The 115,343-nt window shown below is 67.8% G+C and carries 96 protein-coding genes, 3 tRNA genes and 2 pseudogenes (2 of these 101 only partly in view); 41 read left to right on the top strand and 60 right to left on the bottom strand.

Annotation, left to right across the window (positions count from 1 at the left end):
• Both MNR01_RS04565 and hisS read right to left on the bottom strand, forming a co-directional pair.
• Positions 1-1,591, bottom strand: partial view of an aromatic amino acid lyase gene (locus MNR01_RS04565; protein ID WP_241919779.1) — the 5' portion only. The gene continues 296 nt to the left of window position 1, outside the view; the window shows 1,591 of its 1,887 coding nt (coding positions 1-1,591); the start codon lies at positions 1,589-1,591; the stop codon falls past the left edge of the window.
• Positions 1,592-1,714: 123 nt separating this feature from the next.
• On the bottom strand, positions 1,715-3,112 hold the full coding sequence (hisS, locus tag MNR01_RS04570) for a histidine--tRNA ligase (protein ID WP_241919780.1): 1,398 nt from the start codon (positions 3,110-3,112) through the stop codon (positions 1,715-1,717).
• Between the two features lie 225 nt (positions 3,113-3,337).
• On the opposite strand from hisS, the gene MNR01_RS04575 reads away from it, so the two are divergent.
• Together MNR01_RS04575 and MNR01_RS04580 are read left to right on the top strand one after the other, a co-directional pair.
• A tRNA-Pro gene (locus MNR01_RS04575) sits at positions 3,338-3,414 on the top strand.
• 155 nt (positions 3,415-3,569) lie between these two features.
• A complete protein-coding gene (locus MNR01_RS04580) occupies positions 3,570-4,424 on the top strand; it encodes a D-hexose-6-phosphate mutarotase (protein ID WP_241919781.1) in 855 nt (284 codons plus the stop codon).
• A gap of 25 nt (positions 4,425-4,449) precedes the next feature.
• On the opposite strand, the gene MNR01_RS04585 is transcribed toward MNR01_RS04580, so the two are convergent.
• The 10 genes from MNR01_RS04585 to MNR01_RS04630 all read right to left on the bottom strand — a co-directional run bounded on the left by MNR01_RS04585 (position 4,450) and on the right by MNR01_RS04630 (position 15,264).
• Positions 4,450-5,718: a glutamate-5-semialdehyde dehydrogenase gene (locus MNR01_RS04585; protein ID WP_241919782.1), complete on the bottom strand. Its 1,269-nt coding sequence runs from the start codon at positions 5,716-5,718 to the stop codon at positions 4,450-4,452.
• The gene (gene proB / locus MNR01_RS04590; RefSeq protein WP_241919783.1) at positions 5,715-6,905 is read right to left on the bottom strand and encodes a glutamate 5-kinase; all 1,191 of its coding nucleotides are present in this window, start codon (positions 6,903-6,905) and stop codon (positions 5,715-5,717) included. Before proB ends, MNR01_RS04585 begins: the two co-directional genes overlap by 4 nt.
• Positions 6,902-8,191, bottom strand: a complete 1,290-nt coding sequence (gene argH, locus MNR01_RS04595) for an argininosuccinate lyase (RefSeq protein ID WP_241919784.1) — start codon at positions 8,189-8,191, stop codon at positions 6,902-6,904. The genes proB and argH overlap by 4 nt, the downstream gene beginning before the upstream one ends.
• 24 nt (positions 8,192-8,215) lie before the next feature.
• Entirely contained in the window at positions 8,216-9,175 is a 960-nt protein-coding gene (argC, locus tag MNR01_RS04600) for an N-acetyl-gamma-glutamyl-phosphate reductase (protein ID WP_241919785.1), read from the bottom strand.
• On the bottom strand, positions 9,153-9,773 hold the full coding sequence (locus MNR01_RS04605) for a GNAT family protein (protein ID WP_241919786.1): 621 nt from the start codon (positions 9,771-9,773) through the stop codon (positions 9,153-9,155). Before MNR01_RS04605 ends, argC begins: the two co-directional genes overlap by 23 nt.
• Position 9,774: 1 nt before the next feature.
• Positions 9,775-11,097 (bottom strand): acetylglutamate kinase, encoded by a 1,323-nt coding sequence (locus tag MNR01_RS04610; RefSeq protein WP_241919787.1) that lies wholly within the window; start codon positions 11,095-11,097, stop codon positions 9,775-9,777.
• A gap of 11 nt (positions 11,098-11,108) precedes the next feature.
• Positions 11,109-12,191, bottom strand: coding sequence for an acetylornithine deacetylase (locus tag MNR01_RS04615; protein ID WP_241919788.1), 1,083 nt, complete (start codon positions 12,189-12,191; stop codon positions 11,109-11,111).
• Between the two features lie 6 nt (positions 12,192-12,197).
• Positions 12,198-13,391: an argininosuccinate synthase gene (locus MNR01_RS04620; RefSeq protein WP_241919789.1), complete on the bottom strand. Its 1,194-nt coding sequence runs from the start codon at positions 13,389-13,391 to the stop codon at positions 12,198-12,200.
• A 133-nt stretch (positions 13,392-13,524) separates the two neighbouring features.
• On the bottom strand, positions 13,525-14,544 hold the full coding sequence (locus MNR01_RS04625; RefSeq protein WP_241919790.1) for an N-acetylornithine carbamoyltransferase: 1,020 nt from the start codon (positions 14,542-14,544) through the stop codon (positions 13,525-13,527).
• A 297-nt stretch (positions 14,545-14,841) separates the two neighbouring features.
• Positions 14,842-15,264, bottom strand: coding sequence for a hypothetical protein (locus tag MNR01_RS04630; protein WP_241919791.1), 423 nt, complete (start codon positions 15,262-15,264; stop codon positions 14,842-14,844).
• A 219-nt stretch (positions 15,265-15,483) separates the two neighbouring features.
• Between MNR01_RS04630 and cysS the strand changes: the two genes are divergently transcribed.
• The 3 genes from cysS (at position 15,484) to MNR01_RS04645 (ending at position 18,765) form a co-directional block, all read left to right on the top strand.
• The gene (cysS, locus tag MNR01_RS04635; RefSeq protein WP_241919792.1) at positions 15,484-16,857 is read left to right on the top strand and encodes a cysteine--tRNA ligase; all 1,374 of its coding nucleotides are present in this window, start codon (positions 15,484-15,486) and stop codon (positions 16,855-16,857) included.
• A 119-nt stretch (positions 16,858-16,976) separates the two neighbouring features.
• Positions 16,977-17,429, top strand: coding sequence for a SufE family protein (locus MNR01_RS04640; protein ID WP_241919793.1), 453 nt, complete (start codon positions 16,977-16,979; stop codon positions 17,427-17,429).
• Positions 17,430-17,499: 70 nt separating this feature from the next.
• Positions 17,500-18,765, top strand: a complete 1,266-nt coding sequence (locus tag MNR01_RS04645) for an MFS transporter (RefSeq protein ID WP_241919794.1) — start codon at positions 17,500-17,502, stop codon at positions 18,763-18,765.
• Positions 18,766-18,906: 141 nt separating this feature from the next.
• Here the strand turns inward: MNR01_RS04645 and dksA are convergent, their stop codons facing one another.
• The gene (gene dksA / locus MNR01_RS04650) at positions 18,907-20,037 is read right to left on the bottom strand and encodes an RNA polymerase-binding protein DksA (protein WP_241919795.1); all 1,131 of its coding nucleotides are present in this window, start codon (positions 20,035-20,037) and stop codon (positions 18,907-18,909) included.
• A 306-nt stretch (positions 20,038-20,343) separates the two neighbouring features.
• Between dksA and yidD the strand changes: the two genes are divergently transcribed.
• Genes yidD through MNR01_RS04665 form a run of 3 tightly spaced genes read left to right on the top strand, consistent with a single transcriptional unit; the run spans position 20,344 to position 22,771 of the window.
• Positions 20,344-20,565: a membrane protein insertion efficiency factor YidD gene (gene yidD / locus MNR01_RS04655; RefSeq protein WP_207527161.1), complete on the top strand. Its 222-nt coding sequence runs from the start codon at positions 20,344-20,346 to the stop codon at positions 20,563-20,565.
• Complete coding sequence (locus tag MNR01_RS04660) at positions 20,553-21,896, top strand: dihydroorotase (RefSeq protein WP_241919796.1); 1,344 nt, start codon at positions 20,553-20,555, stop codon at positions 21,894-21,896. Before yidD ends, MNR01_RS04660 begins: the two co-directional genes overlap by 13 nt.
• Positions 21,893-22,771 (top strand): M23 family metallopeptidase, encoded by an 879-nt coding sequence (locus MNR01_RS04665; protein ID WP_241919797.1) that lies wholly within the window; start codon positions 21,893-21,895, stop codon positions 22,769-22,771. The genes MNR01_RS04660 and MNR01_RS04665 overlap by 4 nt, the downstream gene beginning before the upstream one ends.
• A gap of 12 nt (positions 22,772-22,783) precedes the next feature.
• On the opposite strand, the gene MNR01_RS04670 is transcribed toward MNR01_RS04665, so the two are convergent.
• The 7 genes from MNR01_RS04670 to efp form a co-directional block, all read right to left on the bottom strand.
• Positions 22,784-24,409 carry a diguanylate cyclase gene (locus MNR01_RS04670; RefSeq protein WP_241919798.1) on the bottom strand — a complete coding sequence of 542 codons (1,626 nt, stop codon included), beginning with the start codon at positions 24,407-24,409 and terminating at the stop codon, positions 22,784-22,786.
• A 192-nt stretch (positions 24,410-24,601) separates the two neighbouring features.
• Positions 24,602-25,534, bottom strand: coding sequence for a GTP cyclohydrolase FolE2 (gene folE2 / locus MNR01_RS04675; RefSeq protein WP_241919799.1), 933 nt, complete (start codon positions 25,532-25,534; stop codon positions 24,602-24,604).
• Positions 25,535-25,663: 129 nt separating this feature from the next.
• Positions 25,664-26,437 carry a phytoene/squalene synthase family protein gene (locus MNR01_RS04680; RefSeq protein ID WP_241919800.1) on the bottom strand — a complete coding sequence of 258 codons (774 nt, stop codon included), beginning with the start codon at positions 26,435-26,437 and terminating at the stop codon, positions 25,664-25,666.
• The gene (locus MNR01_RS04685) at positions 26,434-27,123 is read right to left on the bottom strand and encodes a phosphoglycolate phosphatase (protein WP_241919801.1); all 690 of its coding nucleotides are present in this window, start codon (positions 27,121-27,123) and stop codon (positions 26,434-26,436) included. Before MNR01_RS04685 ends, MNR01_RS04680 begins: the two co-directional genes overlap by 4 nt.
• 6 nt (positions 27,124-27,129) lie before the next feature.
• Positions 27,130-27,855 carry a bifunctional 2-polyprenyl-6-hydroxyphenol methylase/3-demethylubiquinol 3-O-methyltransferase UbiG gene (ubiG, locus tag MNR01_RS04690; protein WP_241919802.1) on the bottom strand — a complete coding sequence of 242 codons (726 nt, stop codon included), beginning with the start codon at positions 27,853-27,855 and terminating at the stop codon, positions 27,130-27,132.
• A gap of 171 nt (positions 27,856-28,026) precedes the next feature.
• Positions 28,027-29,370, bottom strand: coding sequence for a TRZ/ATZ family hydrolase (locus MNR01_RS04695; protein ID WP_241919803.1), 1,344 nt, complete (start codon positions 29,368-29,370; stop codon positions 28,027-28,029).
• Positions 29,371-29,524: 154 nt separating this feature from the next.
• Complete coding sequence (gene efp / locus MNR01_RS04700) at positions 29,525-30,091, bottom strand: elongation factor P (RefSeq protein ID WP_200604668.1); 567 nt, start codon at positions 30,089-30,091, stop codon at positions 29,525-29,527.
• A gap of 226 nt (positions 30,092-30,317) precedes the next feature.
• On the opposite strand from efp, the gene epmB reads away from it, so the two are divergent.
• The gene (epmB, locus tag MNR01_RS04705; RefSeq protein ID WP_241919804.1) at positions 30,318-31,325 is read left to right on the top strand and encodes an EF-P beta-lysylation protein EpmB; all 1,008 of its coding nucleotides are present in this window, start codon (positions 30,318-30,320) and stop codon (positions 31,323-31,325) included.
• 236 nt (positions 31,326-31,561) lie between these two features.
• Positions 31,562-33,637, top strand: coding sequence for an EAL domain-containing protein (locus MNR01_RS04710; protein WP_241919805.1), 2,076 nt, complete (start codon positions 31,562-31,564; stop codon positions 33,635-33,637).
• Between the two features lie 122 nt (positions 33,638-33,759).
• Here MNR01_RS04710 and htpX read toward each other — a convergent pair whose 3' ends face one another.
• Positions 33,760-34,671, bottom strand: a complete 912-nt coding sequence (gene htpX / locus MNR01_RS04715) for a protease HtpX (RefSeq protein ID WP_241919806.1) — start codon at positions 34,669-34,671, stop codon at positions 33,760-33,762.
• A 106-nt stretch (positions 34,672-34,777) separates the two neighbouring features.
• Here htpX and gluQRS point away from each other — a divergent pair, with 106 nt between their 5' ends.
• The 3 genes from gluQRS to phaR all read left to right on the top strand — a co-directional run bounded on the left by gluQRS (position 34,778) and on the right by phaR (position 37,254).
• Complete coding sequence (gene gluQRS / locus MNR01_RS04720) at positions 34,778-35,710, top strand: tRNA glutamyl-Q(34) synthetase GluQRS (RefSeq protein WP_241919807.1); 933 nt, start codon at positions 34,778-34,780, stop codon at positions 35,708-35,710.
• Positions 35,711-35,813: 103 nt separating this feature from the next.
• Positions 35,814-36,554, top strand: coding sequence for an acetoacetyl-CoA reductase (phbB, locus tag MNR01_RS04725; RefSeq protein ID WP_241919808.1), 741 nt, complete (start codon positions 35,814-35,816; stop codon positions 36,552-36,554).
• Positions 36,555-36,738: 184 nt separating this feature from the next.
• Complete coding sequence (phaR, locus tag MNR01_RS04730; protein WP_241919809.1) at positions 36,739-37,254, top strand: polyhydroxyalkanoate synthesis repressor PhaR; 516 nt, start codon at positions 36,739-36,741, stop codon at positions 37,252-37,254.
• Positions 37,255-37,350: 96 nt separating this feature from the next.
• On the opposite strand, the gene MNR01_RS04735 is transcribed toward phaR, so the two are convergent.
• Together MNR01_RS04735 and MNR01_RS04740 are read right to left on the bottom strand one after the other, a co-directional pair.
• Positions 37,351-38,199 (bottom strand): M48 family metallopeptidase, encoded by an 849-nt coding sequence (locus MNR01_RS04735; RefSeq protein WP_241919810.1) that lies wholly within the window; start codon positions 38,197-38,199, stop codon positions 37,351-37,353.
• A gap of 133 nt (positions 38,200-38,332) precedes the next feature.
• A complete protein-coding gene (locus MNR01_RS04740) occupies positions 38,333-40,168 on the bottom strand; it encodes a formylglycine-generating enzyme family protein (RefSeq protein ID WP_241919811.1) in 1,836 nt (611 codons plus the stop codon).
• A 104-nt stretch (positions 40,169-40,272) separates the two neighbouring features.
• Here MNR01_RS04740 and rnd point away from each other — a divergent pair, with 104 nt between their 5' ends.
• Positions 40,273-41,379: a ribonuclease D gene (rnd, locus tag MNR01_RS04745; RefSeq protein WP_241919812.1), complete on the top strand. Its 1,107-nt coding sequence runs from the start codon at positions 40,273-40,275 to the stop codon at positions 41,377-41,379.
• Positions 41,380-41,456: 77 nt separating this feature from the next.
• Positions 41,457-41,532, top strand: a tRNA-Ala gene (locus tag MNR01_RS04750).
• A 116-nt stretch (positions 41,533-41,648) separates the two neighbouring features.
• Here MNR01_RS04750 and MNR01_RS04755 read toward each other — a convergent pair.
• From MNR01_RS04755 to MNR01_RS04800, 10 genes and pseudogenes are all read right to left on the bottom strand, one after another.
• Positions 41,649-42,476, bottom strand: a complete 828-nt coding sequence (locus tag MNR01_RS04755; RefSeq protein ID WP_241919813.1) for a hypothetical protein — start codon at positions 42,474-42,476, stop codon at positions 41,649-41,651.
• Positions 42,473-43,501, bottom strand: a complete 1,029-nt coding sequence (locus MNR01_RS04760) for a hypothetical protein (RefSeq protein ID WP_241919814.1) — start codon at positions 43,499-43,501, stop codon at positions 42,473-42,475. The genes MNR01_RS04755 and MNR01_RS04760 overlap by 4 nt, the downstream gene beginning before the upstream one ends.
• 35 nt (positions 43,502-43,536) lie before the next feature.
• A complete protein-coding gene (locus MNR01_RS04765) occupies positions 43,537-46,152 on the bottom strand; it encodes an N-acetylmuramidase domain-containing protein (RefSeq protein ID WP_241919815.1) in 2,616 nt (871 codons plus the stop codon).
• A gap of 92 nt (positions 46,153-46,244) precedes the next feature.
• Positions 46,245-46,484, bottom strand: coding sequence for a hypothetical protein (locus MNR01_RS04770; protein WP_241919816.1), 240 nt, complete (start codon positions 46,482-46,484; stop codon positions 46,245-46,247).
• Positions 46,460-46,840 (bottom strand): hypothetical protein, encoded by a 381-nt coding sequence (locus MNR01_RS04775; RefSeq protein WP_241919817.1) that lies wholly within the window; start codon positions 46,838-46,840, stop codon positions 46,460-46,462. Before MNR01_RS04775 ends, MNR01_RS04770 begins: the two co-directional genes overlap by 25 nt.
• A 194-nt stretch (positions 46,841-47,034) precedes the next feature.
• Complete coding sequence (locus tag MNR01_RS04780; RefSeq protein ID WP_241919818.1) at positions 47,035-47,715, bottom strand: AAA family ATPase; 681 nt, start codon at positions 47,713-47,715, stop codon at positions 47,035-47,037.
• Entirely contained in the window at positions 47,712-48,068 is a 357-nt protein-coding gene (locus MNR01_RS04785) for a type II toxin-antitoxin system prevent-host-death family antitoxin (RefSeq protein ID WP_241919819.1), read from the bottom strand. The genes MNR01_RS04780 and MNR01_RS04785 overlap by 4 nt, the downstream gene beginning before the upstream one ends.
• Before the next feature lie 187 nt (positions 48,069-48,255).
• Entirely contained in the window at positions 48,256-48,663 is a 408-nt protein-coding gene (locus MNR01_RS04790; RefSeq protein WP_241919820.1) for an EF-hand domain-containing protein, read from the bottom strand.
• 19 nt (positions 48,664-48,682) lie between these two features.
• Positions 48,683-48,958 (bottom strand): RT0821/Lpp0805 family surface protein, encoded by a 276-nt coding sequence (locus MNR01_RS04795; protein WP_241920531.1) that lies wholly within the window; start codon positions 48,956-48,958, stop codon positions 48,683-48,685.
• Positions 48,932-49,057: pseudogene (locus tag MNR01_RS04800) on the bottom strand (glycine zipper 2TM domain-containing protein); the annotation flags it as partial. The gene MNR01_RS04795 and the pseudogene MNR01_RS04800, both read right to left, overlap by 27 nt.
• 371 nt (positions 49,058-49,428) lie before the next feature.
• Between MNR01_RS04800 and MNR01_RS04805 the strand changes: the two are divergent.
• From MNR01_RS04805 to MNR01_RS04820, 4 genes are all read left to right on the top strand, one after another.
• Entirely contained in the window at positions 49,429-50,715 is a 1,287-nt protein-coding gene (locus tag MNR01_RS04805; protein WP_241919821.1) for an efflux RND transporter periplasmic adaptor subunit, read from the top strand.
• Between the two features lie 11 nt (positions 50,716-50,726).
• On the top strand, positions 50,727-53,909 hold the full coding sequence (locus MNR01_RS04810) for a multidrug efflux RND transporter permease subunit (RefSeq protein WP_241919822.1): 3,183 nt from the start codon (positions 50,727-50,729) through the stop codon (positions 53,907-53,909).
• Entirely contained in the window at positions 53,909-55,315 is a 1,407-nt protein-coding gene (locus MNR01_RS04815) for an efflux transporter outer membrane subunit (RefSeq protein WP_241919823.1), read from the top strand. Before MNR01_RS04810 ends, MNR01_RS04815 begins: the two co-directional genes overlap by 1 nt.
• 309 nt (positions 55,316-55,624) lie before the next feature.
• Positions 55,625-56,623, top strand: a complete 999-nt coding sequence (locus MNR01_RS04820) for a serine hydrolase domain-containing protein (protein ID WP_241919824.1) — start codon at positions 55,625-55,627, stop codon at positions 56,621-56,623.
• Between the two features lie 24 nt (positions 56,624-56,647).
• Here MNR01_RS04820 and MNR01_RS04825 read toward each other — a convergent pair whose 3' ends face one another.
• The 5 genes from MNR01_RS04825 to MNR01_RS04845 all read right to left on the bottom strand — a co-directional run bounded on the left by MNR01_RS04825 (position 56,648) and on the right by MNR01_RS04845 (position 64,676).
• On the bottom strand, positions 56,648-57,319 hold the full coding sequence (locus MNR01_RS04825; protein WP_241920532.1) for a M15 family metallopeptidase: 672 nt from the start codon (positions 57,317-57,319) through the stop codon (positions 56,648-56,650).
• 56 nt (positions 57,320-57,375) lie between these two features.
• Positions 57,376-58,926, bottom strand: a complete 1,551-nt coding sequence (locus MNR01_RS04830; protein WP_345779029.1) for a serine hydrolase — start codon at positions 58,924-58,926, stop codon at positions 57,376-57,378.
• A 4-nt stretch (positions 58,927-58,930) separates the two neighbouring features.
• Entirely contained in the window at positions 58,931-60,184 is a 1,254-nt protein-coding gene (gene lysA, locus MNR01_RS04835; protein ID WP_241919825.1) for a diaminopimelate decarboxylase, read from the bottom strand.
• A gap of 107 nt (positions 60,185-60,291) precedes the next feature.
• Positions 60,292-63,189 carry a TonB-dependent receptor gene (locus MNR01_RS04840; protein WP_345779030.1) on the bottom strand — a complete coding sequence of 966 codons (2,898 nt, stop codon included), beginning with the start codon at positions 63,187-63,189 and terminating at the stop codon, positions 60,292-60,294.
• Positions 63,190-63,275: 86 nt separating this feature from the next.
• Positions 63,276-64,676 carry a transglutaminase-like domain-containing protein gene (locus tag MNR01_RS04845; RefSeq protein WP_241920534.1) on the bottom strand — a complete coding sequence of 467 codons (1,401 nt, stop codon included), beginning with the start codon at positions 64,674-64,676 and terminating at the stop codon, positions 63,276-63,278.
• Positions 64,677-64,853: 177 nt separating this feature from the next.
• Here MNR01_RS04845 and MNR01_RS04850 point away from each other — a divergent pair, with 177 nt between their 5' ends.
• The 11 genes from MNR01_RS04850 (at position 64,854) to MNR01_RS04900 (ending at position 76,645) form a co-directional block, all read left to right on the top strand.
• Entirely contained in the window at positions 64,854-66,104 is a 1,251-nt protein-coding gene (locus MNR01_RS04850; RefSeq protein WP_345779031.1) for a DUF819 family protein, read from the top strand.
• A gap of 26 nt (positions 66,105-66,130) precedes the next feature.
• A complete protein-coding gene (locus tag MNR01_RS04855) occupies positions 66,131-67,534 on the top strand; it encodes an SH3 domain-containing protein (protein ID WP_241919827.1) in 1,404 nt (467 codons plus the stop codon).
• Between the two features lie 69 nt (positions 67,535-67,603).
• The gene (locus MNR01_RS04860) at positions 67,604-68,701 is read left to right on the top strand and encodes a dipeptide epimerase (RefSeq protein ID WP_241919828.1); all 1,098 of its coding nucleotides are present in this window, start codon (positions 67,604-67,606) and stop codon (positions 68,699-68,701) included.
• 12 nt (positions 68,702-68,713) lie between these two features.
• Positions 68,714-69,562, top strand: a complete 849-nt coding sequence (locus MNR01_RS04865) for a MurR/RpiR family transcriptional regulator (RefSeq protein ID WP_241919829.1) — start codon at positions 68,714-68,716, stop codon at positions 69,560-69,562.
• A 79-nt stretch (positions 69,563-69,641) separates the two neighbouring features.
• Positions 69,642-70,334 (top strand): L,D-transpeptidase family protein, encoded by a 693-nt coding sequence (locus MNR01_RS04870; RefSeq protein ID WP_241920536.1) that lies wholly within the window; start codon positions 69,642-69,644, stop codon positions 70,332-70,334.
• A 67-nt stretch (positions 70,335-70,401) separates the two neighbouring features.
• Complete coding sequence (locus MNR01_RS04875) at positions 70,402-71,664, top strand: dicarboxylate/amino acid:cation symporter (RefSeq protein WP_241919830.1); 1,263 nt, start codon at positions 70,402-70,404, stop codon at positions 71,662-71,664.
• 143 nt (positions 71,665-71,807) lie between these two features.
• Positions 71,808-71,884 (top strand) — tRNA-Arg (locus tag MNR01_RS04880).
• A gap of 83 nt (positions 71,885-71,967) precedes the next feature.
• Entirely contained in the window at positions 71,968-73,500 is a 1,533-nt protein-coding gene (locus MNR01_RS04885; RefSeq protein WP_241919831.1) for an aldehyde dehydrogenase family protein, read from the top strand.
• Positions 73,501-73,641: 141 nt separating this feature from the next.
• A complete protein-coding gene (locus MNR01_RS04890; protein WP_241919832.1) occupies positions 73,642-74,700 on the top strand; it encodes a quinone-dependent dihydroorotate dehydrogenase in 1,059 nt (352 codons plus the stop codon).
• Positions 74,697-75,734, top strand: coding sequence for a UDP-N-acetylmuramate dehydrogenase (gene murB, locus MNR01_RS04895; protein ID WP_241919833.1), 1,038 nt, complete (start codon positions 74,697-74,699; stop codon positions 75,732-75,734). Before MNR01_RS04890 ends, murB begins: the two co-directional genes overlap by 4 nt.
• A gap of 23 nt (positions 75,735-75,757) precedes the next feature.
• Complete coding sequence (locus tag MNR01_RS04900; RefSeq protein ID WP_241920537.1) at positions 75,758-76,645, top strand: DMT family transporter; 888 nt, start codon at positions 75,758-75,760, stop codon at positions 76,643-76,645.
• A 37-nt stretch (positions 76,646-76,682) separates the two neighbouring features.
• On the opposite strand, the pseudogene MNR01_RS04905 reads toward MNR01_RS04900, so the two are convergent.
• Both MNR01_RS04905 and ispG read right to left on the bottom strand, forming a co-directional pair.
• Positions 76,683-77,330 (bottom strand): annotated as a pseudogene (locus MNR01_RS04905) (phosphatase PAP2 family protein); the annotation flags it as partial.
• A 25-nt stretch (positions 77,331-77,355) separates the two neighbouring features.
• A complete protein-coding gene (gene ispG, locus MNR01_RS04910; protein ID WP_241919834.1) occupies positions 77,356-78,636 on the bottom strand; it encodes a flavodoxin-dependent (E)-4-hydroxy-3-methylbut-2-enyl-diphosphate synthase in 1,281 nt (426 codons plus the stop codon).
• Positions 78,637-78,755: 119 nt separating this feature from the next.
• Here ispG and xseA point away from each other — a divergent pair, with 119 nt between their 5' ends.
• The 3 genes from xseA (at position 78,756) to MNR01_RS04925 (ending at position 83,381) form a co-directional block, all read left to right on the top strand.
• Complete coding sequence (gene xseA / locus MNR01_RS04915; protein ID WP_241919835.1) at positions 78,756-80,123, top strand: exodeoxyribonuclease VII large subunit; 1,368 nt, start codon at positions 78,756-78,758, stop codon at positions 80,121-80,123.
• A gap of 114 nt (positions 80,124-80,237) precedes the next feature.
• A complete protein-coding gene (locus MNR01_RS04920; protein ID WP_241919836.1) occupies positions 80,238-81,884 on the top strand; it encodes an acetolactate synthase large subunit in 1,647 nt (548 codons plus the stop codon).
• Between the two features lie 33 nt (positions 81,885-81,917).
• On the top strand, positions 81,918-83,381 hold the full coding sequence (locus MNR01_RS04925; protein ID WP_241919837.1) for an aldehyde dehydrogenase family protein: 1,464 nt from the start codon (positions 81,918-81,920) through the stop codon (positions 83,379-83,381).
• A 75-nt stretch (positions 83,382-83,456) separates the two neighbouring features.
• On the opposite strand, the gene MNR01_RS04930 is transcribed toward MNR01_RS04925, so the two are convergent.
• Positions 83,457-84,128, bottom strand: a complete 672-nt coding sequence (locus MNR01_RS04930) for a hypothetical protein (protein ID WP_241919838.1) — start codon at positions 84,126-84,128, stop codon at positions 83,457-83,459.
• A 641-nt stretch (positions 84,129-84,769) separates the two neighbouring features.
• On the opposite strand from MNR01_RS04930, the gene MNR01_RS04935 reads away from it, so the two are divergent.
• Positions 84,770-86,275 carry a VWA domain-containing protein gene (locus MNR01_RS04935; RefSeq protein ID WP_345779041.1) on the top strand — a complete coding sequence of 502 codons (1,506 nt, stop codon included), beginning with the start codon at positions 84,770-84,772 and terminating at the stop codon, positions 86,273-86,275.
• Between the two features lie 46 nt (positions 86,276-86,321).
• Here the strand turns inward: MNR01_RS04935 and MNR01_RS04940 are convergent, their stop codons facing one another.
• The 4 genes from MNR01_RS04940 to MNR01_RS04955 all read right to left on the bottom strand — a co-directional run bounded on the left by MNR01_RS04940 (position 86,322) and on the right by MNR01_RS04955 (position 95,929).
• The gene (locus tag MNR01_RS04940; RefSeq protein ID WP_241919840.1) at positions 86,322-87,887 is read right to left on the bottom strand and encodes a sulfotransferase; all 1,566 of its coding nucleotides are present in this window, start codon (positions 87,885-87,887) and stop codon (positions 86,322-86,324) included.
• Position 87,888: 1 nt separating this feature from the next.
• Entirely contained in the window at positions 87,889-89,445 is a 1,557-nt protein-coding gene (locus MNR01_RS04945) for a sulfotransferase (protein WP_241919841.1), read from the bottom strand.
• Between the two features lie 141 nt (positions 89,446-89,586).
• Positions 89,587-92,649 (bottom strand): TonB-dependent receptor, encoded by a 3,063-nt coding sequence (locus tag MNR01_RS04950; RefSeq protein ID WP_241919842.1) that lies wholly within the window; start codon positions 92,647-92,649, stop codon positions 89,587-89,589.
• 367 nt (positions 92,650-93,016) lie between these two features.
• Positions 93,017-95,929: an EAL domain-containing protein gene (locus tag MNR01_RS04955; protein ID WP_241919843.1), complete on the bottom strand. Its 2,913-nt coding sequence runs from the start codon at positions 95,927-95,929 to the stop codon at positions 93,017-93,019.
• Between the two features lie 175 nt (positions 95,930-96,104).
• Here MNR01_RS04955 and MNR01_RS04960 point away from each other — a divergent pair, with 175 nt between their 5' ends.
• From MNR01_RS04960 to MNR01_RS04985, 6 genes are all read left to right on the top strand, one after another.
• Positions 96,105-96,680 (top strand): RNA polymerase sigma factor, encoded by a 576-nt coding sequence (locus MNR01_RS04960; protein ID WP_241920538.1) that lies wholly within the window; start codon positions 96,105-96,107, stop codon positions 96,678-96,680.
• A 4-nt stretch (positions 96,681-96,684) separates the two neighbouring features.
• Positions 96,685-97,770, top strand: a complete 1,086-nt coding sequence (locus MNR01_RS04965) for a hypothetical protein (protein WP_241919844.1) — start codon at positions 96,685-96,687, stop codon at positions 97,768-97,770.
• Entirely contained in the window at positions 97,767-98,366 is a 600-nt protein-coding gene (locus MNR01_RS04970) for a YigZ family protein (RefSeq protein ID WP_241919845.1), read from the top strand. The genes MNR01_RS04965 and MNR01_RS04970 overlap by 4 nt, the downstream gene beginning before the upstream one ends.
• Before the next feature lie 15 nt (positions 98,367-98,381).
• Entirely contained in the window at positions 98,382-100,148 is a 1,767-nt protein-coding gene (locus MNR01_RS04975) for an ABC transporter transmembrane domain-containing protein (RefSeq protein ID WP_241919846.1), read from the top strand.
• 114 nt (positions 100,149-100,262) lie between these two features.
• Positions 100,263-100,661 carry a hypothetical protein gene (locus tag MNR01_RS04980; protein ID WP_241919847.1) on the top strand — a complete coding sequence of 133 codons (399 nt, stop codon included), beginning with the start codon at positions 100,263-100,265 and terminating at the stop codon, positions 100,659-100,661.
• A 151-nt stretch (positions 100,662-100,812) separates the two neighbouring features.
• Positions 100,813-101,022, top strand: a complete 210-nt coding sequence (locus MNR01_RS04985) for a hypothetical protein (RefSeq protein ID WP_241919848.1) — start codon at positions 100,813-100,815, stop codon at positions 101,020-101,022.
• Between the two features lie 28 nt (positions 101,023-101,050).
• Here MNR01_RS04985 and MNR01_RS04990 read toward each other — a convergent pair whose 3' ends face one another.
• The 10 genes from MNR01_RS04990 to MNR01_RS05035 all read right to left on the bottom strand — a co-directional run bounded on the left by MNR01_RS04990 (position 101,051) and on the right by MNR01_RS05035 (position 111,142).
• Positions 101,051-102,694 (bottom strand): acyl-CoA dehydrogenase family protein, encoded by a 1,644-nt coding sequence (locus MNR01_RS04990; RefSeq protein WP_241919849.1) that lies wholly within the window; start codon positions 102,692-102,694, stop codon positions 101,051-101,053.
• Positions 102,695-102,886: 192 nt separating this feature from the next.
• On the bottom strand, positions 102,887-103,093 hold the full coding sequence (locus tag MNR01_RS04995) for a cold-shock protein (RefSeq protein WP_241919850.1): 207 nt from the start codon (positions 103,091-103,093) through the stop codon (positions 102,887-102,889).
• Between the two features lie 97 nt (positions 103,094-103,190).
• Entirely contained in the window at positions 103,191-103,955 is a 765-nt protein-coding gene (locus MNR01_RS05000) for an S-methyl-5'-thioinosine phosphorylase (RefSeq protein WP_241919851.1), read from the bottom strand.
• A gap of 4 nt (positions 103,956-103,959) precedes the next feature.
• Positions 103,960-104,529: a hypoxanthine-guanine phosphoribosyltransferase gene (locus MNR01_RS05005; protein ID WP_241919852.1), complete on the bottom strand. Its 570-nt coding sequence runs from the start codon at positions 104,527-104,529 to the stop codon at positions 103,960-103,962.
• The gene (gene nagZ / locus MNR01_RS05010; RefSeq protein WP_241919853.1) at positions 104,529-105,524 is read right to left on the bottom strand and encodes a beta-N-acetylhexosaminidase; all 996 of its coding nucleotides are present in this window, start codon (positions 105,522-105,524) and stop codon (positions 104,529-104,531) included. The genes MNR01_RS05005 and nagZ overlap by 1 nt, the downstream gene beginning before the upstream one ends.
• Positions 105,525-105,640: 116 nt before the next feature.
• On the bottom strand, positions 105,641-106,372 hold the full coding sequence (locus MNR01_RS05015; protein WP_241920539.1) for a DsbA family oxidoreductase: 732 nt from the start codon (positions 106,370-106,372) through the stop codon (positions 105,641-105,643).
• 32 nt (positions 106,373-106,404) lie between these two features.
• Complete coding sequence (locus MNR01_RS05020) at positions 106,405-106,929, bottom strand: CYTH domain-containing protein (RefSeq protein ID WP_241919854.1); 525 nt, start codon at positions 106,927-106,929, stop codon at positions 106,405-106,407.
• A gap of 12 nt (positions 106,930-106,941) precedes the next feature.
• Positions 106,942-108,273 carry a 23S rRNA (uracil(1939)-C(5))-methyltransferase RlmD gene (gene rlmD / locus MNR01_RS05025; RefSeq protein WP_241919855.1) on the bottom strand — a complete coding sequence of 444 codons (1,332 nt, stop codon included), beginning with the start codon at positions 108,271-108,273 and terminating at the stop codon, positions 106,942-106,944.
• Positions 108,274-108,415: 142 nt separating this feature from the next.
• Complete coding sequence (locus MNR01_RS05030; RefSeq protein WP_241919856.1) at positions 108,416-109,042, bottom strand: DUF1318 domain-containing protein; 627 nt, start codon at positions 109,040-109,042, stop codon at positions 108,416-108,418.
• 63 nt (positions 109,043-109,105) lie between these two features.
• Complete coding sequence (locus tag MNR01_RS05035; protein WP_241919857.1) at positions 109,106-111,142, bottom strand: hypothetical protein; 2,037 nt, start codon at positions 111,140-111,142, stop codon at positions 109,106-109,108.
• A gap of 33 nt (positions 111,143-111,175) precedes the next feature.
• Between MNR01_RS05035 and MNR01_RS05040 the strand changes: the two genes are divergently transcribed.
• Complete coding sequence (locus MNR01_RS05040; RefSeq protein WP_241919858.1) at positions 111,176-111,913, top strand: response regulator; 738 nt, start codon at positions 111,176-111,178, stop codon at positions 111,911-111,913.
• Between the two features lie 44 nt (positions 111,914-111,957).
• Here the strand turns inward: MNR01_RS05040 and recO are convergent, their stop codons facing one another.
• From recO to lepB, 5 genes are all read right to left on the bottom strand, one after another.
• Positions 111,958-112,719, bottom strand: a complete 762-nt coding sequence (recO, locus tag MNR01_RS05045; protein WP_241919859.1) for a DNA repair protein RecO — start codon at positions 112,717-112,719, stop codon at positions 111,958-111,960.
• 21 nt (positions 112,720-112,740) lie between these two features.
• Positions 112,741-113,637 carry a GTPase Era gene (era, locus tag MNR01_RS05050; protein WP_241919860.1) on the bottom strand — a complete coding sequence of 299 codons (897 nt, stop codon included), beginning with the start codon at positions 113,635-113,637 and terminating at the stop codon, positions 112,741-112,743.
• A 157-nt stretch (positions 113,638-113,794) separates the two neighbouring features.
• Positions 113,795-114,457 (bottom strand): ribonuclease III, encoded by a 663-nt coding sequence (rnc, locus tag MNR01_RS05055; RefSeq protein WP_241919861.1) that lies wholly within the window; start codon positions 114,455-114,457, stop codon positions 113,795-113,797.
• Positions 114,450-114,830, bottom strand: a complete 381-nt coding sequence (locus tag MNR01_RS05060) for a DUF4845 domain-containing protein (protein ID WP_241919862.1) — start codon at positions 114,828-114,830, stop codon at positions 114,450-114,452. Before MNR01_RS05060 ends, rnc begins: the two co-directional genes overlap by 8 nt.
• 102 nt (positions 114,831-114,932) lie before the next feature.
• A protein-coding gene (gene lepB, locus MNR01_RS05065) for a signal peptidase I (protein ID WP_241919863.1) crosses the window boundary here: on the bottom strand, positions 114,933-115,343 show its 3' portion. The gene runs 375 nt beyond the window's last position; the window shows 411 of its 786 coding nt (coding positions 376-786); its start codon lies beyond the right edge, outside the window — the gene reads right to left on this strand; its stop codon occupies positions 114,933-114,935.

Below are 115,343 nucleotides of genomic sequence, written 5' to 3' on the forward strand. Positions count from 1 at the left end.
TGATCATGTCGCGGCGCAGGTCCAGCGCCTGCGCGGCGGTGTAGAGCTCCAGCGCCAGCACCTTGCCCAGGTCATCGGCCATCGCCAGCACGTGGCGCGCCTCGTTGGCGCCCATCGAGACATGGTCTTCGGCATTGGCGCTGGTCGGGATCGAATAGACCGACGCCGGGTGGGCACGGCTGGCCAGGTCGTTGACGATGGCCGCGGCGGTGTACTGCACGATCATGTGCCCGGACTCGGTCGAGTCCTCGTTGCCGATCAGGAAGCCCGGCAGGCCGTCGTTGGTGGCCGGATCGACCAGCTTGTTGAGGCGGCGCTCGGAAATGCTCGCCAGCACCGGAATGGCCGCCTTGACGTAGCTCATCGCCAGCGCCAGCGGCATGCCGTGGAAGTGGCCGGCAGAAATCACCTGCTGCTCGACGAACTCGGCCTTGGCATCCGGGAAGATGATCGGGTTGTCGGTCAGCGCGTTGAGCTCGACCTCGAGCACGCGCGCGGCCTGTGCGACGGCATCGCGCACGGCGCCGTGGACCTGCGGGATGCAGCGCAGCGAGTAGCTGTCCTGCGGCTGGTGCTTCTTGCCGCCGCGGAACGGGCGGAAGCGCAGGTAGAACTTCTCGCGGCCGTGGCGCTGGCTGAACGGTACCCAGTCCCAACCGATGTCGAAGCGCAGCGCCTGCGATTCGGGCGTGTCCCAGCTGCGCGGCTGCCAGGCACGGAACTTCGGCACCAGGTGGTACGGGATGTCGGCCAGCGTGGAGCCACCGAGCAGGTCGCGCAGATGGGCGGCGCTGTGCACCTGGCCCGGGTGCGGGCGCAGCGCGTGCACTTCCTCGGCGAACGCGCCAAGGCGGCCGGCGAAGGCATCGATGGTCATCGCCGCGGCGAGGTCGGCGGTGTCGAGCAGGTCCTCCAGCTGCGCCAGTGCGAGCACGCCACAGGCAAGCATCTGCGCGGTGCCGTTGTTCAGCGCCAGGCCTTCCTTGTACGACAGCGTCACCGGCGACAGGCCGGCGCGCCTGAGCGCTTCGCCACCCGGGATGCGCTCGCCTTCAAAGAAGGCTTCGCCACCGCCCAGCAGCACGATCGCCAGGTGCGACAGCGGTGCGAGGTCGCCGCTGGCGCCGACCGAACCCAGCTGCGGCACCACCGGAACGATGCCGGCGTTGAGCATGGCGGTCAGTGCCTGCAGGGTCTCGACGCGGATGCCGGAGTGACCGCGCATCAGCGTGTTGATGCGGATGCACAGCATCGCGCGGACGATCTCCGGCGCGAACGCTTCGCCGACGCAGACGGCGTGGGTGACGATGAGGTTGCGCTGCAGCTCCTCGTGCAGGGTGACGTCCGAGCGCGCGGCGCCGGGCAGTTCGTCACGCAGGTGGTGGTTGCCGAGCAGGCGGTCGGCATTGCTGCCGAAGCCGGTCGAGACACCGTAGATGGGTTCCTCGCGCCGGACCTGTTCGGCCAGGAACTCGGCCGCGCGGGTCACCGCCGGCAGTTGCTCCGGTGCCAGCTGCACATGCGCGCCGTAGGCCACGTCCACCAGCTGCGCGCGGGTCAGCGAGCGGCCATCGAGTCGGATCGGTTTCATCGTTTCACCTTGCAGCTGACTGCCATCTGCGCCGGCGGATGCACTTGGGCGTGCGCCGGCGTCCCCTGTCCTGAACGGCGCGGGCGGACCGGATCGTCCACCCCGCCTGCGTTTGCGCCGGCCTCAGCGGCCGGCGAGTGCGCGGTACTGTTCCAGCTCCACGCGCAGCGTGCTCGCCAGTTCCTCCAGCGGCACTTCGAACTGCTCCTCGCGCAGCAGGTCCTTGACCGCGACCACGCCACGCGCCTTCTCGTCGTCACCGGCGAGGGCGACGAAGCGGATGCCGGCGCGCGAGGCGTACTGGAACTGCTTGCCGATCTTGCGCGCCTCCATCTGCACTTCGGTGTTGATGCCGGCCGCACGCAGGCGACGGGCGATCTCGAGCGCATCGGTCAGCGATTGACCATCCATCAGCGCGACCATCGCCTGCACCGTGCTGCCGGCGGCGTTGCCGAGCAGGCCGGCCTCGCGCAGCTGCCAGAACAGCCGGGTCAGGCCGATCGAGATGCCGACGCCCGGCAGCTTCGACTTGGTGTAGTGGCTGGCCAGGTTCTCGTAGCGGCCGCCCGAGCAGATCGAACCGATCTGCGGGTAGTCGTTGAGCGTGGTCTCGTAGACGGTGCCGGTGTAGTAGTCGAGGCCGCGCGCGATCGAGAAGTTCAGCGCGTAGGCGCTTTCCGGCACGCCGAGGGCGCGCACGAGCTCAAGCACCTCGCGCAGTTCGGCGACGCCTTCGCGCAGTGCCTCGTTGCCCTCGCCCAGCGCATCGAGCTGGGCCAGCGCATCGGCGTGCGAGGACGAACGCACCTTGACGAACTCGAGGATGTGCGCGACGGCATCGACCGACAGGTTGAAGCCTTCGCCGGTGAGGGTCTCGCGGACGTGGTCCTCGCCGCGCTTGTCGAGCTTGTCGACCTCGCGCAGCACCAGCGCCTGCAGTTCGCCGTCGACGATGCCCTGGGCCTCGAAGAAGCCGCGCATCAGCTTGCGGTTGTTGAGCTGGATGGTGAACGCGCCGATGTCGAGCTCGGAGAACACCGCATGGATCACCGCCGGCAGCTCGGCATCGAAACGCACGCTCAGCGCGTCCTTGCCGATCACGTCGATGTCGCACTGGTAGAACTCGCGGAAACGGCCGCGCTGTGCGCGTTCGCCACGGTAGACGCGCTGCATCTGGTAGCGGCGGAACGGGAACGCCAGTTCGTGCTCGTGCTCGGCGACGTAGCGCGCCAGCGGCACGGTCAGGTCGAAGCGCAGCGCCAGCTCGGGCATGCCCTCGCCGGCCGCGCCCTCGGAGCCCTTGCCCAGCGCGCCGGTGGACTGGACGAAGTACACCTGCCGTTCGGTTTCGCCGCCGGACTTGGTCAGCAGCACCTCCGACAGCTCCATGACCGGCGTTTCCACCGGCAGGAAGCCGAATCGTTCAAAATTGCGGCGGATCGTGTCCAGCATGCGCTGGAAGGCGATCTGGTCAGGAGGTAGCAGCTCCATGACCCCGGGCGGGGTGCGCGGCTTGATCAAGCAAGGCTCCAGTGACGACAGGCCGCGAACGCGGCCCGGTACCGTACAGGCTTGGCGGGCACGCGGTGGATTCGCGGTGTAGAGGGGGAAATCGTCAACAGTTTAGCCGTTGCGACCGCTTTTCCCCCAACCGGTCGCAACCGGACTGACACCGGATTGAAGGAATTTGTGTCCAACCCCTTGCCTCGACCCCGCCTCACTGACTAGAATTTGCGGCTCAGCAGCCGGGGTGTAGCTCAGCCTGGTAGAGCGCTACGTTCGGGACGTAGAAGTCGCAGGTTCAAATCCTGTCTCCCCGACCAACTCCGCATCCATATGTGGATCAAGGCCGGTCAAAGCTGCTGGACACGCTGTAAAACGACGAAACGCCGGCCCTGCCGGCGTTTTTCGTTTGCGCCGGTTGCGACCGGCAGCGCGGCGCCGCGATGATGTCGGCCCGCTTTTCCGTTGATGGCCGATGGATCTCTCCTGCACACCTTTCCAGCGCGATGGCAGCGCGTGCCTGCGCCTGAACGCCGCTGACGGCGCCGTCGCCGAGATCTGCCTGCATGGTGCCCACGTGCTGTCCTGGCAGCCCACACCGGGCCGCGAGCGCCTCTACCTGAGCCCGCGCGCCAGTCTTGCCCAGTGCGCCGCCACCCGCGCCGCCATTCGCGGCGGCATCCCGGTGATCTTCCCTCAGTTCGGCGGGCGCGGGCCGATGGTCAAACACGGTTTCGCGCGACTGCTTTCCTGGCGCTACGTGGGCATCGAGGCCGACGCCGGGACTCCGGGAGCCGTGCTGGAACTCATCGACAACGAGGACACCCGCCGCCTGTGGCCGGCGAGGTTCCGCGCGCGCCTGCACGTCGCGCTGGCGCCAGGCGCGCTGACGGTCCGCCTCGCCATCGGCAACCAGGGCGAGGCGCCCTTCAGCTTCACCGCGGCGCTGCACACCTACCTGCGCGTGGACGACCTGGACGCGACATCGGTGCAGGGCCTGGAAGCGGCCGGCTTCGAAGACACGCGCGATGGCCGGCTCGCCGCGGCCGAAGGTGAACCGGTGCGTTTCCAGTCCGAGGTCGACCGGCTCTACCCCGATTGCGCCCACGACCTGCTGCTTGCCCAGGGCAACGATGCCATGCGCATCAGCGCCGATGGTTTCCGCGACACCGTCTTGTGGAATCCCGGCGCGGCGCTGGCCGCGGGGATGGCCGATCTGGGCGCCGGTGAGCACCGGCACTTCGTCTGCGTCGAGTCAGGCACGATTGCCATGCCGGTGACGCTGGCGCCAGGCGAGGAATGGAGCGGAGCGCAGCGACTGCAGGTCTAGCCAACGCGCGGACGTGGCAGCGAAGTCAGCGTTGCCGCGACTCCTCGTGCCGCACCTGCCCTTCCCCGCGCACCACGAACCGCTCGATGGTCAGCGATTCGGCGCCCATCGGCCCATAGGCATGCAGGCGCGTGGTCGAGATGCCGATCTCGGCACCCAGGCCGAGCTGACCGCCATCGTTGAAGCGCGATGAGGCGTTGACCATCACCGCTGAGCTGCGCGTACCACGCACGAACGCTTCCGCGGCGGCAACATCCCCGGTGGCGATCACTTCGGTGTGGTCCGAGCCGTAGCGGGCGATGTGCGCCAGCGCGTCCCCGATTCCGTCGACGACCCGCACCGCCAGGATCAGGTCCAGGTATTCGGCGGCGTAGTCGGCGTCTTCGGCCTGCCCCACCTGGTCGGAGAACGCGCGCGTGCGTCCGCAGCCGCGCACCTCGACCTGGCGCGCCGCCAGGCGCTGCAGCGCCGCGGGCAGGAAGTCCGCGGCGATGTCGCGATGGACCAGCAACGTCTCCAGCGCATTGCAGACACCGGGTCGCGAGGCCTTGCCGTCGACCAGCAGGTCCAGCGCCTTGCCGACATCGGCGGCACGGTCGACGTAGAGATGGCAGACGCCCTTGTAGTGCTTGATGACCGGCACGCGCGCATGCTCGGCGACGAAGCGGATCAGGCTTTCACCGCCGCGCGGAATCGCCAGGTCGATCAGGTCCGACAGCTGCAGCAGTTCCAGCACGTGCTCGCGCGCCGGATCGGCGACCAGCGACACGGCCGCCTCCGGTAGCTCCTCTTCGCGCAATGCCTGGTGCAGGCAGGCGGCAATCGCGGCATTGCTCGCGCGCGCCTCGGAGCCGCCGCGCAGCAGCACCGCGTTGCCGGCCTTCAGGCACAGCGCCGCGGCATCTGCGGTCACGTTCGGTCGGGCCTCGTAGATCATCGCAATCAGGCCCAGCGGCACGCGCTGGCGCTCGATCACGATGCCGTTGGGGCGCACCTCGCTGCGCGTCACCTGCCCCAGCGGATCTGCCTGCGCGGCCACTTCCCGCACGCCCGCGGCCATTGCCGCGATGCGCGCCTCATCCAGCTTCAGCCTGTCGAGCAGGGCCGCGCCGAGGCCGGCTGCGCGGCCGCGCTCCATGTCCTCTGCATTCGCGGCCAGCAGTGCGGCGCCGTGGTGCTCGAGCAACTGCGCCATGCGTTCGATCAGTCGCCGGCGCGCATCGCCATCCAGCGCCGCCAGGACCCGTGATGCTTCGCGCGCGCGCTCGGCGAGGTTGCGTACGTAACCGCTCATGCCTTCACCTCGGGGTCGACGACCAGCAGCACCAGATCGTCACGGTGGATCACCGATTCGCCATAGCGAAAGCCGAGCACGGCTTCGATGTCGTTGCTGTGCCTGCGCGCGATCCGGCCGATTTCCATCGCGCTGTACTGCGCCAGGCCGCGCGCGAACGGCTCGGCGCCGGTCGTGGTGGCCACGATCTCGATCACGTCGCCGCGGCGGAAGTCGCCTTCGACGGCGGCCACGCCACCGGGCAGCAGCGATGCGCCCTGGCGGTGCAGCGCCGCGACCGCGCCGTCGTCGACCAGCAGCCGCCCTGACGAGGGCGCATGCCGCAGCCATTGCTTGCGTGCGCGCAGACGGTCGCCCTGTGCGAGCACCAGCGTGCCGTGCAACTGCCCCTCGCCCAGTGCCCGCACCACCGCATCGTTGCGACCGCAGAACAGCGCGGTGGGAATTCCGGCCGCGGTCGCCTTGGCCGCCGCCTCCAGCTTGGTGCGCATGCCGCCGGTGCCGAGCTTGCCGGCGCCGCCGCTGGCGGCCAGCAGCAGTTCGGGCGTGATCCGCTCGATGCGGTTGATCGCGCGCGCATCGGGATCGCGTTGCGGGTGGGCGCTGTAGAGCCCGCCGATGTCGGTGGCGATCAGCAGCAGATCGGCATCCACGAGCGAGGCCACGGCCGCGGCGAGATTGTCGTTGTCGCCGAGCTTGAGTTCGTCGACGGCGACGGCGTCGTTCTCGTTGATGATCGGCAAGGTGCCCAGGCGCAACAGTTCGCGCAGCGTGGCGCGGGCGTTGAGGTAGCGTCGGCGGTTGCGCAGGTCGTCGTGGGTGAGCAGGACCTGCGCGACCGGCTGCTCCGACAACTGTTGCCAGAACCCCATCAACGAGGCCTGGCCGAGCGAGGCCAACGCCTGCCGGAGCACCAGGCTGTCGCCACCGGCACCGATGCGGCCACGTCCGGCAGCGACGGCGCCAGACGACACCAGCACCACTTCGCGCTGCTGCGCGCGGGCCTGGGCGATGAAGCGCGCGAGCCCGGCGGCATGGCGAGGGTCGAGTCCCGCCGCGTCGGGCTGGTCGGAGAAGCCGGCGAGCAGGCTGCTGCCGACCTTGAGTACGGCGCGCCGCCAGCCTGGCAGCGGTTGTGCCTGGAAGTCCCGGACGGCGGTGTCGGCGGTACTTCCAGGCATGCTCATCGCAATGCTGCCAGTCGGCTTCGCAGTTCGCCCAGCCGCAGTTCGGCGCCAGCGCCGGGCGACGCCCGTGCCGCCAGGCTCGCTTCGGGATCGCCCTGTTCCCAGCGTGCGGGGTCTGCGGCCTGCTTGTAGGCCTCGCGGAACGGCAGGCCCTGTCGTGCCAGGTCGACGGCCAGGTCGGTCGCATACATCGAAGGATCGAGCGCTTCGCGCATGCGCTCGGCCTTCCACTCCAGGTTCCGCAGCAGGTCCGGCAACAGCTCCAGCGCCCCCAGCCCGCGGCCGAAAGCGTGGAAGATCGCGCCCTTGGAGAACTGCAGGTCGCGGTGGTAGCCCGACGGCAGCGACAGCAGCTGCTCGATTTCGGTGCGTGCGGCGGCGGCAGCCGAATAGCTCGCGCGCATCAGCTCGATGACGTCGGGGTTGCGCTTGTTCGGCATGATCGAACTGCCGGTGGTGTACTGCGACGGCAGCGCCACGAAACCGAATTCGGCACTGGTGAACAGGCTCAGGTCCCAGGCCAGGCGGCGCAGGTCGAGCAGCGCCGAGGACAGCGCCTCGATCGCGGCCATCTCGAACTTGCCGCGCGATATCTGCGCGTAGGTCGCCGCGACCTGCATGCGGCCGAAGCCGAGCGCGGCGGTGGTGTGGTCGCGCGCCAGCGGCAGGTTGACGCCGTAGCCGGCCGCGCTGCCGAGCGGATTGGCATCGACCCACTGCAGCGTCTGCACGGCGCGCTGCGCGTTGTCGATGAAGCCTTCGGCCCAGGCCGCCCACCACATGCCCAGCGACGACACCATCGCGCGTTGCAGGTGGGTGTAGCCCGGCAGCGGCACGCCCTGCTCGGCCTCGGCGCGGGCGAGCGCCACTTCGGCACTCTCGCGGCACGTGGCCGCCACGCGCGCCAGGCGGTCCTTCAGCCACAGGCGCGTGGCCACCAGGATCTGGTCATTGCGGCTGCGGCCGGTGTGGATCTTCTTGCCGGCGTCACCGAGCCGTTCGACCAGGCGCGATTCGATCGCCGAATGGCAGTCCTCGAAACGCTCGTCGAGGATGAAGCGGCCTGCACGGAAGTCTTCGGCCAGTGTTTCCAGCTCGGTCTTCAGGCCGGCAAGCTCGTCCGCATCGAGGATGCCGATCTGCTGCAGGCCTTCGGCGTGCGCGCGACTGGCCTGGATGTCGAACAGGAAGAACTCGCGGTCCAGGATCACGTCCTCGCCGGCGAGGAACTGCTGGATGCGCGCGTCGACCTTGACGCCGGGTTTTTGCCACAACAGATCGGACATCGTCGAATTCCTTGGTGCGTGGGGTCAGCGCGTGATGCCGGCCATTTCGTCCAGGCCAAACGCCAGGTTGAGGTTCTGCAACGCCTGCGTCGCCGCACCCTTGAGCAGGTTGTCCTCGGTGGCAACCACCACCAGGCGCTTGCCGTCGGGCGTCAGGGTGAAGCCGCCGAGCTCGACATGGTGGCGCCCGGCAATCGCGCTGACCCAGGGGGCCTCGTCGCCGACATCGACCAGCGGCTCGCCTGCGTAGCGGTCAACATAGCGCGACACCACCTCTTCGCGCGCGAAGGCCCTGGCCAGCGGCAGGTTGGCGGTGATGGTGAGCCCGCGGAAATGCGGCGCCACGTGCGGCAGGAACTGCACTTCGTGGCCAAGCTGGCGGGTGACTTCGCGCTCGTGCACGTGGTTGGTCAGCGCGTACGGCATCAGGTTGTCGCGCAGCTTGCCGGGGTCGTTCTTGTCCGAAGGCGAGGTGCCGGCGCCGGAATAGCCCGACACACCGAAGCACTGCACCGGACCTGCAAGCGCGTCGAGCATCGGCGCGACTGCCAGCTGCATCGCCGTGGCATAGCAGCCGGGATTGCTGATGCGGCGCTGGCCGCTGTACTGGCCGCGGGTGAGCTCCGGCAGGCCGTAGTACCAGCCGTCGTCGAAACGGTAGTCGGCCGAAAGGTCAACGATGACGGGATCGGCGCCGGCCGCGTCGAACGCCGCCACGCACGCCGCGGCCTTGCCGTTGGGCAGCGCCAGCACGACCGCGTCGGCGCCCGGCGCCGGCAACTCCTCGTGCGAGGGCGAGTTGTAGCGCAGCTCACCCTGGTACTCCGGGATATGGTCGGCGACGCGCTGCCCGACCAGCTCGCGCGAGGACACGAACGCGAGTTCGAATACCGGGTGCGCGGCGATCAGGCGGATGAGTTCGGCGCCGACGTAACCGCGCGCGCCGACGATGCCAACGGACTTAGTCACGTCCGGATGCTCCATGGTTCTGCAACTTGTGAAGAAGATTGCGTTTCACCGCCGGCCATTCCGATTCGATGATCGAGAAGGCCACGGTGTCGCGCACGCTGCCGTCGGCATGGCGCCGGTGGCTGCGCAGGATTCCGTCCTGTTTGGCACCGAGCCGGGCGATGGCTGCGCGCGATGCCAGGTTGAACCAGCTGGTCTCGAAGCCGACGCAGATGCTGCCCATGGTCTCGAAGGCATGGCCAAGCAACAGCAGCTTGGCCTCGGTGTTGAGGCCGGTGCGCTGCACCTTCGGGGCGTACCAGGTGTAGCCGATCTGCACGCGCGGAACGGACTGGTCGAGGTCGTAATAGCGGGTGCTGCCGACGATGTCGCCACTGGCGTCGCGCACCGCGAATGCCATGGCCTTGCCCTGGTCCTGCACGTCCAGCGCGGCGCTGATGTACGACTCGACCTGCTCCGGCGCCGGCACGCTGGTGTACCACAGGCGCGACAGCTCGCCGGCGCCGAGCGCGGCGCGCAAGTCCCCGGCATGGGCCGCCTGCAGCGGCTCCAGCGCGACGTGCTGGCCGCGCAGGGTCGGGACGACGCTCCAGTGGTCGGCGGTCGCTGGCATCTCAGTCCTTCAACGTCGCCGTGCGCCCCGAGCAATGCTCGACGCAGCGTTCGATCTCGTCGAAGCCATCCATGCCGTACCAGAACACCTTCCACTTCTCCTGCTTGATGCAGCCGTCAGACTCGGCGTAGTAGAACGGATTGACCGGATTGCCGTGGCGCGAACGCCAGAACAGGCGCGGATTCTGCTCGCGCATGACGTGCCACACGGCGCGGCCAAGGCCTTCGCCCTGCGCCTCGTCGAGCACGGCGAACTTGTCGAGGTAGATGCCGGCGTCCTCCTGGGTGAGGATCACCGCGGCGCGGTAGTTCTCGCTGACATAGGCACGGTGCAGCGTGGTGCGCTCGAAATAGTCCGGCATCAGGCGACGGCCGAAGGCCGATTCGATCAGGCCGCGCAGGCGTTCCAGGTCGAGCTCGCCCCAGCGGGTGACCTGCAGCACGCGCTCGCCGCGGCGCACCAGCGTGCCCGAGCCCTTGTGGGTGAACAGTTCCTTGGCCAGTTCCGCCGGCTTGGTGATCGACACCGACGAGGTCAGCGGCAGCTTGTCGAGCAGGTCCTTGATCTGTTCGATCTTCACGCGCATGCCGCCGTTGATCCACGGCTGCGACATCAGGTGCTCGTACTCGGTCGACAGGTTGATCGAGTCGATGACCTTGCCGGCATCGTCGAGCAGGCCACCGGTGCCGGTCAGGAACACGATCTTGTACGGCTGCAGCTTCTGCACCAGCTCGTTGGCGGCGAAGTCGGCGTTGACGTTGAGGATCTGGCCACCGGCGGTCTCGCCGAGGCTGGCGATGACCGGGATCGAGCCGGCGCGCAGGCTGGCCTCGATCGGCGCCAGGTTGACGCGTTGCACTTCGCCGACCAGGCCGTAAGTGTCGCGGTCCAGGTATTCGGACTCGAACACGCCTGACACGATTGACGTAGCGCGCGCATCGAACGCCTGCAGCGCCTCGACCAGCTTGAGGTTCTGCGACTGGAACACGCGGCGCACGATCGCCAGTGCTTCCGGCGAAGTCACGCGCAGGCCGTTGACGGTCTGCTTGACGATGCCGGCGGCGGCCATCTCGTCGTCGAGCTGCGGCCCGGCGCCGTGGATCACGATCGGGGTCAGGCCGACGTCCTGCAGGAACGCTAGCGAGGACGTCAGCGCCTCGAGGTCGTCGCGCAGCACGGCGCCGCCGACCTTGACCACGGCGAAGCGCTTGGCATCGAGCTGGGAGAAACGCTTCAGGTACTGCGAGATTTCCTTCGCACTGGCCATGCTCGAAAGCAGGCGCACGATGGTCTGGCGAGTCTGGATGTCACGAGAATCGTTCATTGCTATGGAGTTCAATCCAGAATCCGGATGATGGAGTCGGTGTAGCGCTGCAGTTGTTCCAGGGCCACCCATTCGTCGGCGGTATGGGCCTGGGCGATATCACCCGGGCCATAGACCAGCGCGGTCATGCCGGCGTTGGAGAACAGCGAGGCCTCGGTCCAGAAATCGACGGCATTGCCGATCGGCAGCTGCAGTGCATCGGCCAGGTCGCGGGCCTCCAGGCGCCGCTGCTCGGCATCGGCAACGTCTCCCGACGGCAGCGAAGGACCGCGGAAGGTTTCCTCGTAACGCTCGATCGCACCGGCCTCGACCAGCGTGCCGAAACGCTCGTGCAGCGCGTCGATCGACATCGACGGCAGCGGACGGAAACCGAAACGCAGTTCCGCGCTCGGCGCGATCATGTTGGCCTTGATCCCGCCTTCGACGCGACCGATGTTGAAGCGCAAACCGGTCAGGCCGCCGAAACGCTGGTGCGCCTGGCTCTCGACGTAGTCCAGCGCGTGCCCGCCCCAGCGGATCGCCTGGTGCAAGGCACTGGCCTGCATCGCATTCGCACCCGACGCATGGCCGGCAACGCCGCGGAAGCGCAGCAGCACCGAGCTGATGCCGCGATGGGCCAGCACCGCCTCGCACTGCGTCGGCTCGGCAACGACGACTTCGTTGAAGCCGTGCTGGCTGCCCAGGAACGCGGCAACGCAACGGGCATCGTTGGCCTCCTCGTCGGTCGAGAACAGGAAGGCGGCATCGCCCTGCGTCACCGAGGCGGCGGTCACCAGTCCGGCCGCGGCGCCCTTGATGTCGCAGGCACCCAGTCCGATCGCGCGGTCGGCGGTGACGCGCAGCCTGTGCGGATCGGCGCTCCACGCTTCCGACGACGGCACCGTGTCCAGATGCACGTTGAACAGGCGCGTGGGATTGCCGCGCACGGCCAGCATCGACACCGCGCCGTCGCCGTGGTCGGTGACCTCGATGCGGAAACCGGTCAGCTGCGAGCGCAGGTAATCGAAGATGCCACCGGTGCCGATGTCCCGCGGTGGATTGCGGGTGTCGTACGAGACCAGGGCGTCGAGGTGCTTGAGGGTTTTTGCGAGCATGGCCGGTTACTTGCGGTTGATCTCAGCCCACAGCGTGCTGCTCATGCCGAACAGCTTGATGAAGCCCTCGGCCTCGGCCACGCCCCAGTCCGCCGCCTGGGCGTAGGTCGCGCCCTTGGCATTGAGGATGTGCCTGGACTCGATCGCCACCGCGCTGACCAGGCCGCCCTGCGTTTCCAGCACGACGTCGCCATTGACGGTCGACTGGCTCGACTGCAGGAATGCTTCCAGGTCGGTCTTGAGCGGATCGTGGAAGAAGCCCTCGTACACCAGCTCCACCCACTTGCGCGCCACGTCCGGCTTGAAGCGGTTCTGCTGCTTGCTCAGCACGGCTTCTTCCAGTGCGCGGTGCGCGGTCAGCAGCGCGGTCAGGCCCGGCGCCTCGAAGATGATGCGGCCCTTCAGGCCGATCGTGGTGTCGCCGGTGTACAGGCCGCGGCCGACGCCGTACTGCGCGAACAGGCCGTTGAGCCTGGCCAGCATCTTGTGGCCGTCCATCTTCTCGTCGTCGAGCGCAACCGCCTCGCCGTTGACGAAGCTGACCTTCACCCGCAACGCCTGCGCCGGCCATTCGCTGCGTGGCTTGCACCAGCCGACCGCACCCTCGCCCGGCGCCTGCCAACGGTCGATCTCGCCGCCGGACATGGTCAGGCCGAGCAGGTTCTCGTTGATCGTGTAGGCCTTCTGCTTGGCGCGCACACCGAAGCCGCGCTCCTCCAGGTACTTCTGCTCGTAGGCGCGAACCTCGGTGTGCTCCTTCTGGATCTCGCGGATCGGCGCCACGATCTCGTAGTCGCCCAGCGCCTTCACGGCCAGGTCGAAACGCACCTGGTCGTTGCCCATGCCGGTGCAGCCGTGCGCGATCGCCTTCGTGCCGAGCTCCTCGCAACGCTTGAGCGCGGCTTCGACGATCAGGTAGCGGTCGGACACCAGCAGCGGGTACTGGCCCTGGTAGCCCTCGCCGGCCCAGACGAACGGCTTGACGAAGCCTTCCCAGATCGCCGGGCCGCCGTCGACGGTGACGTGCGAGGCGACGCCCAGTTCGGCCGCGCGCTCCTCGATGAAGGCGCGCTCTTCGGCATCGACGCCGCCGGTGTCGGCGAACACGGTGTGCACGTTCCAGCCGCGCTCCTTCAGGTAGGGCACGCAGAAGCTGGTGTCGAGGCCGCCGGAGAAGGCGAGGACGATGTCTTTGCTCATGTTCTTGTCTCGTTTGTGATCTGCCCCTCCCCGCTTGCAGGGAGGGTGAGGTGGGGGCAAACGGGGCTTGGCAGCGGCTGGCTGCCCTCACCCCTACCCCTCTCCCGCGAGCGGGAGAGGGGCTGTATGCGAATCAGCGGCCGATCAGGGCGGCCATGATCGCCTTCTGCACGTGCAGACGGTTCTCGGCCTCGTCGATGGCGATGCACTGCGGCGAGTCCATCACCGCATCGGTCGCTTTCACGTTCCGCCGCAGCGGCAGGCAGTGGCTGAAGACGCCGTTGTTGGTCAGCGCCATCTTCGCCTCGTCGACGATGAAGTGCTTGTACTGGTCGCGAATGGGCTTTTCCGGGCCCCAGTTGCCGAAGAACGGCAATGCGCCCCAGCTCTTGGCGTAGACCACGTCTGCGCCGCTGTAGGCACTTTCGATGTCATGGCTGACGGCGAGCGAACCGCCGCTCTCGGCGACGTTCTGCTCGGCCCAGTCCATGTAGCGCTGATCGAGGATGTAGTCGGGCGTCGGGCACAGCAGGGTCACGTCCATGCCCATGCGCGTGGCGATCGTCAGCGCCGAGTTGGCCACCGCCGTGTTGAGCGGCTTGGGGTGGTAGGTCCAGGTCAGCACGTACTTCTTGCCGCGCAGGTCGCTGGTGCCGAAGTGCTCCTGCAGCGCGAGGATGTGCGCCAGCTCCTGGCACGGATGGGTGATCGTCTCCATGTTGATCACCGGCACCGGCGAGTACTTGGCGAAGCTCTTGAGGACGATGTCCTCGCGGTCGTACTGCCAGTCGACGAACTTCGGGAACGCGCGCACGCCGATCAGGTCGACGTAGCGGCCGAGCACCTTGGCGACCTCGGCGATGTGCTCCTCGGTATCGCCGTCCATGACCGTGCCGAGGTTGAACTCGATCGGCCACGCGTCCTTGCCCGGCTGCAGCACCACCGCATGGCCGCCGAGCTGGAACGCGCCCAGCTCGAAGCTGGTGCGGGTGCGCATCGACGGATTGAAGAACACCAGGGCGATCGACTTGCCCTTGAGCTGCTCGCCGGCCTTGCTGCGCTTGAACTCGGCGGCCTGCGCCAGCAGCGCGTCGAGGTCGGCGCGCGACCAGTCCTGGGTGTTGAGGAAGTGTCTGTTGCCAAGAGCGGTCATCGAGTGCGGTTCCGGTGATCGTATGGGGAGGAAGGTGGGACGCTGCGCGGGTCCTGAAAGCAAAAAAGCCCAGCGCGTAGGCTGGGCTTTTCGTGTGTCACTTCGTCTGTTGCAAGACGCGCTAGTGACCGTTACCCAGCTGGATGGCAGGTATGCGGTCGGCGAGCACGCGAGGTCATCCCCGCCGCCATGTAGGCGGAGGTCAGGACGTCGGCGTCGGCGTAGTGGGCGTTCATTGAGGCGCGCATGCTCGCATGCACCCGCGGCGGGCGCAAGCTTCCGGCTGTGGAGGGGCGCTCAGCGGTCGCCAGCGGGCGCCACGACCGGCGTCACCGACACCCGGATGCGCAGGCGGTTGCCCGGATCCTCGGCCAGGCGCGAACGGAACTTGGCGCCCTTGTAGGTGTAATCGACGTCGTAGGCGATCGGGCGGCGGTACTCGCGCTCGACCGTCACCGGCTTGCACTTGTTGTCCTGCTGCTCTTTCTCTTCGCGGGTCAGCGCTTCCTTGACCGCACCGACCACCCGCGACAGGCGCGAGTCGCCTTCGCACTTCTGCTCGACCGTGTTGGCCTTGAGCGTCTGGTAGACCGGTGTCACCCGCAGCACCTGGGCGTAGTCGAAGCGGACGTTCTCGGCCTGGATGACCGTGTTCTGCGCCCTCGCCTCCGTGCCGGGCCAGGCAGCCAGCACCAGTCCCAGCAGGACAGTCCAGGTCACGGCGGTCGGAAGCGGAACTGGACGGTCCATCACACTCGCGGAGTCATAATTGTTTAGAAATTGTAAGCGCAGACCGGGGCCGAGGTCTGAACCCCGCCTTTAGACTACCGGCCGAAACGGCAAGGTGGTCCCTTGCTCCGGTCGCCGCCCGGACGACCGGCACGGCGCAGGTCGCCTCGATCAGCCGCTAGAATGACCGCAACTCCGGCGGTACCCCCCATGAGCCTGCACCTTTTCAACAGCCTGACGCGACGGGTCGAGCCGTTCGTGCCCCTCGACCCCGCCCGCCCGACCATGTACGTGTGCGGGCCCACGGTCTACAACTTCGTTCACATCGGCAATGCCCGCGGCCCGGTCGTCTTCGGGGTCCTGGCCGAGCTGCTGCGCCGCCGGTTCGGCGCGCTGGCCTACGCCCGCAACATCACCGACGTCGACGACAAGATCAATAACGCGGCCCGCGAACAGGGCGTGCCCATTTCGGCGATCACCAGCCGCTTCGCCGCCGCCTACCGCGAGGACATGGCTGCGCTGGGCGTGAAGGCCCCGGACCTGGAGCCGGAAGCGACGGCCCACATCGGCCAGATCATCGCCATGATCGAGCGTCTGATCGAGGTCGGCCACGCTTATGCGGCCGAAGGCCATGCGCTGTTCTCGGTCGCCAGCTACCCCGACTACGGCAAGCTTTCGCGCCGCGACCCCGAAGAAATGCTGGCCGGCGCCCGCGTCGACGTGGCCCCCTACAAGCGCGATCCGGGCGACTTCGTGCTGTGGAAGCCCTCCACCGACGACCTCCCCGGCTGGGACTCGCCGTGGGGCCGTGGTCGCCCGGGCTGGCACATCGAGTGCTCGGCGATGGCCGCCGCCCACCTGGGCGAGACCATCGACATCCATGCCGGCGGCGTCGACCTGCAGTTCCCGCACCACGAGAACGAGATCGCCCAGAGCGAGTGCGCGCACGGCGGCCGGGTCTTCGCCCGCCACTGGCTGCACAACGGCATGCTCAACTTCGGCGGCGCCAAGATGGCCAAGTCGGTGGGCAACATCCAGCGCGTGCACGACCTGGTGCGCGAGTACCCGCCCGAGGCGCTGCGCCTGGCGTTGCTGTCGGCGCATTACCGGCAGCCGCTGGAGTGGTCCGATGGCCTGATCGAACAGAGCGTGCGCACGCTCGATCGGCTTTACGGGACGTTGCGTGATCTGGCCGATTGCACGGTGGCGACGCCGCTGGTGATCCCGGCCGGCATCGAATCCGCGCTGGACGATGACCTCAACACCCCGCAGGTGCTGGCCGAGATCGCCCGCATTGCCGGCGATGCGCGCAAGGCCGAGTCGGCCGACGAACGCGCGCGCCTCAAGGGCGAACTGCTCGGTGCCGGTCTCGCCCTGGGCCTGCTGCAGCAGGACCCGGCGCAGTGGTTCTCGCGCGGTGCCGGCAACGAGGATGACGACCGCATCCAGGCGCTGATCGACGAGCGCATCGCGGCCAAGAAGGCGCGCGACTTCGCCCGCGCCGACGCCATCCGCGACCAGCTCGCCGGCGAGGGCATCCTGCTCGAGGACACGGCCCAGGGCGTGCGCTGGAAGCGGGCCTAGCCGCCTGGTCGCCACACCCCATGCAGTCATCCCCGCGAAGGCGGGGATCCAGCGACTTCGGGAATGACAAACCAGCATCCGCACACGGGCAGCACCTGTACGGGCGTAAAATTCCCCCGATGAACGCCATCGCCGCCCCCGCCAGTCCTTTCCCCATCGAAGCCTCGCCCAGCGAGGCGCAGGCCGCGATCCGCGACGAGTTCGCCTTCTTCGGCGACTGGTCCGAGCGCTACCAGTACCTGATCGACCTGGGCCGCAAGCTGCCCGACCTGCCGGACGAGTGGAAGACCGAGGAACATCGCCTGCACGGTTGCCAGTCGATGGTGTGGATCGTCGCCGAGGGCGACGCCGACCGCCTCGACTTCCATGCCATCAGCGACTCGGCGATCGTCTCGGGCCTGATCTACCTGGCCCTGCGCGTGTACTCGGGCCGCAGCGCGGCGCAGATCGCCGCCACCGATGCCAACTACATCGCCGACATCGGCCTGGCCAAGCACCTCTCGCCTACCCGCAGCAACGGCCTGGCCGCCATCCTCGGTTTCATCCGCGACCAGGCCCGGCTGCGGCTGTGACCGGTTGCCACGACGCCCACGATGACGCCGCGGCTGCGGCGCGGCCGCGTCGACCCGGCGTTGCCGCGCAATGACTGCCGACGCTGACGCCCTGCCCGTCCCGGGCGTCTCCGAGCTACTGCGCAACCGCGGTTTCACCGGCCTGCTGACCTATCGCCTGCTGGCGATGCTGTCCTACCAGATCGTCGCGGTGACGGTCGGCTGGCACGTATACGAACTCACCCGCGACCCGTTCGCCCTTGGCCTGATCGGCCTGGCCGAGGTGATTCCGTACTTCTGTTTCGCCCTGTTCGCCGGCTACGCGGTCGACCATCTGCCCCGGCGCAAGCTGGGCATGGCGGCCTGCCTGGGGTTGCTGGTCACGACATTGACGCTGGCCGCCGTCGCCGGCGGCGTACTGCCGGCCGGCATCGCCGGTTTCGGCACGCTCACGATCTATGCGGCCATCGCGGTCAACGGCGTGGTCCGGGCGTTCCTGGCACCGGTCTACATGTCGCTGTTCGCGCGCGTGCTCAAGCGTGAGCAATTCGCGCGAGGCGCCGGCGTCAGCAGCGTGGTGATGCAGACGGGCCTGGTGATGGGCCCGGCGATGGGTGGCCTGCTGGTCGCCTGGGGCGGCAAGACCTCGGCGTATCTGGTGGCCGCGGGTTTTGCCCTTGCCGCGGCGATCGCGGTGATTGCGGTGCGCGTGACCGAGCCGCCGATGCCGGCCGAGCGTGCGCCGGTGTTCAAGAGCATTGGCGAGGGGCTGCAATTCGTCTTCAGGACGCAGGTCGTGCTCGGTGCGCAGGCGCTGGACATGTTCTCGGTGCTGTTTGGCGGTGCGGTGGCGCTGTTGCCGGCCTTCATCAACGAGATCCTGCATTACGGGCCAGAGGCGCTCGGCCTGTTGCGTGCATCACCCGCCGTTGGCGCGGTGCTGGTAGGCATCGTCCTGGCACGTCGACCGCTGCAACGCCATGCCGGTCGCGTGTTGCTGGTGGCGGTGGCGGGTTTCGGCCTGTGCATCATCGGTTTCGCGCTGTCGCGCCATCTGTGGCTGTCGGCGTTGATGTTGATGCTGTCGGGGATGTGCGACGGTGTGTCGGTGGTGCTGCGTTCGACGATCCTGCAGTTGGCTACGCCTGATCACATGCGTGGTCGGGTGTCGTCGATCAACGGCATCTTCATCGGCTCGTCGAACGAGCTGGGTGCGTTTGAATCCGGTGTGGCCGCACGTCTGCTCGGCCTGGTGCCTTCGGTGATCTTCGGCGGCTGCATGACGCTGACGGTGGTGGGCATCACGGCGAAACTTGCGCCGAAGCTGCGTCGACTGGATTTGCGCGATCTGCACTGAGCCGACGAAGGGGCGGAGCAATCCCCGGGTCGGCGGACGACGCCACTCCGCAGACGGAGGCCTGCCAACTCGCGCAGAGACACGAAGCCAAAAAAAGCCCGGCATAAGCCGGGCTTTTTCCACAGGCAGTCGGCGCAAAACCTAGTCGCCCATCTGCTTTTGCATGTGCTCCCAGCGCTCCTGAGCATCGATCGTGCGCTCGGCGGTGAGGCGCGCCTCGAGGCGTTCCAGGCCGATTTCCTCGCCGGTATCGACGCAGTAACCGTAGTCGCCCGAATCGACGCGCTTGAGCGTGCTGTCGATCTTGCTGATCAGCTTTCGGTAACGGTCGCGGGTGCGAAGCTCCAGCGAGTTCTCGGTCTCGCGGGTCGCGCGCTCGGCTTCGTCGCCGACATCACGCACTTCGTCCTTGAGGTTCTCGATGGTCTGCTTGGATTCCTCGACCAGATCCGTGCGCCAACGCAGCAGGCGCTGACGGAAATACTCGAGCTGGAGCGGATTCATGTACTCCTCGTCGGTCGCCGGGCGATAGCCCGTCGGGACGATGGGGCGTCCGCTGGATTCATCGGTGGTGTACGGCACGACCTTGACCTTGCCTTTCGGCGCAGGGGCCTGCGGCTTGGCGACGACGGCGACGGCTACCTTGCCGGTCGGACGTGGAGCGGTTTTGGTCGCTGGGATACTGGCGGCCGCCGCTTTCGCAGGCGCCTTGTTGGATGCGGATTGCGTCACTGGATTCTTGGCAACTTGAGGCTTGCTTACGGCCGGTTCCACCGATGCTGACTTGGTGGCCGGACGCGGTGCGGGTTTCTTGACGACGACGGGCTTGCTCTCCGGCTTGGCGGCGGGCTTGCCCTCGTTACGGGGGAGGGCCTTGCTCGGCGCGGGCTTGGCCGGAGCGGCCTGCTTCGCGGGAGCTTGCTTTACTGCTGCCGTCTTGACGGCTGCCGGCTTGGTGGCCGGCTTCACGGGCGCCGCCTTCCTGGCGACCGGCTTCTTGGCCGGTACCGCCTTCTTGGCGACGGGTTTCCTGGCGACGGCCGCCTTCTTGACGGGCGCCTTCTTGGCGACCACGGCCTTCTTGGCGACCGGCTTCTTCACCGGGGCCGCCTTCTTGGCGACCGGCTTCTTGCTGGCGACCTTCTTGGCGGCCGGCTTCTTGGCTACCGCCTTTTTCGCTGCGGGTTTGCTGGACACAGCCTTCTTTGCGGCCGGCTTGACGGTCTTCTTGACGGCCTTGGCGGCCTTCTTCGCGGTTTTTTTCACTGCCACGAGCGACTTGTCCTTCTGTTCCCCTGAGGACCTCCGAACCTGGGTTCGAAGGCTGAATTAAGGCCAGCGTGCTAAGGCCACAGCATGCCCGACTTTGCATCACGGCGTACAAGTGCCGGAATGCCGGTACGGAGCCATACATCGTGCCGGTTCCGCACGGTTCAAGCGATCCGCTGCGGATCGTCCGAACCGGAAGCCTTGTGACGGGAAAGCGCGCTGTTATACCCTGCCCCGGCACCTGCGGCAACCGCACATTCAAGTGCTTGACCGCATTAAGGAATCGTGATCGACCGCCTCCTCATTGCCATGCTTCGCGGCTACAAGCGCTGGATCAGTCCACTGCTCGGGCCGCGTTGTCGTTTCCATCCCACCTGCTCGGAATACGCCATGCAGGCGGTCGCCCGTTTTGGTGCCCTCAAGGGCAGCTGGCTGGCCGTCCGGCGGATCCTGCGCTGCCATCCCCTGCACCCCGGCGGGCACGATCCGGTGCCAGAGCCCCTCCACGGAAAGCACACATGTCGACACTGATCGTCAACGCCCGCCTGGTCAACGAAGGCCGGGAATTCGACGGCGACCTGCGCATCGAAGCCGGCCGCATCGCCCAGATCGGCAGCGGCCTGTCCGCCCGCGACGGCGAAACGGTGGTCGATGCCGGCGGGCGCCGGCTGCTGCCTGGCATGATCGATGACCAGGTGCACTTCCGCGAGCCGGGCCTGGAGTACAAGGCCGACATCGCCACCGAGTCGGCCGCGGCCGTGGCCGGCGGCCTGACCACCTTCATGGACATGCCCAACACCAACCCGCCCACGCTCGACGCGGCGGCGCTGGAGAACAAGTACCAGCGCGCCACCGGCCGCGCCTGGGGCAACTTCGGCTTCTACATGGGCGCGAGCAACGACAACCTCGCCGCGATCCAGTCGCTCGACCCGCGCACCGCGCCGGGCATCAAGGTGTTCATGGGCGCATCCACCGGCAACATGCTGGTCGACAACCCCGACATCCTGGACGGGATCTTCCGCGACGCACCGACACCGATCATCACGCACTGCGAAGACACGCCGATGATCGACGCCGAGATGGCCCGCTACAAGGCCAAGTACGGCGACGACATCCCCGCGGCCTGCCATCCCGACATCCGCTCGCGCGAAGCGTGCATGAAGTCGACGCAGCTGGCGCTGTCGCTGGCGAAGAAGCACAACTCGCGCCTGCACGTGCTGCACATCAGCACCGCCGACGAGCTGGCCCTGTTCGAACGTGGCCCGCTGCTGCGCGGCGACGGCACGCGCAAGCGCATCACGGCCGAAACCTGCATCCATTTCCTGCGCTTCGACCGCGCCGACTACGAGCGCCTGGGCAACCTGATCAAGTGCAACCCGGCGATCAAGGACGCCAGCGACCGTGAGGCCCTGATCCAGGCGCTGGTCGATGATGTCATCGACGTGCTCGCCACCGACCACGCACCGCACACGCTGGAGGAGAAGGCGCGTCCCTACGCGTCCGCGCCGAGCGGCCTGCCGCTGGTGCAGTACGCGCTCAATGCCGCGCTGGAGCTGGTCCACGAAGGCCGCCTGACCACAGCCCAGGTCGTGCAGAAGTTCGCCCATGCACCGGCGCAGCTGTTCGACGTCCAGGGCCGCGGCTTCCTGCGCGAAGGCTACGCGGCCGACCTGGTGCTGATCGACGACACGCCGTTCACCGTGCAGCGCGAGGACGTGCTGTCGAAGTGCGGCTGGTCGCCGTTCGAGGGCACCACCTTCCATTCGCGCATTGCCTCGACCTGGGTCAACGGCGAGCTGGTCTGGGACGGTCGGCGCCTGGTCGGCACGCCGCAGGGCCAGCGCCTGGCCTTCGATAGATGAGATTGCGCATCGCGGCAGTGCTGGCGCTCCAGGTCCTGGCGCTGTCCGGTGCAGCAAGCGCGCGGCAGGCGCCCGATTCGCAGGTGCAGGGCCAGCGGTTCCATGCCGCGTTCCTCCCGACCAGCGTGCCACAGGGGTCGCTGGTGATCGGCCTGGCCGCGCCCGACGCCATCGTCGAATACGACGGCCGGCGCCTGCGCGTTTCGCCTGATGGCACCTTCGCGTTTGGCGTCGGTCGCGACGCCAAGGGCCCGCTCTCGGTGAAGATCACCGATGCCGACGGCAACGCGGTGGTCAACGCCATCGCCGTTTCCGCGCGCGACTGGCCGGTGGAGAACATCAACGGCGTACCGCCCAAGACCGTCGATCCACCGCCGGAGATCGCCGCGCGCATCGAACGCGAGCAGGCGCAGGTCACCGCCGCGCGCGTGCGCGACGACGACCGCGACGACTATGCGCAGTCATTCATCTGGCCGGTGCAGGGCCGCATCAGCGGGCGCTTCGGCAACCAGCGCGTCTACAACGGCACGCCCAAGTCACCGCATTCGGGAATGGACATCGCCGCGCCCAGCGGCACGCCGATCAAGGCCCCCGCCGCGGGCGTGGTGACGTTCGCCGCGCCGGACCTGTACCTCACCGGCGGCACGCTGCTGATCGACCACGGCCACGGCGTCAGTTCGAACTTCCTGCACCTGTCGCGGATCGACGTGAAGGTCGGCGACCGCGTCCAGCAGGGCCAGGTGATCGGCAAGGTCGGGGCCACCGGTCGTGCCACCGGGCCGCACCTGCACTGGGGCATGAACTGGTTCGACGTGCGCATGGATCCGCTGCTGGTACTCGAGCACGGCAACGGTTCGACCGCCGCAGCGAAGTGACCTGCTGCCGCGTCAGACCGTCTCCGCTGTCGCGCGCAGGCGCGAGGCGGTGTAGCCGGTGACGCGATCCCGCCCCGTTTCCTTGCTCGCATACAGCGCCGCGTCGGCGCGCTCGAGCAGCTTCTCCACGCTCTCGCCGTGATGCAGCTCGGCAACGCCGAGACTGAGCGTGGCCGGGAACAGGCGGCCGTCGATCGATAGCGGCCGGCAGTTGACCGAAACGCGCAGGTTCTCGGCCACGCCGAGTGCCTCGCGCAACTGCGTGTCCGGCAGCACCACCAGGATCTCGTCACCGCCGAAGCGGCCGAACATGTCGTAGGTGCGCAGCCGGTTGCGCGTGCGCAGCGAGATGATGCGCAAGGTCTGGTCGCCGATGCGGTGGCCGTGCTCGTCGTTGATGCGCTTGAAATGATCGACGTCGAAGAACACCACCGACAGCGGCCGGCGACCGCGCTGCGCCGACTCGACCAGCGCCTCCAGTCGTTCCTCGATCGCCGAGCGCGTCAACGCGCCGGTCAGCACGTCATAGGTCGCCAGGCGGCTGGCGTGGTCGCGGTCGCGGCGCAGCTGGTGCATGTGGTCGGTCAGGCCGATCGTCAGCACCAGCCCACCCAGTGCAAAGCCAATCGGCAGCGCGTACTCCAGCCACTCCGGATTGCGCCAGCCGCCGAGCAGCTCGCCCATGCGCAGGATCACCAGCACCACCATCGGCGACCACGACAGCAGCATGAAGTAGGCCTCGCGCTGGCGCTGGAAGCAGCCGACGACGCTGGCGACGAACATGATCGCCGCCGATACCAGGAGCACCAGGTTGCCGGTCAGCGCGATCGCGCTGGCGGCACTGGCGACCGTGGCTAGCATCAGGATCAACAGCACGGCATTGCAGCCATGCAGGACCTTCATCAACCGCGGTTGCCGTTCCGGCAGGCTCAGGTAGAAGGCCAGGAAGCTGTTGCTGGCCAGCACCGTCAACATGCCGAACATGCGTCCCACGCGCGGGTCGTAGCCGATCAGGTCGGCCAGCCAGGGCAGGATCCGCAGTTCGCCGCCAATGCAGGCCTGGTACAGCGCCTGGGCGAACATCGCCATGAACAGGTAGACATAGCTGCGCTCGCCGATGCCGATCCAGAAGCCGAAGGCGAGCATCGCCAGCACCAGCAGCGTGCCCAGCACGAGTGTGCGCAGGGCGACGTGGCTCAGGTCGTGGCGGTGGACGTCCGTCAGCGATTCGATGGCCACCGGCATCGGTGACGGGCTGAGCATGTGCACGCGCAGGTAGATCTGCTCGCCCGTCGCCAGACCTTGCGGCAGCGGCACGACCAGCGCGCGCGTGGACACGGTGCGGTCGGCAACCGATCCGATCAGTCCGCGGCGTACCGGCATGGCTTCGCCGGGTCGCCAGACTTCGACCTGGTTGAGGTGGGGAAAGCGCAGGACCAGGTTGGGTGCGTCGGCCGGGGCCACCGCCTCGCGCGCGGTCAGTCGCCACCAGCGCGGCTGCGACGAGGTTTCGAATACCGACTGGCCTTCGACCTGGGCGAATTCGCCATCAAGCTCGCCTGCCAGCACCTGCACCGGAAGTGGATCGCCATCCAGTCGCGCCACGTCGAAATGCTGCGCCGACACGGAGGTCGCCACCAGCATTCCCAACACGGCAACTGCAGCTTGCCACCACCGACGCGCGGGTTTCCCCATGATCCGGACCGGCCCCCTGGTTACGCAGTCAGCATAGCCCAAGTGAGACGGCCGTCGCGAAACCGCCCGGCGGAGCGGGCGCGCCTATCGTCGAATAAGGGCCATCCTGCGACCCTTCACAGCGGGGCCCGGGCGTTACGCCTGGGCGCCCTGGCCGCTGACCCGTGCCACCGCGTCGTGCGCGTGGAGGCTCTCGAAATGGGCCACTTCGGCGTCGAAATGCTCGATCCGCGGGTCGGCCGACAAGGCGGCGGCGACGCGGCGGGCGGCGTCTTCGCAGAACATCAGGTTCTCGGCGTTGAGGCGGGCAAAGGCCTGCTCGTCTTCACGCTTGACCGCGGTCTGCACGGGCGTGCCGAGCGCCTGCTCGAGGGCGTCGATCAGCGCCGCCAGCGGCAGTTCGTCGAAGGCCGGGCGCAGCTCGACGCGGACGTCGGCGCGGCTGCGCTGGGCATGCGGGGTCGCGGCCAGGCCGCGTTCCGATGCCAGCCACTCGCCGACGACGGCATTCGACAGCGGTCGCGCACCGGCGAAATCCTCGGCGAAGCGATCGGCATTGAGCTGGCGCGACAGCGCGGCGGAGGCCGGGCACGTGCTTGAGTACTCAACCGCGAAACGCAGGGCCAGGCGCAGGTGCCCTTCACGCAGGCTCGCGTCGATCTCGACCGGGTAGCGCTTCCAGCCGGCGTTGTCGCTGGCCAGCGCCTTGCGCAGCAGCAGCTGTTCGTAGCGGACCACCAGGCGCGCGGCGCTGGAGATGCCGCCCTGGTTGTCGATCAGCGTCTGCAGCACGCGGCGCAGGCCGGCCGGGGTGACCGTCTCGCTGGCGAAGGCGTTCTGCAGCTGCAGGTACATGCGCGACATGTGGATGCCGCGGGCGTTGGCGTCCTTGAGGTCGACGGAGACGTCGACCGAGGCGGCAACGGTCATGGTGTCGCCGTCGGCCGAGGTCACGCGCAGCGGCAGGGCGATGTTGGACATGCCAACCCAGTCGAGCGGTCGCGCCGCGGCGGCGGCGTCGAAGGCGACATCGGGGAGACGGCGCGGGGTTTGCGGGATCGTGGTCACGGCAAGGGATATGGGGTTGGCGCCGGGGGGCGCAAGCCGGGCCATTGTAGCGGGCACCCGTGACCGCCCTGCGGCGAGGCCTGCAACAGTCAGTTGCGGCGTCGCCGCTGGGATCGTGCCGGGCTGGCCTCAGTTGCCCCGCGCACCGCGCCATCCGGTCAGCAGCGCGCTCCAGGGCGGCAATGGCAGCGTCGCATCGCCCCGGCGCAGTCGCTGCCGGGCCAGGGCCGACCACAGCCGGCGCGGCCGCGTGGCTGCGCTTGCCGTCGGCCAGGTCCGCAGCAGCTCGGCCGCCCAGGCGTGGGCCACCGACAGGCCCTCGGTACGGGCCAGTGTCGCCAGCGGCGCAGCCGATTCGCCGACGTGCGCCAGGCGTGAATACAGCAGCCCCGCAGTAACAAGGCGCTCGGCCGGATCAGCAAGCTCTGTCGCGGCGGCGGTTGCATCCGGCACGTCCGCGCCGCCGAACAGCACTGCCTCGATGCGGGCCGCGGCCTGCGCGAACGTCTGCAGCGACGCATAGGCGTCTTCCAGGTCACGCGGGCGCTCACGGCTTTCGCGCAGCGCCGGCAAGGCTGCCGCCAGCGTCTTCCACGGCGCCGGCAGCTTCTGCAGGGCGATGCCCAGCGGATGGCGGCGTGCGCCTTGCGACCAGCCGTGCAGCTCTTCGCTCCACCACGCCAGCTTGGCCTCGCCCGGACGCGCATCGCTGCCGCCCCACGCCGCATCGGTCAGTTCCTGCAGCAGCGTCGCCCAGGCCAGCGCGATGTCGCGCTGCGCCTGCGGCACGAACACCTGCACCACGGCCCACTCGGGCCAGCGCGCGCGGAACTTGTCGAGAAAACTGTCCAGCGCGTCGCTGCTGCCGCCGTCGGCAACGGCCACGGGCAACGGCTCGCTCATCGCGGCACCGGCCACGTGGCGGCAACCACCAGCTCGGCCGGGGTTTCGATCATGACGTCACCCAGCCATGCCGCCGGGTCGTCGCCGTCGAGGCGATAACCCCACAGCGCGACCACCGACGGCATGCCGGCGGCGCGTGCCGCCTGGATGTCGCGCTCGTCGTCGCCGACATAGATGCACTGCGTCGGTTCGATGCCGATGCGCTCGGCGGCGACGGTCAGCGGCAACGGGTCAGGCTTGCGCCGCGTCAGGGTGTCGCCACCGATCAGCACCGCGCAACGCTGCTCCCAGCCCAGTACCGGCATCAGCTGGCGGGCCAGGTATTCGGGCTTGTTGGTGACGATGCCCCAGGTACTGCCGGCCGCTTCCAATGCCGCCAGCATCGCGTCGACGCCGTCGAACAGCCGGCCGTGGCGACCGAGCTCGCGCTCGTAGTGGTCGAGGAATTCCGGGATCCAGCTTTCGCGCTGCGGCTCGTCGACCTGCGGGAATGCCGCCGCGACCATGGCGCGCGCGCCCTTGGACACATGCGGGCGCAGTTCGTCGAGCGGCATCGACGGCTGCCCGCGCGCAGCGCGCATCGCATCGATCGCAGCGACCATGTCCGGCGCGCTGTCGAGCAGGGTGCCATCGAGGTCGAACAGGACGGCGCGGGGGAACTGCGGGGTGTGTGCGTTTGCGGGCATGGCGCGTCAGGCCTCCGGCTTCAACGCGCACGCCAGGTAGTTGACGTCGGTGCGGCCGATCACGCGGGCGCTGTTGCGCCACGGCTCGTACATCAGCCCGCTGACATCTTCCAGCTGCATCCCTGCGTCGCGCAGCCACGCGCCCAGCTCCGACGGCTTGATGAAGTCGCGGTACTGGTGGGTGCCGCGCGGCAATACGCGGGCGACGTATTCGGCGCCGACGATGGCCAGGGCGAATGCCGCCGGCGTGCGGTTGAGCGTCGACAGGAACAGGCGTCCGCCCGGGCGCAGCAACGTCGTGCAGGCACGGATGATCGAACCGGGGTCCGGTACGTGCTCGAGCATTTCCATGCAGGTGATCGCCTCGAACTGGCCCGCCATCTCCGCGGCCAGCGACTCGACCGACTGCAGCCGGTAGTCGACCTTGACGCCGGTTTCCAGGCCGTGCAGGCGCGCGACCTTGACCAGCTCGGGAGCCAGGTCGAGCGCGGTGACCTGCGCGCCCTCGCCCGCCATCGCCTCGCTGAGCAGGCCGGCGCCGCAGCCGACGTCGAGCACGCGCGCGCCCTGCAGCGCGGCGCGCTGGGCGACGTAGCCCAGCCGGGCCGGATTGAGCGCGTGCAATGCCTTCTGCGGCCCCTGCGGGTCCCACCAGCGCTGCGCAAGCGCGCCGAACTTGTCGAGCTCGGCCTGGTTGAAGTTGCTGTCGTTGGGTTTGGATGAAGCGCTCATGCCTTCGAACCTCGATTGTCTCCTCGGGGAGACAGCAAAAATGTATCCGCCATCAGAAACCTCCCGTCATCCCGGCGAAAGTCGGGACCCATCTTGACCTTGCTGCAGCTCGCGCCAAAAGCAAACGCAACCGCAACATGGATCCCGGCTTTCGCCGGGATGACGAGGGGGTCACGACAGTCTGATCGCGGCAATCCGCGTACGCCATTGCTTGGCGTTGGCGATCAGCGCCTGCTCGTCGATGTCGACCAGCACGCGTCCACGCAGCTTGGCCTGCCCGGCGATCCAGACATCGCTGACCTGCTGGCGGCCGGTCGCGTAGATCAGCTGCGAGATCACGTGGTGCAGCGGCTGGGTCTCGATCTGGTCCAGGTCGATGCAGACCAGGTCGGCCTGCTTGCCGACTTCGATCGAGCCGACCTTTGCCTCGTAGCCCAGCGCGCGTGCGCTGCCCAGCGTCGCCGCATGCAGCGCGCTGGCCGCATCGAGCGCCGAGGCGTCGGAAGCGACCGCCTTGGCCAGCAGCGCCGCGGTGCGGGTCTCGCCGATCATGTCCAGGTCGTTGTTGCTGGCGCAGCCATCGGTGCCGATGGCGATGTTGACGCCGGCCTTCTGCAGCTTGCCGACCGGGCAGAACCCGGAGGCCAGCTTGAGGTTGGACTCCGGGCAATGGGCGACGCTGACGCCGCGCTGCGCGCACAGCTCGATCTCGGCGTCGGTCAGCTGGGTCATGTGCACGGCGATCAGGCGGTCGTTGACCAGGCCGAGACGGTCCAGCCGCGCCAGCGGACGCTGGCCGTGCTTTTCGTGCGACTCGGCCACCTCGTGCGCGGTTTCGTGCGTGTGCAGGTGCACCGGCACGTCGAGCTGGTCGGAGAGCATGCGGATGCGTTCGAAGTTCGCGTCCGAAACGGTGTATGGCGCGTGCGGTGCGAAGGTGGTGCTGACCAGGGCGTCGTCGCGCCACTGGTCATGGACCTCGCCGGCGCGGTCGAAGTACTCGTCGGAGGACTTGGCCCACGCGGTCGGGAAGTCGATCACCGGCAAGCCGACGCGGGCGCGGAAGCCGTGGCGCTTGTAGACCGCGGCCTGCACGTCGGGGAAGAAGTAGTTCTCGTTGGCGCAGGTGGTGCCGCCACGCAGCATCTCGGCGATGGCCAGGGCGATGCCGTCGGCGACGAACTCCGGACCGATCACCGCGCCTTCCACCGGCCAGATGTGCCCCTGCAACCACTCCATCAGCGGCAGGTCGTCGGCAATGCCGCGCAGCAGCGTCATCGGGTTGTGGGTGTGCGCGTTGATCAGGCCCGGGATCAATGCCGCTTCCGGCCGCGAGACGATCTCGGCGGCGATGAAGCGCGTGCGTGCTTCGCGGGTCGGCAGCAGCGCCACGATGGCGCCGTCGCGGATGGCCACCGCATGGTCCTCCAGGACCACACCGTGCGGCTCGACCGGCACCACCCATCCGGCTTCGATCAACAGGTCGCAGGCTTCGGGGCGGGTGTCGGGGTGCATGGGTGTCCTTTTTCCGTCATTTCGCGAAGGCGGGGACCGGACGACGTAGCCCGGGTAAGGCCATTGGCCGCACCCGGGGTGATGTTGTTTTCCCCGGGTGCGCTTCGCTTACCCGTGCTACGCCGTGGCCGCAACGCGGCCACGGGCCAAATCGTCACTTGACCCGGCTGACGTACTCGCCCGAGCGGGTGTCGACCTTGATGATTTCGTCCTGGCCGACGAACAGCGGCACCCGCACCACGGCGCCGGTTTCCAGCGTCGCCGGCTTGCCGCCGCCGCCGGAGGTGTCGCCACGCACGCCCGGATCGGTCTCGACGATCTTGAGCTCGACGAAGTTCGGCGGCTGCACGGCGATCGGGGTGCCGTTCCACAGCGTCACCACGCAGTCTTCCTCGCCCTTGAGGTACTTCTCGGCGCCGCCCATGCCGGCCTTGTCGGCCTGGACCTGCTCGAACGACTCCTGGTTCATGAAGTGCCAGTACTCGCCGTCGGAGTACAGGTACTGCATGTCGGTGTCGACGACGTCGGCCTGCTCCACGTTGTCGGTCGCCTTCATGGTCATTTCGACCACGCGGCCCGACTTGATGCTGCGGTACTTCACGCGGGTGAAGGCCTGGCCCTTGCCCGGCTTGACGTACTCGGTGTCGGTGATGATGCACGGGTCGTTGTTGACCAGGATCTTCTGGCCGTTCTTGACGTCGTTCATGCCCAAGGTGGCCATGGGTGCAACTCCTGCTAGATGAATAAGTGTCTTGGCGCCGACCGCCGGGATCGTCAGACCGGATCATCAAATCCGCGGCGGAGGCTAGAATGTCGGGTTGTTGTGCCCGGCCCCGAGGCCGCGGCGCAAGGAAAACCGGTCCGCCATGATACCCGCAGCCCCCGTCCGCTTACAGCACGCCCTCTTACAGCACGCCCTCTAGCACGCCCCCATGCAGCACGCCCCCATGCAGCCGGCCCCCCTTCCGCACACGCCCGTCGCACAGCGCTGGCAACAGCTGTGGCGCGAAGCGGTGCGCGATCCGCGCGAGCTGCTGGCGATGCTGGGCCTGGAGGACGCCGGCCTGGCCATCTCCGACGAGGCCGCGGCCCAGTTTCCGCTGCGGGTCCCGCGCGGTTTCGTCGCCCGCATGCGCCACGGCGACCCGGACGATCCATTGCTCCGGCAGGTCCTGCCGCTGGATGCGGAGATGCAGCCGATGCCGGGCTTCAGCCTCGACGCAGTCGGAGACGGCGCGGCCAAGGCCGGCCACGGGGTGATCCGCAAGTACCGCGGCCGCGCCCTTCTGGTCACCACCGGCAGCTGCGCGATCCATTGCCGCTACTGCTTCCGCCGTCACTTCCCCTACGCCGAGGAGACCGCGGCCGCCGCCGGCTGGCGCGAGGCGGTGGCGCTGATCGCGCAGGACCGCGACATCGACGAGGTCATCCTCTCCGGTGGCGACCCCTGGTCGCTGGCCACGCCCAAGCTGGCGGAGCTGACAGACGCCCTGGCGCGGATTCCGCACCTCAAGCGGCTGCGCGTGCATACCCGCCTGCCGGTGGTGTTGCCGGAGCGGGTCGACGAGGCCCTGCTTGGCTGGCTGCGGGCCCTGCCCTGGCCGGTCACGGTGGTGCTGCACGCCAACCACGCCAATGAATTCGATCCCGCCGTCGATGCGGCGCTGGCACAACTGCGCGGCGCCGGCGCCACCCTGCTGAACCAGGCGGTCCTGCTGCGCGGCGTGAACGATTCCGTCGACGCGCTGGCCGAGCTGAGCGAACGCGGCCTCGCCGCCGGGGTCCTGCCCTACTACCTGCACCAGCTGGACCGCGTCCAGGGCTCGGCCCATTTCGAGGTCAGCGACGAGACGGCCCTGCGCCTGCACCGCGAACTGGCCGCGCGCCTGTCGGGCTACCTCGTGCCGCGACTGGTCCGCGAAGTGGCCGGCGATCCGGGCAAGCGCCCGCTGTAACGTGCCGGTCGCCGGGCGGCGGCAAGCTTGCCGGTCCCTGCCCTGCGTCCACCACCGGCGAAGTCAACGTGCCGCGCCCCTGGACGTTGCTCCGTGTTCGCTTCGAACACCCTCCGCGTCCGTGCCCCGATCGATGACCTTGCCTGCGAAACCCCGTCGCCTATCCCGTTTCCGCCCCTGCCGCGTGGACTCATCCCGCGGTTCGTGTCATAAAACCGGCTTGGGGAGGTGACGCAATGCAATTCGGCAAAGATACGGCGCTGCGCCTGCTGATCGTCGACGATAGCGTCGAGGCAGCCGAGGCCATCGTCAGCGGGCTGCGCAACAGCGGAATCGCGGTGCGCCCGTCGCGACCAGAAAACGAGGCCGAACTGGCCAGCATGATCGGCCAGCATCCGCTGCCGGACATCGTGCTGGCCGCGCGCGAGGCGCGCGCCGTGCCGATCACCAAGGTCATGCAGGCGGTCGACGCCAGCGGCAAGGACCTGCCTGTGTTGATGCTGATCGACAGCATCGACGACACGCGCCTGCTCGAGATGTTCACCCTCGGCGCCCGCGGCGTGATCCTGCGCGGCCACGCCGACCACATCCAGAGCCGGGTCCGGCGCGAATGGGCCGACCTCGAGGCGCGCCGTTCGCTGCGCCGCCTGGAAGCGCAGGTGCGTGAAACCGAGCGCCGCTGCGATGCGCTGATCGACTCGTCGCGCGAGCCGATCGCCTACATCCACGAAGGCATGCACATCCGCGCCAACCCGGCGTACCTGGAAATCTTCGGCTTCGAGACTTTCGAGGACATCGAAGGCATGTCGCTGCTCGACCTGATCGCACCGCAGAAGGTCGATGGCTTCAAGCAACTGCTCAAGCAGATCGGCAAGGGCGAGGCGCCGCCGCGGCACGAGACCGAAGCACGAACCCTCGACGGGAGCCATTTCCCGGCAGTGATGGAGTTCACCCAGGCCAGCTACGAAGGCGAATCCTGCCTGCAGGTGATCCTGCGCCGCCAGGAGATCGACCCCGAGCTCGCGCGCGAGGTCGAGGAACTGCGCCAGCGCGACCAGGTCACCGGCCTGCTCAACCGCGCCACCTTCCTGCGCGCGCTCGAGGACGCCGTGGCCGATGCCGCGCAGAACGCCACCCACCATGGCCTGCTGCTGATCGAGCCGGACCACTTCAACCGCCTGCTGCAGGACATCGGCCTGGACGCCGCCGACTCGCTGATTGCGGCGATGGCGCAGCGCCTGCGTGCCGCGTTGGGCCCGGACGACGTCGCTGCCCGCTTCGGCGAGCACCAGTTCGCCGTGCTCACCAGCAACAGCAATCACAAGAGCAGCATGGGCCTGGCCGAACGCCTGCGGGCGGCGTTCGCCGACCATGTGCTGGAGACGGCAGACCGCTCGCTCAGCACCACCGTCAGCATCGGTGGCGTCCTGATTGGCGAAAAAATCGCCAGCGTCACCGCCGTGCTCGGCAAGGCCAGTCAGTGCGTGCAGTCGGCCAGTGGCGTCGGCGGCAACCGCACCGACCTGTTCGACCCGGGCGCAGCCGACCGTGCCGAGGAAGAGCGCGTCGAAGCCTGGGTCGCGCGCATCCGCGATGCGCTCGACGCAGACCGCTTCGTGATGGATTACCAGCCGCTGATCGGCCTGCATGGCGAGCCGATCGAAATGTACGAGGCCTACCTGCGCCTGCGCGGCGAGCACGGCGAACTGGTGCCGCCGCTCACCTTCCTGCAGATCGCCGAGGAACACGGGCTGCTGTGGGAAATCGACCGCTGGGTCGTGGGCAGGGCGATTGCGGTGATCGGCGAGCGCATTCGCGCCGGCAAGCAGACCACGATGCTGGTCAAGATCACCCAGGCTTCGCTGCAGGACAACACCCTGCAGCAGTTCATCCAGGAGCAGTTGGCGCGTCACGGCGCCGATGGTCGCTTGCTGGTGCTGCAGCTGCCGGAGTCGAAGGTGTTCACGCATCTGCGCGCGGCCCAGGAGTTCCAGGCCAAGGTCGCCCAGTACGGCGTGCGCGTCGGGCTGGAGCAGTTCGGTGTCGGCCTCAATTCGTTCCAGCTGCTGAGCCACTTCGATGCGGCGCTGCTGAAGATCGACCGCAGCTACATGGAAGACCTGAACGCCAACCCCGACCACCAGCAGCGCGTTCGCGAGATCGCCGAGAAGGCGCGCGAGCTGGGCAAGATCACCATCGCCGAGTTCGTCCAGGATGCCGGCAGCATGAGCATCCTGTTCGGCGCGGGGATCGACTATGCGCAGGGCAACTTCCTGGCGTCGCCGGGTCCGACGATGGACTACGAGTTCTGAGGTATGGCTGCACAGCCCAACGCGTAGCCCGGGTAAGCGCAGCGCACCCGGGGAATAACGCTACGGTTGAAAAGCCCCAAAAAAACAGGCGGGCTTTTTCATTCCAGCCAGCGAGCCAGCTATCAGCTCACCACAGTCCCGCGCACCTGCTCCAGCGGCGCATTGCGCAGCGTCTCGATGCGCTCTTCCAGCGGCGGGTGGCTCATCAGCAGCCGGCGCAGGCCGTGGCCGACCGCACCGCTGATGCCGAAGGCCTGGACGGTCTTGGGCAGCGTGCTTTCGCCGTAGGTCTGCGACAGGCGCTGCAGCGCGGAGATCATCTTGTCGCGTCCGGCCAGGCGGGCGCCGCCGGCGTCGGCGCGGAACTCGCGGTGACGCGAGAACCACATCGCGATCATGCTGGCGAACAGGCCGAAGATCATGTCGAGCACGAACACGATCACGTAGTAACCGATGCCGACGCCACCGCCCTCGCGGTTGCCGCTGATGAAGCTGTCGATCACGCGACCGACCACGCGCGACAGCACGATCACGAACGTGTTGAGCACGCCCTGGATCAGCGCCATCGTCACCATGTCGCCATTGGCGACGTGGCTGACCTCATGGCCCAGCACGGCCTCGGCCTCGTCGCGGTTCATCGCGCGCAGCAGGCCGGTGGACACCGCGACCAGCGAGTTGTTGCGGCTCGGACCGGTGGCGAAGGCGTTGATCTCCGGACCGTCGTAGATGGCCACTTCCGGCATCTTGATGCCCGCGGCCTCGGCCTGGCGGCGCACGGTGTTGACCAGCCACTGCTCGGACTCGTTGCGCGGTTGCTCGATCACGTGCGCGCCGGTGGAGCGCTTGGCGATCCACTTGGAGGTCATCAGCGAGATCAGCGAACCGCCGAAGCCGAAGAAGGTGGCCATCAGCAGCAGGCTGCCGGAATTTCCCAATGTGACGTTGAAGTACTTCTGCAGCACCGCCATGACGATGCTGAGCAGGGCCAGGACCGCCAGGTTGGTGGCGAGGAACAGGGCGATGCGTTTGAACATGACAGGAACCTTTCGCGCACCATGCGCGTTACCAAGGGAAAATGTGGCACGCTGGCGTTGAATTCAAGTGAAACCCCCCGCGCGCGCTTTGCCAGACGAGTCCGCAGTGTCCCCTACGCCCGCCACCTACCGCGGCCGCTTTGCGCCCTCGCCTACCGGCGACCTGCATTTTGGCTCATTGCTGGCAGCTTTCGGCAGCTGGTTGCTGGCCCGGCAGGCAGGCGGCCGCTGGCTGGTGCGGGTCGAGGACCTGGACCCGCCACGCGAGGTCACCGGTGCCGCCCGTCGCCAGCTCGATGCGCTTGCCGCCTTCGGCTTCCACGCCGACGAGGACGTGGTCTGGCAAAGCCGGCGCGGCGCCTTGTACCAGGCCGCACTCGACCGCCTGCTCGAAAGCGATCGTGCCTTCTATTGCCACTGCAGCCGCACCGACCTGATCGTCGCCGCCGGCGTCCACCGTGCCTGCGTGGCACGGGCCGGCAGGCCTGACCCGGCGGTGCGCCTGCGCGTCGCCGACGGCAGCGTGGCCGGGTTCGACGACCTCGTCGTCGGCCACTACAGCCAGGACGTCGCGGGCAGCGTGGGCGACTTCGTGCTGCGTCGCGCCGACGGCTACTGGGCCTACCAGCTGGCGGTGGTCGTCGACGACGCCGACCAGGGCATCACCGACGTCGTGCGTGGTGCCGACCTGCTCGACTCGACCCCGCGCCAGATCCTGCTGCAGCGCGCGCTCGGCCTGCCGACGCCGCGCTATGCGCACCTGCCGCTGGTGCTCGGGCCGGACGGGCGAAAGCTGTCCAAGTCCGACGCGGCACAGCCGGTCGATCGCGACGACCCGCTGCCGGCCCTGCGCGCGGCCTGGCAGCGTCTCGGCCAGGATCCGGCGGTGCTTGCCGACGCCAGCGACCTGCCCGACCTGCTCGCCCGCGCCGTGGCCGCGTTCGTGCCCGCCTCCATCCCGGCACAGCCGGCGCCCGCGCGCGAGTTGTCATTTGCGTCGGTCACCATGGCCGGGGCGGACGCGGGCGATGGCGATTGAAGACCCTCCGCCTTTCGCACTGCACATCCCCATCCGCACCAACCCCTAGAATCCAATCGACCGGCCGCGACCCGAGCGGTCGGCAATCCAAGGAGACGACCTCATGCAGTCACGCGTAGCCCTGGTCACCGGCGGTACCGGTGGCATCGGCAGTTCGATCGTCCAGCGCCTGGCGCAGGCCGGTCATCGGGTCGCCACCAACTACCGTGACGAAGGCCGGGCGCGCGCCTGGCAGGCGCAGATGCGCGAACGCGGCTTCGATATCGCGCTCGCCCCCGGCGACGTTTCGTCGCCCGAGCAGGCGCAGGCACTGATCGAGCAGATCGAACGCGACCTGGGCCCGATCGAAGTGCTGGTCAACAACGCCGGCATCACCCGCGACTCGACCTTCCACCGCATGACGCCGATGCAGTGGAACGAGGTGATCGGCACCAACCTCAACTCCTGCTTCAACGTCACCCGGCCGGTGATCGAAGGCATGCGCGAGCGCAAATGGGGCCGGATCGTGCAGATCAGCTCGATCAACGGCCTCAAGGGCCAGTACGGCCAGGCCAACTACGCCGCGGCCAAGGCCGGCATGCATGGCTTCACGATTTCGCTGGCGCGTGAGAACGCCCGCTTCGGCATCACCGTCAACACGGTCTCGCCAGGCTACGTGGCGACCGACATGGTGATGTCGGTGCCGGAGGAGGTCCGCGCCAAGATCGTCGCCGAGATCCCGACCGGTCGCCTGGGCACGCCGAACGAGATCGCCTACGCCGTTGCGTTCCTGGTCGCCGAAGAGGCCGCCTGGATCACCGGCTCCAACCTCGACATCAACGGCGGCCACCACATGGGCTGGTAAGCAATGGCCCCGCAGGTGCCGGCTGCCAGCGACCGACCTGTCCGGTTGCTGATCAGCCGGTCGCCGGCCACCGGGCTCGTGCAGCCGCGCCCCCCATTCACCCCGCGGACCTGCATTTCGCCAGTTGCAAGCCCTGCCGGCCTGCGCCATGCTGCGAAGCACCACGATTTAGAGCCAATGCTCCATGGCATCGATGCGCGTCATCAAGAAGTATCCGAACCGCCGGCTCTACGACACCGAGATTTCCAGTTACATCACCATTGAGGACGTGCGCCAGCTCATCGTCGACGGCGAGGAGTTCGAGGTGCGCGACGCGCGCAGCGGCGACGACCTCACCCGCCAGGTGCTGCTGCAGATCATTGCCGAGCACGAACAGGACGGCGAACCGGTGCTGTCGACGCAGCTGCTCAGCCAGATCATCCGCTTCTACGGGGACTCGCTGCAGGGCTTCATGGGCAGCTACCTGGAGCGCTCGATGCAGGTCTTCCTCGACCAGCAGCAGCAGTTCCGCAACCAGATGGGAGGCATCCTCGGGCAGACGCCGTGGGCGCTGATGAACCAGCTCACCGAGCGCAACCTGGCGATGTGGAACGAGTTCCAGCGCAACCTGTCGAGCACGGTCGGCCAGAGTCCGACCCCGCCGGGCACGGGTACTGGCGCGGGCAACAGCAGCAAGCCCAAAGCCGACACCAAGCGCTGACGCCAACAGCCGCGTAGCCCGGGTAAGCGCAGCGCACCCGGGACAGTTCACGCATACCCGGGTGCGGCCTTTGGCCTTACCCGGGCTACGCCCCGACTATTTGCAGTACTGCGCGCGGAACTGCTCCGCCTGCGGCATCAGCGACTGCAGCACCTGGATGCGGTTGGCCGGATCCGGATGGGTCGAGGCGAATTCCGGCGGACGCTCGCCACCGCCCAGCTCCGCCATCCGCTGCCACAGCGGAATCGCTTCCTGCGGATTGAAACAGGCCGCCGCCGCCAGCATCAGCCCGACCTTGTCGGCCTGGGTCTCGTGATTGCGACCGTAGGGCAGGATCAATCCGTACTGCGCACCGGCGCCCAGCGCGGCCATGATCGCCTGCTGCTGGCCCGGGTCCATCCCGCCGACCGCCATGCCGGCGGCCATCTGCCCCATCTGCACCAGCTTTTGCTGGGCCATGCGCTGCGAGCCGTGGCGCAGCAGGGCGTGGGCGATCTCGTGGCCCATCACCACCGCCATCGCGTCCGCGTTCTTGGCCACCGGCAGCAAGCCGGTGTAGACCGCCATCTTGCCGCCCGGCAGGCAGAACGCATTGACCTGGTCGGACTGGATGACGGCGACGTCCCACTGGAAGGCCTGGTGGTCGACCGGCACTTCCTGCTGGTGCTGCGCGGCCAGCGCGGCGGTCACCTGCGGCACGCGCGCGATCAGCCGCTGCGCGATCTCGCGGATCTGCTGGCTGACCTGGGCATTGGCGGGCAGCAGCGCGTTCTGCGCATTGGCTTCGCCCAGCACCTGCTGGAACGCCTGCGCGCCCAGCTGCACTTCTTCTTCGGCGGTGGTGCCGTAGTGCGCGGTCTCGCCGGTGTAGGGGTCGACCTTGGCGCTGCCAAACCACTGCCAGGCGGCATAGCCGGCAAACAGGACGAGGATCCACCAGCGCATTCCGCCGAACCCGCGCCGCGGTCGGCCCTGCTGTCGCGCACCACCCAAGGGATCTGTCCTCACTTCCGCCCTCCTCGTCCGTCCTGGATCCATGCACTTTAAGCCGACCGGCGTGAGGAGTGGAGCCCCCTGTTCAGATTTCGCGCACCACCCGGAACCCGATGCGCGCACTCGTCACATTGCCGTCGCTGCCCTGTCGCCAGGCCGATCGCGTCTGCGCTGGCGAACTTGCCCAGGAACCGCCCCGCACGACTCTGGAACGGCAACCGGGGTTGAACCAGGCCGCAGCATCCCGCGGCGCGCGACGGTAGGTGTCGTGCCAGCAGTCCGCCACCCACTCGCTGACATTGCCAGACAGGTCGTGCACGCCGAATGCATTGGCGCGATAGGTGCCCACCGGCGCCGGGCCCCAGGCGCCATCTCCATAACCGACGAAGGCATTGCGCCAGCGACGGCCGCTGGGCGACGCGTCCAGGCCGCCGGTGAAGTTGCCTGTGCGCACCGGCGGTGTGCCGTCACCCCACGGGTAGCGGCGGCTGTTGCCGGCGCGCAACGCGTACTCGAACTCGGCCTCGCTCGGCAGCCGGTAGCGCTGGCCGGTCTGCGCCGACAGCCACTCGGCATAGGCAATCGCATCCTTGGCGCTGACGTGGACCACCGGCATGTCGTCGCGGGCCGGGTTGCCGGCGTAGTCGGATTGCCAGTCGACGTTGCCGCGACGCACGAAGTTGCCGCTGCGCTCGTCGTAGGCGTTGGAATAGCCGCGCCGGCTGGCACGTGCGCGGTGCTTGCTCGCGGCCATGAAACGACGGAATTCGCCTACGGTTATCTCCGTGCGCGACATCGCCAGGCCACGCTCGAAGCGGATGTTGCGCAGCGGTCGCTCGGCATCGCTGGAGTCGATCTCGCCCTCGGGCGCACCCATGCGGAAGGCACCGTGCGGGATCACCACCAGCTGCGGCCCGCGACCGCCGCCCTTCATCGCATCGGTGAAGGTCTGGCCGGGGCGGAACAGGCCGTAATGCGTGGCCAGGTCGATGCGTTCGCGCAGCTCGCGTGCGGCCGGGTCACCGGCTGGCGCGATGCGCAGCAGCAACCCAAGCAGGCGCCTTGCCTCGTCGACGCCGGCGTTGCGGGTCAGCACCGCCACGCCTGCGTCGCGCAACGCGTTGACCCGGGCGATGCGCTGCATCGCCACGCGGGCACGGGCATCGTCGACACTGGCATAGCCTGGTCGCACGTTCGCTGCGGCGTCGAGCTCGCGCTGGGCACCGTCGTAGTCGTCATGATCGGCGGCCACTTCGGCGCGCCGGATCAAGGCGCTTTCCACCGCGGCGATGCCCTGGTTGGCGCGCTGGTCACCCGGACGCAGCTCCAGCGCCTGATGAAACCAGGCCAGGGCGGTGTCCTGACCGCCATCCACGCCGAGGCGTCCGGCATTGAGGGCTTCCTCGCCAAGCCGGTTGGCTTCCTGCGCCTGGTCGGATTTGTCCAGGCGCGCCAGGTAGGCCACCACCTTGGCGTCGTCGGGCGCGATCGCACGCGCAACGGCGGCGACTTCATGCGCGCGCCGCAGCGACAGCGGATCGCGGTCGATCGCGGCCAGTGCTTCACTGCCCTTGCCCAGCAGGCTGGTCATGGCGCGACGGAAGCCCGCTTGCACCGCGGCATCGTTGGGTGCGTACCGGCGCAACGCCAGGTACAGCGGGATCGCGTCCTCGGCGCCGCCGAACAGGCGGCCTTCCTTCAGGGCGGCGGCCGCGTTGGCCTTGAGCTCCTTGAAGTTGGCCTCGTTGACCTCGACCACCGGCGCCCGCCACGGCGGCACCGGCGACACGGCCTGGTCGGCGCTGATGGTCACGATCGGCGCGCGTGCGCCGGCGGCTTCGCGGGACGGGCCGGACGGCTCGCGCGAACAGCCCGACAGCAATGCCAGCATGGCGGCGAAAGCCAACAACGGTGCGCGCAATCGTCCTCCTCGCCTCATGCCGGGACACTTGGGTGCGTCGAAAGTAGGCTATTGTCGCCCGCCCCGGCAACCTCGCCACCCCCTTCCGCGCTTACCATCCCCACATGCCTGCCGCCTGGATCACCGACCCCGCCGCCCTGCGCGCCCATTTCGCTGTACCGCCGGCGCGGATCGGACTGGACACCGAGTTCATCCGCGAACGCACCTTCTGGCCGCAACTGGCGCTGGTGCAGATCGCAATCGAGCGCGCGGATGGTGACGAGCCTGACATCCTGCTGGTCGACCCGCTCGCGCCCGGCATCCTCGCCGCGCTGACGCCGATCCTCGCCGACGACTCCATCGTCAAGGTGATGCACAGCCCCAGCGAAGACCTGGTCGCCTTCCGCCATTCCTGCGGCGTGGTGCCCAAGCCGCTGTTCGACACCCAGCTCGCCGCCGCACTGGCCGGCATCGGCGCCGGCCTGGGCTACCAGAAGCTCGTCGAACAACTGACCGGCATCGCCCTGGCCAAGGGCGAGACGCGCTCGGACTGGCTGCGTCGTCCGCTGTCGGCGGCCCAGCTCGAGTACGCCGCTGACGACGTGCGCCACCTGTTCGAAATGCACGACCAGCTCCAGCACCGCCTGCAGGAACTGGGTCGCAGCGACTGGCTGGCCGAGGACGCCGCACGCACGGTGATCAACGCCGAGAACGAAGGCCCGGAACGCTGGCCGCACGCGACCATGCGCAGCGCCCAGTTCCTCGAACGCGACGCCCAGCTGCGCCTGTTGCGCCTGCTGCGCTGGCGCGACACCTACGCCCGCGACAACGACCGTCCGCGTACCTGGATCCTCGACAACGAACTGGCGGTCAACCTCGCCCGCAACCCGCCGATGGATCGCGCCGGGCTGCAACGTGATCTCGATGCGCACCCGAAGGCGCCGCGCAAGTTGGGCGATGCGGTGTGGGCCGCCTTGAACACACCGCTGCCTGATGAAGCCGACGCGCCCGACGCCAACCAGGGCGACAACCGCGACAAGCAGCGGCTGCGCAAGCTGCAGGATGCGGTGGCCGCGCGCAGTGCCGAGCTGGGATTGCCGGATGGCGTGCTGGCCTCTCGGCGGTGGCTTGAGGCGTTGCTCGATCGCGGAGAGTGGCCGGATGCCTTGTCGGGCTGGCGTCGTGAGGCGCTGGAGCCGGGGATCGGGCCGTTGCTGGCGGGGCAGGACTGAAGCCGAGGGCGCCGCACCATGGCACCGGAGCCCCCGTTGGCATGAGCGGAATCCCTCGCTAAACTCCGGACGTACGTGGGGCGGTAGCTCAGCTGGGAGAGCGTCGCGTTCGCAATGCGAAGGTCGGGAGTTCGATCCTCCTCCGCTCCACCATTTCATTCCAGCTTTGAAGGCCCCGGCGAGCCAGTCTCTCCGGGGCCTTCCTGCATCTGGTGGCGCGGACCATCCGTGCCCCGTACCCGCGTACTCCCAGGCGGATCCCGACAGGGTCAATCCGACGGCTGGCAGTCGTCATCCGCCGCCTGCTTCGTGGGATGTGACTGGCCCTGCTGCGCCTGGCACTGCTGTGCCGGGAGCTGTAACACCTCGTGCCTGTCGGGGGTGTAGATGCAGCACCACGGCGTCGGCGGATCCTTGTCCGTGTCGTTGTGGTCGTCGATCGCCTTGCCGACGAGGATCGCCCCGAGGACCGCCGCTGCGATGCCGACCGCCTTCTTGCCGCTGCTCGAGCCTCCACCGAAATACTTCTTCGACCAGGCGATGCTGCGCGCGGCTTCGGCCGCGTCGACGGTGTACTGGTTGATGGCGCCATCGGCTGCAACCTGATATCGCTCGTAGGTGCCCACGGACAAGGCGATCGGCCTATCCAGGTCGACACCGCCTTCGACCACGGTGAGCTCGGACGCCATGCCATCGGCTTTCAGGTTGACCGTGCTGCGGGTGACGCCGCTGATGCTCTGGGTGCCCAGGCAGATGTTCTTGGCATTGACCAGCGCCTGCCCCTTGAGCATCTTCATCACGATGCACTTGGCCGCGATGATCAGGTTGGGGTCGGTGTTCTCGTCGAGCTGGATGAAGCCGCTGTAGCCGTCGGCCATCAGGTTGACGCGCACGCTGGTGCCTGGACCGGTGCTGATGTAGTCGCCATCGTAGATGGGGACCTTGGCGTGGTTCTTCACCTTGGTCTGGTTGTAGAAGGCGTTCTTGCCATCCACTTCCATCAGGCCTACCTGCGCCCGCGGCGCTTGCGCCCATGCAGCAAGGTTGCCGCCGAACAGGAGCAACAATGCGAGCACGAATGTCGTCGGACGTTTCATTTCTTTGCTCCCGTCGCCGGCGCCGTCTTGGTCGGGGCGCCGAACAGGTCGTGCATGCGGACGATCTCCGCGCGTGACAGCGTTGACGACGGCATCCAGATGACCTTGCGCGCCGTCGCATCCCAGGCGATGAATTCACTGTCGGTCTTGTCGAGCAGGTACAGCGTGCTGCCGGGGGTCGGAGCCGCGTCCAGCCCGGCATCGTCGCTGGCGGTGATGCTCAGCACCGGATACACGGTCGGCCGCTTCAGCACACCGTAGTCCATCGGCAGCAACAGCAGGAACAGGCCCATCGAAACCACGAACGGTGAGATCAGCCAGTTGCGCCAGCGCCATCGCGCCACCGTGTACCACGCCACGCAGGTCAGGATCACCAGGTAGATCGCCTGCGTCAGCCGCTCGCCAAAGGCGCTGCCCAGCGTTACCGAATCGCCCGTACGCAAGGCCTTCTGCAATGCGAGCGACAGCGCGTACGGAACGCCGTCGGCGATGCACTCGTTGCTGCCGGCATCGCTGTAGAGCAAATCGGAGATGCACAGTGGCGCGTAGGACGGGTGCAGGCTCTCGCCGGTCAACCAGATCAGCACCGCGAACAGCACGCCGTAGAACAGGCTTCGGGCGATCCGTGGCGCCTGCGTGCTGCGACGAAGCTCGCGCCAGGCACTGAAGCGCTCCAGCAAGGGCAGCACCCGCCGCTTGCCGATGAGTGACCCGATCACGACCGGCACCAGGACGATGCCGATCATCGTGAAGAACAGCAGCGACACCTCGGCCAGGTCGTAGGCCACCTCGAGGAAGAACTTGGCGCCCTCCTGCAGGAAGTGATCGCTGTTGAACTCGACGAAGCCATACAGCCCCAGCATGTGCAGGTGGGCGCGCGTCACCAGGTAGCCGCAGGCATACAGCAAGGCGGTGATGCCGGCCAGAGAGCCGCCGATCCACAGGATGAAGCCCTTGATGCCCGCCGCGATGTTGATGGCCTCGGGCAGGTCGGGCAGCGCGGCAGGTGTGGTTTTGTCCTCCATCACATTCGATCCGGTTGCATGCCTCTGCCGTCCCGCTAGTTCGAGCGGATGAACGACACCACCGCCCGTTGCAGGGCGTCGTCCTCGTCCATGCCGCCGTGGGTGATCGCGCGGGTGGCGGCATTGCCCTGGGCGATGATGCGCCCGGGGCTGGGTAGCTGCCGCACCATCGCCCCCCACGCGTGTGTCGCCAGTGCCGGGACCAGGTGCTTCTCCATGCCCAGCAGCGGCGTCTCCTCACTGTCCTCGAACGATCGCGACACCAGGTAGAGCAGCGAATGACCGTACGGCGAGCACGTGCCATCGGCACGCTCGGCGGCGTCGGTGAGATTTCCGATCAGTACGCGGATCTTGCGTGCGGCGATGCTTGCACCGATGTTGCGGTCGAACGTGTCGATGCGCACCGCCGGCGCCAGCAGGCTGATCGTGTGCAGGTCGAAGCCCTGCTTGAGCGCGCGCGGAGCGAGCCAGCTGTGGACGATGCCGCCGGCGGAGTGGCCGATCAGGTGCAGGCGGATGCGCGGCAGGCTGCCCTTGGCGACCTTGCGGAACTGCTCGAACAACTGGATCACGCCGGAGTCGCGCGTGCCGGACATCGCGTTGGCGTTCTGCTTCATCTCGCCCCACAGCTTCTTGCCCAGTGGTCGCGCCAGACCTTCGAGTCGCTCGTCCCGCCAGTCCTCGAAGCGCTGTTTGAAGCGATCCCAGCGCGGGCCGCCGACCAGCTCGGCTTCGCCCTTGGTCACATCCTCGAACATATTGGTGATGGTCTTCCACGCACCGGTTTCCCACATCAGGAACACCGGGAAGATGCGGTTGGAGTACAGGTGCGGGATCCAGGTGCGCGCGGTTTTCGCCGCTGCGTTCTCGTCGGTCAGGCCGCCGTGTGCGTAGACGGCGACGTCGACTGCGTCCTGCGCGCCGAGCCCCCAGACCCGACAGGCCTCCGGGAGGTGGTGATCGACGAGGAGGCGCAGGTCGTCGCTGCCGGTGCGGAAGCGGCCGCGTTCGCTCAGGCGCCCCTCGTTCTCCATGTTGACGACGAACGGCGAGATCTCGTGGTCGCCAAGGGTGGGGTCGCTGGACACCAGCGCACGCCCGGTCTTCTCCTCCACGCGCAACGAGGTCGCCCGCGCGACCGCGTCGTGCTCGGCGGTGACCACGCCGAGCTGCACCACCCAGCAGTCCATGGCGTTCTCGGCCCAGTCCGCGTAAGGCAGGACCGCGAAACCTCCGCGCCCCCAGTTGGGGCCCCAGGAGTTCTGGATGATGAAACCCTCGCGCGTGTAGCCGACGATGGCGAAGGCGTGACCCTGGTCGCGTGCGCCGCGCAAGGTGGAGATGACCGGCAACTCGTTGACCGTCGTCGGCGGCGGGCTGGGTCGATCGTTGAGCAGCAGGTCCCAGCGCGCATGCGTGAACGCGCTCGCCACGATTGCGCCTGTTTCGGCCAGGGCGATGTGCATGTCGCGGATGTTCTCCGGCGAGATGCGGTAATAGGCGCCCATCGGCCGCTTCACCGCGTCCAGCCACCAGTCCTCTCCCGGGGTGTTGGTCGCTGGCGGCATATCGAGTTCGGTCCACAGGCGCCCGGCGCTGGCACCGTGGCTCGCCCATCCCTTCAGCACGCCACGCAGCGACGAGCCGCTGTCGGATTCGTCATCGTCGGCCCACTCGTCGTAGCGCCTGGCCATGCTGTAGAGCATGTAGCCCGAGATCGGCTCGACCGCGCGCTGGCCGCGATCGAGCAGGTACTCGATCGCGGTCGCCAGCGCGAAGCCGGTGCAGGCATTGGTTTCGTGCTGGTGCTTGGTCTGGCGCGGGTCGTTGGGCAGCATCCAGTCGCGCGGCGCGATGGCGATGCTGGGCTGGTACATCCAGTCGCGCAGATCGACCGGGTCGGGGCGCACGTTGCGCCGGCGCGGGTTGCGACGACGCGTGCTCTGCACCACGGCAAAGGTTTCGCGGCCCGGTGGCAGCGCGTCGTCGGCCTTGCCGGTCGTCTTGCGGCGCGAGCTGCGTCCGGCGATGGCTTCGGCGGCTTCCAGCTCCTCGCGTGAGACGGTCTTGTCGTCCTGCCCCTGGAACTTGGCGTACGCCGCGGCCATCTTCTTGTCGTAGTTGTTCTTGGCGTAGCCCGGTCCGTTGTAGGCGGCGGCAAATCGCGCCCAGTTGCGCCGGCGCAACGCCACCAGGAACGGCGGCCGGGAAATGAAGCGACCGAACGCGCCCACCTGCTCTTCAGCGCCCGCGTGATGCGCGGCGACAAACGCGTCGACGTCACGGAAGCCGGCATAGGAATAGTTGAAACCCATGATCTGGAACATGCCCCAGCTGGCCGATTGCAGCGCCGAGACCCGGTCGAGCAGGCACGCCGCTTCCAGCCGCTGCCATTCGCCGGTGAGGGAACCGGAGTACTGGCTGCGGTCCCAGCGCGGGTAGCTCAGGTTCGGGTGTTGCTCGTCGAAGCGGCCGCCGGTGAGGCGATGGAAGGCATGGCCTTCGAACAGGATCTTGGGCCGCTCCGAGGGTGGCGGCAGGAAGCCGCTGCCATTGGACTCGACCTGGGCCACCGCGCGCAGCGCGGCAGGTTCGACCTCGAGCGCCTCGGCCAGACGAATCCAGTATTCCCTTGAGATCTTCTGTTCCATGGTCCACCCGTGACTTGATGAATTCGCACTTCCCTATAGGCAAACGCTGGTGGCCTGCGCCAGCGGACGATTGCTGATCCTCGCCTGCGCCTTTACAGGCTCTTGAGGTACTCGATCAGCGCGGCCTTCTCGCTCTCCGGCAGCGTCGTGCCGAACACGTGCCCGCCATTGCCGTTGGAGCGCTGGCGGGTATCGAAACGCGTACCGACGCGTTTGGCCTGCGCACCCTGGGTGACGAAGCCGACGTTGACCGGGTCGTAGAGGTCGTAGCCGCGCCAGAACACCATCGGCGGTTGCGCCGGTGGCGTCAGCAGGTCGCGCAGGGTCGGCACTGCGCCGTTGTGCAGGTACGACGCGCGCAGCCAGAGTCCGTCGAGGAACGGCGGGGGCCGACGCGCTGCTGGAAGACGTAACTGTGGAATCGCGAGTTGCCGCCGGTGGCCTTGTACCAGATCTCGCGACCGGCGCGCTCGGACGGTGAAAGCCCGGCTTCGCCGTCATGGAACCGCGCTGCGTCACGCACTGCCGGAGCAGTGGCCGACGCGCCTGCCGGCGCCATCGCGGCCACGCTTGCGGGTGCGGACAGCGGGGCTGCCGGCTCGGGCGACGTGCGTCGCGCGAACACGGTTGCCGCCAGCGCCACACCCGTCAGGACGATAGTTGCTGCCACCCAGGCGGTCCGTTTCATCACGCTCCTCCTTTCCGACATGCTGTCGCCGCCGCGGTTGCGACTCCGTTCGCGTCAGCAAACACAGGGCAACCGTGGCCCTTGAGCGACCCTTGCCTGAGCTAGTCAACGCCGAGTTGGATGTCGGACGGCCACCCGGCGAGGCCGTGGCGGCGCATCTGGCGAGTCGGGAAGCGAATGGCGCGCCGGCGATGTTAAGCGTGGCTATCGGCTGTCGTTCTGGCCGCGATTTCCGCTCGTTCATCGCTCATGCGCAATGCCGCTTCCAGCAGCGGCTTCGCCCATTCCGGCGTGCGCGCCAGCGACTCCAGGTCATCTGGCCAGACCAGCTGCCCCGACACCATCTCGGCGACCAGCACTGGATCCGCAATGGCGTGGCCGCGCGCGGCTTCGACACTGTTGTCGTACACCTGCAGGTGCGCCAGGTCCGGCATCAGCGCGATCAGGTTTTCCAGCGCGGCCGGATAACGTTCGCGGATCTTTGCTTCGGGGATGTCGTGCCCGCCCGTGGCGACGCGGGCTTTGACGCGCGCGATGTGCTGCTCGGGCGACGACAGGCCGCAGAACCACATCAACACGTCGTGCGTGCGCGTGGCCGCCTTGATCCTGGACGGCACGGTGCGGCCGCCGAGCGTGGTCTCGAAGGCGTAATTGGTGCCGCGTTCGAGCGCCTCGTCCAGGCGTCGCATGCCTTCCTGCCACGCGGCCGCGTTGGCCTGCGTCTGCTCGCAACCGCTTAGCGTCATCAGCTCACGGGCGAAGGTGTCGGGGTTGAACCAGCCCAGTCCCGCGCGTTCGAGCAGGTGGCCGCCGACCGAACTCTTGCCCGCGCCGTTGACCCCGGCGAGGACATAGAGCACGGGACGCGACTTCAATGGCTCGCCCCGGCCTTGACCTTCCCGCGCAGCCTGGCCGGCCCTTGCATCAGTGCGCGCAGGCGGTCACCGGCGTCGGCTGCCTGCAGCGAGGCCAGGCGCTCGTCGAAGCGGTGGCGCAGGTCGTCGAGGGCGGAATCGTTCTTCGCTCCGGCTTCGTGCAGGGCACGGATCATCGCGTCGTACTCCTCGGCCGGGATGATCACCGCTTCGGGTTCGTTGTGGTTGGTCACCACGACCTTGCCCGTGCGGCCGATTGCCCTCATCACGCCGCGCCAGCCGAGCTTCTTGACGTCCGAGGCCGGCGTCCTGGGCAGGTCTTCGATTGCTTCGAGCTTGAGGGTCATGGCCATGGTGAAGGTCCACGAGTGGGGCTTGTGGCCAATATACCCTTTTTGTCCTTTTTGGCCAGTGCGCTTCTGCCCTGGGGGCGCTGACGGGAGGCCCGGACACACGAAAACGCCACGGCAATGCCGCGGCGCCACATGACATCGGGGAGTTTTGCGCGCCCCCAGGCATCGGCCTGGCGGCGCCGCAGACTTACTTGTGCTTCGCGCTCTCGGCGCGATCGACCGCGCCGTCGGAATTGGCGTCCATCACCGCGAAGTCGTTGTCGGTGAAGACATCGATCTCCTCGATGGTGAGGTAGCCGTCCTTGTTGCTGTCGATCCTGTCGAACTTGCTCGGGTCCGGCGCCGACGCCAGCTCGGCGCGGGAGAGCTTGCCGTCGCCATCGCCGTTGCCGTCATACAGCAGCACCAGCTCCTGCACGAAGCCGCCGTACTCGTTGCGGTCGACCTTGCCGTCATGGTTCGCGTCGGCGGCATCGAAGCGCGCCGGCGCGGCATCGGCCTTGACCTGCGCGAACGCAGGCGTGGCAGCCGCCACGAGAAGGAGGAGGATTAGCTTGGTCATCATGATCATGCCGCCCTGGTTGTAAGCCTGCATGGAGTCGGCCCGCGTGGAGTCAGCCCACATCCCACTGTCCATTGGATTTCTTGCAGGCAGTACCGGTCGTCTCGTCGACCGATTCCCCGCCCACGCTCAGGCCACGGCGGAAGTCGCGGCAAACGCGTCCGTCGGACATCCGCTTGGTGTTGAGGGCGACGAAGTAGCCGGCCTCGTTGGTGCGCGGATCCGACCAGGTGATCTTCTGGCCCGAGGCCCCCTGGTTGAGTGCGCGCTGCGCGGCGTCCTTCTCGTACTCGGACTTGGCGTGCTTCTTGTAGACGTGGTTGCCGATGAAGCCGCCGGCCACGGCACCGGCCGCGGTCATCAGGGCCCTGCCCGTTCCGCCGCCAAACATGTTGCCGACGAGGCCGCCGACGACGGCGCCGGCAACGACGGAGCCACTCTGCTTCTGGGTTTCGCGCGTGCCCGGGTCTGTTGCGCAGGCCGCGAGAGTAAGCGTGACTGCCAATACGATGACGTGTTTCATCGCCGTCCTTCTCCTTGAGCCACGCAGCCACCGCGGCGCTGTGTCGAGGCAATCATCCGCAGTGGCCGTGAACTGGTTGTGATCGCCGTCACCTCTCTGAGTGGCCCGCACAGCACCGCAACCCGCCGCAGATCGTCACAAGACCATTGCGCCGACTCTGCTGGTATCGCCCAAAGGCGTTCGGGTGGTCGCTCCGACCCGTTGGGGCGGGCGCGAATGACGGCTGCGGGAACAGTGGGACCCGGAATCGCCAAGTCGACTTCAGGGTAGGAATCATGACTTCGAACGAGCTCGCCGCTGCGGACGTCCACCTGCACGCATGCGCCGCCACCAGCGTCGGGATCCGGCCGGCCCGTATTGAGCCTTCGCGGCTCCTGACGGCACGGCTCCTGACCGCACGGCTCCTGACCGCACTGCTCCTGGCAGCAATGTTCACCCTGCCCGGCTGCGGCAAGGACGAGCCGCCGCCCCCGCCGGCGGTACCGGTCAAGGTCATGACGGTCCTGCAGCAGGACACTCCGCTCTATGAGGAGTTCGTCGGTGAGGTCAGCGGCTCGCGCGAAGTCTCGCTGCGCGCACAGATCACCGGCGTGCTGATGGGCAAGCACTTCGACGATGGCTCGCTCGTCACCGAAGGCCAGAAGCTCTTCAGCATCGATCCGCGCGCACCCTTGGCCGAGCAGGCCAATGCGCGCGCAGGCCTGGCCGCCGCCCGCGCCGACCTGGCCCGCGCCCGCCAGGACGTCGACCGCTACGGCCCGCTGGTCAAAGAAAACGCCATTTCCAAGCAGATCTACGACAACGCCGTCGCCGCGATGCAGGCCGCGCAGGCGCAGGTGTCGGCCAACCAGGCGATCGTTGACCAGGCGTCGCTCGGCGTCGAGTACGCCACCGTGACCGCGCCGCTGACCGGCCGGATCGGCGCAGCCCAGGTCTTTCCCGGCGATCTGATCACCGCTGGCACCACCGTGCTGGCTGAATTGTCGGAAGACGATCCGGTGTGGGTGTACTTCAGCATCAGCGAAGCCAAGCTGCTCGACTACGAGCGCCGTTACGGCCGTCGCACGCCGGACGAGGACGATCCGATCCGACAGGTCAGGCTCACCCTCAGCGACGGCACCCAGTACAAGCTGCCCGGCATGATCATCTTTGCCGACCGCGCACTGGATACGCGCACCGGCACCTATCGGCTGCGCGCGGAGTTTCCCAATCCCGAGCACCGGCTCTACCCCGGCCTGTTCGCCCGCATCCAGGTCCGCGCCGACCAGCGCAAGGGTGCACTGCTGGTGCCTGATCGCGCCGTCGTGCAGACGCTGGGCAAGTACTTCGTCACCACGGTGGGTGCCGACGGCAAGGCGCAGCAGGTCCCGGTCACGCCCGGCCCCCGCTACGGCGGATTGTGGGTCATGGACAAGGGCTTGAAACCCGGCGATACGGTGGTCGTGGAAGGCGTGCAGAAGGCGCGGCCGGGCGTGCCGCTGAAGGTGACGAAGGTGACGTACGAGCAGCTCCAGGCGCCGCCGCCCGAGGCGAAGCCGCCCGGCGGCCCGGCGAAAGGCTGAGGGCGCAGGCCATGGCGCGCTTCTTCATCGACCGCCCGGTTTTTGCGATCGTCATATCGTTGTTCCTGGTGCTGGCCGGGACGCTGGTGATGATCGGTCTGCCGATCTCGCAGTTCCCCGACATCGCCCTGCCCAACGTCAAGGTCACCACGCTCTATCCGGGCGCGAGCGCCGACGTGGTCGAGGACGCGGTCACCGCGCCGCTCGATACCCAGATCAACGGCGTCACCGACATGAAGTACATCAAGTCGGTGTCCGGCGATGACGGTTCCACGTCGATCTCGGTCACCTTCGACCTGGAACGCGATGTCGACATCGCCTCGGTCGAAACCCAGAACCGCGTCGCCCAGGTGCAGCCGCGCCTGCCCAGCGAGGTCAACGACATCGGTGTGACGGTGGCCAAGAGCTCGCCCGACACGCTGATGTTCCTGTCGTTCTATTCGCCCAAGGGCAGTTACGACCAGCTGTTCCTCAACAACTACCTCTACAACTACATCCTCGACACGCTCAAGCGCGTCAGGGGCGTGGGCGAGGCCAAGGTCTACGGTTCCGAATTCGGCATGCGCCTGTGGCTGAGACCGGACAAGATGGCCAGCCTCGGCCTGACCACCACCGACGTGGTCAACGCGATCCAGGAGCAGAACAAGCAGGCCGCGGCCGGCCAGGTCGGCCAGCCACCGGCCGATTCGCCCAGCGGTTTCCAGTATTCGCTGCGGCTGCAGGGTCGCCTGGTCGAGCAGTCCGAGTTCGAGGACGTCATCCTGCGCTCGCTGCCGGACGGTTCGTACATCCGCGTGCGCGACATCGCCCGGGTTGAGCTGGGGGCCAAGGACTACAGCACGGTCGCCAAGTTCAACGGCCAGCCGGCGGCGGCGATGAGTATCGCCCTGGCACCGGGCGCGAACGCGCTGGAGACGGCTGAACTGATCAATGCCGAGGTGGAACGGCTGGCGCAGAGCTTCCCGGCGGACCTGGCCTACGACGTCACCTACGACACTTCGTTGTTCGTGGTGGCATCGATCGAGGAGGTCGTGCACACCTTCGTCGAGGCGCTGATCCTGGTGCTGATCGTGGTGTTCCTGTTCCTGCAGAGCTGGCGGGCCACGCTGATCCCGATGCTGGCGGTGCCGGTGTCGCTGATCGCCACCTTCATCGCCTACCAGTTCCTCGGCTTCTCGATCAACACGCTGTCGCTGTTTGGCATGGTCCTGGCGATCGGCATTGTGGTCGATGACGCCATCGTGGTGGTCGAGGCGGTCGAGCACATCATGGAGCACGACAAGCTTCCGCCGAAGGAGGCCACGCGCAAGGCCATGGACGAGGTGTCCGGGCCGGTGGTGGCGATCGCGCTGGTGCTGTCGGCGGTGTTCATCCCGATGGCCTTCGTGCCCGGCGTGACGGGGCAGCTGTACAAGCAGTTCGCGCTGACCGTGGCCGTGTCGACGTTGTTCTCGGCGCTGGTCGCACTGACCCTGACGCCGGCGCTGTGCACGCTGCTGCTCAAGCCCAAGCAGCCCGGTCCGCCGAAGGGGCTGATGGGCCGTTTCTTCGCCCGCTTCAACCACTACTTCGACCGTCTCACGTTCCACTACACCGGTGTGGCCAAGCGCGGCACCGGGGCGCTGAAGCACATCGTGGTGATGATGCTGGTGCTGCTGCTGGCGCTGTTCCTGCTGTTCCGCATCACGCCCACCGGATTCGTCCCGGATGAGGACGTCGGCGCCTTCTTCATGCAGGCGATCCTGCCCGATGCGTCCTCGACCAAGCGTACCGACCATGTCGTCAACGAGATCAGCGCCAAGCTGCGCGGACTCGACGGTGTCGATGCGGTACTGGGCATCACCGGCTACGACATCATCTCCGGCACGGCCGCGCCCAATGCCGCGATGATGGTCATCAAGCTCAAGCCCTGGGAAGACCGCGAGGAGAAGGAGCAGCAGGTCAACGCGCTGATCCAGAAGGCCATGGGCATCGGCGCGCAGACACCCGAGTCGGTCGCCATCGCATTCAACCCGCCGGCCCTGCCCGGCTTCGGCACGGTCTCGGGCTTCTCGATGATGCTGCAGGCACGCGATGGCCAGAGTGCGGAGGAACTGGCCGAGATGGCGGCGCAGTTCGCCCAGGCCGCGCAGAAGCGGCCGGAGATCGGTCGCATCAACACCACCTACTCGGCATCGACGCCCAACTACCGCATCACCGTCGATCGCGAGAAGGTCAAGAAGCTCGGCATCCCCATCTCCGACGTCTTCGGCACGCTGCAGGTGTTCCTCGGCAGCCTGCAGGTGAACGACTTCACCCGCTTCGGCAAGAACTACCGCGTCTCTCTCCAGGCCGATGCGGAGTTCCGTCGCGACATTTCGACCCTGTCCAAGTTGTTCGTCCGCAACGGCAATGGCGAGATGGTGCCGCTCGACACCGTGGTCACCGCAACGCCGGGCATCGGCCCGCGCTTCACCATGCGCTACAACCTGTATCGCAGTGCCGAGATGACCGGCTCGCAGGCACCGGGCTACAGCTCCGGCGACGCGCTGCAGGCGTTGCGCGAGGTGGCCGCCCAGGAGCTGCCGGCCGGATACGGCTATGAGTGGTCCGGGCAGACTGCCGAAGAAGTGGAGGCCGGCAACGCGGCCGCCATGGTGATGGCGCTGTCGGTGGTGGTGGTGTTCCTGTTCCTGGCGGCGCTGTATGAAAGCTGGGCGGTGCCGTTCGCGGTGTTGCTGGCGACGCCGTTCGGCGTGCTTGGCGCGCTGATCGCGATCCTCCTGGCCAACCTCGACTTCAATGTCTACGGGCAGATCGGCCTGGTCACCCTGATCGGCCTGGCGGCCAAGAACGCGATCCTGATCGTGGAGTTCGCCAAGCTCTACCGCGAGGGCGGCATGTCGATCCACGACGCCGCGATGGAGGCGGCCAAGTTGCGCCTGCGGCCGATCCTGATGACCTCGTTCGCCTTCATCCTCGGCGTGGTGCCGCTGGTGCTGGCTTCCGGTGCAGGCGCCGCTTCGAAGTTCTCGGTCGGTACCGTGGTATTCGGCGGCATGCTCACGGCCACGTTGCTGGCGGTGCTGGTGGTGCCCGCCCTGTATGTGCTGATCCAGAGCCTGGCCGAGCGCTTTGGCGGACCGCCGAAGTTCAAGGAAGGCGCAACGACGGCGTCGGCGCCGCATGCGCCGTCGGAGGGAGGAGCGCACTGATGCGTGCTGCCGCCCTCCTCATCGGCGTGTCTGTCGCACTCACCGGCTGCATGCTCGGCCCCAACTACTCGCGCCCCGATCTCGAGGTGCCGGTGCAGTACCGCGCACCGCTGACGCCGGCCGAGGCACGTTCGATCGCGGATGTGGCCTGGTTCGACCTGTTCCGGGATCCGCAGCTGTCGGCCCTGATCCGCGAGGCGATCGACAACAACCTCGACCTGCGCCAGGCGCTGTCGCGCGTCGAGCAGGCCCGCGCCAATGCCAGGTTCGCGCGCGGGTCGCTGGGCCCGGACATCCGCGGCACGCTGAGCTCCACCCCATCGGCCGGCAGCGGCGACGACGACACGGTCTATTCGGCCGGCTTGTCGCTGGTCTGGGAGATCGATCTGTTCGGCAAGCTGCGCCGCGGCAGCGAGGCCTCGCGCGCCAACCTGCTTGCGACCGAGGACGCTGCGCGCGGCGTGATGGCCACGCTGGTGACGCAGGTCGCGGCGACCTGGTTGTCGCTGCGTGAGCTGGACGAGGAGCGCGCGATCATCGAACGCACCATCACCAGCCAGGAAGAGTCGCTGCGGCTGATCCGCGCACAGCTGCGCAGCGGCGTGGCCTCCGGCGCCGAAGAGCAGCAGGCGATCGCGCAGCTGGCCACCACACGCGCGCAACTGCCTTTCACCGAACAGCAGATCCTCGCCACCGAGAACCAGCTGGCACAACTGCTCGGCCGCTACCCGCAACCCATCGACCGCGGCAGCCCGATGGCCAACGGCGGGATGCCCGATTCGCCGGGCATCCCGACCGGCCTGCCTGCCGAACTGCTCGAGCGCCGCCCCGACGTGCGCCTGGCAGAGAACCAGCTGCACGCCGCGACCGCCCGCGTCGGCGTCGCGGTCGCCAACCGCTTCCCGTTCCCCACCATCGGCCTGAGCGCGCTGTTCGGCCGCACCGCGGTCGACCTCAGTGACCTGGGCTCGAGCAACCGCTCGCTCAGCGTCAACTCCTGGGGACCGTTCGTCGACCTGCCGATCATCGACTTCGGTCGCGCCGGCGCCAATGTCGACCTGGCCCGCGCGCAGACCGACGAGGCGACGCATACCTATCGGCAGACCGTGCTGCAGGCGCTGGTCGAGGTTTCCAGCAACGTCAGCGCGTACGACAAATCGGCCAGCATCATCAGCGCCAATGAAGAAAGCACGGCCGCCAACCGCGAGAACCTGCGTCTGCAGCGACTGCGTTACAAGGCCGGCGTCAGCAGCTACCTGGAAGTACTCGACGCCGAACGGCAACTGCTCAGCTCGGAGCTCAATCTGGCCCGTGCAAGGCTGTCGCGCCTGACGTCCTACATCGACGTCTATCGGGCACTGGGCGGTGGCTGGTCCGACGAGGAACTGCAGCGCGTCGCGCAATGATCGCGCTGGTCCGGATCGGACATCCGCACCTTGCGTGCCTGCCGCGTCAGGGACTCCTGCGTCGCCGCTGCCTGGACTTGGTTGGAAGGCTTGAAGTCGCGGTGCACCACGCGCTGTCCATGTGCATGGCTGATGGCATCGACCGCCTGGCAGAACAGTGCAAGTTCGACCTGCTGCTGCCTTCGCCGGAGGTGGTCGGTGTCCGTTCTTTTTTTGCTGCCATGCCGCTACGATCAGCCGATGCGCATACCGGCCTGGCTGTCTGGAACCGTCCTACTGCTCGCGGGCTGTGCGAACGGGGACCACACGATGAAGCAGCACACGACTGTCCAGGAACGCATCGACGCGCTGATGCGCCAGTACGACGGCCCGGTGCCCAGTGCCTCGGTTCTGGTCCTGCGTGACGGTGAAGCGATAGTGCGCCGCAGCTATGGCCTGGCCGACCTGGGCTCCGGTACCGCCGCGGACCCGACGACCAACTACCGCCTGGCATCGGTGAGCAAGCAATTCACCGCGACCTCGATCCTCCTGCTCGCCCAGGACGGCCGCCTGCGATTGGACGACCCGGTGCGCCGCTGGCTGCCGACCCTGCCCGACGCCGCCGACGCGGTGACCGTCCGCCATCTGCTGACGCATACATCGGGGCTGATCGACTACGAAGACGTGATGGACCCGGACAGCCAGGTGCAGGTCCACGATGCCGACGTCCTGCGCCTGCTGGAGACGCAGTACCGCACCTACTTCGTGCCGGGCAGCGATTACCGCTACAGCAACAGCGGCTATGCGCTGCTGGCGCTGATCGTGGAGCGTGCATCGGGCCAGCGCTATGCGCGATTCCTGCATGAGCGCATCTTCCAGCCGCTGGGCATGACCGCCACCGTCGCCTACGAAGCCGGCGTCTCTGAAGTCGCCCGCCGCGCCTACGGTTACAGCTTCGAGCAGGGGCGCTGGCAGCGCACCGACCAGAGCAGCACCAGCGCGGTCCTCGGCGACGGCGGCATCTACTCCTCGATCGACGACCTCGCCCGCTGGGACGCGGCGCTCTACGACGAGCGCCTGCTGCGCAGCCAAATGCTGCAGGAAGCTTTCACGCCGGCCACGGCGACGGACGATCCCGATGTGCAGTACGGCTACGGCTGGCGCATCACCGGCGAGACGCTATGGCATTCGGGCGAAACGATCGGCTTTCGCAATGTGATCGTGCGCTACCCGCGACAGCACCTGACGGTGGTCGTGCTGACCAACCGCAATGACCCCGAGCCTTATGCGCTGGCCAGGCAGATCGCCGGGCTGGCAATGGCGAAGTAATCAGGCCAGCCACGCGTGGTGTGACTAACGGATCGGCACGTCGTGGAAGACCGTCGGCGACGGCTCCGGAGACAGCGTGAAGTGCCACCACTCCATCGGGTAGTTGCGGAAGCCCGCGCGTTCCATCGCCGAGCGCAGGCGCTGGCGGTTCTCCCGCTGGCGCGCGTCGACCTGCGCCGAGTCGGTGTTGGCGCGGGTGTCGAAGAAGTCGAATGGCGTGCCCATGTCCAACGGCACGCATCCGTCACCATTGGCCGCGCATTGCATCACCGTCAGGTCCACGGTCGCACCACGGCTGTGGCCGGAGGTGGGCGAGATGTAATCCCCCAGCAGCTGCCGTTTGTCGAGGTGCGGGTAGTACTCGGGCTTGGTGCGCTGGTCGTCGAGGTCACCGGCCCAGGCGACGAAGTGCCGCACCGCCCGCGCAGGTCGGTAGCAATCGTACAGGCGCAGGCGCATGCCCTGCTCACGCAGGGACAGCTCGACCTGCTGCAGCGCGGTGGCCGCATCGGCGAGCAGGTAGCACCGTGCCGCCTCGTAACCGTCGACTTTGGCGCCGACGAAGTTGTTGCTGCCGGCGTAACGCATGTCGACGTCGATGTCAGGCACCAGCGTGCGCACGTCGACCAGGCCGGCGGCTTCGGGCGTGGTCGCGTCGGATATCTGCATGGTCGCAGGCGCCGCGCAGGCGGCCATGGCCAGCGCGGCGGCGAGCGGCGCCGTCCTCGTCATTGCGAACTGCAGGCCCGGCCTCAATCGCACCCGCGCACCCGCTCGAAGGCGAGGTCTTCATAGTCGTAGCTGAAGTCGGCCTGCGGATCGACCTTGGCCAGACGCATCTGAGTGGCTTGCGGGAAGTCCAGCCACGCCTCCGCATCGACGCTGTCGTCGTCCCAGTTCACCAGCATCCGCTTGCCGACGCGCTGCACGATGCCGGTCAGCATCGGCGACTTGTGCGCATGCAGGCGCGCCGCGTCGCCATCGCGGCACAGCGAAACTTCGCCGAACCATGGATCGCGGTAGACGCCCAGCCGCGACGCCAGCTCGCTCGCCTTGACCGGCTTGCGCTTCGACGTGTCCGGTGCCTTTTCCGTGCCCGGGCGGCTGGCGTCTTCCTGCGCCAGCAGGTCGGCGTAATGCGCCACGGTCAGGGACGGATCGGGCCGCGTGTAACGCTTGACCAGCACCTGCCCCAGCACCGTGCGGGCCTGTTCGCCTTCGCCGTTGATGAGGATGACGAAGCCGACGCCCTTGTCGGGCAGCAGCGTCACCATCGAGTACATGCCCATCAGCGTGCCGGTGTGCGAGACCTTGAAGGCGCCGTCGACATCGGCCAGGCGCCAGCCGTAGCCATAGGCCGAGAAATGGCTGTTGTCCCACTCGCGCATGCGCCGCGACAGCGGCATCGGCATCTGCGGTGCCCACAGCGCTTCGCGCTGCTCGCGCGACAGCCAGCCGTTGCCCTCGCCTGCCGGCTTCAGCCAGGTGCCCACCCAGGCCAGCATGTCGTCGAGGCTGCAACGCACGCCGCCGGCCGGGTCCATGGTCGTGGCGGCGATCACCTCGCCGTCGCTGCGCACCGGGATGTTGCGTTCGCCCTGGCGCATGTGCGGCTGGGCGACGTTGCCTACTTCATCGCGACGCCACTGGCCGACCTGGCAGCGGCGCATGCCCAGCGGCTCGAACACCTCGCGCCTCACGAGCTGTTCGTACGGCGCGCCGCCGGCCGCCGCGGCGACTTCGCCGGCGACGATGTACAGGAGGTTGTCGTAGTCGTAGCCCGCGCGGAAACTGCGCTGCGGCTTGAGGTATCCCAGGCCGTGGATGATGTCGGCGCGGGTGAACGTGTTGGGTTCCGGCCACAGCATCAGGTCGCCGGCACCGGCGCGCAGGCCGCTGTTGTGGATCAGCAGGTCGCGCACCTGCATCTCGCGCCCGACCCAGGGGTCGTACATGCGGAAGTCCGGCAGCCAGCGCACCACCGGGTCGTCCCAGCGCAGCTTGCCGGCATCGACCAGCCGCGCCAGCGTCGCCGTGGTCATCGACTTGGTGTTGGACGCGACCTTGAACAGCGTGGCCGAGTCGATCTTGTGGCCGTCTCCCTCGACCAGCTCGCCGGCGCTGCGGGCATAGACGACCTTGCCGTCCTCGACGATGCCCAGCGCCAGGCCGGGCAAGCGGTAGCGCGTGACCACCTGGTCGAACACGGCGTCGACTTCCGCTTTCGTTGCCCGCCCCGCTTCGGCGTGCGCGGCCGGCAGCGCCGCCAGCAGCAGCACCAGCAGGCCACATCGCTTCATCATCGCGTCAGGCTTCATTCCATACCTGTGGCAGTTGTTCGCCGGCCATCATCTCGGCCATGGTCTGGCGGCGGCGGATCACGGCATGGCGGCCGTCATCGAGCAGTACTTCGGCGACGAGCGGGCGCGAGTTGTAAGTCGACGCCATCGACATACCGTACGCGCCCGCGCCGCCGATCGACAACAGGTCGCCGGCCTCGCAGCGCACCATGGCGCGGTCGCGGGCGAAGGTGTCGCCGGTCTCGCAGACCGGGCCGACCACGTCGTAACGCGCGACCTCGCGCGGGTCCAGATGCAGCGGCACGATCTCGTGCCACGCCTCGTAGAGCGACGGACGCAGCAGGTCGTTCATCGCCGCGTCGACCACCAGGAAGCTGCGGTCGACGCCCGGCTTGACCCGGATCACCCGGGTCAGCAGCACCCCCGCCTCGGCCACCAGGTAGCGTCCCGGCTCCAGCACCAGGGTGCCCTGGAAGTCCGCGAACACCTCGCGCACCAGCGCCGCGTACTCCGTCGCCGGGATCGGCTGGTCGTGCCCGTGGCGGTAACACACACCCAGGCCGCCGCCGATGTCGACACTGGAAACCACATGCCCGGCTGCCACCAGCTCCTGGCGGAACGCTTCAACGCGGCCCAGCGCCTCGCGGAACGGCACCAGGCTCAGGATCTGCGAGCCGATGTGGGCATGCAGGCCGTCGAGCAGGACATGGCTCATCGAGCCGGCCTGGGCGAACCAGCGGCGGGCCTCGTCGATGGAGACACCGAACTTGTTCTCCGACCTGCCGGTGGAGATCTTCTCGTGGGTGCCGGCGTCGACATCCGGGTTGATCCGCGCCGCGGCACGCGCGCAGACGCCCTGCAATTGCGCGACCCGCTGCAACAGCTGCAGCTCGTCCACCGATTCGACGTTGAATCGCCACACGCCGACCGCAAGCGCGGCGCCGATCTCTTCGGCCGTCTTGCCGACGCCGGAGAACACGATGTTCCCGGCCGGGATGCCCGCCGCCAGGCTGCGATGAAGCTCGCCCAGCGAGACGATGTCCGCACCGACGCCGTGCTGTGCCATCAGCTGCAGGATGGCGATGTTGGAGTTGGCCTTGACTGCATAGCAGATGCGATGGTCGAGGCCCTGGAACGCCGACTGGAGGCCTGCGATGCGCTGCCGGATCGCGTTGGCGGAGTAAGCGTAGAAAGGAGTGGGCAGCCGGGCTGCCAGGGCGTGCAGGTCGACGCCGTCAAAGGTGTGCATCGTAGGGGTCATTGCCCGATCGGCTTGCGGCATCGTCGACCGCGCGCCCAACCGATATCAGTGGACGCGGGGTCATGCCGAGAAACGGGCGGCCCTGGAACGGGCCGCCCGTGCATTGCTCAGTACTCGTACGACAGGATGAACTGCGCGTAGCGCGGTGACTGGTACTGGGTACCGTTCAACCAGGTCTCGCCCACGCTGCCGATGCCGTTCTCTTCCTCGCGGGTTTCGTCACGCTCGAGCACGCGCTGCTGGTTGGTGATGTTGTAGAAGGCCAGCTTGGCGTTGAGCTTGTGTTCGCCGAAGGACTTGCTGTAGGCGATGCTCGCACCCAGCGAGTACACCCACGGCAGACGGTCGTAGGCGCCACGCTTGGACAGGCGGAACACGCGGTCGGCCGGGTCGGCGGCGTCGCAGTTGGCCTCGCAGATGTAGTGGCTCAGGAACTCGGTGGTGTCATACGGGTTGCCCGCACCGAACTCGCTGATCGGACGTCCCGACTGCACGTCGAGCGTCGCGCCCACCGACCAGTTGTCCGTGAAGGCATAGGCGCCGCGGAACTTGAACTGGTGACGGTGATCGTTGGGCAGGTAGCCATAGCCGCCCTGGGCCACGAACGGGTTGTCGAAGGCCTCGGTGCGGCCGCTGTCGGCGAAGTCGGTGTCGGAATTGACCGGGCCTTCGGCGTTGCCCTTGCTGTAGGACAGCGTGTAGGACGCGTTGAACATCCACTTGTCATCCCACGCGCGGTCGAGCACGAATTCCAGTGCGCGGTAGGTGCGCTTGGCCTTGTCCCAGCCGATCGTGATCGGATTGCCGTTCTCGTCCTCGCCCAGCAGCCAGCCGGTGCGGGAGGTGTCGATCGTGGTGAATGCGTCGGCTTCGTCGTCGCAATCGGTATCGGCCCAGATGGTCACGTCCTTGCCGGGATTGGCCATGACGAAGCTGTCCATCTCGCAGAAGCCATTCCACGTCAGCTCCATGTCGTCGATGGCGTCATGCAGCTTGCGGTAGATGCCGCGCACGCCCCACGACCAGGTCTCGTTGAGCATCGACTGGTAGCCCAGGATGTACTCGTCCTGGTAGACCGGATCCATGTCGGCATCGACCTCGCCACGGAAGTCGCCGACCTGGCCGTTGCCCTGCGAGTCGTCCACCGTGCCGATCTCGGCACCCAGGATCGGCTGCGGAACTTCTTCGCCGGTGGTCGGGTTGGTCAGCGTGGTGAAGCCATTGAACAGATAGAAGCGGCGTGCATCCAGGAACGGACCGGCCTGCTTGATGTTGATCACGTTGGCGACCGGCAGGAAGTAGCGACCGGCGTTGCCGAACAGCTTGGAGCGACCGTCGCCGACGAAGTCCCACGCGAAGCCGAAGCGCGGCGCGATCATGTCGTCCATCTTGATGTAGCTCTGGCCCTGCGCGTCCTTGTTGTCGAACTTCTCCCAGCGCACGCCGAGGTTCAACATCAGGTTCTCGGTGATCTGCCAGTTGTCTTCCAGGTAGTACGCTTCGTTCTCGGTCTCGAACGTGCCCTGGTTGGCGACCTGGCGGGTGCGGACATACGCCGTCGGACCGGCCGGAATCAGCACGCCATTGACGCGGCGGCCACCGGGGATGTTGCTGATCTCGTAACGCAGGCCGTCACCCGGGTAGACGCTGCTGTACTCGGAGGTGTTGTTCTCGTGGTCGGCACCGAAGCGGACGTTGTGGTCGCCCAGGTTCCACTCGAAGTCGATGCGGGCCGCTTCGCGGTCGTCGGAACGATCCACTACCGACGTGTTGGCGGTGCAACCGATGAAGTCCGCGTTGACGCGACGGTCCTGGACCAGGTTGCAGCTGCTGTCGTTGAGGCTGTTGACCGAGGCGGTGCGCTCGTTCTCGCCGTAGAGCACCTTCATCGACAGGTTGTTGGTCAGGTAGCCGGTGTAGGTGAGCGCCCAGTTGTCGCCGCCGCTCTTGTTGAACGTGCGGTTCTGCCGCGCCTGGCGATCGCCGGAGACGTAGTCGAACGGATAGCTGTCTTCGGTGGTGTCGTTCTTGTCCGAGAAAGCCAGCAGTTCCAGCTGGTGGTTGTCGCTGATCTGCCAGTCGAACTTGGTGCCCCAGAAATCGTTGTTGCCCTGGTCGACGAACAGGGTCGAGCCACCGTCGTTGGTGTTCTGCGAATCCAGGTCGCGCTTCTCGTAGATGCCGAAGAAGAACAGCTTGTCCTTGATGATCGGACCGGACGCCCACACCGCGTAGGTGTTCTGGTCGCTGTCGTCGTAGCTGCGGACCTGGGCGGGCTGGTTCTCACCGTCCGCCTGCGCGATGCCGTCGATGACGATGTCGGCGCCGGCATGGAACTCGTTGGTGCCCGAGCGGGTCACGGCGTTGATGACGCCGCCGGTGGTGCGGCCGAACTCGACCGAGTAACCGCCGGTCTTGACCTGGAATTCCTGCAGGAACGAGAACGGCATCGACGAGAAGCCGACGCGGTTGTAGAAGTCGGTGACGTTCAGGCCGTTGATGTAGACCGAGTTCTCGGCCACCGACGAACCGCCGAACGAAATGCCGCCGAACTCGCCACGATTCACGCCCGGGGCCAGGGTGGCCACGTCGGTGATGTCGCGCGGCACCGGCAGGCGTGCCACTTCCTGGCGGGTGATGTTGGTGGCCGACTCGGTCGAGGTCACGTCGACCGGCGAGATCACGCGCGACCCGACGACCTGGACCGTGGCCAGGTTGGTGGCGCCCGCTCCCAGGTTGTAGTTGGTGGCGTTGCCCAGGCTGATGTCGACCTCGGCCGCCTGCCCTGCCGGCTCACCGGCGACGTTCGACTCCAGCGTGTAGTGGCCGACCGGCAGGAACGGGAAACGGTAATTGCCCTGCTCGTCCGCACGCACGGTGCGGGTGAAGCCGGTGGCCGGATTGCGCACCGTCACCTCGGCATTGGGCGTGGTGCGCCCCACCAGCGAGCCGTCCGTGTTGGCCGCATGCGCGCTTTGCAGCGACAGCGCCGATGACAGGCACATGCCCATGGCTATACACAACGCGGTTCTACGCAACCCTTTACTGTTCATGTCCCCTCCAGCGATGAAAAGTGATGCCTCGCGTGCGTTCAACCGCCCGCTGTGGCGCTCGGCAGTACGTGTGCCTCAAAGGTGTAGTCCCACTGGTCGAAGTAGAGGTTTCCCCCTTTCCACTCCACTTCGCCGCGTTGTGAGTCCACGGTTTCCGATCGGAAATGCTGTTTGCGCGGCACCAGGTCGGTGCCGTAGTCATCGTTGAATGCGATGCGGTAGGCATCCAGCCCGCCGAGGTAGAACCACTCGACGCCCGGATCGCTGGCGCCCTTGAACTGGCCGGTGGTGACGTCCGTCGGCACCCACCCGTACGGCGCCAGGTACATGAAACCCCAGTCGTGCAGGTTGTCGTACGTGCCGTCGGAATAGACCATGCCCGACTGCCAGCGCGCCGGGATGCCGTTGAGGCGCAGCAGCGTCATCAGCAACAGGGTCTGCTGGCCGCAGTCGGCGTGGTCGGAATGCAGGGCGTAGTGGCTGATGTTGGTGATCGTCGAGTACTCGCGCGCGCCGCCCCACGGAATGCTGTCGACCGCCGAGTAGAGCTTCTGCGCGATCCGGTACGGGTTCTTCTCGTCGCCGACCACCTTCTTCGAGAACGCGCGGATGTCGTCGCTGAAGACGATGTGCGGCGGACGCTCGCCCAGGTACGGCGCCAGTTCCGCGCTGTTGCCCGCGGGCACGACCTTGGCGGGATCGATCGGGTGGACCTGGCCGAAGATGGTCAGCTCATAGGTCACCGAGAACTTCGTCGGAGTCGCCTTGACCGCCGGTTGTTCCATGTAGACGGTGCGCTGCAGCGTCGATTCCGGCGCGGCCACGTGCTTGGCCGGCGCGCTCGAGATCAGCTGGATGTTCTCCTGCTGGCCCGGGATTGCCCGCGGGTACGGAATCCAGGCGCGGACCGTCTGCCCGGCCGGAACGGCATCGGCATTGACGATGATCGACTGGGTGACACGCACCCGCCGCGGCGCGACGCTGGTCTTGCCGGTCGCCCGGGCCTGCGCCAGTGCTTCGTCGTGATAGGCGTTGGCCGATTCCATCGGCCCGTCGTTGCGCGTCGCCGGCTTGGCCCGCCTGGCCGTCGCCTCCGGGCTGACGCGGAACAGATTGGAGACCGAGCGGCTGAAGTAATAAGGAACGCCGTCGATCACCATGTGCTCGAGCTGGTTCGAGGCCTTCCAGCCGGCGAACTCCTCTTCGGTCATGTCCGGGATCAGTTCGCGCAGCTTTGCCTTCGCTTCCGGCTCGGTGATCGGGAAGTCCAGACGGATGCGGCGCATGCGCTCGCGCTGGAATTCCAGAGCCTGGCGAGTTTCGGGAGCGAGATCGGCGCGGGCCAGCTCGCTGTCGATCGCGGCATTGGCCTGCTTGAAATGGCCGGCATCGATCTGCGTGGTGACGTCGTCGACCGGGTTGCCGGCGCGCCCGGCCAGGGCCGCCGTGGTCAACAGCGAAAGCCACAGCACGCAGACGGCCAGCGCGCGCAGCTTGCGCTTCCGGGGGGTCTTCAGTTCAAGCGAAGGCGTAGGACTGTCCACGTGCAGTCGACCCAAGGGGTGCCGTTTCACGACTGTGTAACATGAGTGGAGTACCCGGTCAATAATTTATTCTTGACTAAAACCAGAAATGAAGTATGTATTCTGACCCAGTCGGCCACCGCCTTCCGTCCGGTGGCCCAGAGGGGACAAATCAAGATGATTGAAACGGTCTGGCCTTACGCCGCGGTTTTGCTGGTTTCGGCGGGCCTGTTTCCGTCCCTCGAGAAGCGGTACGGCTGGCGCCTGTTCTCGGTGCTGCCGCCGATCGTCCTTACCTATCTGTTCGTCACTGCGCTGGCGGTGGCCGGTCTGTGGCGGGCCACGCCGGAGATCGCCGCGGCACAACGCTCGCTCACCGCGCAGTTGCTGCCCGCCCTTTTGTTCCTGCTGATGGTCGGCTGCGACCTGCGCGCGATCGTCAAGCTGGGACCGCGCATGCTGGCGGTGTTCGCCTGCGCGATGCTCAGCATCCTGATCGCGATCGTCATTGCCTACCTGATCTTCCGCAACGCCCTGCCTGCCGACGGCTGGAAGATGCTGGCGGCACTGAGCGCGACCTGGACCGGCGGATCGGCCAACCTGGTTGCGGTGAAACAGTCGATCGGGCTTCCCGACAACCTGTTGCCGTCGGTGCTGCTGGCCGATGCGGTCTGCTATTCGGTGTGGGTGATCGTGCTGTTCTCGATCAACCGCTTCGCGCCGGCCTTCAATCACTGGACGGGCGCCGACGCGCGCGCGCCGTTGCCGCAGGTGGAACCCAGGACAACGGGTGATGCCGGCCCGGGCAGCGTGCTGCTTTGGCTGGGCCTGGCGCTGCTGGTGGGGAATCTGTCGGCGTGGACGGCGGCGTTGCTGCCGGTCGGCGGTTTCCTGACCGCGACCGCCTGGACGGTCTTGATCGCCACCATTGTCGGCCTGGTGCTGGCGCGCACCACCCTCGCCCATTCACCCGTGCCGGCGCCGCTGGCCAGTGCCATGCTGGCGTGTCTGGTGGCGGTGCTGGCATCGCAGAGCAACTTCCAGGGCCTCGATACCGCGCCGCTGTTCGTGGTCGTCGGCTTCACGGTGCTGATCGTGCATGTCGCGCTGTTGCTGCTGGCCGCGCGCCTGTTCCGCTTCGACCTGCACCTGTGCGGCATCTCTTCTCTCGCCCAGATTGGCGGCATGGCGACCGCGCCGGTGCTCGCAGCCACTTACGCCCGCGCACTCGTGCCGGTGGCAGTGCTGCTGGCGATGCTCGGCCTGGTGCTGGGCACCGGTATCGGTTTGGCGATGGCCGGGCTGCTTTCCGGCCTGGCCCCTGTTGCAAACATTGCGAGCTGACCGCTGGCATTTCCTGGACCCCGACGATGCGCCTGCCACTGACCCTTGCCCTCGCCCTGTGCCTCGCCGGCACCGCATTGCAGCCGCTGGCGGCGCGCGAACGGGCGTGGACCATTCCCGCCAGCACCGGCGTCATCGGTGTCGACGACGCCCAGCTCGACCCGGCCTTCTGGGTCAAGCAGCTCGCCGACCCGGACCGTGTCGTCCTCGATGCCGATGCGATCGCCGCGCAGAACGCGCGCCTGCACCAGCTCGACAAGAGCATCCATGACCTGGCGGCGCTGCAGGGTGCGCTCGATCGCACGCAGGTCAGCGGATGGATCGAGGCACTGTCGCGGCGGCCGACCAAGCCGTTGTTCGACGAACACGGCAAGCCAGTGGCGAAGGCAACGATTGACGGGGTAGTCGACTCGATCAATCTGGCCGCGGTGCCCGAACGCCAGGACACGCGCTATGGCCTGGTCGTGCACCGCGCCGAGCTGCGCACCTTCCCGACCTCGCTGCGCGCGTTCTCGTCGGACGACGACCACGACATCGACCGCTTCCAGGAAAGCGCGCTGTTCCCGGGTGACCCGGTGGTGGTCGCGCATGAAAGCCGGGATGGCCAATGGTGGTTCGTGGTGAGCCCGCGCTATGCCGCCTGGGTCGAGAAGCGCCACGTCGCCATCGGCAGCCAGGAACAGGTGCTTGGCTACGGCCGCAAAACGCCCTATCGCGTGGTCACCGGCGCGCGCGCCACCACCGTCTTCACCCCGGAAGAACCGGGCGTGTCGGAACTGCAGCTGGACATGGGCGTGCGCGTGCCGGTGCTGGCGGACTGGCCGCTCGGCAAGCCGGTCAATGGCCAGCATGGCTACACCTCGCACGTGATCGAACTGCCGGTGCGCAACGACGATGGCAGCCTGCGCTTCGCCCCGGCCCTGCTGCCGCGGCGCGAGCCGAGCCAGGACCATTACCTGCCGCTGAGCCAGCGCAACCTGATCGAACAGGGTTTCAGGTTCCTCGGCGAGCGCTACGGCTGGGGCCACAGCTACAACGGTCGCGACTGCAGCGGCTTCGTCTCCGAGATCTACCGCAGCATGGGCGTTGAACTGCCGCGCAACACCAGCGACCAGGCGGTGAGCCCGGCGCTCAACCGCATCGCCCTGGGCGAGCAGGACGGCCGCGAGCGCCGCCTGCAGATCGCCCACGAACTGCAGGTCGGCGACCTGGTCTACATCCCGGGCCACGTGATGATGGTGATCGGCCAGCTCGACGGTGAGCCCTACGTGATCCACGACACCACCGGCCTGAGCTTCGCCGGCGCCGACGGCAAGACCGTCCGCGCGAAGACCAATGGCGTGACCGTCTCGCCGCTGACGCCGCTGCTGTTCAACGGCAAGCAGACCTACGTCGATCGCATGACCAACATCCAACGCATCCGTCCCTGATAGAAAAATGCGAAGAACCGGGCGTCCAGGCGCCCGGCTTCCCCTCCCCAATCCAGCATCCGTGAATCAATGAAAATCACCGACATCCGCTTCGGCATGCTCCGAGTCCCGCTGAAAACGCCCTTCAAGACCGCCTTGCGCACGGTCGAGGCGGTGGAGGACATCGTCGTCTCGGTGCACACCGACACCGGTCAGGTCGGCTATGGCGAGGCGCCGGCGACCGCCGTCATCACCGGTGACACCCACGGCTCGATCATCGAGGCGATCCGCAAGTTCATCGCGCCGCGCGTGATCGGCCAGGAGATCGCCAACCTCAACCACATCACGTCGCTGATCCAGGGCGCGCTGGAGAAGAACACCAGCGCCAAGGCCGCGGTCGAGATCGCGGTCTACGACCTGTTCGGCCAGCTTTACGGCGTGCCGCTGTACAAGATGCTCGGCGGCGGCGACCCGGTGATCACCACCGACATCACCATCAGCGTCGACTACATCGACAAGATGGTGGCCGACTCGATCAGCGCGGTCGATCGCGGCTTCGAGTCGCTGAAGATCAAAGTCGGCAAGGACATCGGCGTCGACATCGAGCGGGTCAAGGCGATCTATGCTGCGGTCGAGGGCCGCGCCCTGCTGCGCCTGGACGCCAACCAGGGCTGGAGTGCCAAGCAGGCGGTGTATGCCATCAGCATGCTCGAGGACGCCGGCGTGCGCCTGGAGCTGGTCGAGCAGCCGGTCAAGGCCAAGGACCTGGACGGCATGAAGTACGTCACCGAGCGCGTGCATACGCCGATCATGGCCGACGAGAGCGTGTTCGGCCCCACCGAGGTCATCGACCTGATCCGCATGCGCGCGGCCGACATCATCAACATCAAGCTGATGAAGACCGGTGGCCTGTCCAATGCCATCCGCATCGCCGACATCGCCGAACTCTACGGCGTGGAATGCATGATCGGCTGCATGCTCGAGAGCAGCATCAGCGTCGCCGCGGCGGTGCACCTGGCGGTGGCCAAGTCGAGCGCGATCACCAAGGTCGACCTGGATGGCCCGTCGCTGTGCGCGTTCAACCCGGTCGACGGCGGCGTCAACTTCAACGAGTCCGAAATCTCGGTGACCGATGCGCCCGGCCTGGGCATCCGCGAGATCCGCGGGCTTGTGCCGATCGAGGCCTGACGGGTCCTGCCCATGTCGCCCCTGCTGAAGATCCGCTCCGAACGCGACCAGATGTCCGCCATCGAACGCCGCATCGCCGACTTCCTGCTCGACAACGCCCACCTGCTGCGCGACTACTCCTCGCAGCAGCTGGCCAATGCGCTGGGCATCAGCCAGTCGAGCGTGGTCAAGTTCAGCCAGAAGCTGGGATACAAGGGCTATCCCGACCTCAAGTACTCGATCGGCCAGGCGGTCGCGCGCGGCGACGGCGGCGACGACAACGTCGCCAGCGAAGTGCGCAGCGATGATCCGCATGCCGCGCTTGCCGAGGACCTGTGGCACCTCAAGGCCCAGGCCGAAGCCGAGACGCGGCTGATCAATCCGCCCGAACGCATCGACGCGATCGCGGCCTCGATCCAGGGAGCGGGCAAGGTCTTCATCATCGGCCTGGGCGAAGACGGCATCCCGGCGCGCGCGTTTGCCACGCGTTTGTCGATGCTGGGCATTCTCACCGTCCACTACGTCGATGCGATCCTGATGCAGGCGGGTGTCTCGAGCGCCACCCCCGGCGATGTGCTGCTGGTGTTCTCCGAACACGGCAGGCAGCCGGCGCTGTGCCAGATCAGCCGCTTGTTCCGCGAGCGCTTCGGCAAGGTGATCTCGGTCAGCCGGCACACGCCCAATCCGCTGCGGGCGCATGCCGATGCGGCGCTGCTGGTATCGGCCCACGACGAGCGCCGGCATATCGAGCCGCTGCTGTACCAGTGCGCGCTGCAGCACCTGCTCGACCTCATCTTCATCCTGCTGTGCGATGGCAGCGAAGACCGCCGCAGCCAGCTCGACTTCAATTTCGAGCGCATGCAGGACCTGCTGGACAGCTGAGATGACCCATCCGATGCACCAACGCGCCGCACGTGCCCTGCTCTGCCTCGCCACCCTCGCGCTGGCCGCCTGCGCCGGCATGAAGACCAGCCAGCCAACGCGACCATGGGACGACGCCGGGCAGATGGTCGTGGTGACGACCGCGGACTGGGACGCCAATACCGGCACGCTGCAGAGATTCGAGCGCGACGGCGCGGGCTGGCGTGCGCTGGCAGAGGCGGCACCGATCACGGTTGGCCGCAGCGGCTCCGCCTGGGGTGTCGGCCTGCATGCACCGCAGCCCGGCGAACCGCAGAAACGCGAAGGCGACGGCCGCGCACCGGCCGGCGTGTTCCGCATCGGCACCGCGTTCGGCTATGCCGACAGCACGGCAAGCGCCTGGCCCTACCAGGCGATGACGGCCTCGGACTATTGCATCGACGTCAACGCATCGCCCCTGTACAACCGCATCGTCGACGCGCGCCAGGTCGGCGCCGACGCCGTCGCCGGCTCGACCGAGCCGATGCGCCGCGACCTGCATGCCGGCGGCGACCAGCGCTACAAGCTCGGCTTCGTCATCGAGCACAACCCTGGCAATCGCAGTGGCACCGGCAGTTGCATCTTCGCCCACCTGTGGAAGGCACCGGGTGAAGCGACCGCCGGCTGCACGGCGATGGCCGAGCCGGTGATGCAGCAGTTGCTGGGATGGCTGGATCCGAAGCGAAAGCCGGTGTTCGTGCTGCTGCCCAAAGCGGAGTACGGGCGCGTCCAGAAGGACTGGGGCCTGCCCTGAGGCCGCAATCTTCGGCTTCGCTGCATTACGCTCATCCCACTAGCGCAACCTGCAACCAGGACCTTCCGTGTCGACCACCGCCCGCGTACTGCTCGGACTCTTTCTCGGTGCCATCATCGGCCTGCTCCTGGCCTGGTGGGACGTCACCGCCGCGACCCGCGTCGCCGACTTCGTCCAGCCAATCGGCCGGCTCTGGCTCAATGCCCTGCAGATGACCGTGGTGCCGCTGGTGGCGGCGCTGGTGGTGATCGGCGTCAACACCGCCACGGACGCCGCCGCGTCCGGGCGTACCGCGCGCAAGGCGATCATCACCTTCGTGATCATCCTCAGCGTCTGCGCCGCCTTTGCCGCGATCGTGGCGCCGCTGCTGTTCTCGCTGGTGCCGCGCCAGGAAGGCCTGGCCGAATCCCTGCGCGCGGCCACCGCCGGTACCGCCCAGCTGAGCCTGCCCAATTCGCTGGCCGACTGGTTCGCCGGGGTGATCCCCAGCAACGCCATCGCGGCTGCCGCGCAGAGCGCGATGCTGCCGCTGGTGGTGTTCGCGCTGTTCTTCGGTTTCGCCCTGACCCGGATCGAGACCGGTCGCCGCGAGCGCCTGCTGGAACTGGTCCAGTCCATCGCCGACGTGATGGTGGTGATCGTGCGCTGGGTGCTGTGGGCGGCGCCGGTGGGCGTGTTCGCGCTGGTGCTGGCGGTCTGCGCGCGCGTCGGCCACGGCATGATCGGCGCGTTCGGCTGGTATATCGCGATCCTGTCGGCGATGTACCTGTGCGCGACCGCGCTGATGTACCCGATCGCGGTGCTGGCCGGCGGCGAACGCGTCCGCCGCTTCGCCGCCGCGATCGTGCCGGCGCAGGCGGTTGCCGCCAGCACGCAGTCGTCGCTGGCCTCGCTGCCGGCGATGATCGAAAGCTCGCGCGTGCGCCTGGGTCATCCGCTCAGCGTGACCTCGCTGGTGCTGCCGATGGCGGTGTCGCTGTTCCGCATCACCAGCCCGATGCAGTACATCGGCGTGGCCTCTTTTGTCGCCTGGGCCTACGGCGTCGACCTGAGCGCGGCGCAGCTGGCGGCCGGCGCGGCCCTGGCGGTGGTGATCAGCATGGGTTCGGTCGGCCTGCCCGGCCAGGTCAGCTTCATGGCCACCAACATGCCGGTGACCCAGGCGATGGGCCTGCCGGTGGAGCCATTGGGCCTGCTGCTGGCGCTGGACACCATCCCGGATGTGTTCGCCACCCTGGGAAATGTCACCGGCGACCTGACCGCGACCGCGGTGGTGGCCAAGGGCCAGAGCGAACCCGAGTCGCAGATCGCTGCAGACGCGCAGGCCTGAGGCCCATGCGGGCCAATGCCGGCCCATGCCGGTCCGCGCCGGCCCGCGTCTGGTGATCGGGGTGGGCACGGCCAACCCGAATCCGGCGCAATCATGCGAAAATGCCGCGCTCGCGTTTCTTCAAACCCTTGATCTCAAAGCTTGGCCCCGTAGCTCAGTTGGATAGAGCGGTCCCCTCCTAAGGGACAGGTCGCACGTTCGAATCGTGTCGGGGCCGCCATTGCGGTGAGCCGGAGGTTGCTGCTGGAACCTGCTTCCAGGCGCAACCTCGCCTCGCCCTTCAGTCCCCCAGGAGCAAGTCCGATGACCCACCCCGTCCTCACCGCCCTCGGCCTGACCGATACCGAATCCGGCACCTACCTCGGCAGCGGCGAATGGTCGCCCACCCGGGATGCCGGCGTTCTGGAGTCGATCAACCCGACCAACGGCGAGGTGCTGGCCAAGGTCCAGGCCTCTTCGCAGGCCGACTACGACGCAATCGTTGACCGTGCCCAGGCTGCCTTCAAGGTGTGGCGCACCACCCCCGCGCCGCGTCGCGGCGAAGCCGTGCGCCTGTGCGCCGATGCGCTGCGCAAGCACAAGGACGCGCTGGGTTCGCTGGTCGCGCTGGAGATGGGCAAGTCCAAGCCCGAGGGCGATGGCGAAGTGCAGGAGATGATCGACATCGGCGACTTCGCCGTCGGCCTGTCGCGCCAGCTCTACGGCCTGACCATGCACTCCGAGCGTCCCGGTCACCGCATGTACGAGCAGTGGCACCCGATCGGCATCGTCGGCGTGATCTCGGCGTTCAACTTCCCGGTCGCGGTGTGGGCCTGGAACAGCTTCATCGCTGCCATCTGCGGCAACATCACCCTGTGGAAGCCCTCGCCGAAGACGCCGCTGTCGGCGATCGCCTCGATGAAGATCTGCAACGCCGCGCTCAAGGCCGGCGGCTTCCCGGACATCTTCTTCCTGTTCAACGATGCCGGCACCGAGCTGGCCTCGAGCTTCGTCGACGACAAGCGCATCGGCCTGATCAGCTTCACCGGCTCGACCAAGGTCGGCCGCATCGTCGGCGAGCGCGTCGCCCGCCGCATGGGCCGTTCGCTGCTCGAGCTGGGCGGTAACAACGCGATCATCGTCGACTCCAGCGCCGACCTGAAGCTGGCGATTCCGGCCATTGCCTTTGGCGCCGTCGGCACCGCCGGCCAGCGCTGCACCACCACGCGCCGCCTGTTCGTGCAGGAGTCGATCTACGCCGACGTGCTGGCCAAGCTGATCACCGCCTACAAGCAGGTCGAGAAGAAGATCGGCGACCCGACCGACCCGAACAACCTGATGGGCCCGCTCAACAGCCGCGATGCGGTGCAGGCCTACCTGGATGCCGTCGAGAAGGCCAAGGCCAGCGGCGGCAAGGTCGAGACCGGCGGTGCCGCCATCGACGGCCCGGGCAACTTCGTCCTGCCGACGATCGTGACCGGCCTGTCGAACGACGCTGAAGTCGTGCAGACCGAAACCTTCGCGCCGATCTTGTACGTGATGAAGTACAGCCAGCTCGAGGACGCCATCGACATGCAGAACGACGTGCCGCAGGGCCTGTCGTCGTCGATCTTCACCCAGAACCTGAAGGCGGCCGAGGCATTCCTGGCGGCATCGGGTTCGGACTGCGGCATCGCCAACGTCAACATCGGCACCAGCGGCGCCGAGATCGGTGGTGCTTTCGGCGGCGAGAAGGAAACCGGCGGCGGTCGCGAGTCGGGTTCCGACGCCTGGCGCGCCTACATGCGCCGGCAGACGAATACCATCAACTACTCCGACGCGCTGCCGCTGGCCCAGGGCATCAAGTTCGACCTCTGACCGACCGCCACCGGAACCAGGACCCCCGCCGCATGCAAGCAGCCGTCCGTCGCGACAACAGCACGCTCGCTATCGTCAGCCCGGGGTCTGCTGTGTCCGGCTGGACGCTGCTTCCGAACCGGCAGCGGGGTGGGTGCTGACATGTATTCCGTCGCCCGCCCCTTCCTGTTCGGACTGGACGCCGAGACCGCGCACGACGTCACCCTCAAGGCGATGGAAGCGGCCTACCGCAGTGGCATGAGTCCACTGCTGGGCCGGCGTCCGGCGCCGTTGCCGACGCGCGCCTTCGGCCTGACCTTCCCCAATCCGGTGGGTCTGGCCGCGGGCCTGGACAAGAACGGCGCGCACATCGACGCGCTGATGGCGCTCGGGTTCGGTTTCGTCGAGATCGGCACGGTGACGCCGCTTCCGCAGCTGGGAAACCCGCGCCCGCGCATGTTCCGGTTGCCTGACCAGAAGGCGGTGATCAACCGCCTGGGCTTCAACAACGGCGGCGTCGAGGCGCTGGTGCGCAATGTCGAAAAGGCACGCCGACGCGGCGGCCTGCTCGGCATCAACATCGGCAAGAACAAGGACACGCCCAACGAGTCGGCCGAGACCGACTACCTGCATTGCCTCGAGCGGGTCTACCCCCTTGCCGACTACGTCACCGTCAACATCTCGTCGCCCAACACGGCCGGCCTTCGCGAGCTGCAGGAAGAGCAGTCGCTGCGGCGCCTGGTATCGATCCTGCGCGAAGCACAGGAGCGCCTGGGCGCCTTGCATGGCAAGCGCGTGCCGATGCTGGTCAAGATCGCCCCCGACCTCAGCGACAACGACGTCGAGGCCGCCGCGCGCGTGCTCGGCGACCTCCAGGTCGACGGCGTGATCGCCACCAATACCACCGTCTCGCGCATCGGCATCGACGGCGCACCGCATGCCTCCGAAACCGGCGGCCTGTCGGGCCGGCCGCTGATGGGCCAGGCAACCGCGGTGCTGCGGATGATGCGCACGCGCCTGCCCGAGTCGATCCCGATGATCGGTGTTGGCGGCATCCTCTCCGGCGCCGACGCCGCGACCAAGATGGCCGCCGGCGCGACCCTGGTGCAGTGCTACACCGGCCTGGTCTACCGCGGCCCGGCCCTGGTGCACGAATGCGTCGAGGCCATGCGCCGGCGCAAGGAAGCCCCCAGCCGGGGCAACATGCCGCCGATCGTATGAGCGAGGCCGTCCGCATCCTGCGCGATGCCCCGCTCGATCATCGCAACACCTTTGGCGTCGCGGCGCGCGCGTCGTGGCTGGCGGAGCTGGGCGATGCCCGTGCGCTGCCGGAAATCCTGGCGCGGGCGGAATTCCGCGAACGCACGCCGCTGGTTCTCGGCGGCGGCAGCAACCTGCTGTTCGCCGGCGACCCGCCAGCACCGGTGCTGGCGTTGACCGGACAGGACGTGCGCGTGCTGCACGACGACGCGGTCGCCATCGTCCGTGCCGACGCTGGCGTGCAGTGGCACGGCTTCGTGATGCACACGCTGGACCAGGGCCTGGCCGGCCTGGAGAACCTGGCATTGATCCCGGGCACGGTCGGCGCCGCGCCGATCCAGAACATCGGCGCCTACGGCGTCGAGGTGCGCGAGTTCATCCACGCCGTCGAGGCATTCGAGCCGGCCACCGGCCAGGTGCATCGACTCGACGCCGCGGCCTGCGCGTTTGCCTACCGCGACAGCGTGTTCAAGCACGCACCTGATCGCTACATCGTCACCGCCGTCGAGTTCGCGCTGCCGCGCGCGCCCTCGCTGAAGCTCGACTATGCCGGCATCGGCGACGAGATCGTGGCGATGGGCATTGCCGCACCGACGCCGCGCGACGTTGCAGATGCGGTGATCGCGATCCGCCGCCGCAAGCTGCCCGACCCGGCCGTGCTCGGCAACGCCGGCAGTTTCTTCAAGAATCCCATCGTGCCGCTGGCCCAGGCCGAGGCACTGCAGGCGCAATACCCGGCGATGCCGGTGTTCCGCGGCAACGACGCCGCCACGCGCAAACTGTCGGCCGCATGGTTCATCGATGCCTGCGGCTGGAAGGGCCACCGCGACGGCGACGCCGGCGTGGCCGCGACGCATGCGCTGGTGCTGGTCAACCATGGCCATGCCAGCGGCCAGCAACTGCTCGACCTGGCCCGGCGCATCGCCGACTCGGTCCGTACGCGCTTCAACGTCGAAATCGAGCCCGAACCGCGAGTCATCGGCGCCACCTGGTGAACGCAGCAACCGCTTCGACCCCGATGCGCGCGGCGGGCTTCATGCTCGCCAGCACGCTGTGCTTCGGCGCGATGGCCATCACCATCCGGCTGGCATCGGCGACGCTGCATACGTTCGAGATCGCGTTCTTCCGCAACCTGTTCGGCCTGATGGCGGTGCTGCCGCTGATCGCCGGCGTCGACCGCGCCTCGCTGCGCACGCGCCAGCTGCCGCGCTATTTCGTCCGCTGCGCGATCGGCATCGGCTCGATGCTGGCCGGCTTCTGGGCGATCGGGCACCTGCCGCTGGCGCAGGCGATCTCGCTGTCGTACTCCACGCCGGTGTTCGTGACGATCGCCGCGGCGATCTTCCTGGGTGAGCACGTCCGCGCCCGGCGCTGGGCGGCAGTGGCGATAGGGTTTGTCGGTGTGCTGGTGATCGTGCGTCCGGGCTCGGCGGAGTTCAGCACGGGCACGCTGATCGCGTTGCTCGCCGCCGTGCTGAGCGGTGTCGTCGCGATCCAGATCAAGCAGCTGTCACGCGTGGACGCGGCCAACACCATCGTCCTCTACACCTATCTGTTCTGGGTGCCGATGTCGCTGCTGCCAGCACTGTGGGTGTGGGAATGGCCGCAGGGCATCGCCTGGCTGTGGGTGATCGGCGCCGGCATCTTCGGTACCGGTGGCCAGGTGTTGTGGACCCACGCGCTCAAGCTCGGCGAAGTCTCGGCGCTGACGCCGATCAGCTTCATGCAGCTGCCGCTGGTCGCCACCGCGGGCTGGTTGTGGTTTGGCGAGAGCGTGGACGGATGGACCTGGGCCGGCGCGGCGATCATCCTGTCGGCGAACGCCTACATCGCCCATCGCGAGGCGGTGCTGATGCGCCGTGCGGCGACGGTTGCGCCGAGTGCGGCGGCGACGCCGGGCGAGTAATCCTGCCTTTCGGGCCCTGGCCTGCTGACGACACGTGCCACGGCCGCAACCCGCCCCAGTACACCAGCAGGTAGACCGCCACCGTCCACACACTCGCCGCCGCCCACCCGGCGAGGATGTCCGACGGGTAATGCACCCCCAGGTACACCCGCGACAATCCCACCAGAACCACGAACGCCGCCATCAGCGCCACCACCGGCCAGCGCCAGCGCGTGCGCCACGCCAGCAGCACCAGCACCCAGGCCAGCGTCATCGAGCCCATCGCGTGTCCGCTGGGAAAACTGAAGTTGCTCTCGGGCGCGATCGAATCCCACAACGACGGCCGCTCGCGTGCGAACGCCGCCTTGGCGGCGATGTTGAGCAGAGCCGAGCCCGCAAGCGCGATCGCGGCGAAGGTGGCTTCGCGGTATCGGCGCAACCACGTGAGTACCAGCACCAGGACGATGTCGAACGGCACCACGCCCCACAGATAGCCGATCCGTGAAATCACCACGAAGAAGCGATCGAAGCCGTCGCGCGCAAGCTCATGGGCGAAGCGCAGGATCGGCTCGTCGAATGCGATCGCTTCCTGCTCGTGGATCTCGTCGGCGAGTTCGGCGAACCCCCACAGCGGCAACAGCAGGCCGATGAACACCAGCAGCAGCCGGCCGCCGTAGCGGCGCAGCACGCCTGCGCCGTAGCGCAGCTCCTGGGTGAGTGCGTCGCTGCCCTCAGCCGGCACGCGCTGCGTCGTCTGCCGCGCCGTACTTGCGCTCGACGTAGCGGTCGATGAGCTCGACGAACTCGTGGGCGATGTTCTCGCCACGCAGCGTCACGGTCTTCTCGCCGTCCTCGAACACCGGCGCCGATGGCGCCTCGCCCGTACCCGGCAGCGAGATGCCGATGTTGGCATGGCGCGATTCGCCCGGGCCGTTGACCACGCAGCCCATCACCGCCAGCGTCAGGTTCTCCGCGCCGGGATGGCTGATCTTCCACACCGGCATCTTCGCGCGCACGTGTTCCTGCACCTTCTGCGCCAGCTCCTGGAAGAAGGTGCTGGTGGTGCGGCCGCAGCCCGGGCAGGCGGTGACCATCGGCGTGAACGCGCGCAGGTCCATGGTCTGCAGCAGTTCCTGGGCGACGATGACTTCGTTGGTGCGCGACTGGCCCGGTTCGGGCGTCAGCGAGATGCGGATGGTGTCGCCGATGCCTTCCTGCAGCAGCACGCCGAGCGCGGCGCTGGAAGCGACGATGCCCTTGCTGCCGATGCCGGCCTCGGTCAGGCCCAGGTGCAGGGCGAAATCGCTGCGACGGGCCATTTCGCGGTACACCGCGATCAGCTCCTGCACGCCGCTGACCTTGGCGCTGAGGATGATGCGGTCGGCCGACAGGCCCAGCTCGACCGCGCGCGCGGCCGAGTCCAGGGCCGAGCGGATCAGCGCTTCGCGCAGCACTTCAGCGGCTTCGCGCGGCTCGGCGAGCTTGTGGTTCTCGTCCATCAGCTGCGCGGCCAGGGCCTGGTCGAGCGAGCCCCAGTTGGCGCCGATGCGCACCGGCTTGCCATGCTTGATCGCCAGCTCGATGAGCGTGGCGAACTGGCTGTCCTTTTTCTTGCCGAAGCCGACGTTGCCGGGGTTGATCCGGTACTTGGCCAGCACTTCGGCGCAGGCCGGCTCGGCGGTCAGCAGCTGGTGGCCGTTGTAGTGGAAGTCGCCGATGATCGGCACCTCCACCCCCATCATCGCCAGCTTGTCGACGATGCGCGGGACCGCGGCGGCCGCTTCGACGGTGTTGACCGTCACCCGCACCATTTCCGACCCGGCGCGCCACAGCTCGGCGACCTGCTTGGTGGTCGAGGCCACGTCGGCGGTATCGGTGTTGGTCATCGACTGGACGACGACCGGCCGGCCGCCGCCAACCTCGACGCCGCCGACGAGTACCGAGCGCGTCAGGCGGCGCGGCAGCGGGCCGAAGCCGGGGTGCGCGCAGGGAGCGGGAGCATGTGAATTCATGCCGCCATTGTAGGCCAGGCCCGCAGCCAGCCCCAGCGCCGGCTTGACCGGGACGTGACCCGGACGTGACCCAGCGCAGCCCCTGCGCTACCTTGGCCGGCCGTGACACGTTGCAGTCCATGAACGATTACCCCTCCGAACCGGGCCCGGGCGGCCACGCCGACCAGGTCCTGACGCCGAGCCAGCTGAACACGCTGGCGCGCGATCTGCTGGAAGGGGCGTTCCCGCAGGTCTGGATCGAGGGCGAGCTGGGCAATGTCTCGAAGCCGTCATCGGGCCATCTCTACTTCACCCTCAAGGACGCACGCGCGCAGGTGCGCTGCGCGATGTTCCGGCCCAAGAGCAGCTGGCTGAAGTTCGTCCCGCGCGAAGGCCTGCGCGTGCTCGGTCGCGGTCGCCTGACCCTGTACGAAGCCCGTGGCGAATACCAGCTGGTGTTCGACCACATGGAAGAGGCCGGCGAAGGCGCCCTGCGGCGCGCGTTCGAGGAACTGCGCGCCCGCCTCGCCGCCGAAGGCCTGTTCGACAACGAGCGCAAGCGGCCGCTGCCACGCTTCGCCCGACGCATCGGCGTGATCACCTCGCCCAGCGGCGCGGCCGTGCGCGACGTGCTGAGCGTGCTGGCGCGGCGCTTCCCGCTGCTCGAAGCCGACGTCCTGCCGGTCCAGGTCCAGGGCGAGGGAGCGGCCGCGCAGATCGTGGCGATGCTGCAACGGGCCATCGCCTCGGCGCGCTATGACGTGCTGGTGCTGGCACGCGGCGGCGGTTCGCTCGAGGACCTGTGGGCGTTCAACGACGAGCGCCTGGCGCGCACGATCGCCGCCTCGCCGGTACCGATCGTGTCGGCGGTCGGCCACGAGACCGACTTCAGCCTCAGCGACTTCGCCGCCGACGTGCGCGCACCGACGCCGTCGGTCGCGGCCGAACTGCTGGCACCCAATCGCGAGGACCTGCTGCACCGCCTGCGCATCCTCGAATCACGCCTGCGCAACCTACATACGCAACGCCTGCGCCAGGCCATGCAGCGCGCCGACCGCGCCGCGCTGCGCCTCAATGCGATGCGCCCGCAGGCGCGGCTGGAAGCGCTCGACCGCCGTCAGCGTGAAGCCCTGCGCCGCCTGCATGCGGCCTGGCGCCAGCGACTCGAACGCGAGCGGGCGCGCCTGCGCCACGCCGACGCAGTGCTGCGCTCGGCCCACCCGCAACGCCGCATCGCCGGCCTGCGCGAACGCCTGGCCGCACTGCGCCCGCGTCCGCAGGCCGCGATCGCGCGCCGGCTGGCCAAGGACGCGATGCACCTGCGCGGCCTGGCGCGTTCGCTCGAAGCGGTGAGCCCGCTGGCTACCGTCGCGCGTGGCTATTCGATCCTGCAGCATGCCGACGGCAGGATCGTGCGCAGCGTACTCGATGCGGCCCCAGGCGACCGGCTGGCGGCGCGTCTGAGCGACGGGCAACTGCACGTGCGGGTCGAACCCAAGGAAGACTGAGCCGCGTCTGTTCGCGACTGCAAATCACGGCTGAAGCCGCTCTCACTGCACCATCACGCATTCCACCACATGGCTCCCGCTACGATGCGCGGACCCGTGCCCGAGGAAGCGTGCATGACCAAGGCCTCCGATCTGTTCGTCGCCGCGCTCGAAGCCGAGGGCGTGGAGTACGTCTTCGGCATTCCCGGCGAAGAGAACCTCGACCTGCTCGAATCGCTGCGCAATTCGCCCATCCGCCTGGTACTGACCCGTCACGAACAGGGCGCCGGTTTCATGGCCGCCACCTACGGTCGCCTGACCGGAAAAGCCGGCGTATGCCTGTCGACGCTCGGCCCCGGCGCCACCAATCTGGTCACCCCCGCTGCCTACGCCCAGCTCGGCGCGATGCCGATGTTCATGATCACCGGCCAGAAGCCGATCAAGACCAGCCGGCAAGGGCACTTCCAGATAGTCGACGTGGTCGACACGATGCGGCCGCTGACCAAGTACACACGCCAGATAGTCTCCGCCGACGCCATTCCCGCGCGTGTCCGCGAGGCCTTCCGCCGCGCCGAGGAAGAACGCCCCGGCGCGACCCACCTGGAGCTTCCGCAGGACATCGCCGGCGACGAAACCAGCGCCCGCCTGATCCCGGCCTCGTTCTCGCGCCGGCCGATCGCCGACGACAAGGCCATCGCCCACGCCGCCGCCGCGATCAGCCAGTCACGCCACCCCCTGCTGATGATCGGCGCCGGCGCCAACCGCAAGACCACCGCGCGGCAATTGCGATCGTTCATCGACAAGCTCGGAATCCCCTTCTTCAGCACGCAGATGGGCAAGGGCGTGATCGACGAACTGCATCCCCTGTGGCTCGGCAATGCCGCCCTGTCGGACCACGATTTCGTCCACCGCGCGATCGACGCAGCCGACTGCATCGTCAACATCGGCCATGACGTGATCGAAAAGCCGCCGTTCTTCATGCGCGAGGGACGCCGCACCGTCATCCACGTCAATTACGAGGCCGCCGAGGTCGATGCGGTGTACTTTCCCCAGATCGAAGTCGTCGGCGACATTGCCAACACGGTCTGGCAACTGGGCGAGGTGCTGAGCGCACAGGCGCACTGGAACTTCGCCTTCTTCGACCGGGTGCGCACCGCGCTGCTGGCCAACCTCGTCGACCGCAGCGACGCGGACCGCTTCCCGATGGCCCCCCAGCGGCTCGTTGCCGACGTCCGCAAGGTCATGGGCCCGCGCGACGTGGTCTGCCTCGACAACGGCCTGTACAAGCTGTGGTTCGCCCGCTGCTATCGCTGCCGCGAACCCAACACGCTGTTGCTCGACAACGCCCTGGCGACCATGGGCGCCGGCCTGCCCTCCGCGATCGCCGCGCGCATCGTCTGCCCCGACCGGAATGTCCTGGCCGTATGCGGCGACGGCGGCTTCATGATGAACTCGCAGGAACTCGAGACCGCGGTGCGCCTGGGCCTGGACCTCACCGTGCTGGTGCTGCGCGACGACGCATACGGCATGATCAAGTGGAAACAGGCGCACGAGCGCTATCCGAGCTTCGGCATGGACCTGGGCAATCCTGACTTCGTACGCTATGCGCAGAGCTACGGCGCGCGCGGGCATCGCCCTGCATCCGCGGACGCGTTCGCACCCATGCTGCAGCGTGCGCTCGACACCCCCGGAATCGACCTGATCGAAGTGCCCATCGACTACAGCGACGACGACCGCCTGCTCAACGAAGAGATCCCGAAGCTGAGCGCGGCCCTGCAGTAGTCATCCGCCCCCCATTCTTCATCGGAGAACGACATGGCAAAGCCCAAGCGCGCCGCCTCCGGCCTGATGGCCAGCTACCCGTACTACCTCGCCAACCGCCCGGTCGCCGCCAACACTGACCTTGAGGTGCTGGACAAGTACAGCGGCAAGCGCGCCACCCGCGTCGCCATTGCCGACGCCACGGCCGTGCGCAAGGCCATCGTCGCCGCCCACCAGGCGCGCGAGTCGGTCGCTGCCTTCCCGCCCGATGCACGCCGTGACGTGCTCGAGCATTGCGTCCGGCGTTTCCAGGAACGCTTCGACGAACTGGCGCTGGCGTTGTGCATCGAGGCCGGCAAGCCCATCGCCGACGCACGTGGCGAGGTCACCCGGCTGATCGACACGTTCCGCATCGCCGCCGGCGAGGCCACGCGCATCGATGGCGAAGTGATCGAACTGCAGATCTCCAAGCGCACGCGCGGTTACCGCGGCATGGTCAAGCGCGTGCCCATCGGCGTGTGCAGCTTCATCACGCCGTTCAACTTCCCGCTGAACCTGGTTGCACACAAGGTCGCGCCCGCGCTGGCGGCAGGTTGCCCGTTCGTGCTCAAGCCCTCGGAGAAGACGCCGATCGGCGCGCTGATCATCGCCGAGGTCCTGGCCGAAACAGATTTGCCCCGCGGCGCGTTCTCGGTGCTGGCCTGTTCCACCCAGGACGCCTCGCAACTGGTCGAGGACGAACGCATCGCGCTGCTGAGCTTCACCGGCGGCCTGATCGGCTGGGACCTCAAGGCCCGCGCCGGACGCAAGAAGGTCACGCTGGAACTGGGCGGCAACGCCGCCTGCATCATCGACGACGACCCGGGCATGCCGCTCGATCGCGTGGTCGAACGACTGGTCTTCGGCGCCTACTACCAGAGCGGCCAGAGCTGCATCAGCGTGCAGCGCATCTACGCGCACGCAGCCATCTACGACAAGCTGCGCAAGAAGCTCAAGGCAGCGGTGGCGAAGTTGCCGATGGGCGATCCGCGCGACGAGAAGACCTTCATCGGCCCGATGATCGACGAGGCCGCGGCCAAGCGCGTGGACAGCTGGATCGAGGCCGCGCGCAAGGGCGGCGCCCGCCGCCTGGCCGGTGGCAACCGCAACGGCAACATGGTGCCGGCGACACTGCTGGAGGGCGTGCCCCGCGACAGCGAGCTGTACCGGAAGGAAGCCTTCGCTCCGGTTGCGCTGATGGAACCGTTCGACGATTTCGATCGCGCCATCGACCAGGTCAACGACAGCGACTTCGGCCTGCAGGCCGGTGTGTTCACCGCCCGCCTCGACCACGCCATGCGCGCTTGGGACCGCCTCGACGTCGGCGGGGTGATCGTCGGCGACGTGCCCAGCTTCCGCGTCGACAACATGCCCTACGGCGGCGTGAAGCATTCAGGGCTGGGCCGCGAAGGCGTGCGTTATGCGATCGAGGACATGACCGAGCAGCGCCTGCTGGTGATCCGCGATCCGGCCAGCTGAGCTTCGACACATGCAGATACGGCACCCCTTCCCCCGGCTGGGGGAAGGAATGTCGAGGCCTGCCGGACCGTTGACTCAGTACTCTTTGCGCGGCGCGGGTTCGTCTACCTTGCCGATGCTGGTTTCGCCGATGCTGACCTTGCCGCCCGTGGCCCACTCGGCCACCGGCTGCAGCCATTCCTGCCTGGGCTCATGGAACAGCGCCTCGCCGTGGCCGGTGTTGAGCACCAGCTCCTTGCGCTCGCTGACCTTGGGTGAATCGCCCCACAGCGGACGGCACGACAGCGACGTGCTGTCATTGGCGTCATGCACGCCGAGCACGCGACCGCTCATGCGGAAGTTGTAGTTGGCCTTCATCACCGGATCGCACTGGCCGAGCAGCACGTAATTGACGTGCCGGTTGCCGACCAGGGCGGACGTCAGCGTGGTCACCGCGGAGCCGGTGCCGGCGCCGACGACGTTGATTTCCTCCGGAGCCACGCCCTTGGCCATCAGTGCGCGAACTTCGTCGGCGATGCGATGTGCATAGGCCAGGCGCGTTTCGCCTGCATAGGCGAACGTGCTGACTTCGAAGCCCTGGTCGTCAAACGCCTGCACGATGGCGGCGTGGTCGACACCCGCTTCGGTGGAGGGCAGATAGATAAGGTGTGGCGAACCCGCCATCGCGGTCGACGACGCAGCAAGGAACACTGCAGTTACGAGTGCGCGGCGGGTGTGCTTCAGCGGGGAAGGCAAGGAACGGGTCATGGCAGGTACCTCCAGCAAAGGCGTCGGGGGACGCGGGGGAAGCTGTAAAGACGTAACCGGCGGGCTCAATCGTGCGCGCCATCTGTTGTACTCACCAGTTCGAAAGGTCATACCAACTTCTGGGATACACGAAATTGGATGCGTGACGGGCCGTGCGCGTTTATGCACAACGCGGGTTAAATCGATCACTGTGTGAAGTGAATGCGGCCACCGTTCTTCGCTGCCATAGGTAATGGTCACTTCCGACCCATCGACCGGGTTGGAACAAAAGCGTGAATCCTTAACCCCACTCTTCGTTGCCGTCCGTTGGCCCTTGCAACCCAACCGGAGACAGCAACATGAAGCGCACCCTGGCAGTCCGCCCTACCCTGTTCATCGCTGTCACGCTTGCGTTGTCCGCCTGTCACACAACGCGCGATTCCGCACAGACCGAGCGCGTGGATTCCGCTCCGGAGTCGGATGTGTCCGCCGCTGTCGTGGCGGCGGACGCCGCCGAAGCCACAGCAGCAAAGGAAGCTGGCACGACTGATGCCAGGCGCCAGCGTCGCGAAGCAGCGCGCAAGTCAACCATTGCACCGCCAGCGGCGTCGCCGCCCGCGCCTTCGCGGACGCTCGATGCGGTCGCCGTCACCGGGTCGGCCTTGGCCTATGCACCGCCAGCGCCCATCGAAGCGCGGCAAGCGGGCGCATGGCAGCAACCGGCCAACACGGAGCGATATGCAGCAATCACTGACAACCCCGTTCGCCGCGTGTCGGAGGAGCCGGTGTCGACTTTCTCCGTCGACGTCGACACCGGCAGCTATGCAAACGTTCGTCGCATGCTCAACGAAGGCGCACGGCCGCCGGCCGATGCTGTCCGCGCCGAAGAGTTCATCAACTACTTCGACTACGGCCATCCTGCACCGGCCACGCGCGAAGTGCCGTTCCGGGTGACCACCGAGCTCGCGGTCGCACCGTGGAATTCGCAGCGCCAGCTACTGATGATCGGCATCAAGGGCTATGACGTACCCAAGGCAACGCTGGCCCCGGCCAACCTCGTGTTCCTGATCGACACGTCCGGCTCGATGGATTCACCCGACAAGCTGCCGCTGGTCAAGAGTGCGGTGCGCCAACTGGTCCCGAATCTGCGCAGCCAGGACCGCGTGTCGATGGTCGTCTACGCCGGCAGTGCCGGACTTGTCCTGCCGCCCACGCCCGGCGACCGCCATGGCGAGATCCTCGCCGCGCTCGACCACCTCGACGCCGGCGGCAGCACCAACGGCGGCGACGGCATCCGCCTGGCTTACGCGATGGCCAGGCAGGCCTACATCGCCAACGGCGTGAACCGCGTGATCCTTGCCACCGATGGCGACTTCAACGTCGGCACCGTCGACCAGGGTGCGCTGGAAACGCTGGTCGGCGACCAGCGCAAGCACGGCATCGCACTGAGCACGCTCGGCTTCGGCAGCGGCAACTACAACGATGCGATGGCCGAGCAACTGGCCGATGTCGGTGACGGCAACCACGCCTACATCGACAGCCTGCGCGAAGCGCGAAAGGTCCTGGTCGAACAGATGAGCTCCACGCTGATGACGATCGCCCGCGACGTGAAGGTACAGATCGAGTTCAATCCGGCCCAGGTCGCCGAGTACCGCCTCATCGGCTACGAGAACCGCGTCTTGCAGCGCGAGGACTTCAACAACGACAAGGTCGATGCCGGCGACATCGGCGCCGGGCACCAGGTGACCGCGCTGTACGAGATCACGCCGGCCTCCTCACCCGCGCAACGTGTCGGATCGCTGCGCTACGGCAGCGCACCGGCCACGGCCAAGGCCGACCTGGGCGGCGAGATCGCCCATCTGCGCCTGCGCTACAAGTTGCCGGGCCAGGACCGCAGCCGGTTGATCGAGACGCCGGTGCTGGGGTCGCAGCTGGTGCGCAATCCGAGCGAACCGATGCGCTTCGCCAGTGCGGTCGCCGGATTCGCCGACGCCCTGCGCGGTGGCAGCCGGATGGACGGCTGGAGCCTCGACGCGATGATCCGCACGGCCAGTTCCGCCAAGGGCCGTGACCAGAACGGCGAACGCGCCGAACTGCTGGCACTGATGGAACTCGCCCGGACCCAGATCGGCCCCGACCGCGACGCCCGCATCGGTCTGGGTCAGTAGCTGTGTGACGGTGTGGGAGCCAGTCCGCTGGCTCCCGCACTCGCCGTCAGGCCTGCAGCCGCTCGATCATCGGTGCCAGCCACTGCTCGTACGGCGCCCACTTCGGCCGCTCGCGCACCTGGATGCTGTCACGTACCTGCACCGCACTGGCCGTGACCACCGCGCGCTTGCGCGCACCGATGTCGAGCATCGCCGGATCAAACGGCAAGCCGCAGAAATCGGCGACGCGGCGCAACTCGCCCTCGGGATCGGCAACCAGCTTCGCGTACTCCACGTCGAGGATCCGGCCCGGGAACCGCGCGTGCCAGTGCGACATCAGGCGCTTGTACAGCCGGTGATAGTCGGCCAGCTCGATCGGGTCGTAGCTGTAGGCATTGGCCTCGGAGAACATCTCGCGCAGGTTGGAGAAGCAGGTCTCGACCGGGTCGCGCACCATGTGCAGGATCTTCGCCTGCGGCAGGGCATGCGCGATGAAACCGATATTGAGGAAGTTCGAGGGCAGCTTGTCGGTGAAGCAGCGCCGGCCTTCGGCCCGCCACTTCACGCTGCCCAGATAGCGCTCGCCCGCGGCTGCCAGATCGGCGCCGGCCGCGCGCTCGACCAGCTTGCGGTCGATGACCCCGCGGCAATGGTGGTCGGTCGCATGGCGCATCGCGCTGGTGAAGTCGTACAGCTCGCCCAGGCCGCGCACGTCGGGATGGCCATCGAGCAACTGCTCCAGCAGCGTGGTACCGGAACGGTGCATGCCGACGATGAAGATCGGCAGCGTGTCGTCGCCCTGCCCCGTGCTGGTTGCTGGCGGTGCCGGCTCGAACGTCGACAGCGATTCGAACAGCTCGGCCGTGGCGCCGGTGTCGTAGTTCAGTCGCGAACGCTTGGCGCGGCAGCCGAGCACCAGCGCATTCCACGCCGCCTCGTGCTGACCGAGGTCGTCGTGCTCTTTGTGCAACGCGAACGCCAGCAGCGCGATGTCCTCGGCCGTGCGTCCGGGCCTTTTCAGCTCGCGCTCGATCGCGGCGATGTGGTTGGCTTCGGCCGTCTGCTTGCGCACCCACGCCGACAGCCAGTAGCCCTGCGCGATTTCCGGCGCGCGCCGCTGGCTGCGCTCGATGTCCTGCCCGGCCTCGCTGAAGCGGCCCAGATAGGTGAGCACCTGCGCCCGCGCAAGCAGGGTCGGCGGGTAGTCCGGGTCGGCGCGTCGCGCTTCGTCGAGGAAGGCGATCGCGCGGCTGGGAAGGTTGACGTAACTCAGCTGCGCGGCGGCGGCGATCAGCAGCGGGATGGGCATGCGCGACATCGGCTTGGCGCGATCGATCGCCGCCTGCAGCGCCGGCACCTGGTTGAAGGTGCGCAGGCGCGGCAGCAGTTCGGCAAGCAGCCTGGGGTCGGTGGTGCCGGTGCGCGCCGCGGCCAGCGCGTGTTCCTCGGCGCGCCGGTAATGCCCACGCAGCGAGTTCAGGTACGACAACTGGATGAGCGCATACGGCTCGTTGGGCCGCAGCAGCAGCACCTGCTCGAATGCGGCAATGGCCCCGTCGAGGTCATCGCTGGCCGCCAGCGCTTCGGCTTTGGAAATCAGCGCCTGCAGCGCCGATGGAGCGACGTTCGACATCTCAGGCTCCGAGCGATTCGCGCAGTGGCTGCAGCTGCCGTTCGTAACGCTTCCACGCGCCAACGCCGCGGCCGTGGATGCCCTCGCGTACCTGGCTGCTGCTCGCCGTTGCCACCGGCGCCTGGTTCCGGGCGATGTCGGACAGCCCTGCCTGTGGCGGCAGGCCAAGGAACTCGATCAGCTGCGCGGCCACGGTTTCCGGATCGGCCACCAGCGCTTCGTAGTCGACCACGCGCACGGCATGCGGCGCCGCGTCCTGCCAGTGCTGCATCCAGCGCTGCACGTTGCGGTTGTGCGCGGCCAGGTCGTCGAGTCCATAGCTGTACGCATAGGCATCGCCCTGGAACAGTTCCTTGAGGTTGGAAAAGCACGCGTCCATCGGATCGCGGCGCAGGCACAGGATGCGTGCCTGCGGCAGCGCCTGCAGGATCATCGGGATGTTGAACAGGTTCTGCGGGTTCTTGTCGAGCACGCACGGGCGCCCCGGTGCCAGCAACCGCATCCGCTGCGCATACAGATGCCCGGCCGCGCGCAAGTCGGTGCCCTGCAAACGTTGCAGGCTCGCCGCAGAGTGACGGAAGAAGTGGTCCGACGCCTGGCTGAGCGCCGCCGCGAAGTCGTTGCGTTCGCCGACCGGATCCACCCAGCCATGGTTGCCGAGGATGCGATCGAGCAGTGTCGTGCCGGTGCGCGGCATGCCGACGATGAAGACAGGCAACGGGCGCTCGCCCGGCGCAGGTGCAGCCACGGGCGTCGGTACCGGCAGGCGCATCAGTGCTTCCAGGTGGGCTGCTTCCGCTGCTGCGTCATAGGCCAGGCGCTTGCGCATGATCGCCGCGCCCTGTTCGAGCGCCTGCCACGCCTGGTCGACCTCGCCTGCCGCGTCCAGTTCGTGGAACAGGGCATACAACAGATGTGCCTGCTCGACACCGCCCGCCGTGCAGCCCGCCAGCGCCTGGCGGATGCGCGGCACACGCTGCAGCGGCGTGCGCGCCCTGCCATGCGTGGCGAGCGCCCAGTGCGCATCGGCGAACCCCGGTGACTGCACCAGTGCCGCCTCGTAGGCCTGTTCGGCACCGGCCATGTCGCCGAGGAAACGCAACACGTTGCCGCGCGTATACGACAGCAGCGGATGGGCCGGCACGTGCCGGGCGACGCCATCGAGGAAGCGCAATGCATCTTCGTAGCGACCCGCCAGCCACAGGTGCTGGGCCAGCACCGCCGATTGCTGGAGGATGTTCGGATCGGACCAGTCGGCCGACAGGATCACGGAAGCGACCTCGGCCTCCTCGGCGAACTCCAGCAGGCGCCCGGTGACATAGCCGGCGTTGCGGGTGCTTGCCTTCAGGCGCACCGCATCGGCGGCACGCAGGGCATGCTCCCTCGCCGTGCAGTAGCGGTCGCCCGCCTGCGCCAGGCGCGACATGCGCAACTGCGCCGGCACATGGTGCGGCTCCTTCGCCAGCATTTCCTCATACACGCGTCCTGCGCGATCCCACGCACCTTCGGCTTCCAGCCGCTGCGCCTGGCCCCACATTTCAGAAAGAACAGCCTGCATAGAACCGCCATCGGAAGGACCGTCCAAGCATAGCGGCATACGTCGCCGGAACAACGCGAAACGAGCAAAAAAGTGGGGTTTTCAGGGCAAAAAAAACGGCCGCCTTGCGGCGGCCGTGGAGAGAGAATTGGAACAATTGGATCAGAAGTCGTACTGCAGCATGAAGCGGACCGTACGCGGCGACTGGAAGCTACGCGGCACCAGGTAGGTGTTGAGCGGGTTACCCGTGCTGGCCGACTCGGCAACTTCGGTCACGCCCGTGACCTTCTGGTTGTCGAAGACGTTGAACACGTCGACCTTGAACTTCAGGCCAGGTGCCCAGTTCGGGAAGTACGCCACGTTCAGGTCGATCGAGTTGGTCCAAGGCAGACGGCCTGCGGTACCGCGCGGCACGGCTACGGCCGGACCGTCGACGCCACCGTCTTCCGTCGTACCGCAACGGAAGAACGAGGAGCCGTACGGGTGGATGCCGCCGTGGTACGGGTACAGCACGCCCAGGCAGTTGATCGGACGGCCGGACTGCACCAGCAGGTTGGCGCCGACCGACCACTCATCGGTGAACGCGTAGTTGCCGAACACCTTCAGGCTGTGGCGACGATCGTTGGGCAGGTAGCCGTACGAGTCGACCGCCAGTTCCTTGTAGTCGAAGTCCTGGGTGACGCTGGTATCGGACTGGCCGATATCCGACTTCACGCCGCCTTCGGTGTTGCCCTTGTTGTAGGCCAGCGTGTACGACGCCTGGAAGAAGTAGCGGTCCCAGCTGCCGTCCCAGAACAGTTCCAGCGCCTTGTAGCTGCGCTTGGCTTCCGGTGAGAGCAGTTCGCCCGGCACGGTGGTGGCCTTGAGGTTGCCATCGCCGTACAGGTCGGTCAGGAACACCGCATCCGCGCCCGGGTTGAACATGCGGCAGTACGGGAAGCCGGCGCTCGGCAGTGCTGCTTCGCGGCCCTGGGCGTCAGCCCACACGCCCGTCGTCGGGTTCTGCGTGAAGCCTTCGATCTCCAGGATCGGCGTGTAATCGCAGTTGTCGTCGATCGCTGCCTTCATCTTGCGGTAGATGCCGCGGGCACCGATGTTCTGGTGGTCGGTCAGCGCCTGCTGGAAGCCCAGGATGAACTCGTCCTGGTACATCGGGTCGAGGTTCTGCGAGGCGATGGTCGCCGCGGTCTTGGGCTCGCCGAACTCGCCGTTGACGTAACGGAAGGTGCCGCGCGAGGTCAGGCCGAGCGGAGCGCCGGTCACCGGGTCAACACCGGTGAACGTGAACTCTTCGCGGGTGAACAGCGAGGCGCTGGCGCCACGCACGGCCACGCTCGGGGTGAGCGGCAGGGCGTAACGACCGGCATTACCGTAGATCTTCAGCGTGGAGTCGCCGTTGACGTCCCACGAGAAGCCCAGGCGCGGAGCGAACTGGTTCTCGATCTCGACGTACTTGTCGCCCTGGCCGTTGAGGTTCTCGAAGGTGTCCCAACGAGCGCCCAGGTAGGCCAGGAACGTGTCGGTGACGTTCCAGTTGTCTTCCACGTAGAACGCGTGCTGCTTGACCTCGACGGTCGCGCCCTGGTTCACGATCTGCTCGCGGACCTGGTCGAAGTCGTCGGCGGTGGCGGCAGTGCGGTCCGGGCCGTTATTGGTCGAGTAGGTCCACAGGCGGCCGCCCTCGAGCGAGGTACCGGCCACGGACTCGTAATCGTCCTGGTCGTAACCGAAGCCGATCGCGTGGTCGCCCAGCTGCCAGTCGAGGTCGAGGCGGAACTGGTTGCGCTTGTCGCCCGAGTCGACGCGGTCGATCGAGGTACCGGTGATGTTGCACGAGCTGCCGTACACGCCGGTGACCGACGTGCGGCGACCCGGACGCGTGTCGCTGACGGACGGGCAGCCCGAGGCCGGCTCATCCAGGTTGCCGCTGTAGGTCACGTCGACGCCGCCGGCGGTGCGCAGGCGACGCGAGCGCGAGAACTCGCTGTAGCCATACAGGGCCGAGACGGTGAAGGAGTCGGTCAGGAAGCCGGTGTAGCGGGCGATGTAGTTGTCGCCGCCGTTCTCGGCAAACGAGGTACCGATCAGCGGACCGCGCGTGACCACACCGACCGGGTTGAGGTAGGAGTGGATCGTGGTCTCACGCTTGTCCGACAACGCCGTGAACTCGATCTTGTTGGCGTCGTTGATGTTCCAGTCCATCTTGACGAGCCAGGTCGGGTTGCCCTTTTCCGTCTCGTTGTTGTTGGAGCGGGAAACAACGGTGCCCCAGTAGTCCTGCTCGACTTCGCTGTACGAGATCAAGCCGTAGGCGAACAGCTTGTCCTTGATCAGCGCGCCGCTGGCCCAGATCGAGCTGCTGTAGCCGCCGAGCGTGTCTTCGGAGTTGTCCTGGCGCAGCTTGCCGAGGTCACCCGGCACCAGCGGGTTGGAGTAGTAGGTGTTCTCGACTTCCGAACGCAGCGAATCGGGCGACCAGAAGATGTTGCCACCGGCCTCGAACTCGTTGGTACCGCGCTTGGACACCATGTTGACGACGCCGCCCAGCGAGCGACCGAACTCGGCGCCGTAGCCACCGGTCTTGATCTGCTGTTCGGCAACCGCTTCGTACGGAACCTGAGCGAAGTTCAGGCTGCGGAACGAGTTGGTGATGTTGAAGCCGTTGAGGTAGTACTGGTTTTCGGCGACTGACGAACCACCGAACGAGGCCAGGTTGCCGAACGCGGTATCGCCGCGGACGGTACCCGGCGCCAGCAGGGCGACCGAGGTGGCGTCACGCAGCACCGGGATCTTGGCGATCTGGGCGGCGGTCAGGATGGAGGTGGACTCGACCGACGAGACGTCGATCGGATTCACCGCCTGGGCGCCGACCACGACCACGCTGTCGAGGGTGGTGGCCGAGCCGCCGCTGGCAGCGACGAAATTGACCGGGGTACCGGTACCGATGTTGACGGCGATGCCGTCGCGCACCGTGGTGGTGCCGTCCGGACGCTGCAGCGTGATGCGGTACTGGCCCGGCGACAGAGCCGGCACGCGGTAGGTGCCATCGCCTGTGACGGTGATTTCACGACGGAAACCGGTGGCCGGGTTCTCGACAATGACGGTCTCCCCAGCCGTCGCTTGTCCGAATACGGCGCCGCTGGTGGACTGGGCGTGGACGCCGGTCGAGGCGAAGCACACGCCAAGCGCCACGGTAAGCGCGCTGCGCCGCAGATTGCGGTTCATGGATGAACGTTTAGACACATTTCCCCCAAATTCAGCAAATGGAATTGCCCTGTAAGGCCTAGCGACCATGACTTCAGGCATACAGCCGGGTCAACGGTTAACGCATCGTTCACCTTTGTCTTTTTTTAGTTTTGTGAACGCTGTCACATTTTTCATGCAACCTTCACCCAGGTTTGACAATCCAGCAACTTTTGCCTTGCTGAATCCGGCAAAAGGGGGGCTTAGAGGCCAGTTCATGAAATTCCTAACTTGTCTTTGCCGACTTTGGCGGCAACAACCGTGCCAGAGGCACTCCACCATGGAGCGGCCACGGCAAGGCCGCCCCTCGGGCGGGGACGGGCTCACGACAAGGCAGGTGGGGCGGCGATCAGCCGCTGACAGCGCGCAGCAGGTTCTGCGTATGGGCGCGCTCGGCCGGGTAGCCGAACAGGTAGCCCTGGCCGTAGGTGCAGCCCAGTTCGCGCAGGGCGGCGCGCTGGGCCTCGGTCTCGACGCCTTCGCCGATGGTGTGGATGCCTAGGGTCCCGGCCAGCGCCTGGATCGCCCGGACCACCGCCACGCTCTCGGGCTGGGCGTCACCGATCAGGCCGGAGACGAAGCTCTGGTCGATCTTCAGGCACTCGATCGGGAACCGGTGCAGGTAGGACAGCGCCGAGAAGCCGGTGCCGAAGTCGTCCAGCTGGGCGAGCACGCCATGGCTGCGCAGCGTCCGCAGCATGCGCAGTGCGCGCGGGACGTCGTCGAGCAGCGCCACCTCGGTGATCTCGATGCGCAGGCGGTGCGGGTCGGCGCCGGCCTGGTCGATCATGCGCAGCAGGCGGTCGGCGAAATCGCCCGAACGGAAATGCCGCGGCGACACGTTGACCGAGATGTAGCCCTCGCCGCCACGGGCGAGCTCTTCCATCACCTGGCCATAGAGGATCCAGTCGACCTCCTCGATCAGGCCGCTGTCCTCGCCCACGCCGATGAACTCGCTCGGCGTCAGCAGGCCACGGCGCTCATGGCGCCAGCGCAGCAGCGCCTCGTGGCCGATCACGCGGTGGTCGTCCAGGCGCACGATCGGCTGGTAGAAGGCGACGAAGCCGTCGCCGTTGATGGCACGTCGCAGGTCGGCCTCGAGATCGAGGATGCGCACCGCCTCCTCGCGCATGGCCTCGTCGAACACCGCACACCGGTCGCGGCCGGCGGCCTTGGCCCGGTACATGGCGGCGTCGGCGTCGCGCAGCAGCTCGGCGCCGGTGCGGTAGCGCGGGTGCCACAGGGCGATGCCCAGGCTGGCCGACGGGAACACTTCGCGCCCGGCGATCCAGCACGGTTCACCCAGGGCGCGCAGCACGCGCTGGGCCAGTTCCTCGGCGACCTCGGGGCCGTCGATGTCCTCGATCAGGATGGCGTACTCGTCGCCGCCCAGGCGCGCGACGGTGTCGTCCTCGCGGACGGCTTCGACGATCCGGCGCCCGGCCTCGACCAGCAGTTCGTCGCCAGCGGAATGGCCGACGCTGTCGTTGACCAGCTTGAACCGGTCCAGGTCCAGGAACAGCACCGCGAACGTGCTCTGCTGCTCGCTGCGCGCCCGCGCGATCGCCTGGGCCAGGCGGTCGAGCAGCTGGCTGCGGTTGGGCAGCCCGGTCAGCGCGTCGTGCATCGCCTGGTGGGTCAGCTGCTGCTCCACACGCAGGCGCTCGCCGATCTGCGCCAGCAGTTCGGTGTTGGCCTGGGCGAGCTCGCGGGTGCGCGAATCGACCCGCTGCTCCAGCTCGGCGTGGGCCGACACCAGGCGGTCCTGCGCCTGCTTGCGCGCCAGGCCGATGCTGATGTGATGGGCAACGAAGGTCAGCAGTTCCTGGTCGCGGACGCTGAAGTTGATCGCCGGCGAATAGCTCTGCACGGTGATCACGCCGACCACCGACTCGTTGTGGAACAGCGGCACGCCGAGCCAGCAATGGGCGAGCGAACCGCGGCTGCGCACCAGGCCCTGCGCTTCGAGTGCGGCAATGCGCTTGCGGTCGGCCAGCAGCGCGCGGCCGCGGGCGATCACGTATTCGGTCAGGCCCGAGGCCAGCTTGCGGTTCTCGCGGTTGGCATCGCGCTCGTCGATCGAGTACGGGAATTCCAGTCCCTGGCCGTCGTCGGACACCAGCGCGATGTAGAAATTTCGCGCGTACAGCAGGTCGCTGACGACATCGTGGACCTGGGTGTAGAAGCGTTCCAGCGTCTCGGAGGTGATCGACAGTTCGGCGATGCGGAACAACGCCCGCTGCAGGCGCTCGGCGCGCTGGCGTTCGATGATCTCGGCCTGCAGGTCGCGGTTGCTCAGTTGCAGCGCCTGGGTGCGCTCCTCGACCCGGCGCTCGAGTTCCTCGCGGGCATGGAAGCGGTCGAGCGCGGTCAGGATGTGCTGGGCGACGAACGACAGCAGTGCCCGCTCCTCTTCGCCATAGACGTCGGGGCGATCGTAGCTTTGCACCACGATCGCGCCGCAGATGCGGTCTTCGCGGCGCATCGGCACGCCCAGCCAGTCCTCGCTGTCGGGGCCGTGGCGAGCGTCGCGGGCGACGCCGAGGCGGTCGCGGATCAGTTCCGACGGACCCTGCAGCGGCTCGCCATGGCGCAGCAGCGCCACGGTCACGCTGTTGGGCATGTCGTCGATGGCGATGTCGCGCTCGGGTTCGGCGACGTAGGTGTCGACCTGGTCGGCGAAGTAAAGGAAGCGCAGGCTGTCGCGGACGTCGTCGTACAGCACGATGTAGAGATTGGCCGCGTACATCAGCCCGGCCACGACGGTGTGGATCCGCCGCAGCATGTCGGCCAGCTCCAGGTCGGAACCGGCCAGATCGGCGATCTCGAACAGCGCCTGCTGCAGGCGTTCGGATTTTTCCAGCGATTCGGCGCGGGCCAGCGTGCGCAACGCGACCAGGTGCGAGACGACCACGCGCTGGGCCATCGCCAGCCAGATCTGCCGCACTTCGCCGGCGACCGGCCCGGGCAACTGCACGGCGATCGCCACGCGGACGCCCTCGGCGGTGGTCCAGGCAATCTCGATGCGGTGCGAATGGTGGCCGACCGGGCTGCGCTGCAGCAGCACCTCGGCGCGGCTGGCCAGCGCGCTGGTGGCGCCCGGCGAGGCCGAGCCGGCGGCAATGCCGGAGTTCGGGTCGCGCCAGAGCACGGCGACCTCGGAGCCCGGCGGCAGGGCCTGCTGCAGGGTGTCGGCCAGCGAATCGCGCCCGTAGCCGGCATCGACGATTCGGACGGCCTTTGGCCTGCTGCGATTGGACACTGCGGATGGGGCCCCTGGTCGGACGCCGAAGGATAGCGCGACGCCGGCCATGCGTGGATCAACCCCGTCGCGAACTGCGATCCGTTTATCCGATATGGACCTGGCCCTGCAACTGACCGTGCCGCCGATGCCCCGTGGCTTCCCGTTGGCGCCTCCAGCCCGTACCCTGCCGCGGATGAACGCGGGCGAGGATCCGAGCGACGACCTGTTGATGCTGGCCTGGACCGGCGGGGACACGGCTGCGTTCGAAACCCTCTACGCCCGCCACCGCGGCCCGCTGTACCGGTTCCTGCTGCGCCAGCTGCGCGACAGCGCCCTCGCCGACGAGTTCTTCCAGGACGTCTGGCAGCGGGTCATCGCCGCGCGCCAGGGCTGGAAGCCGGACGCCGCGTTCAGGACCTGGCTGTTCCGCATCGCCCACAATCGGCTCAACGACCACTGGCGCGGCCTCAAGCACCGCCCAGCGGCCCCGGAGGACGGCGACGAGCGCGCCGCCCGCGTGCCCGACCCGAGCAGCCCGGAGCGGGAACTGTCCGAATTCGAACAGCGCCGGCGCCTGCAGCTGGCGATCGCGGCGCTGCCCGAGGAGCAACGCGAAGTGGTGCTGCTGCGCCTGGAGCAGGAACTGAGCCTGGAGGACATCGGCGTAATCACCGGCGTCGGCCGGGAAACCGTCAAATCACGGCTGCGCTACGCGATGGAAAAGCTGCGCGCCGGGCTGAGCGACGAGCCCAGCGAGCTGAGCGACTGACCCCATGAGCCATCCTTTCGACGAACCGCTGACCCCGCAAGAACGCGCCATGGCCGACCGGCTGGCGCGGCTGGGGCCGCACGACGGTCCTTCGCCGGCGCTGGACGCGAAGATCCTGGCGGCCGCGCATGCCGCCGTGGCGCCGCGTCGCAGCCGGCGCTGGCTGGCGCTGAGCGGCATCCCGGCAACGCTGGTCACCGGTGCCGGCATGGCGGCGGTGCTGGCACTGGCCGTCGGGGTCGTCTGGCAGCTGCGCCCGTCGGCGCCCGCGCCGCATGCGCCCCGCGACGAAGCCGATGACTTTGGCTATGTCACCGCCGAAGTGATCCAGCGCACCGAACCGGCCGCGACAGCGCCACCGCCGCCGCCACCGGCCGAGGCACCCGCCCCCGCGCGCGCCCTGCAGGCACCACCTGCCATGGCCAGGCGCGAAGTCGCGCCGGCGCGCGAGCCGTCGATCGCCGCGAAACAGCCGGCGGCGAAGGCGTCGGATCATTTCCTTGATGAGGCGGTCGATCCCGCGCACGCACATCCTGCGCCGGCTGTCGCTGCGCCGGCTGTCGCTGCGAAAGGGGTCGTTGCGCCGGCCGGACGCAGCGACGCCGAGCCCAGGGCGTTCTCCTATTCCGAGCCACCGGCACCGGCGTCGCCGCCGGCGCCGGCAGCTGCTGCACCTGCGCCTGCCGCCATGGCTGCAACCGCCGAAGGCGAGCAGCGCCAGCGCGCGGCCGCGCAGGCAGGCGCAGCTGCGCAGCGCAAGGAAGTGGCGAATGACGCGGCCAGGCAGGCCCAGCTGCGTTCACAGGCCGCATCGGTGACCGCAGCGGAAGCCGACGCCGCCGCGGGCGCGGCTGCGTCCGATTCCACGCTCGACCGCATCGAAGTCACCGGTAGCACTACTGGCCTGAGTGACCAGCCCGTGCGCGGCGATCGCGACCTCGCGCCCGACCAATGGCTGCAGCGCATCCGCGAGCGCCGCGACAGTGGCGACCTCGACGGCGCCCGCCAGAGCCTGGAACTGTTCCGCAAGACCCATCCACGCCTGCGCCTGCCCGACGACCTGCGCGCCCTCGCCGCCCCGACGCGATGACTGCTGCGACGCTGGCCGGTCCGACCTCCTTCGAACTGGAGGTCAAGCACAGCCGTTTCATCGTCCATGCCGCGCCGGTGACGGCGCCGCAGGCCGCGCTCGACTTCATCGCGCAGGTCGGCGACGCCGATGCCACGCACAACTGCTGGGCCTACCGGATCGGCAGCGAGTACCGCTTCAACGACGATGGCGAGCCGTCCGGCACGGCCGGGCGTCCGATCCTGGCCGCCATCGATGGCCAGGGGCTGGACCAGGTCGTGGCCGTGGTGACGCGCTGGTACGGCGGCATCAAGCTCGGCGCCGGCGGGCTGGTTCGCGCCTACGGCGGCAGCGCGGCCGAGTGCCTGCGCGTCGCGCCCAGGCGCGTGCTGATCGCCCACGTCAGCGTCGAGCTCGCCTACGCCTTCGAGGACACCGGCACCGTCCACGCCGCCATGGCGGCCCACGGCGCGGAAAAACTCGACGAACACTTCGACTCGCAGGGCGCACGCCTGCGGCTGCGGTTGCCTTCGTCGGAGCTGGCGCCCTTGAAAGTGAGGCTTCGCGACGCCACACGTGACCGGGTGCGCTTCGGCGACGAACTCCCTGACATGTGAGTGACCCGGACCGCCATGAACGCTCGCATCGACGCCACCCAGACCAAAGCCCCCGTCGGCAACCTGCGCACGTTGTGGCCGTTCGTGCGCCAGCATCGTGTCCTGTTCGTGGCCTGGCTGGTCTCGCTGGCGGCGTCCAGCACGGCGACGCTGATCTTCCCCAAGGCCTTCGGCACGATGATCGACCAGGCCTTCAGCCAGGGTGGCGGCGCCATCGATCGCGCCTTCATGCTGCTGTTCGCCGTCGCTGTCGCGCTAGCGCTGGCCACCGCGGCGCGCTTCTATTTCGTGTCGCTGCTGGGCGAACGCGTCGTCGCCGACCTGCGCCAGCGCCTGTATGCCCACCTGATCGGACTCGATGCCGGATTCCACGACCGCAACCGCAGCGGCGAACTGGTGTCGAGGCTGACCGCCGACGCCGAACTGCTGCGCAGCGTGGTCGGCTCCAGCATGTCGGTGGCACTGCGCAGCTCGGTGACCGTGCTGGGCAGCATCGCGATGCTGTTCGTCACCAGTCCGCGCCTGGCCGCCTTTGCCCTGGTCGGCATCCCGCTGGCCGTGCTGCCGATCGTGGTCGGCGGGCGTCGCCTGAAGAAGATTTCGCGGACCAGCCAGGACCGCATCGCCGACGCCAACGCCCTGGCCAACGAAACCCTCGGCGCGGTGCGCACGGTGCAGGCGCACGCGCGTGAACCCTATGAGCAGGGCCGATTCGGCAGTGCAGTGAAGACCGCCGTCGACACCGCGCGCCGGCGCATCCAGGCCCAGGCCTGGGTCACTGCCATTGCCATCATGCTGGTGTTCGGCGCGATCACCCTGGTGCTGTGGTCGGGCGCGCACGACGTGCTCGCCCATCGCATGAGCGCCGGCACGCTCGGCCAGTTCGTGCTGTACGCCCTGCTCTGCGGCGGTTCGGTCGGCGCGCTGGCCGAAGTCTGGAACGAGCTGCAGCGCGCCGCCGGCGGCATGGGCCGCATCAGCGAACTGCTGGTCGAGGAAACCGCCGTGGCGTCGCCGTCGCAGCCGACGGCGCTGCCGCTTCCGCTGCAGGGCGCGATTTCCTTCGACGACGTCACCTTCCACTACCCGCAACGTCCGGACGCGGCCGCCCTGGAAGGCTTCAGCCTGAGCGTGCAGCCGGGCGAGACCGTGGCCCTGGTCGGGCCTTCGGGCGCCGGCAAGAGCACGGTGTTCTCGATGCTGCTGCGCTTCCATGACCCGCAGTCCGGCCAGATCCGGATCGACGGCATCGACATCCGCCAGCTCGCATTGCCGGATCTGCGCGAGGCGATCGCACTGGTGCCGCAACAGCCGACCATCTTCGCCAGCAGCGCGCGCGAGAACATCCGCTACGGCCGTCTCGACGCCGACGACGCACAGGTCGAGCGTGCGGTGGCCGCGGCACACGCTGCCGACTTCGTGGCCGCCATGCCCAATGGCCTGGACACCGAGCTGGGTGAACGTGGCGCACGTCTGTCCGGCGGCCAGCAGCAGCGCATCGCCATCGCCCGCGCCCTGCTCAAGGACGCGCCGATCCTGCTGCTGGACGAGGCCACCAGCGCGCTCGACGCACAAAGCGAACGCGCAGTGCAGAAGGCACTGGAAACGCTGATGGAAGGGCGCACGACGCTGGTGATCGCGCACCGCCTGGCGACGGTGCTGAAGGCCGATCGCATCGTGGTCATGGACCACGGTCGCATCGTCGCCGAAGGTACGCACGCACAATTGCTGGCCCAGGATGGCCTGTACGCGGAACTGGCCAGGCTGCAGTTCCTCGACTGAGACGCGCAATGGCGGCGACGCATCGTCATCGCCATCTTTGAGACGATTCTCATTGGCTTCGCGGCCACGTGCACGCACCCTCGCATGGAGTCGACTCACGCAGAGGTGTCCATGATGTCTCCCAGATACGCTGCCGGATCGGCGATGGGCATCGCAGAGCCGCCAGACCCGGCAAAAGCGGCGAAGACGCCGACGGATTACTCGCACGTCGCGTCACTCGACATCGCGCTGCAGCTGGTCGAGCAGGGAATGCTGTTCGAGATCACCCTGTTTCCCGAAGAGTTCGGCGGCAACCGCGAGCCGCACAACCTCATCTACGTGCCGCCCGGCATCCCCGAGATCAAGGACCTGGTGACGGAAACGCTGCTTTGCCTGCGCAATGAAGGCCTGATCGACCGGCTCAGCTTCGACCTCGAGTACAAGGGCAGCAGCTTCGTACCCAGCAGCATCAACGTCCGTGCGACACACAACATCAAGAGCCGCACCTTCGAGCCGCGCATCGGCGTCTGGTAACGCGACGCCACGCTTTCGTAGCCCGGGCAAGTACCAGGGGGCGATCCTCGGCCGCTCCCCGTGAGTGCCCTGCTTGCCCGGGCTACGCTCCATGCGACCGCTTGCCGCTGGACGGGGTGGCAGGCACGCTTGGCTCTACGCACCCGTTCCCGTGCGGTCCGAGCCAGGCCTGTGGCACTCCATCGGCGAGGCCGCGTTCCAGGAAGTCGCGCACCTGCACATCCACGTCCATCCGCGCCTGCCCGACGACGACTTCCTGCGCGTCTATCCCGGTGCGCCACCGACGCCGGACCGCGCCACGCTCGATGCCCATGCGGACGTGCTGCGCGCGCAGCTCCAACGCATCCGCGACGAACCCTGAGCGACGCCAACGCGATCAATTCGGGCGATCAGTCCGGCGACCAGGCGCGCGCGATCAGCGGGCCGAAGTCGAAATCGCGCGACAGCGTGCCCAGCGCATTGCCGTGGTCACCGCCGATCCGGCTGCAGCAGAACGGCTCCGCCATCGGGCTGCCGTTGCGCAACAGCAAGCTGGCCTGCAACGCCAGCGCCAGGGCCTCGACCCATCGCCGTGCCTCGACCTCCGGCACCTCGGCCTCGCCGACCAGGACCGGACGCAGTTCCTTCAACTCGGCATCGAAATCCGGATCCAGATGCGCGGCCGCCTCGAGCTCGGCAAGCAGCGCCTGCCCGGTCTGCGGCTCGCGCTGCAGCGCGCGCATCACGTCCAGGCACTGGATGTTGCCGCTGCCTTCCCAGATCGAATTGAGCGGCGCCTGCCGATACAGGCGAGGCAGCATCGATTCCTCGACATAGCCTGCGCCACCGAGGCACTCCTGGGCTTCGTTGACGAAGGCCGGCGCACGCTTGCAGATCCAGTACTTGCCGATCGCAGTGGCAATCCGCGCGAACGCGGCCTCGCCCGGATCGTGCGCGGAGCGGTCGACCGCGCGGGCGACGCGCATCGACAGCGTGATCGCCGCCTCGGCCTCGATGGCCAGATCGGCGAGCACGTTGCGCATCAGCGCATGCTCGACCAGGCGCTTGCCGAACGTGCGCCGGTGATGGGCGTGGTGCATCGCCTGCGCCAGCGCCATGCGCATTTCCGCCGCAGCGCCGAGCATGCAATCCAGGCGCGTGAGCATCACCATCTCGATGATGGTCGCCACACCGCGTCCCTCGTCACCGATCCGCCACGCCCATGCATCGGCGAACTCCACTTCCGATGACGCGTTGGACCAGTCGCCGAGCTTGTCCTTGAGCCGCATCAGGCGAAATTCGTTCTTGCCGCCATCGGGACGCCATCGCGGCAGCAGGAAGCAGCTCAACCCGGCAGGCGCCTGAGCCAGCACCAGGAAGCCGTCGGACATCGGCGCCGAGAAGAACCACTTGTGACCAACGAGCAGGTACTCGCCCTCTGCCGCCATCGGCGTGGCACGCGTGCTGTTGGCGCGCACGTCGCTGCCGCCCTGCTTCTCGGTCATGCCCATGCCCAGCGTCACCCCGAGCTTGTGCCCGATGCCGACGTCGCGCGGGTCGTAGTACGGCGAGATCGCCTTCCCCGCCCACTCGTGCAGCGCCGGCGCATGCCGCAGCACCGGGATGGCAGCGTGGGTCATGGTCAGCGGGCAACTGCTGCCGGGCTCGACCTGGTGGTGCAGGTAGCTCAGTGCAGCGCGGGCGACGTGCGCACCGGGACGCGGCTGCGACCACGACAGCCCGGCGACGCCATGCTCGATGCCCGCCTGCATGATGCGGTGGTAGTTGGGATGAAACTCGACCAGATCGATGCGCTGTCCGAAGCGATCGTGCGTGCGCAGGCGGGGCCGGTCGCGATGGGCATCGAAGCTGAGCCGGTACAGCTCGTCACCGGCAAGCGCGCCATAGGTCGCGAGCGCATCGGTGAAATCACCACCGCCCTCGCGCACCACCGCCTCGCACAGCGCACTGTCGTCACGCCACAGATCGCGCGGGCCGAACTCCGGCGGCTGGTTCTCGACCAGATGCGTGGCAAACGGCGGCAGCGGTTCCATCTGCGACTCCGGCACGGGCATGGGCTGATTCTAGGCTCCCCGGCCCGGCGGACGGCGCCACTCCGACGCCCAAGCCCAAGCCCAAGCCCAGCCCGGCTTCGGCTAAGACCTCCGCCCCGACCCGAGTCAAACGAAAAAAAAGGCCCCGCAATGCGGGGCCTCCCAAGCCGATATTGCCGGGCTTGCGTCAGATCACGCCACAGGCGTGATGTTCGACGCTTGCGCGCCCTTCGGACCCTGCGTCAGCTCGTAGCTGACGCGCTGGCCTTCCGCCAGGCTGCGGAAGCCCTTGGCGTTGATCGCAGAGAAATGCGCGAACACATCTGCGCTGCCGTCCTCGGGCGAAATGAACCCGAAGCCCTTGGCGTCGTTGAACCATTTCACGGTGCCGTACTGCATGTCCTTATCAACCTCATGCTGGATGCGTTGTCGCGCAGGGACCGACAACCGGGCCCACGCGCCGGTCGAGTATGCAAACTGAACGCCGGCTTGACAATCACCCCCGCGCCGAATGCCCGAGCAGGGCGGCCAGCAGCGCCGGCAACCCGGCCGACGCCACAGCCACGTTGTCCAGCACATCCTGCAGCGTGATGACCTCGTCCGGGTTCGGCCCGGCACCCGCCGCCCAGTTGGCGACAATGGCCAAACACGCGTAATCCAGGCCCAATTCCCGCGCCAGACCGGCTTCGGGCATGCCCGTCATACCCACCAGATCGCAGCCATCCCGGCGCATCCGCGCGATCTCCGCACGGGTTTCCAGGCGCGGCCCCTGGGTCGCCCCGTAGCAGCCCTCGGCCACCAGATCGACACCCGCCCTGGCCGCCGCCGCGATCACATCCTGCCGCAGCGCGCGCGTGTACGGCTCGCCGAAATCGACATGCAGGACCTCGGAGCCCTCTTCTTCACAAATCGTTGACACCCGTCCCCAGGTGTAATCGATCAACTGATCAGGACACGCCAGCACGCACGGACCGAAGCGCTCGCCAATGCCGCCGACCGTATTCAGCGCGAGCACCCGCTGCGCCCCCAGCGACTGCAGCGCGGCGAGATTGGCGCGGTAGTTGATCTTGTGCGGCGGCAGCGAATGACCTTCGCCGTGGCGCGCGAGGAAGGCAACGCGATGGCCGTCGAGCGTGCCGAGCCGGATCGGCCCGGACGGTGCGCCGAAGCGCGTAGACGGCTGCAGCGTTTCAACGTCACGCAGCGCGGCCAGCTTGTACAGGCCCGTGCCGCCGATGACGGCCAAAGCAATCCCACTCATCAGCTCAATCCTTCAGTGCGTAGATCGCCGGCAGGTTGCGGCCCTGCTCGTGGTAGTCCATGCCGTAGCCGAACACGTAACGGTCCGGCACCTCGACACCGACGTAATCGGCATGCAGGCCCGGAACGCAGCGGTCATGCACCTTCACCGCCAGCGCTGCGATGCGCACATCGCTCGCACCCTGCTCCAGGCACCAGGCGCGGATCGCGGCCAGGGTGTGGCCCTCATCGAGGATGTCGTCGGCCAGCAGCACCCGGCGCCCCTGCAGCGGCGTCGCCGGACGGTGCTTCCAGGTCAGCTCGCCGCCAGACGTCGCGCCGCGATAGCGCGTGGCATGCAGATAGTCGAACTCCAGGTCCAGCCCGAGCGCGCCGACCTCCATCGCCAGCTGCGCGGCGAACGGCAGGCCGCCGTGCATGATCGTGAGATAGACCGGCACATCGTCGCCGTAATCGGCGTGGATCGGCACGGCCATGCGCTTGATCGCCTGCTCGAGCGTGGCCCGGTCGATCAGCAGGTCGGAATTGGCCAGCGCGGCAGCCAGGTCGTTGCTCTTGGCAGCAGTCGAGCTCATCACGCCAGGCCCTCCAGGTGGCCGCGCGCCGAGCCGTAGCGGCTGTCGGCCAACAAACCATCCCAGCCCATCGCGCCGCGACCGATCAGGCCGGTCAGCGCCATCGTGTTGAGCGTGCGCCCCTGCACCGCCTGCAGCGATTCCTCGACCAGCTGCGGATGGCACACCAGCACCACGTCGCAGCCGGCGTCGTAATGGGCGTCGATGCGCGCCTTGACGCCGCCCACCGAGAACGCCGCCTTCATGCCGATGTCGTCACTGAAGACAACACCGCGGAAGCCCATCTCGTTGCGCAGCACGTCGTTGATCCAGAACTTCGAGTAGCCCGCCGGCTCGGGTGCCACGGCCGGGTACTTCACGTGCGCCATCATCACCGCATCGGCCTTGGCCTCGATGCCGGCGACGAAGGGAATCAGGTCGGTCGCGCGCAGCTCATCCAACGGACGCGGATCGACCGCATCGTCGAAATGGGTGTCGGCCTGCACCGAGCCGTGGCCCGGGAAATGCTTGAGCGTGGCGGCCATGCCGGCAGCGTGCATGCCACGCACGTAGGCGCGGGTGAACTCGGCGACCACGGCAGGATCCTCCGAGAACGCGCGATTGCCGATCGCCAGGTTGCCGCGGCCCAGATCGACCACCGGCGCGAAGCTTAGGTCGACGCCACTGGCCTGCACCTCGGTGGCCATCAGCCACGCATGCTCTTCGGCCAGCTTGAGCGCGCCCTCGCGGTCCTCGGCATGGAGCTTGCCGAAGCCCTGCAGCGGCGGCAGTGCGCTGTAGCCTTCACGGAAGCGCTGCACGCGGCCGCCTTCCTGGTCGACGCAGATCAGCTGCGGACGCGTGGCCGCGGCGCGGATCGACGCCGAAAGTTCGGCGACCTGGTCGCGGGATGCGAAGTTGCGGGTGAACAGGATCACGCCGGCGCACGCGTCGTGCTGCAGCCAGTCGCGCTCCTGCGCGGTAAGTTCGGTGCCGGCGACGCCGATCACGAGCATGCGGAAAACTCCAGGCAGTGGGGCTGCGCCAGGGGCGCGGCCCCGCATTGTCGCGCAGATGACCGGCCGCGGCAGCCCCGCGGCCGTGGCTGATTCAGCTGTGAACGGTCAGCCGATCAAACGGCGCAGCCGTCCGGGCCGCAGGCGGCGTCTTCAGGTTTGCCCGCGGCAGGCTCGCCCACAGCACGGTCGTCCGCAGCCGGCTCGCCCGTAGCCGGCGTTATGCCGATCCTGGCGAACGCGTCGCGGAATACATCCGGCGTCTGTGCGCCCTGCACCGCCAGGCGACCATCGAGGACGAACGTCGGCACCGCCTGGATGCCCAGCGCGCGCGCCTGGCCCAGTTGCGCGCGCACCTCGGCCAGGCCTTCGTCGGAATCGAGCATCGCGCGCACGCGCTGCTCCGACAGGCCGCCGGCGGCGCCGGCATCGACCAGCGTCTGCGCGTCGGCCAGATTGCGGCCTTCGGCGAAATGGGCACGGAACAGCGCCTCGCCGACCTGGTCGGCGTCGCCTTCACGCCCGGCCAGCCAGACCAGCCGGTGCGCCTTGAGCGTGTTGACCCGCACCTGGCCGCGGTCGAAGTCGAACGGCAGGCCTTCAGCGCGACCGGCCGCCTGGGTCTGCGCCAGGATCTGCGCGGTGCGCTCAGCGCCACCGAACTTGCGTTCGTACGCTTCGCGCAGCGGCACCGGGGTCTCGTCGGACTCGGGGTCGAGCTGGAACGCGTGCCAGTGGATGTCGGCGTTCCGCCCGGCTTCGCCCAGTTGCGCCAGCGCCTCGCGCAGGCGGTGCTTGCCGATCCAGCACCAGGGGCAGACCACGTCGGACCAGATATCGATGCGCAGGGGTTTGTTGTTCATGGTGCCGAGATGGGGCCTCAATGCGTCGACGCAACCGCGCCGGAACGCTCGCTCTCGCTCCACTGCGAGTAAGGCCGCGTGGCCAGGGCGAGGTTGTAGTAGCGCACCGCCTCGGTGACTTCCGCGCCGATCCACGACGGCCGGGCGAACGCCTCGTCTGCCGATGACAGCTCGATCTCGGCCACCACCAGTCCGGCGTTGTCACCGAGGAACTCGTCGACCTCCCACAGGTGGCCTTCGTGCTCGACGTAATGGCGGCGCTTGTCGACCAGGCCGCCGACGCACAGCGCCAGCAGGCCGCGCGCATCGTCGACCGGAATCGGGTAGTCGAACTCCTGGCGGGTGTGGCCCAGCTCGCGCGACTTGAGGTTGAGGAAAGCCTCGTCGCCGGCGATGCGCACGCGCACCGACGCCTTCATCGCGCCGGTGTCCATCGCCGCCTGGTCGTTGATGTAACCCTGCGCCATCGGCACCACTTCGCGCGCGGCCGCGCGCCAGCCGTCACCGGTGACCAGGAACTTGCGTTCGATTTCGATACCCATGTGCGCTCCTTGTCAGCCCGGCTCGAACATTGCGATCGATTCCACGTGCGCGGTGTGCGGGAACATGTCCATCACGCCCGCGGCGCGCAACTTCCAGCCGCGCTCGTTGACGAGGAAACCGGCGTCGCGCGCCAGCGAGGCCGGATGGCAGCTGACGTAGACGATGCGCCCGAACTGTTTCAACGGAAGCTGCGCCAGCACGACATCAGCGCCCGAACGCGGCGGGTCGAGCAGCAGCTTGTCGAAGCCCTGCTTCATCCAGGACTCACCGCTGAGATCCTTGGCCAGGTCGGCGGCATGGAAGTGGGCGTTGTCGATGCCGTTGTGGGCGGCGTTCTCGCGTGCGCGCCGCACCAGCCCCGCCTCGCCTTCCACGCCGACCACCTCGCGCACCTGCCGCGCCAGCGGCAGGGTGAAGTTGCCCAGGCCCGCGAACAGGTCCAGCACGCGGTCACCGGGCTGCGGCTGCAGCAGATCGATGGCGTGCTGGATCATCTTGCCGTTGAGGCCGGCGTTGACCTGGATGAAGTCGAGCGGGCGGAACAGGAATTCCAGGTTCCACTGCGGCAGGCTGAAGGCCAGTTTCGGATCGGCCGGCCACAACGCGTGCACGCTGTCCACTCCGGCCGGCTGCAGGAAGATCGCAAAGCCGTGCGCCTTGCCAAACGCGACGATGGCGTCCTTGTCGGCATCGGTGAGCGGCACCAGGTGACGGATCGTCAACGCGATGCCGCTGAAGTCCGGCGTCGGATCACCGGAGATGAACTCGATCTGCGGAATCTCGCGACGTGCCTGCAGGCCGTCGACCAGCGCGGCGAGTGCGCCGATGCTCTGGCCGATCTGCGGGATCACGGTGTGGCATTCGCGCAGGTCGGCGACGAAACGCGGATCGGTCTCGCGGAAGCCGACCAGGGTCTTGTCCTTCTTCTCGACGCGGCGCACCGAGAAACGGCCCTTGCGGCGATAACCCCAGGCGGCGTCGGTCAGCGGCGCGAGGATGCGTTCGGGCGTGACGTGGCCGATGCGCTCGAAGTTCTCCATCAGCACGTTCTGCTTGGCGAGGATCTGCTTGTCCTCGGCATAGTGCTGCAGGGCGCAGCCGCTGCACGTGCCGAAGTGTGGGCAGCGCGGCTCGACGCGCTCGGGCGCGGCCTCAAGCACGTCGACCGTGCGGGCCTCGTCAAAACTGCGGTGGCGGCCGGTCTGCGAGGCCATGACGCGCTCGCCCGGCAGGGCACCGGCGACGAACACGGCCTTGCCGTCGGGGCGGCGGGCTACGCCGCGACCGTCATGGGTCAGGCCGGTGATTTGTACTTCGAAGGGGGTTTGATCTATGCGGGCCACAGCGGCTGGCGTGAAGCAGGGGGCCGGCTATTGTCGCAGATGAGCCGCCCTCTCCCTTCTCCCGCGTGCGGGAGAAGTGCCCAAAGGGCGGATGAGGGCACTCCTGCCCTCACCCCGACCGTCCCAAGCGAGCGGCTGACGGCTACTTCTGCTTCCAGCCGCCGCCTGCATCCTGCACCCACCAGCCCGCGCGGGCGCTGTCGATCCACTGGCGCGCGAACACGGCGCGGATCTGCTGCTCCCACTCGGGATGGTTGTTGGCCACCGCGATCTCACGGTAGACGGCCTTGGCATCGCGGCCCTGCTCGGCCACCGCCTGGTTCACGCCCACGCGCTCGGGCAGCGGGATCTTGGCGGCATCGCGGACGCTGATCGTGCCGTCGTTGGCGAAGCCGAGCGCGCCGGAATCGAAGTGCGGGCGCAGCTGACTGTCGAAGCGCGAGGCCATGCGCGACTGGATCGCCTGGATGGCCGGGGTCTTGATGTTGATGTCCGGCTGGTCCTGCGCGTGGGCCGTGCCGATGCCGACCAGCGACAGCCAGTCGATGCGCGCGGCCAGCGTGCCGGCACCGTGCGGAGACAGCGATGCGCTCTGCCCGCCCGGCTTGTCCTGCGGCTTGGGCTGCGGCTGCTGGGCGTCGTCGCCGATGACCTTCTCGACGAACTCCTTGGCCGCTTCCTTGGCTTCGGCAGCCGGGAAGTAGACGTTGATCGTGACGCAGGCAGTCAGCATCACGGCGGCAACCGGTACCCCCATCCAACGGCGCATGTCTGTTCTCCTTTGATCGGTGTCCGCGGCAGTCGCACTGCGCGGATTGAAACGTGGGCTACCTTACTCGAAGACCGGTTTGACGTCGCCGCTGCTGGCCGCGACCAGGCGCTCGAGCAACGTCGGCCAATCGACGCGACGGTTGAATCCGACCACGCTCAGCCGCGGCAGGCCGGAACCTTCGACGATAATAAATCCCGGTCCGGCTAAACCCAGCCCTTCCATTTCGCAGACCTCGTCGACCAGCCGGCAGGCGATGCCGATCTCGCGATAGCCGAAGTCGTCGAACAAGCCGATCAGCTGCGTTTGCAGGCCGCTCACGAACGAGGCGTCGCTGACGCTCGACAGGTCCTGCACGGCGCGCTGGCTGACGCGCTGGCGCACGCCGGCGGCCCTGGCGGCATCGGCGTCGGTCTGCAGGTAAGAACTGAAGGCCACCGGCTGCCAGTCGACCAGGCGCAGGTCGGCGATGCGGCCGTCGAGCTTGCCGGTGATCGTGCCAAATCCAAGCACGCCGGTCAGCGATTCCAGGTCGATGTCATCGAAGGCGATGTCGGACGACAACGTCGGAGCGACACCGAACGGACGCTCCATCGCCAGCGACGACACCTGCACCGTGCCGCCGAACAGCTGCATCGCCAGCCCGCCCTCGAAGTCGAGCCGGTCGTTGGCATAGCGAGCCTCTGGGATGTGGCCGGTCAGCTGGCCAGTGAAGGCCGGCCAGCCCAGTGCCGTCGAGAGCTGTGCGACATCGAGTTGCTCCAGCTCCAGCCCGAACCTGATTTCCAGGCCACTGCCACCTGCAGGCGGCTTGATCTGCAGATGGTCGAAGCCGGCACGTCCACCCAGCAGAGGCATCGACACCGGCTGGCGCAAGTGCAGTACGCCGTCGGCGCTGCGCAACGGCAGGTGCGCGGCACCGAAGGCGAGACCGTGCAGCGCGCCACCTTGCCAGCGCAGCTCGCTCTCCAGCGTCCTGGTGGACGAGTAGCGCACGTCACCTTCGAGGCCATCGAATCGAAACCGTCCACGCGGATCGTCGACCACGGCCGAGGCCACGGTGAGGTCGGCTTCGCGCAGGTCGCCCCGCTCGATCCGCAGGCGCGCATCGGCAGCGCCGCCGAGCTGAAGTTCGCCGAGCCCGGCCATGCCGAGGAATCCGGTGAGGTAGCCATCGCGCAATGGCGCGAGGTTGCCGCTGTGTGCGCGCAGGTCGAGCGTACGCAGGTCCATCTGCGCATCCAGTGCGGCGCTGGCATCGACGCGCAGGATGCCGCCATCGTTCCAGGCCAGCCTCGGCAGCTGCCAGCCCCCGCCCTCGTCCTGCACCGCCTGCACCGACAGGTCGACGCGACGCTTCTGCAGCGCCAGGTAGGCATTGCCGAACAGCATCTCGCCGCCATGCAGCTGGCCTTCGATGCCGACACGCGTGGTCGCGGCGAGCTCGGCATCGATGTCGACCTGCGCGCCGACGTTCTCGCCGGCAACAGTGCCGTCGGCGGTGTCGAAGGCAACGGACTGCAACTGCAACGGGCCACTGATGTGCAGCGGCGCCTTCGCTGGTGCGGCGATGTCGAGCCATCCGGTAACGGTGCCGGCGTTGAGCCGACCCTGCGGCCAGGCCTGCGCCAGCAGTGCCTGGGCCCAGGCCACGGGCACCCGGGTCAGGTCGATTCGGGTCAGGTCCGGCGCGGAGGCCAGTCGCTGCAGCGCGAGCGCTCCATTGCCCTGGCCGAGACGGATGTCGGTACGGACCGGGTCGAGCTCCAGCGCCAGGCGCAGGGGCCGGCTTTTCCCGCTGCGGACATCGCCCTCGCAACGCCAGCGGTCGCGGTCGCGCGACAGCGGACAGCGCCAGGTGACATTGCTGTAGCGGTATCCCAGCTCCGGCGCTTCGACCCGCCCAGCGCGCAGCTCCAGCGACCCCTGGGACGACTGTGCCGGCCAGTCGAGGCGAACGTGCACGTCGGTCATCGTCGCCACCGCCAGCGTCACCTTTGCGATGCGCGCCTGGGCCGTGCGCGCATGCACCGTGCCCGTGGCCAGCAACGGCACGGTCAGCAGGCAGCCCAGCAGCAGGCGTAAGATCGCTCGCGACATCCGCGCAGCATACCCACAGGACGCGAACCGGCGATGACGCCGAACCAACAACCGCCCCGGACCGCACCTCCGCGAGTACTGCTGGTCGAGGACGACCCGATCAGCCGCAGCTTCCTCGGCGCCGCGCTGGCGGGAGTTCCGGCCGAGGTCGACGCCGCCGACAGCCTGGCCGCCGGCATCGCCCTCGCGTCCTCGCAGGACTATGCGTTGTGGATGATCGACGCGCGCCTGCCCGACGGCAGCGGCAGCCAGTTGCTGGCACGGCTGCGCGAGCAGCATCCGCATACGCCGGCGCTGGCACATACCGCCGCACACGAATCGACCATCCTCGATGCCCTGCTGGCGGCCGGGTTCGGCGAGGTGCTGGTCAAGCCGATGCCGGCGTCGACGGTGCAGTCGGCAGTGCAGCGGATGCTGGGATTGTCCGGCGCGCAGTCGCGCAACCTGGCAGTGGCAGATGACGGCCCGTTGCCGTTGTGGGACTACGACGCGGCCGCGCGCGCACTCAATGGCAACCGCACCCACGTCGATACCCTGCGCGGACTGTTCGCGCTCGAGCTTCCAAAGTCATTGCAGGCGATCGCCGAAGCCGGCGCGCGCGGCGATGGCGATGCCATGCGCGGCGACCTGCATCGGCTGCGCGCCAGTTGTGGTTTCGTCGGCGCCCTGCGGCTGGCGGCGGCCGTGGAGGCGCTGCATCGCGAACCGGGATCGCAGACGCTGCTCCACGCATTCGAACTGGCCGCGCGGGAAACCCAGGACTCGCTGTAGCCGTATGTGCTCGCGGCGGCGCGCCCGCGCGGGCAGGCTCGACGCTACGACGATGAACCGGACGGCTCCGGTGGTTCGCGCCTGGCGGTGACGCGCCCCAGTTCGGCCAGCATCTCCCACGACTTCAGTCCGCGCGATCCCAGGTGGTGGGCGAGCACGCCGCGCATCGCCCGTCGCAGGCCCTGCAGATCGTCGGGCTCTGGCTGGCGGTTGTCGGCCAGGGACAGCAGCGCACGCCCGGTGGCGGCACTGCTGCGATCGCCATGACCGCGATCGCTGAGCAGCCGGCGCGCGCCGTGCTCCGGATCGAGGCGATAGCGCGCGGCCGGATCGATCGGCGCGCCGTCGCCGTCGTGGTGCCAGTCGAAGCCGAAGCCCAGCGCATCAAGCAGGTCGCGCTCGTAGCGGCGCAACGTCCAGCCCAGCGGCTCGCCCGCGCCGATGCGCGCGCGGGCGACGGCATAGGCGTCGTACAGATCCGGCGCGGGATCCTGGCGTGGCGCCAGGCGCAATGTCAGCTCGTTGAGATAGAAGCCGGCCAGCATGGCTTCGCCGCCCAGTCGCGGCGCGACGTCGATGGCTTCGGCCGCGTTCAATCGCGCCAGTTCACCGACCTGCACCGCATCGAAGCGGATGGACTGCAGCGGCTGCAATGCCGCGCGCAGTACCTGCCGCTTCGGTCCCTGCACGCCGCGCGCGACCAGGCCCATGCGGCCATGGTTGGCGCTGAGCACTTCGACCAGCAAGCTGGTCTCGCGCCACGGACGCGCATGCAGGACGAACGCCGGTTCGTTGCTCAGGCGCACTTGGGCGGGGTGACCGGAGAATCAGTCGTGATAGCCAAACGCCCGCAGCGCAGCTTCATCGTCGGACCAGCCCTCGCGCACGCGCACCCAGGTTTCCAGGAACACCTTGCTGCCGAACAGGCGCTCCATCTGCAGGCGCGAACGCGAGCCGATCTCGCGCAGGCGCTCGCCGCCCTTGCCGATCACGATCGCCTTCTGGCCATCGCGCTCGACCCAGATGACCGCGCCGATGCGCAGCAGGTTGCCGTCGACCTCGAACTTCTCGATCTCGACGGTGGTGGCATAGGGCAACTCCTCGCCCAGCTGGCGCATCAGCTGCTCGCGCACCATCTCGCCGGCGAGGAATCGCTGGCTCTTGTCGGTGATCTCGTCTTCGCCGTACAGCGCGTCCTGCTCGGGCAGTTGTGCCATCACCGTCTTGACCAGTGCCTCCAGCCCGTTGCGCTTGAGCGCGGAGATCGGGTGCACGCCGGCGAAATCGCGACCGTCGCTGACCTTGGCCAGGTACGGCAGCAGCGCGGCCTTGTCCTTGAGCCTGTCGATCTGGTTGACCACCAGCACCACCGGAACGCCGGCATTCTTCAGGGCGTCGTACGCCAGCGCGTCATCGTCTTCCCAGTGCCCGGCACGCACCACCAGCAGGGCGGTATCGACGCCTTCCAGCGCACCGCGCGCGGCGCGGTTCATCCAGCGGTTCATCGCCCGCTTCTGCTCGCGGTGGATGCCGGGGGTGTCGACCAGCAGCAGCTGGCCTTCCGGGAAGGTGGCGATGCCGAGCAGCTGATGGCGGGTGGTCTGGGGGCGGTTGGAGGTGATGCTGACCTTGGCGCCGACCAGCGCGTTGACCAGGGTGGACTTGCCGACGTTGGGACGGCCGATGACGGCGACGTGGCCGGCGCGATGCGTGGGGGTGTTCATTGGGGAGATTGTCGGCTTGCGCGAGGCGCAGGGCAAACAATTCGCGGCCAGGCCTGCCTTTCGAGTTCCGTAGGCCGGGTAAGCGAAGCGCACCCGGGATTGCCGGCCGGTCCCCGGGTGCGCTTCGCTTACCCGGGCTACGGTCGGCTACGGTCGCTCAGTCGTCGATCTTCAGGCGCTCGAGCGCCCCTTCGGCGGCGATCTGCTCGGCGGCCCGGCGCGAGCCGGCCTCGCCCTGGGTGGTCAGCGGCGGCTGCACCAGGGTGCAGGTGACCACGAACGATTTGGCATGGTCCTCGCCGCTCTCGCTCAGCAGGGCGTAAACGGGGAGCGGCTTCTGCCTCCCCTGCAGCCATTCCTGCAGGCGGGTCTTGGCGTCCTTGCCAACCTTGTGCGGCGGCGGCAGCGCCGCGATCGCGGCCTCGAACCACGGCAGGACGGCGGACCGGCAGGCCTGGAAGTCCGAGTCGAGGTAGATCGCGCCGATCAGCGCTTCCAGGGCGTCGGCCAGGATCGAGTCGCGGCGGTGGCCGCCGGACTTCATTTCGCCGGGGCCGAGGGTCAGGCGCGCCCCAAGTTCCAGCTCACGGGCAATCGGCGCCAGCGCCGACTCCCGCACCAGCTCGGCACGTGCGCGGGTCAGCGCGCCTTCGTCGGCGCGGGGCCAACGGGTGTACAGCGCCTCGGCAACGATCAGGTTGACCAGCGCGTCGCCGAGAAACTCCAGCCGCTCGTTGTGCGGTGCACCCGCACTGCGATGGGTCAGGGCCTGGTCGAGCAGGCCCTGATCGTTGAAGCGGTAGCCGATCCGGTCACTCATCCAGCGCGGAGCGACTCAACAGCTGCTCGGCGGTGAAATGGCCGACCACGTCGATGTTGGCGATCAGCGGGCGACGCACTTCGTAGTCGACGGTCATCAGGTAGCCGGCGTCCTTGCGGGCGATCTTGAGGTTTTCCGGCTTCACGTTCTCGGAATAGCTGACGTAGAGGCGGCGGAAGAACGCGTCCTTGATCCGGCCCGGATCCTGCTGGCTCATGCTCGATTCCTTGGCCATCTCCCTCAGCGCTTCCTTGACCGAGTAGTACTCCGAGTACATCGGGATGAGCTTCATGCCCATGTAGATGAACAGGCCGACCACTCCCAGCACGATGATGAACCCGATCAGGGTCATGCCGCTCTGCGTACGCTTCATTTGACCAGTCCCCCAGTTATGTATGTCCCGCCCGGGCGCCGTCGTAGTTTCCCCTCCGACGGCGCGGGCAGTGTTGCCGGCGCAAGTATTGCCTGGCCAGTATTACTTGATACGGCTGCCGATGCGTGAACGGTCGACGCCGCCGTCAAAATTCATCCAGATCAGGAACGCCTTGCCGCGCAGGTTCTGCTCCGGCAGGAAGCCCCAGTATCGGCTGTCTTCGCTGTTGTCGCGGTTGTCGCCCATCACGAAATAGTGACCCGGCGGCACGATCCAGTCGCCTTCCCCCTGATCAAGGAACGGCAGATTGGTCCGCTCCAGGACGTTGTGCTCGCGACCGAGCAGGTTCTCGCGCAGCTCCTCGGCCCCGGTCATCTCGGTGCCGTTGCCGGTACCCTGGTAGACGCCGACCGGGGCATAGCTGAGCACCTGGCCGTTCACCGTGACCTGGTTGTCGTGGTAACCGACGCGGTCACCGGGCAGGCCGACGACGCGCTTGATCCAGTCCTGGTC

Origin of the sequence: Lysobacter sp. S4-A87 (assembly GCF_022637455.1) — a bacterium.
Taxonomy (GTDB): domain Bacteria; phylum Pseudomonadota; class Gammaproteobacteria; order Xanthomonadales; family Xanthomonadaceae; genus Lysobacter_J.

What these genes read in the sequence shown, in the direction of transcription:
- epmB (WP_241919804.1), top strand. Translation starts at nt 30,318, where the DNA reads ATGCAGCCGGCCCCCCTTCCGCACACGCCCGTCGCACAGCGCTGGCAA.
- MNR01_RS04710 (WP_241919805.1), top strand. Translation starts at nt 31,562, where the DNA reads ATGCAATTCGGCAAAGATACGGCGCTGCGCCTGCTGATCGTCGACGAT.
- MNR01_RS04860 (WP_241919828.1), top strand. Translation starts at nt 67,604, where the DNA reads ATGAAAATCACCGACATCCGCTTCGGCATGCTCCGAGTCCCGCTGAAA.
- proB (WP_241919783.1), bottom strand. Translation starts at nt 6,905, where the DNA reads ATGAGCATGCCTGGAAGTACCGCCGACACCGCCGTCCGGGACTTCCAG.
- MNR01_RS04665 (WP_241919797.1), top strand. Translation starts at nt 21,893, where the DNA reads ATGAGATTGCGCATCGCGGCAGTGCTGGCGCTCCAGGTCCTGGCGCTG.
- argC (WP_241919785.1), bottom strand. Translation starts at nt 9,175, where the DNA reads ATGGAGCATCCGGACGTGACTAAGTCCGTTGGCATCGTCGGCGCGCGC.
- MNR01_RS05030 (WP_241919856.1), bottom strand. Translation starts at nt 109,042, where the DNA reads ATGCGCCGTTGGATGGGGGTACCGGTTGCCGCCGTGATGCTGACTGCC.
- rnd (WP_241919812.1), top strand. Translation starts at nt 40,273, where the DNA reads ATGCCTGCCGCCTGGATCACCGACCCCGCCGCCCTGCGCGCCCATTTC.
- MNR01_RS04695 (WP_241919803.1), bottom strand. Translation starts at nt 29,370, where the DNA reads ATGCACCCCGACACCCGCCCCGAAGCCTGCGACCTGTTGATCGAAGCC.
- yidD (WP_207527161.1), top strand. Translation starts at nt 20,344, where the DNA reads ATGCTTCGCGGCTACAAGCGCTGGATCAGTCCACTGCTCGGGCCGCGT.
- MNR01_RS04840 (WP_345779030.1), bottom strand. Translation starts at nt 63,189, where the DNA reads ATGTGCCTGTCATCGGCGCTGTCGCTGCAAAGCGCGCATGCGGCCAAC.
- ubiG (WP_241919802.1), bottom strand. Translation starts at nt 27,855, where the DNA reads ATGAGCGCTTCATCCAAACCCAACGACAGCAACTTCAACCAGGCCGAG.
- MNR01_RS04620 (WP_241919789.1), bottom strand. Translation starts at nt 13,391, where the DNA reads ATGAGCAAAGACATCGTCCTCGCCTTCTCCGGCGGCCTCGACACCAGC.
- MNR01_RS04815 (WP_241919823.1), top strand. Translation starts at nt 53,909, where the DNA reads ATGCGTGCTGCCGCCCTCCTCATCGGCGTGTCTGTCGCACTCACCGGC.
- MNR01_RS04660 (WP_241919796.1), top strand. Translation starts at nt 20,553, where the DNA reads ATGTCGACACTGATCGTCAACGCCCGCCTGGTCAACGAAGGCCGGGAA.
- argH (WP_241919784.1), bottom strand. Translation starts at nt 8,191, where the DNA reads ATGTCCGATCTGTTGTGGCAAAAACCCGGCGTCAAGGTCGACGCGCGC.
- cysS (WP_241919792.1), top strand. Translation starts at nt 15,484, where the DNA reads ATGAGCCTGCACCTTTTCAACAGCCTGACGCGACGGGTCGAGCCGTTC.
- phaR (WP_241919809.1), top strand. Translation starts at nt 36,739, where the DNA reads ATGGCATCGATGCGCGTCATCAAGAAGTATCCGAACCGCCGGCTCTAC.
- lysA (WP_241919825.1), bottom strand. Translation starts at nt 60,184, where the DNA reads ATGACCCCTACGATGCACACCTTTGACGGCGTCGACCTGCACGCCCTG.
- MNR01_RS04610 (WP_241919787.1), bottom strand. Translation starts at nt 11,097, where the DNA reads ATGAACGATTCTCGTGACATCCAGACTCGCCAGACCATCGTGCGCCTG.
- ispG (WP_241919834.1), bottom strand. Translation starts at nt 78,636, where the DNA reads ATGAATTCACATGCTCCCGCTCCCTGCGCGCACCCCGGCTTCGGCCCG.
- MNR01_RS04950 (WP_241919842.1), bottom strand. Translation starts at nt 92,649, where the DNA reads ATGAACCGCAATCTGCGGCGCAGCGCGCTTACCGTGGCGCTTGGCGTG.
- MNR01_RS04970 (WP_241919845.1), top strand. Translation starts at nt 97,767, where the DNA reads ATGACTGCTGCGACGCTGGCCGGTCCGACCTCCTTCGAACTGGAGGTC.
- MNR01_RS04755 (WP_241919813.1), bottom strand. Translation starts at nt 42,476, where the DNA reads ATGAAACGTCCGACGACATTCGTGCTCGCATTGTTGCTCCTGTTCGGC.
- MNR01_RS05005 (WP_241919852.1), bottom strand. Translation starts at nt 104,529, where the DNA reads ATGAGCTCGACTGCTGCCAAGAGCAACGACCTGGCTGCCGCGCTGGCC.
- htpX (WP_241919806.1), bottom strand. Translation starts at nt 34,671, where the DNA reads ATGTTCAAACGCATCGCCCTGTTCCTCGCCACCAACCTGGCGGTCCTG.
- MNR01_RS04940 (WP_241919840.1), bottom strand. Translation starts at nt 87,887, where the DNA reads ATGTCGAACGTCGCTCCATCGGCGCTGCAGGCGCTGATTTCCAAAGCC.
- MNR01_RS04765 (WP_241919815.1), bottom strand. Translation starts at nt 46,152, where the DNA reads ATGGAACAGAAGATCTCAAGGGAATACTGGATTCGTCTGGCCGAGGCG.
- MNR01_RS05040 (WP_241919858.1), top strand. Translation starts at nt 111,176, where the DNA reads ATGACGCCGAACCAACAACCGCCCCGGACCGCACCTCCGCGAGTACTG.
- MNR01_RS04810 (WP_241919822.1), top strand. Translation starts at nt 50,727, where the DNA reads ATGGCGCGCTTCTTCATCGACCGCCCGGTTTTTGCGATCGTCATATCG.
- MNR01_RS04995 (WP_241919850.1), bottom strand. Translation starts at nt 103,093, where the DNA reads ATGCAGTACGGCACCGTGAAATGGTTCAACGACGCCAAGGGCTTCGGG.
- MNR01_RS04870 (WP_241920536.1), top strand. Translation starts at nt 69,642, where the DNA reads ATGAAGACCAGCCAGCCAACGCGACCATGGGACGACGCCGGGCAGATG.
- MNR01_RS04625 (WP_241919790.1), bottom strand. Translation starts at nt 14,544, where the DNA reads ATGACCGCTCTTGGCAACAGACACTTCCTCAACACCCAGGACTGGTCG.
- MNR01_RS04790 (WP_241919820.1), bottom strand. Translation starts at nt 48,663, where the DNA reads ATGCAGGCTTACAACCAGGGCGGCATGATCATGATGACCAAGCTAATC.
- MNR01_RS04585 (WP_241919782.1), bottom strand. Translation starts at nt 5,718, where the DNA reads ATGAGCGGTTACGTACGCAACCTCGCCGAGCGCGCGCGCGAAGCATCA.
- rnc (WP_241919861.1), bottom strand. Translation starts at nt 114,457, where the DNA reads ATGAGTGACCGGATCGGCTACCGCTTCAACGATCAGGGCCTGCTCGAC.
- MNR01_RS04615 (WP_241919788.1), bottom strand. Translation starts at nt 12,191, where the DNA reads ATGCTCGCAAAAACCCTCAAGCACCTCGACGCCCTGGTCTCGTACGAC.
- MNR01_RS04855 (WP_241919827.1), top strand. Translation starts at nt 66,131, where the DNA reads ATGCGCCTGCCACTGACCCTTGCCCTCGCCCTGTGCCTCGCCGGCACC.
- xseA (WP_241919835.1), top strand. Translation starts at nt 78,756, where the DNA reads ATGAACGATTACCCCTCCGAACCGGGCCCGGGCGGCCACGCCGACCAG.
- murB (WP_241919833.1), top strand. Translation starts at nt 74,697, where the DNA reads ATGAGCGAGGCCGTCCGCATCCTGCGCGATGCCCCGCTCGATCATCGC.
- MNR01_RS04785 (WP_241919819.1), bottom strand. Translation starts at nt 48,068, where the DNA reads ATGGCCATGACCCTCAAGCTCGAAGCAATCGAAGACCTGCCCAGGACG.
- MNR01_RS04865 (WP_241919829.1), top strand. Translation starts at nt 68,714, where the DNA reads ATGTCGCCCCTGCTGAAGATCCGCTCCGAACGCGACCAGATGTCCGCC.
- phbB (WP_241919808.1), top strand. Translation starts at nt 35,814, where the DNA reads ATGCAGTCACGCGTAGCCCTGGTCACCGGCGGTACCGGTGGCATCGGC.
- nagZ (WP_241919853.1), bottom strand. Translation starts at nt 105,524, where the DNA reads ATGCTCGTGATCGGCGTCGCCGGCACCGAACTTACCGCGCAGGAGCGC.
- MNR01_RS04890 (WP_241919832.1), top strand. Translation starts at nt 73,642, where the DNA reads ATGTATTCCGTCGCCCGCCCCTTCCTGTTCGGACTGGACGCCGAGACC.
- MNR01_RS04605 (WP_241919786.1), bottom strand. Translation starts at nt 9,773, where the DNA reads ATGCCAGCGACCGCCGACCACTGGAGCGTCGTCCCGACCCTGCGCGGC.
- MNR01_RS04825 (WP_241920532.1), bottom strand. Translation starts at nt 57,319, where the DNA reads ATGGCCGCCTGCGCGGCGCCTGCGACCATGCAGATATCCGACGCGACC.
- MNR01_RS04645 (WP_241919794.1), top strand. Translation starts at nt 17,500, where the DNA reads ATGACTGCCGACGCTGACGCCCTGCCCGTCCCGGGCGTCTCCGAGCTA.
- MNR01_RS04945 (WP_241919841.1), bottom strand. Translation starts at nt 89,445, where the DNA reads ATGCAGGCTGTTCTTTCTGAAATGTGGGGCCAGGCGCAGCGGCTGGAA.
- MNR01_RS04735 (WP_241919810.1), bottom strand. Translation starts at nt 38,199, where the DNA reads ATGCGCTGGTGGATCCTCGTCCTGTTTGCCGGCTATGCCGCCTGGCAG.
- MNR01_RS04820 (WP_241919824.1), top strand. Translation starts at nt 55,625, where the DNA reads ATGAAGCAGCACACGACTGTCCAGGAACGCATCGACGCGCTGATGCGC.
- MNR01_RS05060 (WP_241919862.1), bottom strand. Translation starts at nt 114,830, where the DNA reads ATGAAGCGTACGCAGAGCGGCATGACCCTGATCGGGTTCATCATCGTG.
- MNR01_RS04925 (WP_241919837.1), top strand. Translation starts at nt 81,918, where the DNA reads ATGGCAAAGCCCAAGCGCGCCGCCTCCGGCCTGATGGCCAGCTACCCG.
- MNR01_RS04830 (WP_345779029.1), bottom strand. Translation starts at nt 58,926, where the DNA reads ATGATGAAGCGATGTGGCCTGCTGGTGCTGCTGCTGGCGGCGCTGCCG.
- MNR01_RS04920 (WP_241919836.1), top strand. Translation starts at nt 80,238, where the DNA reads ATGACCAAGGCCTCCGATCTGTTCGTCGCCGCGCTCGAAGCCGAGGGC.
- MNR01_RS04680 (WP_241919800.1), bottom strand. Translation starts at nt 26,437, where the DNA reads ATGAGCGAGCCGTTGCCCGTGGCCGTTGCCGACGGCGGCAGCAGCGAC.
- MNR01_RS04760 (WP_241919814.1), bottom strand. Translation starts at nt 43,501, where the DNA reads ATGGAGGACAAAACCACACCTGCCGCGCTGCCCGACCTGCCCGAGGCC.
- MNR01_RS04885 (WP_241919831.1), top strand. Translation starts at nt 71,968, where the DNA reads ATGACCCACCCCGTCCTCACCGCCCTCGGCCTGACCGATACCGAATCC.
- MNR01_RS04930 (WP_241919838.1), bottom strand. Translation starts at nt 84,128, where the DNA reads ATGACCCGTTCCTTGCCTTCCCCGCTGAAGCACACCCGCCGCGCACTC.
- MNR01_RS04685 (WP_241919801.1), bottom strand. Translation starts at nt 27,123, where the DNA reads ATGCCCGCAAACGCACACACCCCGCAGTTCCCCCGCGCCGTCCTGTTC.
- MNR01_RS04960 (WP_241920538.1), top strand. Translation starts at nt 96,105, where the DNA reads ATGAACGCGGGCGAGGATCCGAGCGACGACCTGTTGATGCTGGCCTGG.
- era (WP_241919860.1), bottom strand. Translation starts at nt 113,637, where the DNA reads ATGAACACCCCCACGCATCGCGCCGGCCACGTCGCCGTCATCGGCCGT.
- MNR01_RS04640 (WP_241919793.1), top strand. Translation starts at nt 16,977, where the DNA reads ATGAACGCCATCGCCGCCCCCGCCAGTCCTTTCCCCATCGAAGCCTCG.
- MNR01_RS04775 (WP_241919817.1), bottom strand. Translation starts at nt 46,840, where the DNA reads ATGAAACGGACCGCCTGGGTGGCAGCAACTATCGTCCTGACGGGTGTG.
- MNR01_RS05035 (WP_241919857.1), bottom strand. Translation starts at nt 111,142, where the DNA reads ATGTCGCGAGCGATCTTACGCCTGCTGCTGGGCTGCCTGCTGACCGTG.
- MNR01_RS05020 (WP_241919854.1), bottom strand. Translation starts at nt 106,929, where the DNA reads ATGGGTATCGAAATCGAACGCAAGTTCCTGGTCACCGGTGACGGCTGG.
- efp (WP_200604668.1), bottom strand. Translation starts at nt 30,091, where the DNA reads ATGGCCACCTTGGGCATGAACGACGTCAAGAACGGCCAGAAGATCCTG.
- MNR01_RS04975 (WP_241919846.1), top strand. Translation starts at nt 98,382, where the DNA reads ATGAACGCTCGCATCGACGCCACCCAGACCAAAGCCCCCGTCGGCAAC.
- MNR01_RS04580 (WP_241919781.1), top strand. Translation starts at nt 3,570, where the DNA reads ATGGATCTCTCCTGCACACCTTTCCAGCGCGATGGCAGCGCGTGCCTG.
- MNR01_RS05000 (WP_241919851.1), bottom strand. Translation starts at nt 103,955, where the DNA reads ATGAGTGGGATTGCTTTGGCCGTCATCGGCGGCACGGGCCTGTACAAG.
- MNR01_RS04980 (WP_241919847.1), top strand. Translation starts at nt 100,263, where the DNA reads ATGTCTCCCAGATACGCTGCCGGATCGGCGATGGGCATCGCAGAGCCG.
- MNR01_RS04965 (WP_241919844.1), top strand. Translation starts at nt 96,685, where the DNA reads ATGAGCCATCCTTTCGACGAACCGCTGACCCCGCAAGAACGCGCCATG.
- MNR01_RS04805 (WP_241919821.1), top strand. Translation starts at nt 49,429, where the DNA reads ATGACTTCGAACGAGCTCGCCGCTGCGGACGTCCACCTGCACGCATGC.
- MNR01_RS04900 (WP_241920537.1), top strand. Translation starts at nt 75,758, where the DNA reads ATGCGCGCGGCGGGCTTCATGCTCGCCAGCACGCTGTGCTTCGGCGCG.
- MNR01_RS04990 (WP_241919849.1), bottom strand. Translation starts at nt 102,694, where the DNA reads ATGGAACCGCTGCCGCCGTTTGCCACGCATCTGGTCGAGAACCAGCCG.